The 113,934-nt window shown below is 67.0% G+C and carries 103 protein-coding genes and 2 riboswitches (2 of these 105 cut by a window edge); of the genes, 48 read left to right on the top strand and 55 right to left on the bottom strand.

What is annotated here, in order from left to right; translation table 11 throughout:
- The 18 genes in view from QF040_RS29325 to QF040_RS29240 are tightly spaced (at most 53 nt apart) and all read right to left on the bottom strand, a layout consistent with a single transcriptional unit that may run on beyond the window.
- Positions 1–158: the start of an isocitrate lyase/PEP mutase family protein gene (locus tag QF040_RS29325; protein ID WP_429613881.1), read on the bottom strand. 706 nt of this gene lie to the left of the window's left edge; the window shows 158 of its 864 coding nt (coding positions 1–158); its start codon is at positions 156–158; its stop codon lies beyond the left edge, outside the window.
- Positions 155–1,570, bottom strand: coding sequence for an FAD-dependent oxidoreductase (locus tag QF040_RS29320; RefSeq protein WP_429613880.1), 1,416 nt, complete (start codon positions 1,568–1,570; stop codon positions 155–157). Before QF040_RS29320 ends, QF040_RS29325 begins: the two co-directional genes overlap by 4 nt.
- Positions 1,567–2,184, bottom strand: a complete 618-nt coding sequence (locus QF040_RS29315) for a cysteine hydrolase family protein (RefSeq protein ID WP_429613879.1) — start codon at positions 2,182–2,184, stop codon at positions 1,567–1,569. Before QF040_RS29315 ends, QF040_RS29320 begins: the two co-directional genes overlap by 4 nt.
- Positions 2,181–4,235 (bottom strand): hydantoinase/oxoprolinase family protein, encoded by a 2,055-nt coding sequence (locus QF040_RS29310; protein ID WP_429613878.1) that lies wholly within the window; start codon positions 4,233–4,235, stop codon positions 2,181–2,183. The genes QF040_RS29315 and QF040_RS29310 overlap by 4 nt, the downstream gene beginning before the upstream one ends.
- The gene (locus QF040_RS29305) at positions 4,232–5,944 is read right to left on the bottom strand and encodes a hydantoinase B/oxoprolinase family protein (RefSeq protein WP_429613877.1); all 1,713 of its coding nucleotides are present in this window, start codon (positions 5,942–5,944) and stop codon (positions 4,232–4,234) included. The genes QF040_RS29310 and QF040_RS29305 overlap by 4 nt, the downstream gene beginning before the upstream one ends.
- Positions 5,937–6,455 carry a 3-isopropylmalate dehydratase gene (locus QF040_RS29300; protein WP_429613876.1) on the bottom strand — a complete coding sequence of 173 codons (519 nt, stop codon included), beginning with the start codon at positions 6,453–6,455 and terminating at the stop codon, positions 5,937–5,939. Before QF040_RS29300 ends, QF040_RS29305 begins: the two co-directional genes overlap by 8 nt.
- A complete protein-coding gene (locus tag QF040_RS29295) occupies positions 6,452–7,738 on the bottom strand; it encodes a 3-isopropylmalate dehydratase large subunit (protein WP_429613875.1) in 1,287 nt (428 codons plus the stop codon). Before QF040_RS29295 ends, QF040_RS29300 begins: the two co-directional genes overlap by 4 nt.
- On the bottom strand, positions 7,735–8,691 hold the full coding sequence (locus QF040_RS29290) for a tripartite tricarboxylate transporter substrate binding protein (protein WP_042580266.1): 957 nt from the start codon (positions 8,689–8,691) through the stop codon (positions 7,735–7,737). The genes QF040_RS29295 and QF040_RS29290 overlap by 4 nt, the downstream gene beginning before the upstream one ends.
- Before the next feature lie 52 nt (positions 8,692–8,743).
- Positions 8,744–9,454, bottom strand: a complete 711-nt coding sequence (locus QF040_RS29285; RefSeq protein WP_429613874.1) for an ABC transporter ATP-binding protein — start codon at positions 9,452–9,454, stop codon at positions 8,744–8,746.
- Positions 9,451–10,212 (bottom strand): ABC transporter ATP-binding protein, encoded by a 762-nt coding sequence (locus QF040_RS29280; protein ID WP_429613873.1) that lies wholly within the window; start codon positions 10,210–10,212, stop codon positions 9,451–9,453. Before QF040_RS29280 ends, QF040_RS29285 begins: the two co-directional genes overlap by 4 nt.
- On the bottom strand, positions 10,205–11,185 hold the full coding sequence (locus tag QF040_RS29275; RefSeq protein WP_429613872.1) for a branched-chain amino acid ABC transporter permease: 981 nt from the start codon (positions 11,183–11,185) through the stop codon (positions 10,205–10,207). The genes QF040_RS29280 and QF040_RS29275 overlap by 8 nt, the downstream gene beginning before the upstream one ends.
- Positions 11,182–12,054, bottom strand: a complete 873-nt coding sequence (locus QF040_RS29270; RefSeq protein ID WP_206177136.1) for a branched-chain amino acid ABC transporter permease — start codon at positions 12,052–12,054, stop codon at positions 11,182–11,184. The genes QF040_RS29275 and QF040_RS29270 overlap by 4 nt, the downstream gene beginning before the upstream one ends.
- 13 nt (positions 12,055–12,067) lie before the next feature.
- Complete coding sequence (locus QF040_RS29265) at positions 12,068–13,273, bottom strand: ABC transporter substrate-binding protein (RefSeq protein WP_306880522.1); 1,206 nt, start codon at positions 13,271–13,273, stop codon at positions 12,068–12,070.
- 21 nt (positions 13,274–13,294) lie between these two features.
- Positions 13,295–14,077 (bottom strand): GntR family transcriptional regulator, encoded by a 783-nt coding sequence (locus QF040_RS29260; RefSeq protein WP_429613871.1) that lies wholly within the window; start codon positions 14,075–14,077, stop codon positions 13,295–13,297.
- Positions 14,078–14,130: 53 nt separating this feature from the next.
- On the bottom strand, positions 14,131–14,964 hold the full coding sequence (locus QF040_RS29255) for an AraC family transcriptional regulator (protein WP_429613870.1): 834 nt from the start codon (positions 14,962–14,964) through the stop codon (positions 14,131–14,133).
- A 20-nt stretch (positions 14,965–14,984) separates the two neighbouring features.
- Entirely contained in the window at positions 14,985–15,833 is an 849-nt protein-coding gene (locus QF040_RS29250; protein ID WP_429613869.1) for a fumarylacetoacetate hydrolase family protein, read from the bottom strand.
- A 25-nt stretch (positions 15,834–15,858) separates the two neighbouring features.
- Positions 15,859–16,605 carry an SDR family NAD(P)-dependent oxidoreductase gene (locus tag QF040_RS29245; RefSeq protein ID WP_429613868.1) on the bottom strand — a complete coding sequence of 249 codons (747 nt, stop codon included), beginning with the start codon at positions 16,603–16,605 and terminating at the stop codon, positions 15,859–15,861.
- Positions 16,602–17,336 (bottom strand): SDR family oxidoreductase, encoded by a 735-nt coding sequence (locus QF040_RS29240; protein ID WP_429613867.1) that lies wholly within the window; start codon positions 17,334–17,336, stop codon positions 16,602–16,604. Before QF040_RS29240 ends, QF040_RS29245 begins: the two co-directional genes overlap by 4 nt.
- Before the next feature lie 126 nt (positions 17,337–17,462).
- On the opposite strand from QF040_RS29240, the gene QF040_RS29235 reads away from it, so the two are divergent.
- The 11 genes from QF040_RS29235 (at position 17,463) to QF040_RS29185 (ending at position 29,499) form a co-directional block, all read left to right on the top strand.
- On the top strand, positions 17,463–18,170 hold the full coding sequence (locus QF040_RS29235) for a FadR/GntR family transcriptional regulator (RefSeq protein WP_429613866.1): 708 nt from the start codon (positions 17,463–17,465) through the stop codon (positions 18,168–18,170).
- 46 nt (positions 18,171–18,216) lie between these two features.
- A complete protein-coding gene (locus QF040_RS29230) occupies positions 18,217–19,227 on the top strand; it encodes a sialic acid TRAP transporter substrate-binding protein SiaP (RefSeq protein ID WP_307646578.1) in 1,011 nt (336 codons plus the stop codon).
- 15 nt (positions 19,228–19,242) lie between these two features.
- The gene (locus QF040_RS29225) at positions 19,243–19,803 is read left to right on the top strand and encodes a TRAP transporter small permease (protein ID WP_429613865.1); all 561 of its coding nucleotides are present in this window, start codon (positions 19,243–19,245) and stop codon (positions 19,801–19,803) included.
- 32 nt (positions 19,804–19,835) lie between these two features.
- The gene (locus QF040_RS29220; RefSeq protein WP_013539270.1) at positions 19,836–21,233 is read left to right on the top strand and encodes a TRAP transporter large permease; all 1,398 of its coding nucleotides are present in this window, start codon (positions 19,836–19,838) and stop codon (positions 21,231–21,233) included.
- Between the two features lie 2 nt (positions 21,234–21,235).
- A complete protein-coding gene (locus QF040_RS29215) occupies positions 21,236–22,762 on the top strand; it encodes a UxaA family hydrolase (RefSeq protein ID WP_307601892.1) in 1,527 nt (508 codons plus the stop codon).
- Between the two features lie 112 nt (positions 22,763–22,874).
- The gene (locus QF040_RS29210) at positions 22,875–23,903 is read left to right on the top strand and encodes an ABC transporter substrate-binding protein (protein WP_307646580.1); all 1,029 of its coding nucleotides are present in this window, start codon (positions 22,875–22,877) and stop codon (positions 23,901–23,903) included.
- Positions 23,904–23,909: 6 nt separating this feature from the next.
- A complete protein-coding gene (locus QF040_RS29205; protein ID WP_429613864.1) occupies positions 23,910–25,421 on the top strand; it encodes a sugar ABC transporter ATP-binding protein in 1,512 nt (503 codons plus the stop codon).
- Between the two features lie 124 nt (positions 25,422–25,545).
- Positions 25,546–26,460, top strand: a complete 915-nt coding sequence (locus tag QF040_RS29200; protein ID WP_429614710.1) for an ABC transporter permease — start codon at positions 25,546–25,548, stop codon at positions 26,458–26,460.
- Positions 26,457–27,455, top strand: a complete 999-nt coding sequence (locus tag QF040_RS29195; protein ID WP_429613863.1) for an ABC transporter permease — start codon at positions 26,457–26,459, stop codon at positions 27,453–27,455. Before QF040_RS29200 ends, QF040_RS29195 begins: the two co-directional genes overlap by 4 nt.
- 40 nt (positions 27,456–27,495) lie before the next feature.
- Positions 27,496–28,437, top strand: coding sequence for an SMP-30/gluconolactonase/LRE family protein (locus tag QF040_RS29190; protein WP_429613862.1), 942 nt, complete (start codon positions 27,496–27,498; stop codon positions 28,435–28,437).
- Positions 28,438–28,440: 3 nt separating this feature from the next.
- The gene (locus QF040_RS29185; RefSeq protein WP_429613861.1) at positions 28,441–29,499 is read left to right on the top strand and encodes a malate/lactate/ureidoglycolate dehydrogenase; all 1,059 of its coding nucleotides are present in this window, start codon (positions 28,441–28,443) and stop codon (positions 29,497–29,499) included.
- A 3-nt stretch (positions 29,500–29,502) separates the two neighbouring features.
- Here the strand turns inward: QF040_RS29185 and QF040_RS29180 are convergent, their stop codons facing one another.
- The 4 genes from QF040_RS29180 to QF040_RS29165 form a co-directional block, all read right to left on the bottom strand.
- Positions 29,503–30,384: a DMT family transporter gene (locus QF040_RS29180; RefSeq protein ID WP_429613860.1), complete on the bottom strand. Its 882-nt coding sequence runs from the start codon at positions 30,382–30,384 to the stop codon at positions 29,503–29,505.
- A gap of 221 nt (positions 30,385–30,605) precedes the next feature.
- Positions 30,606–31,253 carry a nucleoid occlusion factor SlmA gene (slmA, locus tag QF040_RS29175; protein WP_306880539.1) on the bottom strand — a complete coding sequence of 216 codons (648 nt, stop codon included), beginning with the start codon at positions 31,251–31,253 and terminating at the stop codon, positions 30,606–30,608.
- Positions 31,254–31,319: 66 nt separating this feature from the next.
- A complete protein-coding gene (argB, locus tag QF040_RS29170) occupies positions 31,320–32,213 on the bottom strand; it encodes an acetylglutamate kinase (RefSeq protein ID WP_013539261.1) in 894 nt (297 codons plus the stop codon).
- Positions 32,214–32,263: 50 nt separating this feature from the next.
- A complete protein-coding gene (locus QF040_RS29165; RefSeq protein ID WP_429613859.1) occupies positions 32,264–33,361 on the bottom strand; it encodes a glycosyltransferase family 4 protein in 1,098 nt (365 codons plus the stop codon).
- 45 nt (positions 33,362–33,406) lie between these two features.
- Between QF040_RS29165 and QF040_RS29160 the strand changes: the two genes are divergently transcribed.
- On the top strand, positions 33,407–34,177 hold the full coding sequence (locus QF040_RS29160; protein WP_429613858.1) for a galactosyltransferase-related protein: 771 nt from the start codon (positions 33,407–33,409) through the stop codon (positions 34,175–34,177).
- A 78-nt stretch (positions 34,178–34,255) separates the two neighbouring features.
- Positions 34,256–36,301, top strand: coding sequence for an acyltransferase family protein (locus tag QF040_RS29155; RefSeq protein ID WP_429613857.1), 2,046 nt, complete (start codon positions 34,256–34,258; stop codon positions 36,299–36,301).
- Here QF040_RS29155 and QF040_RS29150 read toward each other — a convergent pair.
- From QF040_RS29150 to QF040_RS29140, 3 genes are read right to left on the bottom strand one after another with little or no spacing between them, the layout of a single operon-like run.
- Positions 36,298–37,350 carry a glycosyltransferase family 2 protein gene (locus QF040_RS29150; RefSeq protein WP_429613856.1) on the bottom strand — a complete coding sequence of 351 codons (1,053 nt, stop codon included), beginning with the start codon at positions 37,348–37,350 and terminating at the stop codon, positions 36,298–36,300. The genes QF040_RS29155 and QF040_RS29150 overlap by 4 nt on opposite strands.
- A gap of 27 nt (positions 37,351–37,377) precedes the next feature.
- Positions 37,378–38,382, bottom strand: a complete 1,005-nt coding sequence (locus tag QF040_RS29145) for a glycosyltransferase family 2 protein (RefSeq protein ID WP_429613855.1) — start codon at positions 38,380–38,382, stop codon at positions 37,378–37,380.
- The gene (locus QF040_RS29140) at positions 38,379–40,211 is read right to left on the bottom strand and encodes a glycosyltransferase family 2 protein (protein ID WP_429613854.1); all 1,833 of its coding nucleotides are present in this window, start codon (positions 40,209–40,211) and stop codon (positions 38,379–38,381) included. The genes QF040_RS29145 and QF040_RS29140 overlap by 4 nt, the downstream gene beginning before the upstream one ends.
- Positions 40,212–40,306: 95 nt before the next feature.
- Here QF040_RS29140 and QF040_RS29135 point away from each other — a divergent pair, with 95 nt between their 5' ends.
- Genes QF040_RS29135 through QF040_RS29125 form a run of 3 tightly spaced genes read left to right on the top strand, consistent with a single transcriptional unit; the run spans position 40,307 to position 43,230 of the window.
- Positions 40,307–41,725, top strand: a complete 1,419-nt coding sequence (locus tag QF040_RS29135; RefSeq protein WP_429614709.1) for a mannose-1-phosphate guanylyltransferase/mannose-6-phosphate isomerase — start codon at positions 40,307–40,309, stop codon at positions 41,723–41,725.
- Positions 41,726–41,757: 32 nt separating this feature from the next.
- The gene (locus tag QF040_RS29130) at positions 41,758–42,525 is read left to right on the top strand and encodes an ABC transporter permease (protein ID WP_429613853.1); all 768 of its coding nucleotides are present in this window, start codon (positions 41,758–41,760) and stop codon (positions 42,523–42,525) included.
- A 3-nt stretch (positions 42,526–42,528) separates the two neighbouring features.
- Positions 42,529–43,230, top strand: a complete 702-nt coding sequence (locus QF040_RS29125) for an ABC transporter ATP-binding protein (protein ID WP_429613852.1) — start codon at positions 42,529–42,531, stop codon at positions 43,228–43,230.
- Positions 43,231–43,279: 49 nt separating this feature from the next.
- On the opposite strand, the gene QF040_RS29120 is transcribed toward QF040_RS29125, so the two are convergent.
- On the bottom strand, positions 43,280–45,415 hold the full coding sequence (locus tag QF040_RS29120) for a glycosyltransferase family 4 protein (RefSeq protein ID WP_429613851.1): 2,136 nt from the start codon (positions 45,413–45,415) through the stop codon (positions 43,280–43,282).
- Positions 45,416–45,863: 448 nt separating this feature from the next.
- Here QF040_RS29120 and QF040_RS29115 point away from each other — a divergent pair, with 448 nt between their 5' ends.
- The 4 genes from QF040_RS29115 (at position 45,864) to QF040_RS29100 (ending at position 52,103) form a co-directional block, all read left to right on the top strand.
- The gene (locus QF040_RS29115) at positions 45,864–47,129 is read left to right on the top strand and encodes a class I SAM-dependent methyltransferase (protein WP_429613850.1); all 1,266 of its coding nucleotides are present in this window, start codon (positions 45,864–45,866) and stop codon (positions 47,127–47,129) included.
- Positions 47,129–50,131 carry a glycosyltransferase gene (locus QF040_RS29110; RefSeq protein ID WP_429613849.1) on the top strand — a complete coding sequence of 1,001 codons (3,003 nt, stop codon included), beginning with the start codon at positions 47,129–47,131 and terminating at the stop codon, positions 50,129–50,131. Before QF040_RS29115 ends, QF040_RS29110 begins: the two co-directional genes overlap by 1 nt.
- A gap of 71 nt (positions 50,132–50,202) precedes the next feature.
- A complete protein-coding gene (gene gmd, locus QF040_RS29105) occupies positions 50,203–51,240 on the top strand; it encodes a GDP-mannose 4,6-dehydratase (RefSeq protein WP_429613848.1) in 1,038 nt (345 codons plus the stop codon).
- A complete protein-coding gene (locus tag QF040_RS29100; protein WP_429613847.1) occupies positions 51,237–52,103 on the top strand; it encodes a GDP-mannose 4,6-dehydratase in 867 nt (288 codons plus the stop codon). Before gmd ends, QF040_RS29100 begins: the two co-directional genes overlap by 4 nt.
- 16 nt (positions 52,104–52,119) lie before the next feature.
- On the opposite strand, the gene QF040_RS29095 is transcribed toward QF040_RS29100, so the two are convergent.
- The 11 genes from QF040_RS29095 to rfbB are packed head-to-tail and all read right to left on the bottom strand — an operon-like array spanning position 52,120 to position 61,919.
- On the bottom strand, positions 52,120–54,312 hold the full coding sequence (locus QF040_RS29095) for a hypothetical protein (RefSeq protein WP_429613846.1): 2,193 nt from the start codon (positions 54,310–54,312) through the stop codon (positions 52,120–52,122).
- A 49-nt stretch (positions 54,313–54,361) separates the two neighbouring features.
- Positions 54,362–54,754 (bottom strand): GtrA family protein, encoded by a 393-nt coding sequence (locus QF040_RS29090; protein ID WP_429613845.1) that lies wholly within the window; start codon positions 54,752–54,754, stop codon positions 54,362–54,364.
- Positions 54,751–55,524 carry a glucose-1-phosphate cytidylyltransferase gene (rfbF, locus tag QF040_RS29085; protein ID WP_429613844.1) on the bottom strand — a complete coding sequence of 258 codons (774 nt, stop codon included), beginning with the start codon at positions 55,522–55,524 and terminating at the stop codon, positions 54,751–54,753. The genes QF040_RS29090 and rfbF overlap by 4 nt, the downstream gene beginning before the upstream one ends.
- A gap of 15 nt (positions 55,525–55,539) precedes the next feature.
- Positions 55,540–55,773: a hypothetical protein gene (locus tag QF040_RS29080; protein WP_429613843.1), complete on the bottom strand. Its 234-nt coding sequence runs from the start codon at positions 55,771–55,773 to the stop codon at positions 55,540–55,542.
- Positions 55,718–56,521, bottom strand: a complete 804-nt coding sequence (locus tag QF040_RS29075) for a glycosyltransferase family 2 protein (RefSeq protein ID WP_429613842.1) — start codon at positions 56,519–56,521, stop codon at positions 55,718–55,720. Before QF040_RS29075 ends, QF040_RS29080 begins: the two co-directional genes overlap by 56 nt.
- The gene (locus QF040_RS29070; protein WP_429613841.1) at positions 56,518–57,345 is read right to left on the bottom strand and encodes an NAD-dependent epimerase/dehydratase family protein; all 828 of its coding nucleotides are present in this window, start codon (positions 57,343–57,345) and stop codon (positions 56,518–56,520) included. The genes QF040_RS29075 and QF040_RS29070 overlap by 4 nt, the downstream gene beginning before the upstream one ends.
- Positions 57,342–58,481 carry a CDP-glucose 4,6-dehydratase gene (gene rfbG / locus QF040_RS29065; RefSeq protein ID WP_429613840.1) on the bottom strand — a complete coding sequence of 380 codons (1,140 nt, stop codon included), beginning with the start codon at positions 58,479–58,481 and terminating at the stop codon, positions 57,342–57,344. Before rfbG ends, QF040_RS29070 begins: the two co-directional genes overlap by 4 nt.
- Positions 58,478–59,029, bottom strand: coding sequence for a dTDP-4-dehydrorhamnose 3,5-epimerase (gene rfbC / locus QF040_RS29060; RefSeq protein ID WP_429613839.1), 552 nt, complete (start codon positions 59,027–59,029; stop codon positions 58,478–58,480). Before rfbC ends, rfbG begins: the two co-directional genes overlap by 4 nt.
- Positions 59,026–59,922: a glucose-1-phosphate thymidylyltransferase RfbA gene (gene rfbA, locus QF040_RS29055; protein WP_429613838.1), complete on the bottom strand. Its 897-nt coding sequence runs from the start codon at positions 59,920–59,922 to the stop codon at positions 59,026–59,028. The genes rfbC and rfbA overlap by 4 nt, the downstream gene beginning before the upstream one ends.
- A 39-nt stretch (positions 59,923–59,961) precedes the next feature.
- A complete protein-coding gene (gene rfbD / locus QF040_RS29050; RefSeq protein WP_429613837.1) occupies positions 59,962–60,852 on the bottom strand; it encodes a dTDP-4-dehydrorhamnose reductase in 891 nt (296 codons plus the stop codon).
- Complete coding sequence (gene rfbB, locus QF040_RS29045; protein ID WP_429613836.1) at positions 60,849–61,919, bottom strand: dTDP-glucose 4,6-dehydratase; 1,071 nt, start codon at positions 61,917–61,919, stop codon at positions 60,849–60,851. The genes rfbD and rfbB overlap by 4 nt, the downstream gene beginning before the upstream one ends.
- A gap of 115 nt (positions 61,920–62,034) precedes the next feature.
- Positions 62,035–62,125: riboswitch (glycine riboswitch) on the top strand.
- Positions 62,126–62,158: 33 nt separating this feature from the next.
- Positions 62,159–62,276, top strand: a riboswitch (glycine riboswitch).
- A 90-nt stretch (positions 62,277–62,366) separates the two neighbouring features.
- Between rfbB and QF040_RS29040 the strand changes: the two genes are divergently transcribed.
- Complete coding sequence (locus QF040_RS29040) at positions 62,367–63,668, top strand: D-amino acid dehydrogenase (RefSeq protein ID WP_429613835.1); 1,302 nt, start codon at positions 62,367–62,369, stop codon at positions 63,666–63,668.
- A 10-nt stretch (positions 63,669–63,678) separates the two neighbouring features.
- On the opposite strand, the gene QF040_RS29035 is transcribed toward QF040_RS29040, so the two are convergent.
- From QF040_RS29035 to QF040_RS29025, 3 genes are all read right to left on the bottom strand, one after another.
- Positions 63,679–64,956: an FIST signal transduction protein gene (locus QF040_RS29035; protein WP_429613834.1), complete on the bottom strand. Its 1,278-nt coding sequence runs from the start codon at positions 64,954–64,956 to the stop codon at positions 63,679–63,681.
- Positions 64,957–65,001: 45 nt separating this feature from the next.
- On the bottom strand, positions 65,002–65,784 hold the full coding sequence (locus QF040_RS29030; protein ID WP_429613833.1) for a PhaM family polyhydroxyalkanoate granule multifunctional regulatory protein: 783 nt from the start codon (positions 65,782–65,784) through the stop codon (positions 65,002–65,004).
- 90 nt (positions 65,785–65,874) lie between these two features.
- The gene (locus tag QF040_RS29025) at positions 65,875–67,320 is read right to left on the bottom strand and encodes a PLP-dependent aminotransferase family protein (RefSeq protein WP_429613832.1); all 1,446 of its coding nucleotides are present in this window, start codon (positions 67,318–67,320) and stop codon (positions 65,875–65,877) included.
- 90 nt (positions 67,321–67,410) lie between these two features.
- Here QF040_RS29025 and QF040_RS29020 point away from each other — a divergent pair, with 90 nt between their 5' ends.
- From QF040_RS29020 to QF040_RS28980, 9 genes are all read left to right on the top strand, one after another.
- On the top strand, positions 67,411–68,010 hold the full coding sequence (locus tag QF040_RS29020; RefSeq protein ID WP_429613831.1) for a LysE family translocator: 600 nt from the start codon (positions 67,411–67,413) through the stop codon (positions 68,008–68,010).
- A 55-nt stretch (positions 68,011–68,065) separates the two neighbouring features.
- Positions 68,066–69,028, top strand: a complete 963-nt coding sequence (locus tag QF040_RS29015) for a DMT family transporter (RefSeq protein ID WP_429613830.1) — start codon at positions 68,066–68,068, stop codon at positions 69,026–69,028.
- A 96-nt stretch (positions 69,029–69,124) separates the two neighbouring features.
- The gene (locus QF040_RS29010) at positions 69,125–70,354 is read left to right on the top strand and encodes a PLP-dependent aminotransferase family protein (RefSeq protein WP_429613829.1); all 1,230 of its coding nucleotides are present in this window, start codon (positions 69,125–69,127) and stop codon (positions 70,352–70,354) included.
- A 17-nt stretch (positions 70,355–70,371) separates the two neighbouring features.
- Complete coding sequence (locus QF040_RS29005) at positions 70,372–71,037, top strand: LysE family translocator (RefSeq protein WP_429613828.1); 666 nt, start codon at positions 70,372–70,374, stop codon at positions 71,035–71,037.
- A gap of 5 nt (positions 71,038–71,042) precedes the next feature.
- On the top strand, positions 71,043–71,684 hold the full coding sequence (locus QF040_RS29000) for a glutathione S-transferase family protein (RefSeq protein WP_429613827.1): 642 nt from the start codon (positions 71,043–71,045) through the stop codon (positions 71,682–71,684).
- 5 nt (positions 71,685–71,689) lie between these two features.
- Entirely contained in the window at positions 71,690–72,613 is a 924-nt protein-coding gene (locus tag QF040_RS28995; protein WP_429613826.1) for a PhzF family phenazine biosynthesis protein, read from the top strand.
- Positions 72,614–72,633: 20 nt separating this feature from the next.
- The gene (locus tag QF040_RS28990; protein WP_429613825.1) at positions 72,634–73,326 is read left to right on the top strand and encodes a VOC family protein; all 693 of its coding nucleotides are present in this window, start codon (positions 72,634–72,636) and stop codon (positions 73,324–73,326) included.
- A gap of 2 nt (positions 73,327–73,328) precedes the next feature.
- Positions 73,329–73,961, top strand: a complete 633-nt coding sequence (locus QF040_RS28985; protein ID WP_307510833.1) for a LysE family translocator — start codon at positions 73,329–73,331, stop codon at positions 73,959–73,961.
- Positions 73,962–73,978: 17 nt separating this feature from the next.
- On the top strand, positions 73,979–74,950 hold the full coding sequence (locus QF040_RS28980) for a threonine dehydratase (RefSeq protein WP_429613824.1): 972 nt from the start codon (positions 73,979–73,981) through the stop codon (positions 74,948–74,950).
- A gap of 25 nt (positions 74,951–74,975) precedes the next feature.
- On the opposite strand, the gene QF040_RS28975 is transcribed toward QF040_RS28980, so the two are convergent.
- On the bottom strand, positions 74,976–75,803 hold the full coding sequence (locus tag QF040_RS28975) for a creatininase family protein (protein ID WP_429613823.1): 828 nt from the start codon (positions 75,801–75,803) through the stop codon (positions 74,976–74,978).
- Positions 75,804–75,898: 95 nt separating this feature from the next.
- On the opposite strand from QF040_RS28975, the gene QF040_RS28970 reads away from it, so the two are divergent.
- Positions 75,899–76,696, top strand: coding sequence for an SDR family oxidoreductase (locus QF040_RS28970; protein WP_429613822.1), 798 nt, complete (start codon positions 75,899–75,901; stop codon positions 76,694–76,696).
- A 371-nt stretch (positions 76,697–77,067) separates the two neighbouring features.
- Here QF040_RS28970 and QF040_RS28965 read toward each other — a convergent pair whose 3' ends face one another.
- Positions 77,068–77,973, bottom strand: a complete 906-nt coding sequence (locus QF040_RS28965; protein ID WP_429613821.1) for a LysR family transcriptional regulator — start codon at positions 77,971–77,973, stop codon at positions 77,068–77,070.
- Between the two features lie 87 nt (positions 77,974–78,060).
- On the opposite strand from QF040_RS28965, the gene QF040_RS28960 reads away from it, so the two are divergent.
- Positions 78,061–79,071 (top strand): zinc-binding alcohol dehydrogenase family protein, encoded by a 1,011-nt coding sequence (locus QF040_RS28960; protein WP_429613820.1) that lies wholly within the window; start codon positions 78,061–78,063, stop codon positions 79,069–79,071.
- Between the two features lie 4 nt (positions 79,072–79,075).
- On the opposite strand, the gene QF040_RS28955 is transcribed toward QF040_RS28960, so the two are convergent.
- Positions 79,076–80,821, bottom strand: coding sequence for a chloride channel protein (locus QF040_RS28955; RefSeq protein ID WP_429613819.1), 1,746 nt, complete (start codon positions 80,819–80,821; stop codon positions 79,076–79,078).
- Between the two features lie 114 nt (positions 80,822–80,935).
- Between QF040_RS28955 and QF040_RS28950 the strand changes: the two genes are divergently transcribed.
- Complete coding sequence (locus tag QF040_RS28950; RefSeq protein ID WP_429613818.1) at positions 80,936–81,514, top strand: GNAT family N-acetyltransferase; 579 nt, start codon at positions 80,936–80,938, stop codon at positions 81,512–81,514.
- Here the strand turns inward: QF040_RS28950 and QF040_RS28945 are convergent.
- From QF040_RS28945 to QF040_RS28935, 3 genes are read right to left on the bottom strand one after another with little or no spacing between them, the layout of a single operon-like run.
- Entirely contained in the window at positions 81,506–82,219 is a 714-nt protein-coding gene (locus QF040_RS28945; protein WP_306882639.1) for a sulfite exporter TauE/SafE family protein, read from the bottom strand. The two genes, QF040_RS28950 and QF040_RS28945, sit on opposite strands and share 9 nt — an antisense overlap.
- Positions 82,216–83,637, bottom strand: coding sequence for an amidohydrolase family protein (locus tag QF040_RS28940; RefSeq protein ID WP_429613817.1), 1,422 nt, complete (start codon positions 83,635–83,637; stop codon positions 82,216–82,218). Before QF040_RS28940 ends, QF040_RS28945 begins: the two co-directional genes overlap by 4 nt.
- Positions 83,638–83,682: 45 nt before the next feature.
- Positions 83,683–85,098 (bottom strand): uracil-xanthine permease family protein, encoded by a 1,416-nt coding sequence (locus tag QF040_RS28935; protein WP_429613816.1) that lies wholly within the window; start codon positions 85,096–85,098, stop codon positions 83,683–83,685.
- Positions 85,099–85,245: 147 nt separating this feature from the next.
- Between QF040_RS28935 and QF040_RS28930 the strand changes: the two genes are divergently transcribed.
- Positions 85,246–86,286 carry a LacI family DNA-binding transcriptional regulator gene (locus QF040_RS28930; RefSeq protein ID WP_429613815.1) on the top strand — a complete coding sequence of 347 codons (1,041 nt, stop codon included), beginning with the start codon at positions 85,246–85,248 and terminating at the stop codon, positions 86,284–86,286.
- Between the two features lie 9 nt (positions 86,287–86,295).
- Here QF040_RS28930 and QF040_RS28925 read toward each other — a convergent pair whose 3' ends face one another.
- Positions 86,296–87,672 carry a PQQ-dependent sugar dehydrogenase gene (locus tag QF040_RS28925; protein ID WP_429613814.1) on the bottom strand — a complete coding sequence of 459 codons (1,377 nt, stop codon included), beginning with the start codon at positions 87,670–87,672 and terminating at the stop codon, positions 86,296–86,298.
- A 130-nt stretch (positions 87,673–87,802) separates the two neighbouring features.
- Here QF040_RS28925 and QF040_RS28920 point away from each other — a divergent pair, with 130 nt between their 5' ends.
- The 4 genes from QF040_RS28920 to QF040_RS28905 all read left to right on the top strand — a co-directional run bounded on the left by QF040_RS28920 (position 87,803) and on the right by QF040_RS28905 (position 93,088).
- Positions 87,803–88,561, top strand: coding sequence for an alanyl-tRNA editing protein (locus tag QF040_RS28920; protein WP_429613813.1), 759 nt, complete (start codon positions 87,803–87,805; stop codon positions 88,559–88,561).
- A gap of 44 nt (positions 88,562–88,605) precedes the next feature.
- Positions 88,606–90,831, top strand: a complete 2,226-nt coding sequence (locus QF040_RS28915) for a protein-disulfide reductase DsbD family protein (RefSeq protein ID WP_429613812.1) — start codon at positions 88,606–88,608, stop codon at positions 90,829–90,831.
- Positions 90,832–90,925: 94 nt separating this feature from the next.
- The gene (locus QF040_RS28910) at positions 90,926–91,618 is read left to right on the top strand and encodes a redoxin domain-containing protein (protein ID WP_429613811.1); all 693 of its coding nucleotides are present in this window, start codon (positions 90,926–90,928) and stop codon (positions 91,616–91,618) included.
- A gap of 123 nt (positions 91,619–91,741) precedes the next feature.
- Positions 91,742–93,088: an MFS transporter gene (locus tag QF040_RS28905; protein ID WP_429613810.1), complete on the top strand. Its 1,347-nt coding sequence runs from the start codon at positions 91,742–91,744 to the stop codon at positions 93,086–93,088.
- 9 nt (positions 93,089–93,097) lie between these two features.
- On the opposite strand, the gene QF040_RS28900 is transcribed toward QF040_RS28905, so the two are convergent.
- Entirely contained in the window at positions 93,098–93,817 is a 720-nt protein-coding gene (locus tag QF040_RS28900) for an SDR family oxidoreductase (protein ID WP_429613809.1), read from the bottom strand.
- Positions 93,818–93,891: 74 nt separating this feature from the next.
- On the opposite strand from QF040_RS28900, the gene QF040_RS28895 reads away from it, so the two are divergent.
- From QF040_RS28895 to QF040_RS28880, 4 genes are all read left to right on the top strand, one after another.
- A complete protein-coding gene (locus tag QF040_RS28895) occupies positions 93,892–94,827 on the top strand; it encodes a LysR family transcriptional regulator (RefSeq protein ID WP_429613808.1) in 936 nt (311 codons plus the stop codon).
- A gap of 33 nt (positions 94,828–94,860) precedes the next feature.
- Positions 94,861–95,970 (top strand): uroporphyrinogen decarboxylase, encoded by a 1,110-nt coding sequence (gene hemE, locus QF040_RS28890; RefSeq protein ID WP_429613807.1) that lies wholly within the window; start codon positions 94,861–94,863, stop codon positions 95,968–95,970.
- A gap of 503 nt (positions 95,971–96,473) precedes the next feature.
- Positions 96,474–98,555 carry a replication restart helicase PriA gene (gene priA, locus QF040_RS28885; RefSeq protein WP_429614708.1) on the top strand — a complete coding sequence of 694 codons (2,082 nt, stop codon included), beginning with the start codon at positions 96,474–96,476 and terminating at the stop codon, positions 98,553–98,555.
- A 50-nt stretch (positions 98,556–98,605) separates the two neighbouring features.
- Positions 98,606–99,502 (top strand): hypothetical protein, encoded by an 897-nt coding sequence (locus QF040_RS28880; protein ID WP_429613806.1) that lies wholly within the window; start codon positions 98,606–98,608, stop codon positions 99,500–99,502.
- A gap of 41 nt (positions 99,503–99,543) precedes the next feature.
- On the opposite strand, the gene QF040_RS28875 is transcribed toward QF040_RS28880, so the two are convergent.
- Positions 99,544–99,756 (bottom strand): hypothetical protein, encoded by a 213-nt coding sequence (locus QF040_RS28875; RefSeq protein ID WP_013539206.1) that lies wholly within the window; start codon positions 99,754–99,756, stop codon positions 99,544–99,546.
- Positions 99,757–100,075: 319 nt separating this feature from the next.
- Between QF040_RS28875 and QF040_RS28870 the strand changes: the two genes are divergently transcribed.
- Positions 100,076–100,720, top strand: coding sequence for a hypothetical protein (locus tag QF040_RS28870; protein ID WP_429613805.1), 645 nt, complete (start codon positions 100,076–100,078; stop codon positions 100,718–100,720).
- Between the two features lie 9 nt (positions 100,721–100,729).
- Here QF040_RS28870 and QF040_RS28865 read toward each other — a convergent pair whose 3' ends face one another.
- Positions 100,730–101,758, bottom strand: coding sequence for an AEC family transporter (locus QF040_RS28865; RefSeq protein ID WP_429613804.1), 1,029 nt, complete (start codon positions 101,756–101,758; stop codon positions 100,730–100,732).
- A gap of 172 nt (positions 101,759–101,930) precedes the next feature.
- On the opposite strand from QF040_RS28865, the gene QF040_RS28860 reads away from it, so the two are divergent.
- From QF040_RS28860 to nadE, 4 genes are read left to right on the top strand one after another with little or no spacing between them, the layout of a single operon-like run.
- Positions 101,931–104,048, top strand: coding sequence for an ATP-dependent helicase (locus tag QF040_RS28860; protein WP_429613803.1), 2,118 nt, complete (start codon positions 101,931–101,933; stop codon positions 104,046–104,048).
- Positions 104,045–104,500: a hypothetical protein gene (locus tag QF040_RS28855; RefSeq protein ID WP_429613802.1), complete on the top strand. Its 456-nt coding sequence runs from the start codon at positions 104,045–104,047 to the stop codon at positions 104,498–104,500. Before QF040_RS28860 ends, QF040_RS28855 begins: the two co-directional genes overlap by 4 nt.
- A complete protein-coding gene (locus tag QF040_RS28850; RefSeq protein ID WP_429613801.1) occupies positions 104,497–105,666 on the top strand; it encodes a phospholipase A in 1,170 nt (389 codons plus the stop codon). The genes QF040_RS28855 and QF040_RS28850 overlap by 4 nt, the downstream gene beginning before the upstream one ends.
- A gap of 37 nt (positions 105,667–105,703) precedes the next feature.
- The gene (nadE, locus tag QF040_RS28845) at positions 105,704–106,549 is read left to right on the top strand and encodes an ammonia-dependent NAD(+) synthetase (protein WP_429613800.1); all 846 of its coding nucleotides are present in this window, start codon (positions 105,704–105,706) and stop codon (positions 106,547–106,549) included.
- 24 nt (positions 106,550–106,573) lie between these two features.
- On the opposite strand, the gene QF040_RS28840 is transcribed toward nadE, so the two are convergent.
- The 5 genes from QF040_RS28840 to QF040_RS28820 all read right to left on the bottom strand — a co-directional run bounded on the left by QF040_RS28840 (position 106,574) and on the right by QF040_RS28820 (position 113,341).
- Positions 106,574–107,935: a sigma-54-dependent transcriptional regulator gene (locus QF040_RS28840; protein ID WP_429613799.1), complete on the bottom strand. Its 1,362-nt coding sequence runs from the start codon at positions 107,933–107,935 to the stop codon at positions 106,574–106,576.
- Positions 107,932–109,767 (bottom strand): sensor histidine kinase, encoded by a 1,836-nt coding sequence (locus tag QF040_RS28835; protein ID WP_429613798.1) that lies wholly within the window; start codon positions 109,765–109,767, stop codon positions 107,932–107,934. The genes QF040_RS28840 and QF040_RS28835 overlap by 4 nt, the downstream gene beginning before the upstream one ends.
- Positions 109,768–109,969: 202 nt before the next feature.
- A complete protein-coding gene (phbB, locus tag QF040_RS28830; protein WP_429613797.1) occupies positions 109,970–110,719 on the bottom strand; it encodes an acetoacetyl-CoA reductase in 750 nt (249 codons plus the stop codon).
- 37 nt (positions 110,720–110,756) lie between these two features.
- The gene (locus tag QF040_RS28825) at positions 110,757–111,941 is read right to left on the bottom strand and encodes an acetyl-CoA C-acetyltransferase (RefSeq protein WP_307646642.1); all 1,185 of its coding nucleotides are present in this window, start codon (positions 111,939–111,941) and stop codon (positions 110,757–110,759) included.
- Between the two features lie 56 nt (positions 111,942–111,997).
- The gene (locus QF040_RS28820; RefSeq protein WP_307510876.1) at positions 111,998–113,341 is read right to left on the bottom strand and encodes a dicarboxylate/amino acid:cation symporter; all 1,344 of its coding nucleotides are present in this window, start codon (positions 113,339–113,341) and stop codon (positions 111,998–112,000) included.
- A gap of 502 nt (positions 113,342–113,843) precedes the next feature.
- Between QF040_RS28820 and QF040_RS28815 the strand changes: the two genes are divergently transcribed.
- Positions 113,844–113,934 carry the 5' end (the start) of an alpha/beta fold hydrolase gene (locus QF040_RS28815; protein WP_429613796.1) on the top strand. The gene runs 674 nt beyond the window's last position, so 91 of the gene's 765 nt are visible here — the first part of the coding sequence; its start codon is at positions 113,844–113,846; its stop codon lies beyond the right edge, outside the window.

Raw genomic sequence — 113,934 nt, 5'->3', positions numbered from 1 at the left:
GAGCGGCCCAGCCGCGTGTAGGCGATGGAGGCGCCCGAGAGGTACAGCGCCTCGAAGCCGGCCTGCTCGGCCACCAGGGCGCTGAGCGCGTCGTAGACGCCCGGCGCAAGCACGATGTCGTTGCGCGCGAGCCGGGTCTTGAAGGAAGGGTTCGTCATCTGGACGCTTTCGTCGAATGGACCAATGCGGCAACCGTGCGCGCCGCGATGTAGCCACCAGCCACGGCACTCAGCAGGCCGTTGCCGGAGAGATAGCCCCACACCGCATCGCCCGACACGCCGCCCGCCGCGCCACCGGCGGCGAGCAGGTTGGCGAAGGGCGTGCCATCGTGGCGCAGCACGCGCATGTCGGGCGCGGTGTCGAGGCCGCCTTGGGTGTGGAAGAGCGCGCCCGTCACCTTCACTGCGAAGTACGGGGCATCGAGTGCGCGTGCGAAGACGCGGCCGTCGGGAAGCGGCGCGCCGCCGCGCATCGCATCGAGCGTGGCCTGCAGAACCGCTTGCTCGCAACCGATGCAGTCCGCCAGCGCAGCCACCGATTCGCAGCGGCGCAAGGCGCCCGCCGCTTCGGCCTCGCAGAAGTCGGGAAAGCCGCGGGCCAATGCGAGCAGCGGCGCATCGAACACATTCCACGCGATGCCGCCCGGCTGCGCGAGCACATGCACTGCTGCTTCCGAGTAGCCCTGCGTCTCGTCGTGGAAGCGCCGGCCTTCGCAGTTGATCTGCACGCCGCCTTCCATCATCACGGCCCACGACATCAGCGCCCCTTGCGGTGTGACCCATGAGCCGTGGCCCTGGTAGCCGCCGAGGTCGCGCAGCCGCGCACCGAGCGATTCGCCCCAGAGGATCGCGCTGCCGTCGTTACCGGTGTGGCCGCCGAAGGTGGCCTCGGCCATCTCGGGCAACAGCGCGCGGACCATCTGCGCATTGCCGCCGAAGCCGTTGCAGGCGAGCAGCAGCGCGTCGCAGGCCAGGGTCTCGCGACTGCCGTCGGGCCGGGTGTAGTCGATGCCGATCACACGGTCTTCGGCATCGAGTACCAGCGTGTCGACCAGCGCCTGCGTCAGCACCGGAATGCCCGCGGTCTCGACGGCCGACTGCAATGCAGCCATCAGCGATGCCCCGGTCTTCTGCGGCAGCGCGTGCATGCGATGCACGCTGTGACCCGGATAGAGAAAGCCGTCGAGCAGCATCCACTTCAGCCCATGCCGCTCCTGCAGCGCATCGAGCGCCGGGCCGATGGAGCCCGCATAGGCCTCGACCAGCGCAGGCGCCGCGCGCCCGTGGGCCTTGGTCTGGATGTCGGCGGCAAAGCGTTCGGCGTTGTCGTCGTGCACGCCATGCGCACGCTGCGTGCGGGTGCCGGGCGCGGGAATGAAGCCCGAGGACAGCGCGGTCGATCCGCTCGGCAGCGCATCGCGCTCCAGCACCACGCATTCGACGCCCGCATCGGCCAGCATCAGCGCAGCCGTGAGCCCGCAGGCGCCGCCGCCGACGATGGCGACCGACACATGCGCGTCGGCCTCGACCCCTGACGCGCGGCGAATCTGGCGCGAGGGGCTGCCAGTCATGCGAGCGACGCGGTAAAGGCCGCGCAGTCCGTCACCTCGGCCACGTTGCGCATGTCGGCCAGCGAGGTCTGGTGGCGCTCTTCGCCGAAGGCCGCGCAGCCGTCGGCGAGCACCAGCGTGCGGTAGTCGCGCATGTGCGCATCGCGCACGGTGCTCGCGACGCCACCGTTGGTGACGATGCCGCAGACCGCGACCGTGTCGATGCCCGCGCGGCGCAGCACCCAGTCGAGCTGCGTGTTGAAGAAGGCGGAATACGCGACCTTGCTGACCGTCACGTCGATGAGACCGGCCAGCGCATCGACATTCGCCTGGCCCCAACTGCCGGGTGCGAAGTCGCCCTTCTTCAGGTACGGGCGCAGCGCCTTCAGATGCGGCGAGACCATCGGCTCGCCGCCTGCGTCGGGCCACAGCGTGAACTGGCTCGCGACCACCAGGCCGCCTGCCGCCTTGAGCGCACGCGCGACCTCGGCCACGCGTGCCGGCAACAGCAGCGCTGGCGGGTTGGTGTCGCCGCCGCGCGCATAGGCGCCGTTCGCATCGAGAAAATCGTTCTGCAGGTCGATGATTACCAGCGCCGTCTTCGCAGCAATGGGCTTCTTCGTCGTATCGCTCATGACAGCCTCACCAGCAGGTTGCCGTGCGCATCGACCTCGGCGTGGAAACCGGGTTCGAGCCACACGGTGGTATCGGCCTGCTCCAGGATCGCAGGGCCTTCGATGCGCGCGGCCACCGGCAGTTCGAGCCGCGCATAGCGCACGGCCTCGTGCCATTGGCCGTGGTGGAACACGCGCTGCGTTCCCAGTGGCGCGGTGCTGCCCTCCCCTTCGGGCGCGAGCACCTTCAGGTCGAACTTGGGCCGCACGCCGATGCGCGCGTAGCGCAGGTTCATCACGCGGATCGGAATGCCTTCGAGCACGCGACCGAAGGCGGCGGTATAGCTGGCTTCGAAAGCAGCGCGGATCGATGCGGCCGTGAGCGGCGCCTTGCCCGCATCGGCGAGCACCACGGGCAGCGTGTGCGTCTGGCCGGCGTAGAGCATGTCGAGCGCGATAACTTCGCGCACTTCGTCGAAGCGCACGCCCGAGGAGTCGAGGCGCTGCTGGCAACTGGCCGCCAGCTCGTCGATGCGGCGCTGCACGTCGCCCACGTCGAGTTCGGTCAGCGGCTTGTTGAGCGTCTGCACCGCGTCGTGGCGCATGTCGGCGATCACGCAGCCGAGCGCGGAAGTCACGCCGGGGTAGCGCGGCACGATGCCCGTGGCGACGCCGACCTCGCGCATCATCGCGCACACATGCAGCGCGCCGCCACCGCCGAAAGGCATGTAGGCGAAGCGGCGCGGATCGTGGCCTCGTTCGATGGAAACGAGGCGAATCGCACCCGCCATGCGCGCATTGGCCACCGTGAGAATCGCCTCGGCCGCCGCGTGCACATCGAGGCCCAGTGGGCGTGCAACGTGCTCCTCGATGGCCTGGCGCGACTTCTCCGCCTCGAGCGCCGCGAGCAAACCACCGCCGAGCGGACGGTCCGCCGCGATGCGCCCCAGCAGCACGTTCGCATCGGTCACCGTCGGCCGCATGTTGCCGCGCCCATAGCACGCCGGCCCTGGCACGCTGCCAGCCGACTCGGGGCCCACCTGCAGCATGCCGCTCGCATCCACCGAGGCGATGGAGCCGCCACCCGCGCCGATGGTCTCGATCTGGATCATCGGCGAGCGGATCACCATGCCGAACTCGATGGCGGTCTGCGCGGCCAATGCGGCCTCGCCGTTCGCCACCAGCGACACGTCGAACGAAGTGCCGCCCATGTCGCCGGTGATCGCGTTCGGAAAACCCGCCGCGCGTGCGATGGCCGCGCAGGCGATCACGCCGGCTGCCGGGCCCGAGAGCGCCGTGCGCACCGGCAGGTCGCTCGCGGTCTGGCGCGACATCACGCCGCCGTTGCTCTGCACCACCAGCAGTTCGCCGGCGAAGCCCTGGCCGCGCAGGTCGGATTCGAGCCGGCCGAGGTAGCTGCCCACCACCGGCTGCAGCGCGGCATTGAGCGTGGCGGTCGAGCAGCGCTCGAACTCGCGGATCTCGGGCAGCACTTCGCTGGCCGACGTGACGTGCGGGTTGGGCCACAGCTCGCGCACCGCGGCAACGGCGAGGCGTTCGTTCTCGGGGTTCGCGTAGGTGTTGATGAAGAACACGCACACGGCCTCGCAGCCGGCTTCGAGCAGCGAGCGTGCTTCGGCGCGCACCTGGTCCAGGTCGACCGCGGTGTGCAGCGTGCCGTCGGCCAGCACGCGCTCGTCCACCTCGCGGCGCAGGTCGCGCGGCACCACGGGCGTGAAGCTGCCGCGCAGGCCCCAGGTCTCGGGGCGGTCGCGGCGGCGCATCTCCAGCACGTCGCGAAAACCGCGCGTGGTGATGATGCCGGTGCGCGCCACCTTGCGTTCGAGCAGTGCGTTGGTGCCGACCGTGGTGCCGTGCACGATGGTGGCAATGTCGGCGGCCGAATCGGCCACGCGCGCCACGCCGTTCATGAAGCCGCGCGCTTCCTCGCCGCGTGTGGAGGGCACCTTGACGATGCGCGCCGTGCCGTTCGCCTCGTCGAGCACGAAGAGGTCGGTGAAGGTGCCGCCGACATCGACGCCGACGACAAGGGATTTACCGGAGGAAGTCATTCGGACGCTTTCTTCTTGCTGCTGTCGGTCGTCACATAGCCCATTGCGCCGTCTGCTTCGCGCTGCGGTGCGGGCCGCTCTGCCGCGTTGCCCCAGCCGCCGCCGCCGGGCGTTTCGAGCCGCACGCGCTCGCCGCGCGCAAGCTGGATGCCGCGCATCTTCGACACCATGGGTGGCGTGTGCCAGGTGCCTTCGTTCTCGTAGCTGAACCGGTTGACCGCACCTTCGCCGCCGCCCGCGATGCCCTTGGGCGGCGAGGTGCCGCGCTCGCCGAAGACGAACACCTCGGCGTCTTTCTCCAGCAGTTCGATTTCATACACGGCGCCCAGACCGCCGCGGTGCCGGCCGTCGCCGCCCGAATCTGCGCGCAGCGACCATTCGGTGAAGCGCACCGGATACGCGGCTTCGAGGATCTCGAGCGGCGGAATCGTCGCGGTCGAGATCGGCGCGTTGCCGTGCGAGAGGCCATCGCCACCCGAATGGCCCCCGTGCCCGCCGCCGAAGAAGCTGAACATCACCCAGCGCTGGCCTTCGCGGCCTTTGTCGCTGCGGTGGCCCGCGATCGACAGCGCGTTGATCGTGCCGTAGGCCTGTGCGACCGCACGCGTCGGGTCGGCCTGCGCGGCCGCGCTGAAGATCACGTCGATCATCCGCAGGATCGTCTCGGTGTAGCCACCGACCGGGCGCGGCCGCTCGCAACTGATCACCAGCTTGTCGGGAATGTTGAAGTCCACCGCGTCGAGCACGCCGGCATTGGCAGGCACGTCGGGGAACAGGTGCTTGAGCGCGACGTAGCAGGCCGCCACCGCAGTGGCGCGCGAGATGTTCACCGGCCCCGCACATTGCGGCGAGGTGCGCGAGAAGTCGAGCAGCAGCCGGTCGCCGGCCACCGTCATGTCGAGCGCGATGGTCAGCGGCTCGTTCGTGATGCCGTCGTTGTCCAGCACGTCCTCGAAGCTGTAGCGGCCGTCGGGCAGCGAGGCGATGTGCGAGCGCATCAGGCGCAGCGCGCGGCCGCGCAGTTCGCCCAGCGCGTTCAGCACCAGGTCGTCGCCATATTCGTCGAGCAGGCCGTTCAGCCGCTTCTCGCCGAGCTCCAGCGCCGCGAGCTGGCCGTTCAGGTCGCCCCAGAGGCTGTCGGGCAGGCGCGTGTTGGCCTGCAGGATGGCGAGCACGTCGGCATCGAGCACGCCATCGCGCACGATGCGCACCGGTGGAATCTGCACCGCTTCCTGCCAGCACTCGGTGGCGGCCGGGTTGTAGTTGCCGGGCACCGCGCCGCCCACGTCGTGCCAGTGCGCGGCCGAAGCCATGTAGCAATAGAGCTTGCCGTTGCGAAAGAAAGGCTTCACCAGCTTGAAGTCGTTGGCGTGCGTGCCGCCGTCGTAGGCGTCGTTGCTGATCCAGATGTCGCCGTCCTTCATGCCGCCGCGCGGCTCGGCCGCCTTGGCGGTGGCGCGCACCGCGAATGCCATGGCGCCGACGAACACCGGCAGGCCCGACTTGCCCTGCACCAGCGTGTCGCCGCTCGCCGCGTCGTAGAGACCGTGGCAGGCGTCGTGCGCCTCGGCAATGATGGGATTGAACGCGCTGCGATAGAGCGTGGCGTCCATCTCGTCGGCCACCTGTTCGAGGCGGCCGCGCAGCACGGCGAGCGTGACGGGGTCGATCGCTGTCGCGGTCGCTGCAGAAGAGGATGGGTCAGACATTGCTTGCTTTCTGGGAGGCCGGGGAGCCGCCACGCTGGCGTAACTGGTTCATCAATCCGCCGGCGCGGACCATGTCCATGAGGAATCCGGGCACGGGCTCGCAGGCCAGCCGTGCACCGCAAGGCGAGACGACGGCGGGCACCGTCGTGTCGAGGGCGATTCGGTCGCCCTCGTTCAGCGTCCCGGCCTCGGCGCAGGTCAGAAGCAGGAGGCCGAGGTTGAAGGCGTTGCGGAAGTACAGGCCGCTGTACGACGGCGCGATCACCGCCGCCACGCCCAGATGCACGAGCACCGCCGCGGCCTGTTCGCGCGAGGAGCCGATGCCGAAGTTGGGGCCCGCCACGATCACGTCGCCCGGTTGAACTTCGCTCGCGAACTCGGGGCGGATGGCTTCGAGGCAGTGCCTGGCGATGACGTCGATGCCGTGCTTCATCGCGTGGCCTGGCGCGAGCGCGTCGGTGTCGATGTCGGCGCCCAGGCGCCACACGCGGTGCAAGGTCTGGCCGTTCATGCGAGCACCTCGCGCGGGTCGGTCACGCAGCCGCGCAACGCAGCCGCCGCCACCGTGTAAGGCGAACCCAGGTAGACCTGCGCCGTCGGCGAGCCCATGCGGCCCTTGAAGTTGCGCGCGGTGGTGGAAATGACGGTGACGTCGTCACCCATCGGGTCGCCGTAGCCGGAGCACGCGCCGCACGCGGTGGGGAACAGTTCGGCGCCCGCCTCCATCAGCACCTGCAGCACGCCCTCCTCGCGCGCCGCTTCCTGGTCGCGGATGCTGGCGGGCGCCACGATCAGGCGGATGCCGCTCGCCACCTTGTGCCCGCGCAGCACCTGCGCGGCGGCACGCAGATCGTCAAGCTTGGCGCCGGTGCAGGCGCCGATATAGGCCACGTCGACCGGCGTGCCCACGTAGCGGCTCACGCCGTGCGCGTTGGCCGGGCTATGCGGCGCGGCGACGTAGGGCTCGAGCGTGGAGGCATCGAAGCGATGGTCCGTGAGTTCCGCGCCTTCGTCGGTGAACCAGGGTGCCATGTCGACGGGCGGTGCACCGGCGCCAGCCAGGAATTCGGCGGTGGTCGCATCGGGTGCGATCAGCCCGGCCTGCGCGCCAAGCTCGGCGCTCATGTTCGAAAGCGTCATGCGCTCCTGCATCGAGAGCGCCGCGACCGCCGGCCCCGCGAACTCGACCGCCTGGTAGCGCCCGCCGTTCATGCCGAAGCGGCCGATCATGTGCAGCATCATGTCCTTGGCGGTCACACCCGCGGGCAGCGCGCCGTTCCACCACATGCGGATGGTCTCGGGCACGCGCAGCCAGATTTCTCCGGTCACCATCACACCCAGCATCTCGGTGCTGCCGATGCCGAACATGTAGGCGCCGAACGCACCGCCCGTGGGCGAGTGCGAATCACCGCCCACGCACAGCATGCCCGGGCGGATGTGGCCGTGCTGCGGCACCACCACGTGGCAGATGCCCTGGCTGTCGTACACATGCGGCAGCTGCTGGTCGCGCGCCCAGTCGCGCGCGATGCGCACGATGCGGCGCGAGTCGTCGTCGCGCTCGGGCACGTAGTGGTCCATGACCAGCACCACGCGCGAGCGGTCCCAGATCTGCGCGCCCAGCTCTTCGAGCATGGGTTTGAGGCGACGCGGCCCCGAGGAGTCGTGGAACATCGCCAGGTCGACGCCGCAGGTCACGATCTCGCCCACCGACACCCGCTCGCGTCCGCTTGCGCGTGCGATGAGCTTCTGCGCCAGCGTCTGGGCTGGCGCGCGGGTTGGAGCCATCGAGGTCATTCCGGCTTGGCTCCCGAGAACTTGACCACCTTCGCCCAGCGCGTGATCTCGCTCTGCACGAAGGCGGAGAACTGTTCGGTCGAATTGCCGACCGGGATCGCGCCCTCCGTGTCCAGGCGCTGGCGCATGTCGGCCTGCTGCAGCGCATGGCGCGCGGCATCGCCGATCTGCTTGACGCGGTCGGCGGGCATGTGCGCAGGGCCGAAGAGGCCGAACCACGCGCTCGATTCGTAGCCCGGCAGCGCCTCGGCAATCGCCGGGACGTTGGGAAAGGCCGGCAGCCGCTTGGCCGTGGTCACGCCCAGCGCCTTGAGCTTGCCGGCCTGGATGTGCGCCTTGACGTTGCCCACGGCCGCGAACATCAGCTGCACCTGGCCCGCGAGCACGTCCTGCACGGCGGGCGAAGTGCCCTTGTAGGGGATGTTCACGATGTCCACGCCCGACTGCATCTTGAAGGCCTCGCCCGCCATGTGCAGCGAGGAGCCCACCGCACCGATCGCGAAGTTCAGCTGCCCCGGCTTGGCCTTGGCGAGCGCGATGAGTTCGCGCACGTCCTTCGCGGGCAGCGACGGGTGCGCGACGAGGATCGAGGGCGAGGTCGCCACGCAGGTGAGCGCGGTGAAGTCCTTCACCGGATCGAAAGGCAGCGTCGGGTAGAGCGTAGCGTTGATCGCGTGGCTGGTGAAGCTCATCAGGAGCGTGTTGCCGTCGGGCGCGGCCTTGGCCACCGCATCGGCGGCGATGTTGCCGCCCGCACCGGGGCGGTTCTCGACAATGACCGTGCGGCCGAGCGCCGGGCCCATGCTCACGGCGAGCGAGCGCGCGAGCGTGTCGGTCGAGCCGCCCGCGGGCGCGCCCACGAGGATGCGCACCGGCGCGTTGCCGATCTGTGCGAAGGCGCCGCCGGCCCATGCCGCGGCCAGCGACGAGAGGAGGATGTCGCGTCTTTTCATGTGTTGTGTCTCCGGGGGAATCGTGGGTTTTCGCGTGGGCGGTTCGCGGGAGTCAGAGCCCCAGGTAGGCGCGCCGCAGTTCGTCGCTGCCGAGCAATTCGGCGGGAAGGCCCGAGAAGCGCACGCTGCCGTTCTCCAGCACATAGGCGCGGTCGGCGATCTCCAGCGACTGGCCCACGTTCTGCTCGACGAGCATCACGGCGAGGCCGCCGTCGCGCAGCTCGCGGATCAGCGCGAACATCTCTTCGACCAGCAGCGGCGAGAGGCCGAGCGAGGGTTCGTCGAGGATCAGCAGCACCGGCTCGGCCATGAGGCCGCGCGCGATGGCCAGCATCTGCTGCTCGCCGCCGCTCATCGTGCCGGCGTGCTGCGCCATGCGCTCGCGCAGCCGCGGGAAGATGTGGAACATCTTCTCGACGTTGGCTGCGCGCCGCTCGCGGGCGCGGGTGAAGGAGCCGAGCTCCAGGTTCTCCAGCACGCTCAGGTTGGGAAACACCTTGCGCCCTTCGGGCACCTGGATGAGGCCGGCCTTCACCACGTCGCGGTAGTGCGCGCCGCTCAGGTCCTTGCCGTCGAAGCGCACCGTGCCGCCCCAGGCGGGACAGAGGCCGCAGACCATCTTGTTGAGCGTGGACTTGCCCGCGCCGTTGCTGCCGAGCAGCGCGACCATCTCGCCCGCGTTCACCGTGAGGTCGACACCGCGCAGCACCTCGACGCGGCCGTAGCCGCCGCGCAAGCCTTGAATCTCCAACAACGCGCTCATGCCTCAACTCCCGATGCGGCCTTGCGCAGCCGCGCCGCGGTGCCATGACCCAGATAGGCTTCGACGACCAGGTCGTCGGAGGTCACTTGCGCGGGGCTGCCTTCGGCAATCAACTGCCCCTGCGCGAGCACCCACACATGCTCGGCGAGGTTCATCACGGCTTGCATCACGTGCTCGATCATCAGCACCGTGACGCCGCTGTCGGCGATGCCGCGCACCACCGGCATCATCTCGGCGATCTCCTGCGGATTGAGGCCTGCGAGCACTTCGTCCAGCAGCAACAGGCGCGGCTTCGTCGCAAGCGCGCGCGCCAGTTCGAGGCGCTTGCGGCCGGCCACGGTGAGGTCAGACGCGGGCTTGTCGAGCTGCGGCGCGAGGCCCACGCGCAGCGCGACGGCCTCGGCGTTCCACAGCGCCTCGGCGCGGCCGCGCACATGCAGGTGCGCGCCGACCGCGATGTTCTCGCGCACCGTCTGCGCGGCGAAGGGCTTCACGATCTGGAAGGTGCGGGTCATGCCGAGCGCGGCGTTGCGGTGCGGCTCGCGGCCGGTGATGTCCTCGCCCGCGAAGCGCACGGTGCCGCTATCGGGCTTCAAGAAGCCCGACATCAGCGCGAACAGCGTGGTCTTGCCCGCGCCGTTGGGGCCGATCAGCGCGCTCAGGCTGCCCTCGCGCACCGAGAGGCTCACGTTCTGCACGGCCTTCAGGCCGCCGAAGGAGCGCGAGAGGCCGTCGATGGCCAGAAGCGCTTCAGTCATTGCGGCCTCCCTTCGGCTTCCACAACTGCCGCACCGACAGCCCGATGCCCGCGATGCCGCGCGGCACGAAGATGACGATGAGCACGAGCACCGTGCCGTAGATCACCATGTTGATGCCCGGCAGTTCGCCGAAGAGATTGCGTGTGAGATCCGACAGCACATGCAGCACGACCGCGCCGAGCACCGGGCCCCACATCGTTCCCATGCCGCCGACGATGGCCGCGACCAGCGCCTCGATCGACACAGCCGGGCCGTAGGCGATGCCCGCGTCGATGTACTGGAACACCTGCACGTAGAACGCGCCCGCCGCGCCCATGAAGGCGGCCGACAGGCCGATGGCTCCGAGCTTCACGCGGAACGGGTTGACGCCGACGGCGCGCGCGGCGTCTTCGTTGTCGCGCACCGCCTGCAGGTACGCGCCGAAGCGGCCGTTGCGCAGCCACCAGGTGACCAGCAGCGCCGTGACCACCATCGCGAGCACGACCCACAGATAGCCCGCACGCGAAGAGAACTGCAGGTTGCCCACCGATTCGCGCAGCGGCACCATGAGCCCGACCCCGCCGCCCGTGAAATCGACCGACAGCGCGAGGATGCGGAACACCTCGGCGAAGGCCAAGGTGACCAGCGCGAAGTACGAGCCCTTGAGGCCGTAGCGGAAGGTGAGCGCACCCATGAAGAGCCCGACCAGCGCCGCACCGACGATGGCCAGCGGCAGCGCGACCCAGGCGTTGATGCCGCCCTGCAGTTGCGCGATCGCCTGGATGTACGCGCCGGTGCCGAAGAACAGCGCATGCCCGAACGAGAACTGACCGCCGAAGCCGCCGAGGATGTTCCAGGCCTGTGCGATGAGCGTGGCGTAGAGCGCCATCATCACGAAGTTGAGCGTGACGCCCGACTTGGTGACGAACGGCACGCACGCGACCAGCACCGCGAAGAGCGCGATGCCCGCGAGTTGTTTGGTGCTCCCCTTCATGCCTTGGCCCCGAACATGCCCTGCGGCCTGAAGAGCACGACACCGATGAAGATCGCGAAGATGCCGATCTGCCCGAGCGATTCACCGAGATAAAGACCGCCGAGCGATTCGACGATGCCGACGAGAAAGCCGCCGATCAGCGCGCCCACGAAGCTGCCCATGCCGCCGAGCACGACGATGGTGAAGGCCACCAGCACGAAGCCGCCGCCCACCTGCGGATTGACGTAGTACGCCGGCAGCAGGAAGCAAGCGGCGGCGCCCAGGCATGCGAGGCCGATGCCGAAACTCATCGCGTAGACATGGTCCACGTCGATGCCCATGAGCTTGGCACCCTCCTTCTCCTTGGCGACCGCGCGGATCGCGCGGCCCAGGTCGGTGCGGCCCATGATCCAGAACAGGATGCCCGAGACCACGAGCGCACCCGCGAAGGCCACGAGCTTGGGCACCGCGATCATCGCGGGGCCGATCGCGACGGTGCTCAGCGAATAGGCGGTGTCGATGTTGCGCGTGTCGGACTTGAAGAAGAGCAACGCAAGGTTCTCCATGACGATGGCGATGCCGAGCGTGGCGAGCAGGATGTTCTCGTCCTTGCCGTGGCCCGCGCGGTTGATGACCACGCGCTGCAGCGCATAGCCGAGCGCGAACATGCCGAGCACGACGATGGGCAGCGCGAGGTACGGGTCGATGCCCAGCTTCTCTTTCAGGAAGTACACCGCGTACAGCGCCAGCATCAGGCTGGCGCCATGTGCGAAGTTGATGATGTGCAGGACGCCGTAGATCAGCGTGAGCCCCAGCGCGATCAGTGCGTACACCGCGCCCGTCGTCAGCCCGTTCAGGACCGACGGGAAAAGAATGCCGAAATCGAACATCCCGCCTTCCGCCTCAGGCCGCGCGCAGCGGGAACACCGGATCCACTTCGCGGTAGTCGCGCGGGATGATGACCTTGATGTCGTTCTTCACCACCTGCGTCATGAGCGGCTGCGCGCCTTCGTTCTGGCCGTTGACGAACTTGGTCGGGCCGTAGGGCATGAAGTGGTTCGAGAAGGTGCTCTTCTCCAGCGCATCGATGATGGCTGCGCGTTCCGTGGACTTCGCACGCTCCAGCGCATCGGCCAAGAGCCACATCGAGGCGTAGGTCATGAAGACCTCGTAGCTGAAGAACTGGCCCTTGGCTTCCACGCGCTTGCGCAGGTCCTGCGCGCGCTTGTCCTTGGGGTTGAACCAGTGGTTGCAGTCGATGATGCCGTTGGCCGCGTCCGGAAATTCCTTCACGAACTTGTAGCTCGACGCGGCACCGCCCAGCACCGAGAAGATCGCCTTGGGCACCACCTTCTGCTGCTGCATGGTGCGCACCAGGAGCGCGTACTCGTTGTAGTAGTTGGCCGGGATCACGATGTCGGGGTTGATCGACTTCATGCGCAGCACGATGTTGTTGAAGTCGCGCGTGGGGTTCGCGTGCTTCACCACCTCCTTCACCTCGAAGCCGTAGCCCGGCAGTTCGCGCGAGAGCAGTTGCGCGGTGCCGGCGCCGAAGAGCGACTCCTCGTGAATGATCATCACCGTCTTGGCCGGGTTGCCCGCGGCCTTGTTCAGCACCAGCAGGTTGGCCATGGCCACCTCGGTCGACTTCTTGTAGCCGGGGCCGAAGCGGAAGGTGTTCTTCAGGCCGCGCTCCACGATCTGGTCGGCCACGCCCACGTCGACCACGTGCGGCAGGTTGTACTTGGCCGCGGCCTGCGTGGTCGCCAGGCAAATGGCCGACGCATACGCGCCCACGATGGCCGAGACGCCGGCTTCGTTCATCTTCTCGACCTCGGCGGCGCCCGCCTGCGGCTGCGACTGCGCATCGCCCAGCAGCGCTTCGAGCTTCGCGCCGCCGAGCGACTTGATACCGCCCGCGGCGTTGATGTCCTCGATGGCCATCAGCGCACCGAGGCGGCACTGCTGCCCCGAGTAGGCGAGCGCACCGGTGACCGGATGCAGCACGCCGACCTTGACGGCCTTGGGCTGCGCGCCGGCCACGAGCGGGAAGGCAACGGCAGTCGCCAGGGCGGCGGACTGCGACACGAAACTGCGGCGGTTCTGCATGGTGGGCTTTCCTTTTTCTCTTCAGTTGAACTGGGCTGACACGTCTTTACTGACCCACACCTTCGCGTCGATGCTGCCCACGCGGGAGAGCTGCATTTCGTAGGTGTAGCGATCGGGGCGGTAGAAGCCGTGCAGCCACTGCACGGGCCGCTCGTCTTCGTCGTAGATGAGGCGGCGCACCGCGAGCAGGGCCGAGCCGACCGACACGTCGAGGTGCTGCGCAAGCACGTTGTCGGCCAGGCGCGCGGAGATCGTCTGGTGCGCGCGGCCCACCTTCACGCCCGACTCCTCCAGCAGCACGAGGATGGGCTTCTTCGAGAGCTCGCGGCGGCCGAAGCGGCGTGCGATCGTGTCGGGCACGTACGTGGTGATGTGCGAGAGCGGGCCTTCCTTGGTGGAGCGCACGCGCACCGCCTTCTGCACCGCATCGCCAAGCTGCAGTTGCAGCGCCTCGGCCACCTGCGTGGAAGCGGTGATGGTCGCGACCTCGATCACCTTCACCGAGGTGTGCAGGCCCATGGTGACGAGGTTCTCGAGCAGGCCGCGCAGGTTGGCGCGCTCCAGGTTCTTCGCGCCCGGCTGTTCACCGGCAGCCGGTGGTGGCAGCGCGCGCGTGCGGCGGCCGGGGTTGCGTGCGATCAGCCCTTCGGACGAAAGCTGTTCGAGTGCGCGGCGCACCGTGACGCGCGCCACGCCGAACTGCGCCATGAGCGCGAGTTCGCCGGGCAGGCCTTCCGCAAAGCGCCCCTCGTGCAACTGCTCACGCAGGACCAGATAGATCTGGTGGTACTTCGGCAAAGGCATTTGCGACATGCCTTTGATGTTTTTGCAGTTTCAATGTTCTGTCAATGGGACATTTAAAACCGAAGACCGCGCTGCCAGGCACCGGGGGTGAAGCCGAACTGGCGCGTGAAGATGCGCGTCATGTGGCTCTGATCGGAGAAGCCGCTGGCCGCCGCAGCCTCTGCGAGACCGGCGCCGTGGCGGATCAGGTGGCGTGCGCGTTCGCTGCGCTGCAGCACGAGCCATGCGTGCGGGGGCACGCCATACGCTTTCTCGAAGCGTCGCAGCACCTGGTAGGTGCTGAGCCCCGTCATCGCCGCGAGTTCGGCGAGCGTGGGCGGCGCGAGCAGTTCGTCGGCGAGGCGGTTGCGCACCTGCTTCACATCGGCGGATGCTTCGCGCGAAGGTGCGGCGGTGGAATGGTTGTCGCGCAGCAGGCCGCAGACTTCGGCCAGTGCCTCGTCGCAAGCGAGTGATTCGGCGCAGCGTGCATCGGGTGTCGCAATGCGCCAATCGTCGAGACGGATGAACAGGCGGCGCAGCGTGTCGCCGAGCCTTGCATCCTGGATGACGGGGCGCGTCAACGCCACATCGCCAGCCATGTCACCGTTCATGGCAGCCATCACATCGGCATCGAAATACACCATGCGCCAACGGCGCGACGGCCCGCCGAGCGGCTGGCCGTCGTGCACTTCACCGGGGTTGGTGGCGATCAGGTCGCCGGCATACGCATCGACCTTGCCTCGTCCGCTGGCCGAGCGCTGCGCGCCGTGCTCCAGCAGGCCCAATCCGTAGGTGGAATGCCAGTGCCGGCCGTAGTGGCGGGCACTCTCGATCGCGGTGCCGTGCACGCCCTCCCAGGGCGTGCCGAACACCTGCGATCGATGATGGTCCGGCGGCGCTTTCATCCGCCGGATGATCGCAGGGATCAGAGCTTGAAGGGAATCACTTCCTGGCGTTGTTCGCCCAGGCCTTCGATGCCCAGCGTGATCACGTCGCCCTTCTTCAGGAACAGCGGCGGCTTCATGCCCATGCCGACGCCGGGCGGCGTGCCGGTGGTGATCACGTCGCCGGGCATCAGCGTCATGAACTGGCTCACGTAGCTCACGATCTTGGCGACCGTGAAGATCATGGTCTTGGTGCTGCCGGTCTGCACGCGCTGGCCGTTCAGGTCGAGCCACATCGAGAGCTTTTGGGGGTTCTCGATTTCATCGCGCGTCACGAGCCACGGGCCGAGCGGGCCGAAGGTGTCGCAGCCCTTGCCCTTGTCCCAGGTGCCGCCGCGCTCGATCTGGTATTCGCGTTCGCTCACGTCGTTGATGGTGCAGTAGCCGGCCACGTAGTCGAGCGCGCTCTTCTGCGAAACGTAGCGCGCCTGCGTGCCGATGACCACGCCGAGTTCGACTTCCCAGTCGGTCTTGACCGAGCCCTTGGGCAGCATCACCGGATCGTTCGGGCCCTGGATGCAGCTCGTGGCCTTCATGAAGACCACGGGTTCCTTGGGCACCGGCAGGCCCGATTCGGCCGCGTGGTCCGCGTAGTTCAGGCCGATGGCGATGAACTTGCCGACGTTGGCGACCGGGCTTCCGAAGCGCGGCTTGCCCTTGACCAGCGGCAGCTTGTCGAGCTTCACCTTGCGCAGCTTGGCGATGGCGGCATCGCCGAGCTGGTCGGGACCGATGTCCTTGACGACGGCGCTCAGGTCGCGCAGCTTGCCTTCGGCGTCGATGAGGCCGGGCTTCTCCTTGCCGGGGTTGCCATAGCGGACGAGTTTCATGCTTTCCTTTCAGTGCATTGAACGATCAATAAGTGGAGCGGCCACCGGAGAGGTCGAAGACCGCGCCGGTGGAAAAAGAACAGTCTTCGGTGCAGAGCCAGCCGACCATCGCGGCCACCTCTTCCACGGTGCCGAACCGGCCCATGGGGATTTTCGACAACATGAACGCGATGTGCTCGGGCGTCATCTGGTCGAAGATCGCGGTCTTCACCGCCGCGGGCGTCACGCAGTTCACGCGGATGCCGGTGTCGGCCAGTTCCTTGCCGAGCGACTTGGTGATTCCGATGACAGCGGCCTTGCTCGCGCTGTAGGCGCTGGCGTTGGGGTTGCCTTCCTTGCCGGCGACCGAGGCGATGTTGACGATGCGGCCATAGCCCTGCTTGCGCATCTGCCCCACCACTTCGCGGCAGCAGAGGAACACGCCGTTGATGTTGACCTCCATCACCTGGCGCCAGTCGTCCACCGGGTAGTCCCACAGCTTGACGTTGGGACCGGTGATGCCGGCGCTGTTGACCAGCGCGTCGATGCGCCCCGCATGCGCGAGCGTGGCGGCCACGGCCTTGGCGACCGAAGGCTGCTGCGACACATCGACCTTCAGCGCGAAGGCCTTGTCGCCCAGCGCCTCGGCGGCCTGGTTCGCGGCCGACTCGTCGCGGTCCCACAACGTGACGCTGCCACCCGACGCCACCAGCCGCTGCGCGATGCCGAAGCCCAGGCCCGTGGCGCCGCCGGTGATGACCGCGTGCCGGCCGGTGAAGTCGAGCTGGTTCATATCGTGATGCCGCCGTCGACGGTGAAGAACTGGCCGGTGGCGAAGATCGATTCGTCGCTCGCGAGGAACACGACCACGGGCGCGATTTCTTCGGCCTGCGCGAGCCGGCCCATCGGCTGGCGCGCGATGAAGGCCTTGCGGGCTTCCTCGGGATCGGCGTTGGCGTTGATGCGGTCGCCGAGCGACGGCGTGTCGACCGTGCCCGGACACACCGCATTGCAGCGGATGCCCTTGGTCACGTAGTCGGCGGCCACGCTCTTGGTGAGGCCGAGCACCGCGGCCTTGGTGGTGCCGTAGACGAACCGGTTGGGCAGGCCCTTCATGCTGGAGCACACGCTCGCCATGTTGATGATGCTGCCGCGCCCGGCCTTCAGCATGCCGGGCAGCACCGCCTGGATGGTCCACATCTGCGCGCGCACGTTGAGCGAGAAGGCGAAGGCCAGGTCGTCGTCGCTCGCATGCTCGATGGTGCCGTTGTGCACTACGCCCGCGCAGTTGAAGAGCACGTCGAGCGCGGGCAGCTTCGCGAACAGCGCGCCGATGGCGGCCTTGTCGAGCACGTCGAGCTTCACGGCCGTGACGTTCGCGACGCCGGCATAGCGCTCCAGCAGCTTCTCGTTGACGTCGGTGGCCCAGACCTGGGCGCCCTCGGCGGCGAGCGCCATCACGCTGGCGTGGCCGATGCCCTGGCCGGCCGCAGTGACGAGCGCAGTCTTTCCCTTCAATCGCATGGTGTCTGTCTCCAATTCGGGTTTGGCCCGATGGGTGACACGGGCGACACATCGTATTCTGAATTGGCCTTACCACTTGTCCAATTCAGGACAACCCTTAAACCCCGTTCGTTCATCCGCCCCCTCGTGCCCCTCCAGACCGTCGAACCCCAGCGCCTCTATCGCCAGATCGCCGATCAGCTGCGCGCGCTGATCGCCAAGGGCGAGTTCGCCGTGGGCGCCCGTCTCTCCGCCGAACGCGACCTCGCCAAGCAGCTGGGCGTGAGCCGCCCCTCGGTGCGCGAGGCGCTGATCGCGCTCGAGGTCGAGGGCTGGGTCGAGGTGCGCACCGGCTCCGGTGTGTACGTGCTCGACCGCTCGCACCGCGCCCCGGCACCGGTCGCGCCCACCGAGTGGGGCCCGCTGGAGCTGATCCGGGCGCGCCGCGTGATCGAGGGCGAAACGGCCGCCATCGCCGCCGCCGCGGGCAAGCGCAAGGATGTCGATGCGATGTCGCGTGCCATCGAAGTCATGCGCGAGATGGCCGACCGCAACGTGATGCCGCTGGAGGGCGACCGCGCCTTCCACCTCGCCATCGTCAATGCCAGCGGCAACACGGTGCTCGTGGAGACGGTGCAGAACTTCTGGGACTCGCGCAAGGGCCCGATCTTCACGCGGTTGGGCGGCTATTTCGAGAACGTGCCTTCCTGGCGCTCGGCCATCGTCGAGCACGAGGCCATCCGCGATGCGGTGGCCGCCCACGACGCAGAGGGCGCGCGTGCCGCGATGCATGCGCACATGGACAAGTCGCACCAACGATTCAGCGCGAGCTGGCGACGCGCGAAGCCTTCCTGATTCCTCGCCAGCATTTCTGCCAACTACTACAACGGAGACAAGCCACATGATCAGAGACAGCAAGAACAGCAAACGCACCGCCCTCAAGGCGCTCGCCGCCTGCGCCCTCGCAGCCGGTGTGGTGGGCCTTCCGGGCATCGCCTCGGCGCAGACCAAGCTCAAGTGGGCTCACGTCTACGAGACCTCCGAGCCGTTCCACAAGTATTCGGTGTGGGCAGCGGAAGAGATCAAGAAGCGCACCAACGGCAAGTACGACATCCAGGTGTTTCCGGCCTCCACGCTCGGCAAGGAAGCCGACATCAACCAGGGCCTGACGCTCGGCACGGTCGACATCATCCTGTCGGGCGCGAGCTTCGCGGGGCGCACCTACACGCCGCTGGCGATCTCGTACTTTCCGTTCATCTTCCGCGACGCGGAGCACCAGCTGAAGTACGCCAAGAGCGACGTGTTCAACGAGCTCGCCAAGGGCTACGACGACAAGAGCGGCAACCACATCACCGCGCTCAGCTACTACGGTGCGCGCCACGTGACATCGAGCGCCGCGCGCCCGGTGAGCAAGCCCGAGGACATGAAGGGCCTGAAGATCCGCGTGCCCGACGCGCCGGCCTACCTCGCCTTCCCGAAGGCGCTGGGCGCCAACCCGACGCCGATCGCCTTCGCCGAGGTGTACCTCGCGCTGCAGAACAACACGGTCGATGCGCAGGAGAACCCGCTGCCCACCATCGAGGCCAAGAAGTTCTTCGAGGTGCAGAAGAACATTTCGCTCACCGGCCACATCGTCGATTCGCTGCTCACGATCTGCTCGGGGCAGCTCTGGGGCAAGCTCTCGGCGGACGAGAAGAAGATCTTCACCGACGTGATGCAGGAAGCCGCCGAGAAGACCGGCCGCGAAATCATCGCCTCCGAAGTGCGCCTGGTCGAGGAGTTCAAGAAGAAGGGCAACAACGTGATCACGGTCGACAAGAACGCGTTCCGCGAAGCCGTGCTCAAGGCCACCAAGCCCACCGACCAGGGCTACCGCCAGCAGGACTACGACCGCATCCTGGCGATCAAGTGAACGCGTGATCCAGCCATGAGCGAACCTCAAAAGATCATCGACGACGAAGGCCACTTCCACGCGGAAGACGAGGTGGTCGACCTGTCGGACACCATCGCCGAAGGCTGGATCTCGCTGGCCGTCTTCTGGGTGCTGGGCCTCACGGTCTTCTACCAGTTCGTCACACGCTACGTGATGAACGACTCGGCCGCCTGGACGGAGGAAGTGGCGCGCTACCTGCTCATCGGCGTCGTCTTCATCGGCGCGGCGGTGGGCGTGGCGAAGAACAACCAGATCCAGGTCGACTTCTTCTACCGCCACATGCCGCGTGCCATGGGCCGCATGCTCTCGATGGTGGTGGACGTGCTGCGCACCGCCTTCTTCGTGGCGGCCGTGGTCATGACGTTGCAGATGATGATGAAGATCGGCAACCAGACGCGCATGACCCTCGTCGACCTGCCGATGAACGTCGTTTACGCGCTGTGCGTGTTCGGCTTCGCCGCGATGGCGTGGCGCTCGCTGCAGGTGCTGCGCATTCACTGGAAGCGCGGCTACAGCGTGTTGGAGCAACCGGAGTCGACGCTCTCCGACCGCTGACCCCGGCACCGCAACGACCCAGAAAAAGACCCATGCTGAAAATCATCTTCCTGTTCTTCATGGCCGGCGGCATTCCGGTGGCCATCGCCATGGCCGGCGCCTCGCTGGTCTACATCCTGGTGAGCGACAGCACGCTGCCGCCCTTCGTGGTGATCCACCGGATGGTGAGCGGCATCGACAGCTTTCCGCTGCTGGCAGTGCCCTTCTTCATCCTCGCCGGCAACCTGATGAACAACGCGGGCATCACCACCCGCATCTACAACTTCGCGCTCGCGCTGGTGGGCTGGCTCAAGGGCGGCCTCGGCCATGTGAACGTGCTGGGCTCGGTGATCTTCGCGGGCATGAGCGGCACCGCCATCGCCGACGCCGCGGGCCTCGGCACCATCGAGATCAAGGCGATGAAGGAGCACGGCTACTCCACCGAATTCGCCGTGGGCGTGACGGCCGCGTCGGCCACGCTGGGGCCGATCATTCCGCCGAGCCTGCCCTTCGTGATCTACGGAATGATGGCCAACGTGTCGGTGGGCGCGCTGTTCCTGGCGGGCCTCCTGCCCGGCGCGCTGCTGGCCGTTTTGATGATGCTCACGGTGGCCTACTACGCGCACAAGAACAAGTGGGGCGCGGACGTGAAGTTCTCGCGCACCCGCCTCTTCAAGGCACTGATGGAGTTGGCCGTGGTGATCGGCTGGCCGCTGCTGCTGTGGCTGCTGGTGGTCAAGCTGGGCACGCCGCCGCAGCTCACCGTGTTCGCAGGGCTGGCCTCGCTCTTCGTGCTCGACAAGATCTTCAGCTTCGAGGCGCTGCTGCCGATCATGACGCCGGTGCTGCTGATCGGCGGCATGACCACCGGCCTCTTCACGCCCACCGAAGGCGCCATCGCAGCCTGCGTGTGGGCCATGATCCTGGGCTTCGCCTGGTACCGCACGCTCTCGTGGAAGATGTTCGTGAAGGTGTGCCTGGACACCGTCGAGACCACGAGCACGGTGCTCTTCATCGTGGCGGCGGCATCGATCTTCGGCTGGATGCTGACGGCCACCGGCGTCACCACCGACATCGCAGCCTGGGTGCTGGGCTTCACCAAGGAGGCATGGGTCTTCCTGCTGCTGGCCAACCTGCTGATGCTCTTCGTGGGCTGCTTCCTGGAGCCGACCGCCGCCATCACCATCCTCGTGCCGATCCTGCTGCCCATTGCCACGCAGCTGGGCGTGGACCCGATCCACTTCGGCTTGGTGATGGTGCTCAACCTCATGATCGGCCTCTTGCATCCGCCGATGGGCATGGTGCTCTTCGTGCTGGCGCGCGTGGCGGGGCTGAGCTTCGAGCGCACGACGATGGCGATTCTTCCGTGGCTCGTGCCGCTCCTGCTGAGCCTGGGCCTCATCACCTACATGCCCAAGCTCGTGCTGTGGCTGCCCAAGATGTTCTTCTGACCATGACTCCCTATATCCGACTCCATCCCGCCGACGACGTCGTCATCGCGCGCTCGCAACTCCTGGGCGGCACGCTCGTCGAGAACGTGGCCGTGCGCGGCCTCATTCCACCGGGCCACAAGGTGGCGATGCGCGCCATCGCACAGGGCGAGCCCGTGCGGCGCTACAACCAGATCATCGGTTTCGCGAGCAAGGCCATCGCGCCCGGCGAGCACGTGCACACGCAAAACCTCGACATGGGCCCCGACAAGGGCGACTTCGAACGCGACTACGCCTTCGGTGCCGATGTGAAGCCCGCGCCCGCCAAGCGCGAGGCGACGTTCATGGGCATCAAGCGCGCCGACGGCCGCGTGGCCACGCGCAACTACATCGGCGTGCTCACCAGCGTGAACTGCTCGGCCACGGCCGCTCGCGCCATTGCCGATCATTTCTCGCGCCGGACCAACCCTTCGGCGCTCGCAGCATTCCCCAACGTGGACGGCATCGTCGCGCTGACGCACGGCACCGGCTGCGGCATGGACACCGAGGGCATGGGCATGCAGGTCCTCTCGCGCACGCTCACGGGCTACGCCACGCACCCGAACTTCGCGGGCGTGCTGGTCGTCGGGCTGGGTTGCGAGGCCAACCAGATCAACGCCTGGCTCGCGACCGGCCACCTGGCCGAGGGCGAGAACTTCCGCACCTTCAACATCCAGGACACAGGCGGCACGCGCAAGACGGTCGAAAAAGGCGTGGCGCTCATCAACGAGATGCTGCCGCGCGCCAATGCGGTCAAGCGCGAGCCGTGCAGCGCGGCGCACATCACCATCGGGCTGCAATGCGGCGGCTCGGACGGCTACTCGGGCATCAGCGCCAACCCTGCGCTGGGGGCAGCGGTCGACCTGCTGGTGGCGCACGGCGGCACGGCCATCCTCAGCGAAACGCCCGAGGTCTACGGCGCCGAGCACCTGCTGACGCGCCGCGCGGTGAAGCGCGAAGTCGGCCAGAAGCTGGTGGACCGCATTAAGTGGTGGGAGCACTACACCGAGATCAACGAAGGCGAGATGAACAACAACCCCTCGCCCGGCAACAAGGCGGGTGGGCTCACCACCATCCTCGAAAAGTCGCTGGGTGCGGTCGCCAAGGGCGGCACCAGCAATCTCGAAGCGGTGTACGAATACGCCGAGCCCGTCTCGGCGCACGGCTTCGTCTACATGGACACGCCGGGCTACGACCCGGTGAGCGCCACGGGGCAGGTGGCCGGCGGCGCGAACCTCATCTGCTTCACCACCGGGCGCGGCTCGGCCTACGGCTGCGCGCCCTCGCCCTCGCTCAAGCTCGCGACCAACTCGGCGCTGTGGCAGCGGCAGGAAGAAGACATGGACATCAACTGCGGCGAGATCGTCGACGGCACGGCCTCGATCCAGGAGATGGGGCAGCGCATCTTCGAACTGGTGCTGGCCACCGCTTCGGGCGCGCAATCGAAGAGCGAGCAGCACGGCTACGGGCAGAACGAGTTCGTGCCCTGGCAAGTCGGCGCAGTCATGTAACCCACACCGCCTGGGTGCCGCGCTCTGGCCAGCGCGGCATCGCACCACGTGGCATTCGCAGGAGACAAGCTGGAACCGGGACAGCGGCTTCAGTCATCGAAGGACAACACACATGAAGAAGATCCGACTCTCATCCACCGCACTGGCCGCCGCGCTCGTGCTGGGCGCCGCCGCACTGCACCTTCCGGCCCATGCGGCCGACACCAAGGCCAAGAAGATCGCGCTGTCGAACAACTTCGCGGGCAACTCGTGGCGCCAGGCCATGCTCAAGAGCTGGGACAAGGTGACCAAGGACGCGGTCGCCAAGGGCGTGGTGGCGCAGGCGCCGAGCTTCACGACATCGGAGAACCAGGCCACCGAGCAGGCCGCGCAGATCCAGAACATGATCCTGCAGGGCTTCGATGCCATCGTGATCAACGCGGCCTCGCCCACGGCGCTCAACGGCGCGGTGAAGCAGGCGTGCGACGCGGGCATCGTGGTGGTGTCGTTCGACGGCATCGTGACCGAGCCCTGCGCCTATCGCATCGCAGTGGACTTCAAGCAGCTCGGCGCGATGCAGATCGACTACTTCGCGAGCCGCGGACTCAAGGGCAACCTGCTCGAGGTGCGCGGCCTGGCCGGCGTGTTCGTCGACGACGAAATCCACCAGGGCATCACCGCGGCCGTGGCCAAGCGGCCCGAGTACAAGATCGTCGGCTCGGTGCACGGCAACTGGACGCAGACCGTGGCGCAGAAGGAGGTGTCGGCCATCCTCTCGACGCTGCCGCAGGTGGCGGCGGTCGCCACGCAGGGCGGCGACGGCTACGGCGTGGCGCAGGCCTTCAAGGCCGCGGGCCGCCCGACGCCGGTGATCTTCATGGGCAACCGGCAGGACGAGCTCGCGTGGTGGAAGGAACAGCGCGATGCCAACAAGTACCAGACCATGTCGGCCAGCATCGCACCGGGCGCCTCGACCTTCGCGTTCTGGGTGGCGCAGCAGATCCTCTCGGGCGCCAAGGTGCCCAAGGAGATGAAGCTGCCGATCAGCGTGGTGACGCAGGAGACGCTGGACGACGCGGTCAAGAAGACCGAGGTCGGCAGCGTGGTGAATGTCGAGTACTCGCAGAAGGAAGTGATCGACTTCATCGCCAAAGCCAAGTAAGCGGCGATGCAAGTCTCATCGCAAGCCCTCGCCGGCGAGGTGCTGGTCGAAGCGCGCGGCGCGGCAAGGTCCTTCGGCGCCGTCCAGGCGCTGCGCGGCGTCGACCTGCAACTGCGGCGCGGCGAATGCGTGGGCCTGGTCGGGCACAACGGCGCGGGCAAATCCACGCTGGTCAACATCCTGTGCGGCGCGCTGGCACCCGACCGTGGCGAACTGCACTTTGCCGGCCGGCCGGCGGACGGCGCCGCATGGAGCCTGCGCGAGGCGCGGCGCTGGGGCCTGCGCTGCGTGTTCCAGGAACTGTCGCTGTGCGACAACCTCACGCTCGCGGAGAACATGCGCATTGCGCAGCCGCAGTCGGCCGAATGGGCGTGGCGCAAGCGCGCGGGCGCGCAGTTGATGGCCACGCTGGATCGCATCTTTCCAGGCCACGGCCTGCGCCCCGACGACGTGGTGGGCGAGCTGCCGATCGGCAAGCGCCAGATCGTCGAAGTGGCGCGCGCATTCACGCCGGGTGCGCAGCCGCTCGAACTGATGATCCTGGACGAGCCGACCTCCTCGCTCGACGGGCAGGCGGCCGCGCAGCTGCTGGCCTACATCCGCAGCTTTGTGGCCGAGGGCAAGACCTGCGTGCTGATCACGCACAAGCTGCGCGAGATCTTCGCGGTGACCGACCGGCTGGTCGTGATGCGCGACGGGCAGGTGGTGCAGGCCACGCCGACCGCCGAGACCGACCGCGAGCGGCTGGTCTCCGCGATGGGGCAAGCGGTTGTCAACGACGCGCCGCAGGCCGCAGCGGCTCGCACGCGCACGGCCGGAGGGCACACGCAGACCGTGCAGGACGTGGTGCAGGTGCAGGCCTCCACGCAGCGCGGCATCGCCCTGCGTGCGGCGCGCGGCGAGGTGATCGGCCTCGCGGGACTGGCCGGGCACGGGCAGACCGCGATGCTGCTCGCGCTGCAGGAAGCCTCACAGCGCAAGAACACGGACGCGATGCGCGTCGAGGGCGACACCGCCTTCGTGGCCGGCGACCGGCAGACCGACGGCGTGTTCGCGCTCTGGTCCATCGCGCGCAACATGACGGTGGGCTGGCTCGCGCAGTTGCGCGCCCGCAGCCCGCTGATCGACCTGAATCAGGAACAGCAGCAGGCGCAGCAATGGCGCCAGCGCCTGGGCCTGGTCACGCCCGACATGGACCTGCCCATCGGCTCGCTCTCGGGCGGCAACCAGCAGAAGGTGCTGTTCGCGCGGGCGCTTGGCTCGACGGCGCCGGTGATCCTGATGGACGACCCGATGCGCGGCGTCGATGTCGGCACCAAGCGCGACGTGTACGCGCTCATCCGCGAGGAGGCGCGCGGCGGCCGCACCTTCGTCTGGTACACGACCGAGTTCGACGAGTTGCATCACTGCGACCGCGTCTATGTTTTCAGCAACGGGCGCGTGGTCGGCGAACTGGCCGGCGCCGACATCAGCGAGGAGCGCGTGGTGGCACTTTCATTCGAGGAGGCGGCGGCATGAGCGCCGCGCCGGGCCGCCCCAAGCAAGCTCGCTCCCGCTTGGCGGGAAGGCGCGCAGCGCCAAGGGTGCACCAGTGACGGGTGTTGCCCTGACGAACCACCGCGGCCCCGCGCGCCGCGTGGCGATGCTGCATGCGCTGCTGCCGGCCGTGGCGCTGGCGCTGCTGCTCGCGGCGGTGTTCCTGAAGCAGCCGCGGGCGATGTCCTACTTCGGCATCAACCTGCTGCTGAACCTCGCGATCCCGGTGATGTTCGCGACGCTCGCGCAGATGATGATCCTCGCGGTGAGCGACCTGGACCTGTCCATCGGCCCCTTCGTGTCGCTGGTGGCCTGCATCGGCGCCACGCTGATGCCGGAGCAGCCTGTGCTGGCTGTGCTGGCGCTGGTCGCGGCCGTGGGCGTGTATGCGCTCGCGGGCGCGGTGATCCAGGCGCGGCAGTTGCCCTCCATCGTCGTGACGCTCGGACTCTCGTTCGTGTGGCTCGGCTGCGCGGTGTTGCTGCTGCCCACGCCGGGCGGCACCGCGCCCGAGTGGCTGCGTTCGGCGATGAGCTGGCGCACGCCGCTCCTGCCGATGCCGATCTGGATGGCCATCGCCACGGCCATCGTGGGCCACCTGCTGATCACGCGCAGCGCCTTCGGCACGCTGGTGCGCGGCCTCGGCGGCAACCCCGGCGCCATCGCGCGTGCGGGCTGGAACATGGTGCGCGTGCGCGCCGGCGTGTATGCGATTGCCGGCGTGTTCGGCGTCTGCTCGGGGTTGATGCTGGTGGGTCAGGCGACCTCGGCCGATGCCAACATCGCATCGCGCTACACACTGGTGGCGATTGCGGCGGCGATCCTCGGCGGCGCGGAGTTCGCGGGCGGCAAGGTGGCGCCGGTGGGCGCGGTCATCGGTGCGCTCACGGTGACGCTGGCGGCCTCGTTCCTGACCTTCCTGAACATCGCGCCCGACTGGCAGGTGGGCATGCAGGGGCTGATCCTCGTGGCCGTGCTCGCACTGCGCGCCGCCATCGACCTGTTCGGAGGCAAACGATGAGCGCGTCCAACGAACGCGTCGCCACACACCCGACCACGACAGCGGCAGCGCCGCGATGGAAGCGCCTGGCCGGCAACCGCCCATGGCTGGGTTCGTGCGTGGCCGCGGTGCTGGCCTGGGCCGCCACGGTGTGGAGCGGCCACGGCCAAGGATCGGGCGATCTGCTGACCGCCGCGCTCGCGTTCTCGGCGTTCACCGTGCTGGTGTCGCTCGGGCAGATGCTGGTGATCAGCGTCGGGCCAGGCAATGCGGATCTTTCGATTCCATCGACCATCGCGCTCTCGGGCGCGGCCGCGATGATCGTGATGGACGGCAGCAACGCAATGCTGGTGCCGGGCCTGCTGGCCGCGACCGCTGTGGGCATTGGAGTGGGCCTCTTCAACTTCGGGCTGATCCGGCTGCTGCGCATTCCGCCGATCATCGCCACGCTCGCGGCCTCGCTGATCGTGATGTCGGTGGCCATCAACGTGGGGCGCGGCCTCAAGGTGAAGCCGCCGGCGCTGTTCTCGGACCTGATGTCGCAGCGCGTGCTGGGCATTCCGCTGGTGGCGATCGGGGCGCTGGTCGTCACGGTGCTCGTGGCCCTGATGCTGGAACGCACGGTGCTCGGCCGTTCGATCGCGGCGGTGGGCCAGAACCGCCGGGCCGCGCAGCTCGCGGGCCTGAAGGTGGAGCGCACGCGGCTCATGGCCTACGTGATCTGCGCCGGCCTCGCGGGCCTCACGGGCGCGCTGATCGCGGGCTTCTCGGGCGGCAACTCGCTGGACCAGGGGCAGGAGTACCTGCTCATGACCATCGCCGTCGTCGTCATCGGCGGCACGGCCGTGGCGGGCGGACGGCCCAGCGTGCCGGGGATCTGGGGCGCGGCCATGTTCATGTTCCTGCTGGTGGCGCTGCTCAACGCCGTCGGCGCCGGGCCGGGGCTGCGCATGCTGCTGACCGGCGTCATCATCATCGCGGTGATCGTGCTGGCGAGCGCTCGCCCCACGCGCTGAAGCCGCCCTCAACCTCTCACGCAAGGAAAGACACGCACCCATGGCCCGACCCCAAGACCTCCCCTTCGGCTTCCTGGAAGGCACCGGCTTCGAACGGCTGGATGCACGCTTCAACACCTGCATCCCCGGCCCCGAGCGCGTCGAGCGCCTCTGGACCGGCGCGCGCTGGTGCGAAGGCCCGGTGTGGTTCGGCGCGCACCGCACGCTCCTGTGGTCGGACATTCCGAACAACCGCATGCTGCGCTACGACGAGGTGACCGGCACGGTCGGCGTCTTCCGGGAACCGTCGAACAACACGAACGGCCACACGGTAGATCGCGAAGGCCGGCTCGTGAGCTGCGAGCACCTCACGCGTCGCGTGACGCGCACCGAGCACGACGGATCGATCACCGTGCTGGCCTCGCACTGGCAGGGCAAGCGGCTGAACTCACCCAACGACGTGGTGGTGCATTCGGACGGCGGCGTTTGGTTCACCGACCCGAGCTACGGCATCCTCTCGGACTACGAGGGCCTGCGCGCCGAAAGCGAGATCGGCGCGTGCCATGTCTACCGCATCGATCCCGCGAGCGGCGAGGTCGAGCGCATGGCCGACGACTTCGTGAAGCCGAACGGCCTGGCGTTCTCGCCCGACGAATCGCTGCTCTACATCGCCGACACCGGCGCGAGCCATCTGAAGGACGGGCCGCGCCACATGCGCCGCTTCAAGGTGGGCGCCGACGGCCGCAGTCTGAGCGGCGGCGAGGTGTTCGCCGAATGCACGAGCGGCATGTTCGACGGCTTTCGCCTCGACACCGAAGGCCGCATCTGGACCAGCGCGCTCGACGGCGTGCACGCCTACCACCCCGACGGCACGCTGCTCGGCAAGATCCTCCTGCCCGAGCGCGTGGCGAATGTCTGCTTCGGCGGACCCAAGCGCAACCGGCTTTTCATCTGCGCGACGACGTCGCTCTACGCCATCACATTGAACGCGAAGGGAATCTGATCCATGTCCAGAACACTGCCGGCCGACGGCCTGCAAACCACCGTCGCGCGCATCCTCGAAGCCGCGGGCAGCAGCACTGCCGAGGCGCAGCAAGTAGCCGCCAATCTCGTGCTGGCCAACCTGAGCGGGCACGACTCGCATGGCGTGGGCATGCTGCCGCGCTACATCGATGCGGTGGCCGAGGGCGGGCTGAAGCCCAATGCGTCCGTGAAGGTCAATCTCGACATCGGCACGCTGATGGGCCTGGACGGCCAGCGCGGCTACGGCCAGATCGTCGGCGTGCAGGCGATGGAACTGGGCATCGCGCGGGCGAAGCAGCACGGCAGCTGCATCTTCACGCTCGCGCATGCGCATCACCTGGGCCGCATCGGGCATTTCGCCGAGATGGCGACGGCCCAGGGGCTGGTGGCGATGCATTTCGTGAACGTGCTGTCGCGGCCGGTGGTCGCGCCGTGGGGCGGCGGTGACGGGCGCTTCGGCACCAACCCGTGCTGCATCGGCGTGCCGCTCGCGGGCGCGGAACCCTTCGTGCTCGACTACGCGACCAGCCGCGTGGCGCAGGGAAAGATGCGCGTGGCGCACAACAAGGGCGAGCAGGTGCCCGACGGCTACCTCATCGACGAGACCGGCGCGCCGACCAACGACCCGGGCGTGGTGGTCGTGCCGCAAGGCAACGGACTTTTCGGCGCGCTCATGACCTTCGGCGAGCACAAGGGCTACGGCATGGCGGTGGCCTGCGAACTGCTGGGCGGCGCGCTCACCGGCGGCGGCACCTGGCACCGGCCGGCGGACACGGCGCGCTCGGTGCTCAACGGCATGCTGACGGTGCTGATCGATCCGGCGAAGCTCGGAACGCAGAAGGCCTTCGACGAGGAGGCGCGCGAGTTCATCGACTGGCTGCGGCAGAGCCCGCCGGGACAAGGCTTCGACGAAGTGCAGATCGCCGGCGAGCCGGAGCGCAAGGCGCGTGCGGCGCGGCGGCAGGACGGCATCTGGGTGGACGATGCGACGTGGGGAGAGATCGTTGCGGCGGGCGCCAAGGTGGGCGTGGCCGTCGCCTAGGGTTCACCGGCGCGCGGTGCGCGACTTCTGCGCCAGCACGAGCGCGATGCCACCCAGGATCGCCACCGAGGCAGCCGCAAGCCGGGGCGTGATCGCCTCCGACAGGAACAGCACGCCGCCGAATGCCGCCAACAGCGGCACCGACAGCTGCACGGTGGCCGCCCGCATCGCCGACAACCGGCCCAGCGCCGCGTACCAGACGACGTAGCCGAGCCCCGACGTCAACGCGCCGGAGACCACGGCCAGCGCGATGCCGCGCGCATCGGCGTGCGCGTCTCTGACGAACACCAGGCTCAATGCGAAAGCCATCGGCACCGCGCAGAGGAAGTTGCGCGCGGTCGCGGCCAGCGGGTCGGCCACGCCCCGGCCGCGCAGCGAATACACGCCCCATGCCACGCCCGCCACTGCCATCAGCACCGCGCCAAGCAGCGGCGGCGCGGCAACGCCCGGCGACACCAGGTAGACAAGTCCGGCTGCCGCGAGGACAAAGCCGAACCACGCAAGCGCACCGAAGCGCTCGCCGCCGCCCAGGCCCGCGCCCAGCATCGTGAGCTGCACCGCGCCGAAGAGAATCAGCGCGCCCGTGCCCGCGGACAGGCTCAGGTAAGCGAAGGAGAAGAACGCGACGTATGCGAACAGCATGACGGCAGAGAGCCAGTCGGTGCGCCTGGGGGCGGACGGTTGCGTCCGGAACCGCACGACGAGCGCCAGCGTGATCGCCCCGGACGCGAGCCGGATGCTGCCGAAGCTGGCGGGGTCGATGCCGCCGTGTTGCAGCGCGAGCCGGCACAGCAGCGAGTTGGCCGCGAACGCGACCATGGCGACCGCGGTGAGCGCGACCGTGTGCAGAAGAAGAGCCGGGCGGGTGGCGGCACCGTCAGGCATGGCGCGCCCCAGGCGGTCGATGGCCGCGGTCGCGCGGGCTGGGGGAAGGACAAGCGTTCATCCGAACCTCCGATCCAGAGGTCATGCGAAATGGGCTTGTCACCGCGACATCACGTGGCGGCAAGGGAAGAATTCATCGTACGCGCCGCAAGGGGCCGCGTCGAGTTCGGCATTGCTGCCGCGGCGGACCGGCTGGGAAGCCGGCCGGCCTTGCCGTCACTTCAAACGATCAGGGCGATCGTGGCTTCCAGGTGTTCTGAAGGCGCGCGGCGGAAACCCGAGCGCGCAAAGCGCTGCAGTTGCCCGACCACGAAGGCGGTGAGCGCGGCGGCGCGCACCTGCGCATCGACGGAGGGCGTGGCCGACCCTTCGGCGGTGGCTGCGCCGCGCAGCACCTGGCGCAGCGTGGATTCGATCTTGTCGAAGAACTGGTTCATGCGCTGCTGCAGGCGCTCGTTCTCGTAGACCAGCGCATCGCCGACCATGACGCGCGTCATGCCCGGATTGCGCTCGGCGAACTGGACCAGCAACGTGAGGATGCGCGCGGCTTGCTGGGCGCCGGTGGCGCCCTCGCGCTCGAGGATCTGGTTCACCAGGGTGAACACGCTCTGCTCGATGAAATCGATCAGGCCCTCGAACATCTGGGCCTTGCTCGCGAAATGACGGTAGAGCGCAGCCTCGCTCACCTCGAGCCGCGCGGCCAGCGCCGCGGTGGTGACCCGCTCGGCGCCGGGCTGCTCCAGCATGGCGGCCAGCGCCTGCAGGATCTGCACGCGCCGCTCCCCCGGTTTCGGACGCTTGCGCGTCGGGGTGGCTGGCGTTTCCGCTGAGGTCTCTACGCCGGGAGCAGCTGTCTCTTCGTTCTGCATGGGAGCGCGTGCAAAGATGTAATCAATTGATTCTCGCACAGCGCAACAGGCGCTCCCCCCGCCCGCTCAGCGGGCGCGAATCATCGTCCCGTAGGCCTGGTCGGTCAGGATCTCCAGCAGCATCGCGTGCGGCACGCGGCCGTCGATGATGTGCACCGCGTTCACACCGCTCTTGGCCGCGTCGAGCGCGCCCTCGATCTTGGGCAGCATGCCGCCCGAGATGGTGCCGTCGGCGAACAGGTCGTCGATTTCGCGCGCGCTCAGGTTGGTGAGCAGCTTGCCGTTCTTGTCGAGCACGCCGGGCGTGTTGGTCAGGAGCATGAGCTTCTCGGCCTTGAGCACGGTCGCGAGCTTGCCGGCGACGACGTCGGCGTTGATGTTGTAGCTCTCGTTCTCCTCGCCGAAGCCGATCGGGCTCACGACGGGAATGAACGCGTCGTCCTGCAGCGCCTTCACCACGCTGGGGTCGATGGAGACGATGTCGCCGACCTGGCCCACGTCGTGCTGCACGTTGGGATCGGTGCGGTCGGCCAGCTTGAGCTTCTGCGCGCGGATCAGGCCGCCGTCGCGTCCGGTCAGGCCCACGGCCTTGCCGCCGGCCTGGTTGATCAGGCCCACGATGTCCTGCTGCACCTCGCCGGCCAGCACCCATTCGACGACTTCCATGGTCTCGGCGTCGGTCACGCGCATGCCCTGGATGAAGCTGCCCTTCTTGCCCAGCTTGTTCAGCGCGGCCTCGATCTGCGGGCCGCCGCCGTGAACCACCACCGGGTTCATGCCGACCAGCTTGAGCAGCACCACGTCTTCGGCGAAGTCGGCCTGCAGGGCCGGATCGGTCATGGCGTTGCCGCCGTACTTGATGACGATGGTCTTGCCGTGGAACTTGCGGATGTACGGCAGCGCCTGGGCCAGGATCTCGGCCTTGTCGCGCGGGGGAATGTTGAGGACGGGGTCGGTCATGGGCGGTCAGGCTCCAAAGCGTTGATCGATGGGAACGAAAGGAAATTCTCTCAAGGCCGCAGCCAGCGCGGGACCTTGAACCTGACGATCATCAGGTACGCACCCACGTACGTCGTGACGAACAGCAGGCAGAACAGCATCAGCACGACGGTGTTGTTCCAGAACAGCACCGCAGGCACCACCGACAAGGCAGCGAACATCCAGAGGTAAGGCGAGGTGCGGTTGTTGCGCGCCAGCAGTTGCCGCGCCTCGTCGTCCGCCAGCGCCACGCGCACGATGCGGCGAAAGATCAGCTGGTGGAAGTGCAACGCATCGGCCGTGCCGGGCGACTGGCCGCGCGCGAGCTTGCGGTAGATGGAGAAAAGCGTCTCCCACACCGGGTAGATCAGGAGCAGCATCGGGAACCAGGGCGACACCACGCGGTGGCGCTGTACCAGCGTCACGCAGGCCACGGCGATCACCATGCCCCAGACGTAGGCGCCGCCGTCGCCGGCAAAGATCTTGCCGCGCGGATAGTTCCAGACCAGGAAGCCGACCGTGGCGCCGACAAGGCAGACCATCATGGCCGCCAGCTGCCGGTCGCCCACCTGCAGGGCCACGTGCGAGATCGCCAGGCAGACCAGCACGGCGACCGTGCCTGCCAGGCCGTTGTAGCCGTCGATGATGTTGAAGGCATGCGGCAGGCCGCCGATGGCGAGCGCCGCGAACAGCACGGTGGCATACGGCAGCATCGCCAGCCAGCCATCGACCATCGGGATGCCGGTGCGCGCAACGCCCAGGCCGAGCAGCCAGCACACCAGGAGGGCCGAGCCCATGGTGAGGCCCAACCGGTAGCGCACCTTCACCTTCTGCGTCATGTCCTCGACGATGCCGCCGAGCACCGCGGGCAGGATGCACACCAGCGTGAGCATCGAGGTCTTGACCGGCCACGACACGTTGAAGGGATCGGTGCCGGTGATGCCCGCCGCCAGCCAGGCCACCCCCATGCCCATCAGGATGCCCGCACCGCCCAGGCGCGGCACGTGGCCCTTGTGAAAGCGCTGCGGCATGTCGGCGCCGTAGAGCCGTGCGTGCCTGCGCGCCCGGCGCATGAAGAGCTGGACCGCGAAGGCGGCAACGAAGAAACTGATGACGATCAGGGCAATCATGTGTGGGAGTTGGGGAACCCTAGAATTCCCGAGCGAAATTAGACCATGCCCACGCCTTCATCCCCCGCCTCCCCCGCTCCTTTGCCCCCGATCACCATTTCCATCGTGAGCCACGGCCAGCTCGCCTTGGTGAAGCCGCTGATCGACCAGTTGGACCGGCACAGCCGCGCGTCGATTGCCAAGGTCGTGCTCACGGTGAACATTCCCGAGCCTGACGTGCTCGCGGGGAAAAGCTGGGGATTCGAGGTCGAGTGGATCGAGAACGCGAGCCCCAAGGGCTTCGGCGCCAATCACAACCAGGCTTTTGCGCATTGCACGACGCCCTGGTTCCTGGTGCTCAACCCGGACATCCGTTTCGACAGCGACGTGCTCGCGCCGCTGATCGTGCAGGCCGCACCTGACGCCGGCCTGATGACCCCGCGCATCCTGGAACCCGGCAAGCCCGGGCCCGAGCCGCACCGGGCTTTGCTCACCCCCGTCGAGATCCTCGGGCGCAACAAGCCGGGCTATGTGCCACCGGCCGTGCCCGCATGGATTCCGGGCCTGTTCATGCTGTTCCGGAGCGAGTCCTACCGCCAGATCGGCGGCTTCGACGAGCGCTTCTTCATGTACGGCGAAGACTTCGACATCTGCGCCCGCACCCAGCTCGCGGGCTGGAAGCTGCAGGTCGGCGAAGACCTGCTCGCGCGGCACGACGCGCAGCGCGCGAGCCACCGCAGCAAACGCTATCTGTACTGGCACGTCACCAGCCTGCTCAAAGTGTGGCGCTCGGGAGCCTTCTGGCGCTACCGGCGGATGCAGCGGCCCGGCGCCTGACGAGCGCACTGAGCGGGGCGAAAAGCGTTTGCGAGGACAATCGGGAACGAAAAAAGCAAGCGCGCCTTCACACAGACGATGACGACGACAACAACGACGAGCCCGACGTTCCATAACGAACCCGCCCACCTGGTTCACCCCAAATACCGCCCGGACATCGACGGGCTGCGCGCCGTGGCGGTGCTCTCGGTCCTGGGTTACCACGCGTTCCCGCAGTGGATCAAGGGCGGCTTCATCGGCGTCGACATCTTCTTCGTCATCTCGGGCTTCCTGATCACCACGATCATCCTGGGCAGCTTCGAGGGCGACGGCTTCAGCTACCGCGAGTTCTACGCCCGGCGCGTGAAGCGGATCTTCCCGGCGCTGGCGCTGGTGCTGGCGGCCACGCTGGCCTTCGGCTGGTATGCGCTGCTGCCCAACGAATGGGTGCAGCTGGGCAAGCACGTGGCCTCGGGCGCCGGGTTCGTTTCGAACTTCGCGTTCTGGAGCGAGGCGGGCTACTTCGACAACGCCGCCGAGACCAAGCCGCTGCTGCACCTGTGGTCGCTGGCCATCGAGGAACAGTTCTACATCTTCTGGCCCGTGCTGCTGGGCCTCGCGTGGAAGCGCAAATGGCGCGTGCTCTGGGTGGTGGGCATCGTGGCGGGGGCGTCGTTCCTCCTCAACGTGACGACCATCCACAGCCACCGCACGGCCGCGTTCTATTCGCCGCTCTCGCGCTTCTGGGAGCTGATGATCGGCGGCATGCTCGCGTACATGCGGCTGCACCGGCCACTGCCCAAGCCGGGCTGGGGGCGCCATGCGCAGTCCATCGCCGGGCTGGCGCTGATCGTGCTGGGCCTGTGCCTCATCCGCGGCGGCAAGGCCTTCCCGGGTTTCTGGGCGATCCTGCCGGCGCTCGGCGCCTTCTTCTGCATCGCCGCCGGACCGACCGGCGTGCTGAATCGCTACGTGCTCGCGTCCAAGCCGATGGTGTGGGTGGGGCTCATCAGCTACCCGCTGTACCTCTGGCACTGGCCGCTGCTGGCGTATGCGCGCATCCTGGAAGGCAAGCTGCCGTCGGACGGCATCCGGGCGCTGATGCTGGTTGCCTCGTTCGTGCTCGCGTGGCTGACCTACCGCTTCGTCGAGCGCTACACGCGCAAGTCCGAGAACCCCACGGTGACCTCGGGCCTCGTGGCCGCGATGGTCGGGTTCGTCGTGCTCGGCCTCCTGGCCACCTCGGGCTACTACGTCGGGCGCCACAGCGACCCGTACTTCAACAAGACGGCGGCCGCTGCCAAGGACTGGGGCTACCCGGACGGCCTGAGCCCGATCAAGGTCGATGGCGAGGTGCTGCAGCAGATCGGCCACGGCAAGCGCCGGGTGCTGTTCTTCGGCGACAGCCACATCGAGCAGTACGGCCCGCGCGCGGTCGAGCTGAGCAAGACCGCGCCCGACACGCTCGACTCGCTCTCCTTCGCAACCTGGGGCGCCTGCCCGCCGATTCCCAACGTGGTCGACGAGCAGAACAACCTCTGCGCGGAGCGCCGCGACGGCGGCATGCGTCTCGCGGTGAGCGACAAGTTCGATGCGGTCGTCTTCGGCGGCTGCTGGAACTGCTACTTCTCGGAGACCGGCAAGCCCAACGCCGACAACGCCGCGGCCGACCGCTACTACTACCAGGACGGCAAGAACAAGCGCCGCTTCATGGGCGGCGGTGGCGCGGACTTCGCGCTCAATACGCTGGAGACCGTGCTGACTGCGCTGTCCAAGCACAAGCAGGTCTACCTGCTGCTGGACAACCCGGTCGGCGAAGGCTTCGGCCCCGAGGAGTTCGTGAAGGGCGGCCGTCTGGGCAACATGACCGTCGGGCGCATGTCGCCGACTGCGCCCTGGGTCTCGGAGCAGAAGGCGCTGCACGAGCGCATGCGCCAGATCGCCAAGCGCAGCGGCGCCATCGTGATCGACCCGATTCCGACGCTGTGCGAGAAAGACTGGTGCACCCGCGCGGATGCGGATGCCACGCCGATCTACAAGGACGCCGGGCACCTGCGCGCGGAATACGTGCGCAAGTTCGCGACGTGGATCGATGCGGCGATGACCACGCCGAAGCAGCCGGCAGCGGCTGCGCCGTCCCGCTAGGCGTAAAGGCGCCGGAGACTCCGGATGCCGGGCAGGCGCGTGATGGCGCCGACCAGGCGCACCACGCCCGGCGGGCAGTGGTTGAGCAGGAACAGCGTGATCCGCAGGCGCAGCTTCTTCTTGCGCCCCACATACGGGTTGGCCAGCACCATCGCGCCGTATTCGTTGAGGATCGCGGTCATCTCCTCGCGGTACTGGTCGTCGTTCTTGATCGACTCGATCGCGTGGTTGACGAAGTACGGCTGGAACCGGGGCACAAGGCAATCGCGGAAGTAGTAGCGCCCGCGCAGGTGCTCGTCGGGGAACATCTGGGTGAGCTTCTTGAAGTACTTGAAGCGGCTGCGGATCATTCGGATGCCGAACGACGTGCTGGCCGTGTGGATGCACCAGACGGTGACGGCCTTGTCCACGAAGTAGTTGCTGAATCCCTTGCGGAAGATGCGCAGGAACAGGTCGTCGTCCTCGAAGCCCATGAATTGCGAATCGAAACCGTCGACGGCTTCGAAGGCCTTGCGGCTCACCAGCGCGGCCGACGGCAGCACGAACATGTCGTTGCGCAGCAGGTCGTTGATGTTGCGCTTGGGATGCGTCGCGTGCTCCTTGATCACGCCGGTGCGGATCACGTTGCCGTCGGCATCGGCCTCGTACAGGTCGGCGTAGACATACCCGAACAACCGGTCGCCGACAGGAATCGACGCTGCCAGCGTTTCGATGTGATTGGGCAGGTAGAAGTCATCCTGGTCGAGAAAGCAGATGAAGTCCGAGGTAGATGCCTTCACGCCGGCGTTGCGTGCCGAGCCCTGTCCGCCATTCTCTTTGTCGATGATGCGGAACGGATAGCGCGCGGCCAACGCGTCGAGCGAAGCGCGCTCCTCGGGACGCGAGCCGTCATTGACCACGATGACTTCGGTGGCGGGCACGGACTGCTCGAAGACGCTCTTCACGGAACGCTCGATGAAATCGGCACCGTTGTAGAACGGGATGATCACCACGACGCTCGGCCAGGCGGTCGGCTGCGCTGCGATGGTGGAATCTGGGGAGGCGTTCATTGGGTTCATGGTTCTTTGGGGCGGAGCCTACACAGATTCGAAAAGGTCGCGGACCACGCCGCGCACGCCTCGGCCGAACTTGTCGTAGCGGCCGGTCATGGCCTCGCGGGCGATCGGCACGATGCGCGCGAGCCGTGACGCAGGCAAGGCGGCGCGAAAACGCTGGTGCACGATCTTGCTGCGCACCTTGGCGATGATCTCGGGCGGCACGCGGTCGCCCAGCTGGAGCAGGCGCTCCAGCAACAGCTCGGCCTTGATCGCACGCTCGACGTGCGTGTTGCCCCGCGAGGCGAGCGCCTTGCGCACTTTTTCCTTGAACGTGTCGCGCCGCGCGCCGATCTGGTTGGACTCGTGCTGCCGGTATTCGATGAGCGGCTGCTCCAGCAGGTCGACCCTCGCCGTGGTCGATGCGACGATGGCCAGCCATTCGTCGTGCACCCACTCGACAGGCAGCGGCAAGGCGTCGGCCAGCAGCGCGCGGCGAAAGACTGTGGTCGCGCCGGTCACCAGGTTGCGGCGCAGCAGTGCGTCGAAAGCCTTGCCGCCGTGCACCTGCGCGAGCTCCAGGGGCGTGACCTCGAGCGCGTGGAAGAGCGTCTGGTTCAGGTCACGGCGCTCGGAATCGACCAGCCGTGCATCGGTGTGCAGCAGCATCAGGTTGGAGTCCTGCTCGAAGTGCGCCACCATCACCGCGAGCCGGTCGGGCATCCACACGTCGTCCTGGTCGCTGAGCGCGATCAGCTCGCTGGTGCAGGCGCTGATGGCCTGCTCGAAATTCTTGACAACGCGCAACGCGACCGGATTCTCGAAGACCCGCAGCGCGATCGGCGGACCCGGGCGCTCGGCCGCGCATTCGGCGACGGCGGCGCGCACCACCTCCACCGAGCCGTCGCGCGAGGCGTCGTCGGACAGCACGATCTCGACCGGCGGCCGGGTCTGCAGACAGATGCTGCGCACCTGCTCGCGGAGGAACCGGGCGCCGTTGTAGGTGCAGAGCGCGACGGAGACTTCGAGGGGACGGGGATCGTTCATGGGCGGGTTGTCGGGGCGGTGCTGTCGCGGGGGGTGCGCGGCGGCCATGCCAGGTCGAAATCCTCGGTGTCGAGCGTGAGATTGGGGTTGTAGGCGGGGTCGTCGGCGATCAGCCCGGCCCAGCGGCTTTGCATGAACGCGGACTCGCGCGCGAGCCGGTCGCGCGATTCCGCCGCCACTTCGAGGCCGCGGCTCGCCGATTCGTGGTGCAGCAGTTCGGCATACGGCGTCCAGACGTTGCGGTAGCCGGCTTGACGCAGGCGCAGGCAGAAATCGACGTCGTTGTAGGCCACGCCGAGTTGCGCTTCGTCGAGCCCGCCGACCTGCTCGTAGAGCGACTTGCGCACGACAAGGCAAGCCGCCGTGACCGCCGAAAAATTCTGGACCAGCTGTGCCCGCCCGCCATGACCCGCGACGCTCGATGGCAGGTGCTTGTGCGCATGCCCGGCCATGCCCCCGATGCCGAGGACGACGCCGCCGTGCTGGATGGTCATGTCGGGATAGAGCAGCTTCGCGCCGACCGCGCCCACGCCGGGCTGCAGCGCGAGCGAGACCATCTCATGGAGCCAGTCGGGCGAGATGACTTCGATGTCGTTGTTGAGCAAGCCGACGAGCTCCCCGCTCGCCTGCGCGACGGCGGCGTTGTTCAGCGCCGAGTAGTTGAAGGGGCGGTCGTCGCGGATCACGGTGATGCCCGGTTGCGCGCCGAGCGCCGCGAAGTACGCGAGCGCCTCGGGGTCGTCCGAGCCGTTGTCGACCAGGAGGATCTCGTAGTTGGGATAGGCGGTTTCGAGGACGATGCTCTCGATGCACTGGCGCACGAGGTTCACGCCGTTGCGGGTCGGGATGACGAGCGAGACGAAGGGCGGCGCCTCGGGCAACGCATAGCGCGCTCGGAGGCCGTGGGGCATCGCTTCGGCGGTGGCCGCGGTGCCAGTGCGCTGGAAATGGCGGTCGAGTGCTTGCTCGTCGGCCGCACCGGGCGCCGCACGCGGAGCGCTGGAATGGCTGAGGATGCGCGGGATGTGGCGGATCTGGTCAGGCCGGATGCGCTCCACGCAACGCAATGCCAGGTCGAAGCCTTGCGCCCCCTCGGCGGCGGCGTTCAGCCCCTCGGCTTGGTCGAACAGGCCGGCCTGTATCACCGCCATCGGCGAGAAAAGATTGCGGGAGAGGAACAGGTCCGGGTTCCAGTCGGGCTTGAAACAGGGGTTGCTGCGCTGCCCCGCGGCATCGATCGCGTCCGTATCGGCATACAGCATGCGGGCCTCGGGATGCGCGACGACCTCCTTCGCGATCATGAAGAGCGCGTGGGCGGACAGTGTGCAGTCCGGCTCGAGCCAGACGATCCAGTCCGCGTCCACGGGCGCGGTCGGCGGGCCGACCTGGAGCGTCCACTCGCTATAGGACTGGGCCGACAGGGACTGGGTTGCTTGCTGCAGCGATGCTGTGCTTGAAATCAACACCAGGAAGCGCGGGCGCGCTGGCCATGCCGCCATGACCTCCGCGCGACGACTGCCTTCTGGAGCGCCGCTGCCAAGGCTGTCGTAGCGAGCCACCCAGTCGGCGTAGCTTCCTCGGGGGACAGGGGCCGCGGCCGCCGGAACGCCGCGGACAAGGCGCTGAAAATGCCCGCTGAGCCATCGCAGCGGCGCGGTCAGGCGCCAACTGCTGGACTGCGTCATGCTGCGCACCTGCGCATCCAGGGCCTTGACCTGCACCTCCAGCAAACCGATTTGCCGCTGCAGCTGTGCATTGCTCGAAGCGATGTCGAGCCCGCGCCGCCGGGGAAAGGGCTGCGCAGCCGGCAGCGTGGGCTTACTGAACATTGCTCGAGATCACAAAAATAGACGCTTCCAATCGTTACCGGGGCGGCCCGCTGGGGACCGGTAAAATTATCCCCTTCTTCACACCCTATAAAAATATGCGCGTCCTTTCAGTTGTGCTCTCGGGGGGGGCAGGTTCACGGCTTTGGCCAGCATCGCGCCAGGCGTTCCCCAAGCCCTTCATGAAACTGGGCGGGTCGTCCTTGTTGCAGCAAGCCATCGAGCGAGGCCAAGCCTGCGGCACCGGCGACCTGATGATCGTCACCAACAAGGACCATCTTTTTCTTACAAGGGATGTACTGCGGCAGATGAGCGACCCCCCAGAGGCCACGCTGCTGCTGGAGCCCAAGGGCCGCAACACCGGTCCGGCCATCGCCCTCGCCGCGCTGCAATGCATTCAGCAGTTCAGCGGCGACACCGTCATGCTGGTGCTTTCCGCCGACCACCTGGTGCCGGATGTCGAAGCTTTCGTGGCCAGCGCAAGCCAGGCATTCAAACTTGCCACGCAAGGGGCGCTGGTCGTTTTCGGCATCAGCCCTACCGGGCCGGACACGGGCTTCGGCTATGTCGAGGTCGCCAAGGTATCGCGCGACAACCAGCCCGCGAAGCGCTTCGTCGAAAAGCCCGACCTCCAGACCGCGCAGGAATACCTCGCGACTGGCCGCTACTACTGGAACAGTGGCATGTTCTGCTTCACGGCCGATGCGATCGTTGCAGCCTTCGAAAAATATGCGCCGGAATTGCTGGCCGCGGCACGCCACGCGTTGAAGTCCTCGCAAGCCGCCGACAACACCATCCAGTTCGACCTGCATGCATTCGGCCTGCAGCCAGACATCAGCATCGACTATGCCGTCATGGAGCCGGCGGACAACGTGTATGTGGTGCCGGCCAAGTTCAGCTGGAGCGATGTGGGCTCATGGCCAGCGGTCGCCAAGGCCCACACGCCCGATGCAAGCGGCAACACCATGCCCTCGGACGTCGTTGCGATCGACACCACGGGCACGCACGTGCAAATCGACAGCCATGTCCCCAAGCTGGTTGCCACATTGGGTGTGCATGATCTCGTGATCGTCGATACGCCCGATGCGCTGCTCGTGGCGCACAAGAACAGCGCGCAAGAAGTGAAGCGGGTCGTCGATACGCTCAAATCCCGCCAGCATGAAACGGTGCATCTGCCCGCCGTCGTTCACCGTCCGTGGGGCACCTATGCCTCGCTCAAGGAGGAAGACGGATACAAGGTCAAACGCATTACGGTAAAACCGGGAGAGTCGCTGTCCTTGCAATATCACCACCAGCGCGCCGAGCACTGGGTCGTCGTCCAAGGACGCGGCATCGTGCAGATCGGCGAACTCGAACACGTCACCCTGCCGGGCCAGTACCGGTACATCCCATTGAAAGAGAAACATCGCTTGACCAATATCGGCGAAGAAGAACTGGTGCTCATTGAAGTCCAGTGCGGCGGCTACCTGGGCGAGGACGACATCGTCCGCCTGGCAGATACCTACGGACGCGCATGAGCCAAGTTCACTCCAACCTGCATCGCAGCGCCTTGGCGGACTGGTGGGAAGGCACCCGCCGTTCCGACATCTGGTGGACCCTGGCCTGGTTCGATATCGTTTTGCGCTATCGACGCTCGATGCTCGGACCGCTGTGGCTCACGCTAAGCATGGGGGTCATGATCGGCGGCATGGGGCCGCTGTATGCATCGCTGTTCGGCAGCGAGCTGTCGCGGTTCTTTCCGCATCTGGCACTCGGCGTCATCTTCTGGGGCTTTTTCTCGAGCATCGTGACCGATGCCTGCAATGCCTTTGTCGGCTCCTCCAACTATCTGAAGCAAGGCTACTTTCCGATCAGCCTGTTCGTCTGGCGCAGCCTCGCACGAAACCTGATTCAGTTCGGCCACCAGATCGTGCTGTACATCCCGGTGGCCCTGTGGGCGGGCATTTCGCTGTCATGGTCGGTGCTGCTGATCTTGCCGGCCTTCGCCATCCTCATTCTCAATGCGCACGCCTTGGGTCTTCTGCTGGGCCTGATCTGCACGCGCTACCGCGACGTGACCCAGATCGTGACCAGCGTGATGCAGATGCTGATGTTCCTCACCCCCGTGTTCTGGCTTCCTGAAAGTCTTCCGAGCCGCGCAAAGTACGTGCTCTGGAATCCCTTTGCACAGATGCTCGACCTGCTGCGCACCCCTCTGATGGGCGGTGTGGCGCACATTCATAGCTGGATCGGTATCGGCGTATGGACTGTGCTCTGCGTGGCCGCCGCGATCGTGCTGTTCGCCAAATACCGCCGCCGCGTCGTCTACTGGCTCTGATCCATGGCATTCATCTCACTCAAAAACGTCGCCGTCAATTTCCCGATCTATGGAGCGGGCGCGGCATCGCTCAAGAAGACCCTGGCGGCTTCCGTCACAGGCGGGCGCTTCGGCAAGGAAACCGGCGTCACCGTGGTGCAAGCGCTCAGCGGCATCAACCTCGAACTCAAGAGCGGCGACCGGCTGGGCCTCATCGGCCACAACGGCGCGGGCAAGTCGACATTGCTGCGCACGCTGGCCGGGGTCTACGAACCGTCGTCGGGTGAATTCGTGCGCCAGGGTTCGGTCGCCAGCCTGATCGACCCCGCATTGGGCATCGAGATGGACGCCACGGGCATCGAGAACATCATGCTGCGCGGACTCGTGATGGGCATGAGCAAGAAAGAGGTGGACCGGCTCTCGCAGGACATCTGCGAGTTCAGCGGGCTTGGCGAATACGTCAACATGCCGGTGCGGACCTATTCGACAGGCATGATGATGCGGTTGGCTTTCTCGATTTCTACGAGCGTCGAGGCAGACATCCTGCTCATGGACGAATGGCTGTCGGTCGGTGATGCGGCATTTACCGAGAAGGCAGAGAAGCGCATGAGGGATGTGGTGGCAAAGTCCGGCATTCTGGTACTAGCCTCGCATTCACCGGAATTGATCGCCAAGGAATGCAATCGCGTGATTCACATGGAACACGGTCGAATCGTCGAGCAGTAGATCAGCCAAAAACAGAAACCGAGCCAAGCAGGCAGCTTGGCAGTCGGAATCAGGTTGAGGAGCGACGTATCGCCTTGATTTCTTCAAGGCGCTTCACGATCTTTTTGCCCGCGACCTTGAGCGATAGGTTCTTCTCGGCGCTCTCCTTGGCGCGCGCCCCGAGTTGGCGAGCCCAATCCTGATTCTCGTAGACACGTCGCATGAGTTGCGCAGCGTGCTCGATCGAAGGTTCTGCCCACTCCAGTTCGGCGTCATAGGGCGGAATGGGCTGGCCGAGTTTCACGAGTTGGTAGGAGACAAGCAAACTGTTGTCGGCGTCCATGAAGTCGACGTTGCCGGAGAAGTTGGTAGCAATCACCGGCTTGCCCATCAACATCGCCTCGGCCATCGTCAGGCCGAGACCCTCGCTCCGATGAAGCGACACATAGGCATCGCATGCATCCATGAGCGACAGCAGGCGATCAGGCGTATATACCTCGTTGATCAACACGATGTTGCTGCCAGCCGCAGCCTCTTGCAGTCGTTCGAACTGCTCCGGATGCCGGTCTCCGAAAGATGTCTTGAGAACAAGGCTGACAGCTTCGTTTTCGCGAAATGCCTCCCTGAATGCGCGAATCAATCCCAGCGGATTCTTTCGTTCCATCACGCTCATCATGTGGAACACGAAGAGGAAAGTGAACGGCGTTTCGTTCAGACCGAAGTGCGCCTTGTCGCGCTGGTCGTAGGAGGCGAGCTGAACTCCCGGGAACAAGGTGCGCACCGGGATCGACAGGCGCTCACGAAGGCCGCGCGCCACGAATTCGGTGGCGGCCCAGACCTCATCGACGTTCTGTGCATGCGTCATCCATGCGTCAGGAATGGAGTCGAACTCCCAATACCAGTAACCGATCCGGTAGGTACGGGGAGCGCGTTCGAAGATGTCCGCAAGATCGTAGGCCACCGTCAGCAGGGGCTCCGGCTGCACATGGATGATTGTGATGTCGTGACACTCCATGCCGCGGAAATCGATGTGGCAAGGATCGTCCTTCGCATCGGTCCTGACATCGCGCAACGAGGTGGGGACGCCCTCCAGACCCACGGCTCGGACCAATGATTCGACGGAAACACGAAGGCCCGAGGGATAGCAGAAATGACCGATGACGTTTGCGCCCGGCTTTGCAAGCTCGGAGCTGACGGCCTGAATGTCGAGTCCATTGCACCAAACGCGCAGCGCGGGAGGCAACGCGCTTTCGGAGGACGCCAGCCAAGTGACCAGCGAACGCGCGGCGTCCACGTTGGCGAACGCATCGGGATGGGCCGCCCGCCAATGCGCACGCGTCCAGTAAGCATTCATGATCTGCGACGCGGGCGCATCCCATTCAGGCCAATGCGATGCGTCCAGCCAGTCGCCGCAAGCACCATACTCGGAGGCGAACCAAGTGGCGAATTCATCCCGTCCGAATATGGTGGTGCCGTCTGGATGCCTTTGCTGCCATGGCGGCGTGAAAGCATGTGCCAGCATGAGTTCACGGCAAGGATCCTGCGCAGCCTCCAGGAAAAGCCACCAAATCTCCTCCTGGCGCAAATCGCCGATGGGCCGGCCATACCGGATGAACCACGGCAGCAGGTGCATCCAACCCGCCGGAGTAAGCCCATGCGGAAGCAGCGCGCGAATGTCGGACTGGAACAGGAAGGTCTGTCTTGCGCGGGACGCAGGCTCGTTTCTCAGCAGTTCTTCCACACAAGCGCGCGCCTGAAGCGAAAGCGATGCCAGGGCGGCCTCCCCCTCGGGGGTCCATCGAAGAGAAGCGGGTCCGCCCTCGACACTCAGCCGGGGAAGAACGCCATGAAACTCCGGACACAGTCTCGCCATGTCGATGCACCACCTCGCCGCAGACCATGCGTCGTCGATCTCGGACGATGCCTGCGGCGGCCATGGCGAGAGGAAGTCCGGATCACCTGCGGCAGCGTCCAGTAGCAATGGCAGCAGTCCTCCTGTCCCGCCCGGCCCGTACGACGTCGCGGCTGGCCGGACGCGAGCAAGACTGGCTTGCACAAACTCCAATCCCTCGACATAAGGCGCATTTCGCAATACTTCAGCGTATGCCGCCTTCTGATTTTGCTGTCGCGCCAGCACCCGCCTTGGCAAAAGCCAAGGCGTCATCAACCACCAAAGGCCCTTGGCCAGCAAACGGACGCGAATCACGGTTTGAGTTTACTTAATGAAACGTGCCTTCCGGTCTTCTCGGAAGCAGATACATACGTTAGTGATCGATGCGCAATGAATCCCTCACATGCTGTAGCGAGTTCGCACTCCTAGCCGCAAGGAGCGCGATGACGCCAAAAGCAAAATCCAGCACCCTCACCTATCACAGGTCCCGAAACTGACAGCCAGCGCCATCGGCTTTGCCGACAACAAGAACTTGGCTGCCAAAAAAGGAACCGCACACTCTGCGGCCAGGAGGCGGAGCCAATATCAGGGTAAGACCTCCTTTGGGGCGCTCATCGAACGCGGTGGGCGGTGGCACGCCCCAACTAGAATTTGGTTTCTTTCCCGCATCAACAGTGGCGGCGACCGTCCACGCGGATCTCCGGCTGCTGTGCCTGCTACACCAAAACAAACGACGCGCCCGACGCAGAAGGCAGCAATACAAATGAGTGCCCCTTTCTATCGCGCATTCGAAGACAGGTATCGTGGCTCGCGCGAACTCATCCGGTCCAGACTCGAAATCTACGCCCCGTTTCTCGAACCACTGCTTTCGCAGCACGCGCAACCGGCGGCCATCGACATCGGCTGCGGGCGCGGTGAATGGCTGGAGCTCCTGCAAAGCCGGGGCTTTTCGGCTCGTGGTATCGATTTGGACGAAGGCATGCTGCAAGCGTGCAGGGAACGTGGCCTCGATGCTTCCATGGCCGACGGGCTTGCAACGCTCAGGGCAAGCCCCCCGGAAAGCCTTTCGCTGGTATCTGCCTTCCACGTCGTTGAACACATCGGTTTCGAGGAGTTGCAAGCCATCGTGGCAGAGGCGCTGCGCGTCCTCATCCCGGGAGGGCTGCTGATCCTCGAAACCCCGAACCCCGAGAACATCGAGGTCGGCACCGCCACGTTTTATCTGGACCCATCGCACGTCAAGCCGATTCCTCCCCAATTGCTGGCGTTCGTGGTGGAACACGCCGGGTTCGATCGCCAGACAGTCATGCGACTGCAGGAGGCGACTGAATTGCATGGATCCTCTCCCGTTCCGTTGATCTCGGTGCTCACCGGTGTCAGTCCCGACTATGCGGTCGTCGCACAAAAGCGCGCTCCAGCGGAAGTGCTGCAGGCTTCCGATGCAGCATTTTCAAGAGAGTACGGGCTGTCTTTGCCAACGCTCGCGCAGCGGTATGACGAGCACCATGCATTGGCTCAAGCACGCATGAGAGAAGTGGCCGTCGGCGCCCAAGTCAGCGAGCAGGCCTTGCGAAAACTGATCGCCATTGTCGAAACCCAAGCCCGACAGGCAAAAGCCTCTGTCGCGGTACTCGAAGCCAGAGTCGCCTTGCTCGAACAACAGGGAACGCAGTTGCTCGCTCGACTGCAGGGGATGGAAAGCCATCTCTTCAATCCTCGCCGGGCCGGCGTACGCGAGTGGCTGCGTGCCGTCGGAAACTTCCTGCGTCATCCGCGGCCGGGGCCCATCGTGAGGCGGCTGTCCAGGATCGCAAGAATGCTTGGGATTCACGGCCCGACGCGGGCGGTCTACGTTCGCGTGCGCGCGCGCGTGCTGGCGCGGTTGCGGCCTGAATCCGTGCCGCAGTCCACTGCGCCCGCTGCGCCCGAAGCACCGTCGGTCCGGCCATCGACCGAGTTGTCGGATGACGCGCATTCGGTCTGGAATCAGTTAAATATGCGTAGCAAAAAAAAACAGGGGGTTGATTGATGCGGGTGTTGCTGGATCTTCGGGTATCTGAACTGCCGCAGAGTGCGGCTCACAGACCGCAAACGCCCACTTGGACATTTCCCAAGGCGCTCGCGCAGGGCCTGCGCGACAAACACGATCCCCACGTACTGCTCGACGGCCGCTTTCCAGAAACCGCCGCCAAAGCGCGCGTCGCTCTGGCAGACATCCTTTCTCCGGAGTCCATTCATCTGTGGGCTTCTGCCCCCCCGGACGAACTTCAAACGGAGGCAGCGAATTCTGCGGCAGCACAACTGCACGCAGCCGTCGTCGCTCGCCTGCGCCCGGACGTCGTATTTCTCTTGGAAGCCGAAACGCCCGACAGTGCGTCAGAAACGGCCTCTGCGAAGGCCGCACCCTCTGTGCCGCTGGTTCGTAGCCGAACTGCGCAGCACCCTGAGGCAGCAGCAGGCACCGACGGCAGCCACGCCAAACTGGCCGATGCTGTTCGCATGGCCATCGACGATATCGAACGGGCGGCAATCAAAGCGCCACCGCCGCAACCTTCTGCAAAGCGCCTTCGCCTTGCCTATGTTTCCCCCCTCCCACCCCAGCGCAGCGGCATCGCCGACTACAGCGCGGAACTCCTGCCCGAGCTCGCAAAACACTACGACATCGAACTCATCGTCGACACGCGAAGGCTGACCCAACCGGCGCTCTCGACGCCGCTTCCCGTTCGGGATCCGGATCACCTGATTGCCCACGCGAGCGACTACGACCGTGTGCTCTATCACTTCGGCAATTCCGAGTTCCACGAATACATGTTCGAGTTGCTGGAGACGGTCCCCGGCACGGTGGTCCTGCATGACTTCTTCCTGGGCGATGCCCAATGGCATCTCGAATACTTCTGCGGCAGGCGAAACGGGCTGGCGCGCGCGCTCTATGCCTCTCACGGCTACCAGGCGATGGCCGACCGGATTCGCCTTGCGGACCTGTCGACGGTGATCGCTCGCTATCCATGCAGCTTCGAAGTCATTCGTCGCGCCCAGGGCGTGATCTTTCATTCGCACTATTCCGCCGCGCTGATGCAGCACTGGTATGCGAAGTCTTCCCATGTGCACACCACTCTGATTCCATTGCTGCGGCGTCCCGCCGAAACGAATGTCCCCGCCTCCCGCATCGAAGACCGACGCGCACTCGGGTTGTCCGACGATGATTTTCTTGTCTGCGCCTTCGGGTTGCTCGGCCCCACCAAGCTGAACGACCGATTGCTGCGTGTCTGGAAGAAATCGGCGCTCGGCACCAACCCCCGATGCCGGCTTGTCTTTGTCGGCGAGAACCCGCACGATGCCTATGGCGCGGCCATCAAGGCTGAACACGACCAGCTTCCCGTTCCCAATGTGGAAATCACCGGTTGGGCCGACGAAGCCATGTTCCGCCGATACCTTCGGGCTGCCGACATCGCGGTCCAGTTGCGCGGCCGATCGCGGGGCGAGACCTCTGCGGCTGTCCTCGACACCATGAACCATGGCGTCCCGACGATTGCCAACGCGCACGGAGCCATGGCATGGCTGCCCAAGGATTGCGTCTGGATGCTCGAAGACGACTTCACCGACGCACAGCTCGACGATGCCCTTTCGCACTTGTGGCGCGATGCGCAAATGCGGGCCGCCATGGGGAGCAATGCACGCAGGCACATTGCCGAGCACCATTCGCCCGAGCGCTGTGGCCAGCAATACGTCGAGGCAATCGAGCGGTTCTCGGAATGCGGTGGATATGAGCGCAATCCGCTCGTCGCGAGCGTCGCGAAGATCGCGCCGGAAATGGTTCCAACCGAAAAGAACGTGATCGCGTCCGCGATCGCCGTCAACTTCCCGTCACCGCAGCCGGCCAGACAACTGTTCCTCGACGTCTCGTCCATGGTCCACCATGACCTGCACACGGGCATACAGCGCGTCGTCAAATCGCTGCTGAGAGCGCTGATCGAATCGCCGCCTCCGGGCTATCGCGTGGAGCCCGTGTATGGCGACTCCCAGCATCTCGGTTATCGGTATGCCCGGCGCTATACGCTCAAGTTCCTGGATTGTCCCGACGATATGCTGGACGATACGCCGATCAGCTACGCGCCAGGAGATCAGTTCATCGGGCTGGACCTGATGCACGACCCTGTCTATTTCCAAGCTCCATATTTCCGGCAGCTGCATAACGCGGGCGTGCGCGTTCAGTTTGTTGTCTACGACCTTCTGCCGGTCCTCATGAAGCATCGCTTCCCCCAGGGCAGCGCCGAATTGCATGCACGCTGGCTGCGCACCATCGCGGAATTCGACGGTGCACTCTGCATTTCCGAAGCCGTCGGCAACGAATTGCGCGACTGGATCAGCGACAACGCGCCGCACCGCGCAGATGCATTGCGCATCGCGTCGTTTCCGCTTGGCGCCGACCTCAGTGCCGTTGCCTCCAAAGGGCTTCCGCCAGACGCTGGGGACATCATGCGCAAGATCGCGATGCGCACCAGCTTTCTGATGGTCGGCACTGTCGAACCCCGCAAGGGCCACGCCCTTGCGCTGGATGCGTTCGAAGCGCTTTGGGCTTCGGGGCTCAACATCAACTTGGTGATTGTCGGCAAACAGGGCTGGATGGTCGAAGAATTTTGCCAGCGAATGCGCAAGCACCCGGCGTTGGGCGATCGCCTGATCTGGCTCGAAAAAGCCAGCGATGAGTACCTGGAACTCGTCTACTCGGCGTCGACCTGCCTCATTACGGCTTCGGAAGGGGAAGGCTTCGGCCTGCCCCTGATCGAAGGAGCGCAGCGCGGCCTGTTCCTGATCACACGCGACCTTCCGGTATTTCGCGAGGTCTGCGGCGACTGCGCGCTCTACTTCAGCGGGGGTGCGCCTGCGCTTGCCGACGCGGTACGGCAATGGCTCATCCAAGCCCAGGAGGGAACGCTGGTGCGCTCGGAAGGCCTCCAGTACCTCAATTGGCAGCAAAGTGCCCGCCGCTTCGTCGATGCGGCCTTGTGGGACTCTGAGGCGCCACCCTGACGCCCCTCGATCTCGCGCACGGCACAATACTTACCCGCCATCGGGTCCAATGTTTATCGGGAAGGATTTTTATGAAGAAACGCGCTATCGTCACCGGCATCACGGGCCAAGACGGCGCCTATTTGGCCGAACTGCTCTTGAGCAAAGGGTACGTCGTCTATGGAACGTACCGTCGAACCAGTTCGGTCAATTTCTGGCGCATCGAGGAACTGGGCATTCAGAAGAATCCAGACCTGCACTTGGTCGAATATGACCTGACCGATCTCGGCAGTTCGCTGACCCTCGTTCGCGACGCCGCACCCGATGAAATCTACAACCTTGCTGCGCAAAGCTTTGTGGGCGTCAGCTTCAACCAGCCCGCGGCAACGGCGCAAATCACCGGCATCGGCGCGCTGCACCTGCTCGAAGCCATTCGACTGGTCAATCCAAAGATTCGCTTCTATCAAGCCTCCACCTCCGAAATGTTCGGCAAGGTGCAGGCCATCCCCCAAGTCGAAGACACCCCTTTCTATCCGCGCAGTCCCTATGGCGTCGCGAAGCTTTACGCGCACTGGATGACGGTCAACTACCGCGAGAGCTACGACATCTTCGGCAGCAGCGGCATCCTGTTCAACCACGAAAGCCCCCTTCGCGGCCGCGAGTTCGTCACGCGCAAAATCACCGATTCGGTGGCCAAGATCAAGTTGGGCCAACTCGACGTCATGGAGCTTGGGAATCTCGACGCCAAGCGCGACTGGGGTTTCGCCAAGGAATACGTAGAGGGCATGTGGCGCATGCTCCAGGCTGACGAGCCCGATACTTTCGTGCTGGCCACCAACCGCACGGAAACGGTACGTGACTTTGTGCGCATGGCGTTCAAGGGCGCAGGTATCGAAGTCGACTTCAAGGGTGCGGCCGAACAGGAATTGGCTGTGGACACGTCCACCGGCAAGACGGTGATGCGGATCAACCCCAAGTTCTATCGCCCGGCCGAAGTCGAATTGTTGATCGGGGACCCCGCCAAGGCAAAGGCCAAGCTCGGTTGGGAGCCCCGCACGACACTTGAACAGCTGTGCCAGATGATGGTCGAAGCAGACCTGCGCCGGAACACCCAGGGCTTCTCGTTTTGAAGATCCTCCTGACGGGGGCGGACGGTTTTACCGGCCGCCCCTTTGCCAAGCATGCCACTGCCGCCGGTCATGAGGTCGTTCCCTCACGCGCCGACCTCACTGACCGGCAAGCGTTGCATCAGGAAGTGCAGGAAGTTGCACCCGACGCGGCGGTCCACCTGGCCGCCATCAGTTTCGTAGGCCACGCGGACGAAGGCGCTTTCTATGCGGTGAACGTCCTTGGCACTACCAACCTGCTCGATGCCTTGGCACAACTGCCGAAAAGACCTCGGCGCGTACTGTTGGCCAGCAGTGCGAACATCTACGGCAACAGCGAACAATCGCCTTTGCTGGAGACGCAGCCACCCGCCCCTGTCAACCACTACGCGATGAGCAAGCTGGCCATGGAGTACATGGCGCGGACCTATTCCGACCGGCTGGACTTGGTCATCACCCGGCCCTTCAACTATACCGGACCGGGCCAGGATCCGAACTTCGTGATCCCCAAGCTCGCGGCGCATTTCGCGACGCGTGCGCCGTCGGTGTCGCTCGGGAACCTGCATGTAGAGCGAGAGTTCAATGACATACGGATGGTGTGCGACGCCTACCTCCTCCTGCTTGCGCACGGCGCGCCGGGAGAGGCCTATAACGTGTGTTCCGGCCAGCCCTACACCTTGCAGTTCGTCATCGACACATTCGAGCGGTTGACCGGACACCACATGAAGGTCCAGGTGGATCCGCGGTTTGTGCGGCCCAATGAGGTCCATCGACTCTGCGGGAGCCCCGACAAGCTGAACCGCGTCGCGGCGATGCACGGCATGCCGCTGGCGACACACTCCTTGCAGGAAACACTACAAAGCATGCTGGTTCAAGCGCCGGCCTAGCCGCCGCGCGTCGGCTTCAGCGGGAGGCGGGTACGACGTCGAACCAGTCGAGTTGGCCGCCAAGCCCGAAGTACTTGTCGTCGACCTGCGTGACGAAGCCGAGCCGATTGAAGCCGGAAACCAATGCATCCGGAGGCACATCGGCTTCGAACTGGGTGGCCGAAACCCAGCGCATCACCAGCGGACGACCATTCATTTGCAGGCTCATGCCGTTGCGGACCGCGTCACTGGCGAACTGGACGAACGCGCCACGCACACGGTAGCTGCCCACCGACGGCGAGAGTTCGAAAAGCACGTCCGCGGTCGAACTCACCATCCAGGCTGCCGAGCGCTGCACCAGGCCGTTCACCGTCCACTCCACCTCGCGCCAGCCGGAACCGCGCGTCGGCAGATCCAGATTCCACCAATCTCCAAAACTCCACCGGTAGCTGGCGCCGACGGTCTCATCGCGGAACATCGGGCCGAACCGCTCGGACGAGCGGGGCGCCAGCACGCCCCGGTAGCGCCGCGCCACAACATCGTCGCCTGTTTGAAGCGCCCGCCGGCGCTCCGCCTGTGCCCCTGGCAAGGCCGTGGATGTGCCGTCCGCACGAACGCCGACGACGGTGACGTTGCCGCCGCTTGCGAAATGCCGCGAAGGTTCCACCACCGAGGTGGGCGATCCCGGCCCGCTGACGGCATGGGGGAAGTCAAAGCTCCAGCCGGTTTCGCTCTCGGCGCATCGGCCCTTTCTGCCGAACTGATCAGGCCGCACCCACTCCATGCCGGGCGCATGGCATACCTCCACGGGCCCTACCGCACGACCGTAGAGATAGCTGAGCGCATTGCGCACCATGTCGCCATTCACAAAGAACCAGGAGTGGCCGATCTGGCTGGAGCCATCCAGCACCACGACCGGTTTGCCGGGCTGCAGGTCGGAGGATTCGACAATGCCGCGCAGCACCGCGCGCTGTCGCTGCGTCAACTCGACATAGTGGTGAAACTGGAAAAGCTGCGCACCGAATCCGAGAGCGAGCAGCAGGCATGCGCCAGCAATCGCGGGCGCACGTGCAAGTCGCCAAATCATCAAGAGCACGCCCACCCAGGCCATGGCAGCCCCGGGAGTTGCCCATAGAAATGTGCGTTGGCTGACAACCACGTGATAGGGCGATGTCAGAAATGGCGCATAACCAGCCAGCATCAGCACGAGTCCAGCCAGCAACAAGCGCGCAGGCATCCGCCAAGAAGGCAGAGCGCTCGGCTCGTCTGACACACGACTGCGGCCCAGCGCAATGGCGAACAACGCGACCGCTGCAATCCCCAGGACTGCGCATCCGAAATACACATAGCTCGTGTACTCGACGGCAAGCATGCGCCATGCATCCATCCAGCCTCCGATGAGCGCCCGTGCCGCCCCCGTGGTGAACAGCTTCGGGAACGCGGCAATTGCCGTTGCGATCGGTCCTTGCCCGCCGCCGGTCACCTGTGACTGATAGCTGGCTACCTTGTGCGAAGCCCAAGCCGCGTATCCCAGATACAGGCAAACACCACCTGCCCAGATAGCCGCAAGCTCGAGTTCGCGTCGGCGGAAATGCACGATGCGGCTCAAGCCCGAACGCGCAAAAGGTACGGCCAGCGGCAACAGGATGAGCACGAGCCCGGCTTCATAGATGCCAAGGCTTACGACGTAGAAAGTCGTGGCGACAACGGCGCCCGCCACTGCCCGTGCGGGACTGCGCGCCCCGAAAGCGGAAACGAGCAGCGCGCTACCCGTCAGCAGCAGCGCAATAGCAACGTTGATGTGAATGCTGCGCAGCGACAACTGCATCGTGTCGGCGGGATAGAGAAGCAAGAGAGCAGCGGCCACGATGCCCCATCCGCGCGAACCGGTTGCGCGACTCACGAGGTAGGTTGTCGCACCGCCCTTGGCCAGAAGCGACGCAATGGTGAGCAGATGCCACGCATCGAACGAATCGCGATCGGCAAGATAGGAGAGCGCGAAACTCAGAGGCATGAACGGCCTGATGGCGTGGGCAGGCAGCGGCCCGTCCAGATGCACCATCAGGAAAGGCCCGTGTTCCGTGAAGAGACCCAGCAAGTCCCATTCCTCCACCAGCCCGCCCATTGAAAAACCGAAAGGCAGCCACAGCGCCGCCACGATGGCCAGCGAAGGCAACAACACGATGGCCGCCTGTCTGAGGAGTGAGTGCCCGTTTTTTTCTACCGTCATCCTGTCGGATCCCTGATTTCGTGGCCGGCCGTGCCGACTTGGTCCGTCTTCAACGGCTGGTGGCTTCCGAATGCGCTTCGACGAAGACGTAGTACTTGCTCAACACATAGAAAAGGCTGGTATAGACCGCCCCGGCTGCGAGCTGCGCCCACCCCTTGTGCATACCCAGATGGTCGATAAGCAGCATCAACACACCGATGTTGGCCAGATAGGCCACCATGAAGATTGACAGAAAGCGAACGATTTCACGTTTTTTTCCCGCTGCACTGCGAAATGTGAAAGTACGGTTCAGGGTGTACGAGACAACCAGTCCCACCGCATAGCCTGCGATGTTGCTGACAACCGCTCCCCAGCCCACCAAGTACATGCAAGCGAAGATCACCGCATAGCCGACGGCGGTGTTCAGTACACCCACCACCGCAAAACGGAGGAGTTGCCTCACTCCCAGGTGCGCCAGGGCGCCTTGCCGCTGTTCCAGAGCGCCTCGAGTTCGCGCTTGTCGCGCAACGTGTCGCAAGGTTGCCAGAACCCGTGATGCTGAAAACCCGCGAGCTGGCCGTCCTTTGCGATATTCATGAGCGGCGCACGTTCCCAGGACGTGGTGTCGTCCGCAACGTAGTCGATCACCTTCGGCTCCAGGACGAAGAAGCCACCGTTGATCCAGCCGATTTCGTCGCTCGGCTTCTCTTCGAAGCTCGAGACCTTCTGATCGGCATCGATATTCAGCACACCGAAGCGGCCCGGAGGCTGCACCGCAAGCACCGTGGCGAGCTTGCCGTGCCGTTTGTGGAATTCCACTTCAGCGCCGATGTTCACGTCCGACAGGCCGTCGCCATAAGTCAGGCAGAAGGTCTCGTCGTCGAGGTATCTTGCAACCCGCTTGAGACGTCCGCCCGTCATGGTGTCGGCCCCGGTATCGACCAGCGTGATGCGCCAGTCTTCGGCTTGGCTGTCCAGGATCTGGTGATCGCCGTTGCGCAGGTCGATGCGCATGTCCGACATGTGCCGGTAATAGTTGAAGAAGAATTCCTTGATCACGTAGCCCTTGTAGCCCAGGCAGACCACGAAGTCCTTGATTCCATGGTTGGCATACATCTTCATGATGTGCCACAGCAGCGGCCGGCCGCCGACTTCGACCATCGGCTTCGGCTTGGTGTCGGATTCTTCGGCGATGCGCGTGCCGAGACCGCCGGCGAGGATGACTGCTTTCATATGAATGTGTGTTCCCTAGAGCTTGAGATCGTTCGGTTGCATGTTAAGCGTGCGCTCAACGATGGCGATCGGATCCGCGCGCAGCACGCGATAGATCCGCAGGATGTATTCGCCGATGATTCCCAGCAGGAACGCATTGAGCCCGATGCCGAAAAGAATCAGCAGCTGGATGCTGACGAATCCGCGCGGCAGGTCAGGCTGCAGCAGGCGGAGGATGACGTAGTAGACCGATGCCGCCAGGCAACCCAAGAGGATAACCACTCCCAGGAATGAAGCCATGCGCAGCGGGCACGGTCGAATGGTTGAACACGGCCGTCAGTCCGAGACGCATCAGGCGCATCACGTTGAACTTGCTTTCGCCCACCGTGCGCGCATCGCGGTCGTAGGCGATGCCAGTCTGGTTGAATCCCATCCCGGCGATCATTCCGCGCAGGTAGGGGTTGCTCGTGCGCGACTTGGCAATGGCCTCGATCACCGCACGATCGACCAATCGGAAGTCGCCTGCATCGCGTGGAATCGGGTGTTCGCTGACCCGGTCGATGACCCAGTAGCCGCATTTGCGGATCAGGTTCATCAGCATGCCTTCGCGCCGTTTACGGCGGATACCGTAGACCACGTGATAACCCTGCTGCCAGAGCGCGAAGAACTCCTCCAGCATCTCGGGCGGGTCTTGCAGGTCGGCGTCGATTTGCAGGACGGCATCTCCCCGCGCATGCAGATAGTTGGCAAGAATCGAACTCTGGAATCCGAAATTACGCGAAAACCTCAGCGCCCGAATGCGAGGATCTCGCTCGGCGAGCCGGGTCAGCATCGACCAGGTCTGGTCGTCCGAATGGTTGTCTGTGAAAACAAATTCGAGATCGCACCGATCCGCCATGCGCTCTCCCAGGGCCACCAAGCGTGCATAGAGCGCATCGAGGTTGCCGGCTTCGTTGAGCACGGGAATGGCAATGGACACCAGCGGTCGCTTTGCAGACAAATGAATATCTCCGTTCATGCTTGCTGCAATCCGGGCAGTTGAGCCTGCACATAAGCGGCCACGCCCGGCAAGGTGGCCCTGAAATCGATCTGTTCGATCTGCGGGGTTCTTGCCAGCACCGTTGCGTAGTTGTCGTCCGGCGGTTCAGGACGTGCGCCGATGCGCAGCAACTCCGGCCGCCCTACGGCATCGAACACACCGCGAGCCAGGTCGGCCAACGTGACTGGCGCACCGTGGCTCAACGGCAGAACGCCCGTGACGCCAGTCTCCAACAGTGCGCGCAGCGCGGTCGCTTCATCATCGACGTGATGGTACTCGCGCAGTTGCCTGCCCGGCGACATCTCGAACGGAAGGCCATCGCGCAACGCCTGGCAGAGTTGCCCGAGGAACATGAAAGGCGCGGGTGCGCCGCCGCCATACAAGGTGTGCACTTGGAGGTGCAGCACCGCATCGCCCGCGGCGGCGCGATCCGTGACGAAAACACCGAGCTCCGCCTTGCTGGCCACGTACGGATTGGGATGCCGGGTCAGCCGCTCCATCACCGTGCCGAAGGTCACCACGCGCAATCCGGCTCTGCATGCGCCGTCGATCACACGCATCGGAAGCTCGACGTTGACGCGGCGGTGTTCTGCGGCGGAAAGCGTCGGATCCAGCAACCCGGCAGTGACAAGCACGACCGAACCGACTGGCGCGGCTTCGAAGAAGCGTTCGATCGCCCCTGCGGCCGCGGGCTGCCACCAGTCCTCGTAGACCGCGCGGTCCAGGCAAATGGTTTCCAGCGAACCGCGCGAAGAAAGGATCGCCTGCCCTAACCGGCCTCGTCCACCGATCATGTAGATCATGCGCGGATGTCTCCGCGCCAGGCCTCGATCTGCGCCAACGTGATGTCCTTGGCCAAGTGCGGCGCTTCGTAGTATTTGCGATACCAGGCCGCCGTTTCGCGCGCCACGCGGTGCGTGTCCCAGGCCGGCGCCCAGCCGAGCAGGTTGCGGGCAATCGAACTATCGAGCGCGAGAGCCCCCGCCTCGGGCAGCGGGTTGTCCATGAACTCCAGCGGCGGACGCTGCCACTCGTCGCTCATGAGTTCCAGCACCTCACGCACTGAGTACTGCCTCGGATCCTGCGGCCCCAGGTTCCACGCGCGTGCGGCGTCTTGCGGCTTCGACCCGACCAGTTTCGACATCAACAGCAGATATCCGTGCACCAGCGCAAGCACGTGTTGCCAGGGACGAGTGGCCTGCGGATAGCGCAGCGTCAGCGGCGTAGCGTTGACCACGCTGCGCACAAAGTCGGGGATGAGTCGGTCTTCGGACCAGTCGCCGCCGCCGACAATATTGCCGCCACGTGCCGTCGCGATCGCCGGCCCCTTGCCCTCCGTAAACGGGTAGGACGCGGCATAGCTCTGAATCACCATCTCGGCTGAAGCCTTAGATGCGCTGTAAGGATCCTTGCCGCCGAGCGGATCGTTTTCCCGATAAGGCCAAGGCCACTCGTTGTTGCGGTACACCTTGTCGGTGGTCACGCAGACCACGCCGCGCACGCCGGTAACGCGGGCTGCCTCGAGCACATGGGCCGTGCCCTGAGCGTTGACCTGAAAAGTCCGAAGCGGCTCCCGGTATGAACGCCGAACGAGCGGCTGCGCCGCCAAGTGCAGTACCAGTTCGGGATCGAAGGCCTTCATTGCAGCCAGCAGCCGGTCGTAGTCGCAAATGTCCCCGAGCGTGCCCTGCACGTCCTTTTCGAGGCCTGCGGCCGCGAAGAGTGACGGGGTAGTTTCCGCGGGCAGCGAATAGCCTTCGACGACAGCGCCGATGGATTGCAGCCAAAGGCACGCCCATCCGCCAGTGAAGCCCGTGTGCCCGGTGACGAAGACCTTCCGCCCCCGCAGTTCCTGCTCGAAACCTGCCAAATCGATCATCTTTGCTTCGCTTCCATCAACAAGCTCATTCATTTTTTTCCGAAAGGTGGGGCCGGTCACCGTTCGAACAGTTCCGCAAGGTCCATTGGCAAACCTGCAAGATCCTTGGCGGAGAGCGTTGGTGCCCCCCCCACATCCGGCCATTGGATGCCGAGGCGCTCGTCGTCCCAACGGATCGCACGCTCGTGCGCCGGTGCGTAGTAGTCGGTGGTCTTGTATAGAAAATCCGCCGATTCGCTCAGCACCAGAAAGCCATGGGCGAAGCCTTCGGGCACCCACAACTGCTTGTGATTGTCCTCGCTGAGTTCAACACCCACCCATTTACCGAACGTGGACGACGCGCGCCGGATGTCCACCGCCACATCGAACACCGCGCCGCGCGTGACGCGCACCAGCTTGCCTTGGGTTTGTTCCAGCTGATAGTGGAGACCACGCAAGACGCCCTTGGCCGATCGCGAGTGGTTGTCCTGCACGAATTCCACATGCCTGCCCACCGCCTCGTCAAAGGCCTTGCCATTGAAGCTTTCGAAGAAGAACCCCCGCGCATCGCCGAACACCTTGGGCTCGATCACGAGCACGTCAGGAATCGAGGTAGGCGTGGCCTTCACGAGCGCACCTCATCGCTCAGCAGGTGCTTGAGGTATTTGCCGTAGCCGCTCTTTTCCAGCGGCGCCGCAAGCTTTTCGAGTTGCTCGGTCGAGATGAAGCCATTGCGCCACGCAATCTCTTCAGGACACGCGATCTTCAGCCCCTGCCGATGCTCCAGCGTGGCGATGAACTGCCCCGCTTCGAGCAGGCTGTCGTGCGTGCCTGTATCGAGCCACGCATAGCCGCGCTGCATGATCTGCACGTTCAGCCGATCGAGGTCGAGGTACGCCTGGTTGACCGCGGTGATTTCAAGTTCGCCGCGCGCGCTTGGCTTCACCGCCTTGGCGATGTCGACGACTTGGTTGTCGTAGAAATACAGCCCCGTCACCGCATAGCTGCTCTTGGGCTTCAGCGGCTTTTCCTCGATGCTGCTGGCCTTACCATTCGCATCGAACGCCACCACACCATAGCGTTCAGGATCCTGCACGTGATACGCGAACACGGTTGCGCCGGATGGCTTCGCATCGGCGTCGGCAAGCAAGTGCACGAGGTCATGGCCATAGAAGATGTTGTCCCCCAGCACCAGCGCACTCGGCGAATTACCCACGAACTCTTCACCGATCAGGAACGCCTGCGCCAACCCATCCGGGCTCGGCTGCACCGCGTACTCCAGGTTCATGCCCCACTGGCTGCCATCGCCCAGCAACTGCTGAAAACGCGGCGTGTCCTGCGGCGTGCTGATGATCAAGATGTCGCGCATGCCGCCCAGCATCAGCGTGCTGAGCGGGTAATAGATCATCGGCTTGTCGTACACCGGCAGCAGTTGCTTGCTCATGGCGAGCGTCGCGGGATGCAGGCGGGTGCCCGAGCCACCGGCGAGGATGATGCCTTTGCGTTGCGTCGTTTGGGTCATGGGATGTTCGTTCGTGTCTCTTGTCTTGCTCGACGGATGTCAGAAGGTTTCGCGCAACATGCGGGCGACGCCGGACTGCCACTCGGGCAGAACGAGGCCGAAGGTCGATTGCAGCTTGGTGGTGTCCAGGCGCGAGTTGTGCGGCCGCCTGGCCGGCGTCGGGAATGCGGTGGTGGGCACGGGCTCGACCGCCTCGGGGCCGGCCTTGAGTTCGACACCCGCCGCCTTTGCCTGCTCGATCACGAAGCGCGCATAGCCATGCCACGTGGTCACGCCACCGGCCACCGCGTGATAGAGCCCGGCCTTGGACGGGTCCTGCAGCGTCGCGCGAATGGCGTGCGCGGTGATGTCGGCCAGCAGCTCGGCGCCGGTGGGCGCGCCGAACTGGTCGTCGATGACCGTGAGCTTGTCGCGCTCCTTGGCGATGCGCAGCATGGTCTTGGCAAAGTTGCCGCCGCGTGCCGCATACACCCAGCTCGTGCGAAAGATCAGGTGCTTCGCGCAGTGCTTTGCCACCAGTTGCTCGCCTTCGAGCTTGGTGCTGCCGTAGATGCTGAGCGGACCGGTCGCATCGTCTTCCTTCCAGGGCTTGCTGCCGCTGCCGTCGAAGACGTAATCGGTCGAGTAGTGAACCATCAGCGCGCCGATCTGCTGCGCGGCTTCGGCCACGACACCGGGCGAGGTGGCGTTGAGCTTGCGCGCGAACTCGGGTTCGCTCTCGGCCTTGTCGACCGCGGTGTGCGCTGCGGCGTTGACGATGACGTCGGGCCGCACCTTCAGCACCGTCTCGGCCAGTTGCTCGGGACGGCCGAAGTCGGCGTTGAAATCGGTGCTGTCGAAGTCGAGTGCCACCAGTTCGCCCAGGGGCGCGAGGCTGCGCTGCAGCTCCCAGCCGACCTGTCCGCCCTTGCCCAGCAGCAGCAGCTTCATGCCGCCGCCTTCGCGTCGTATTGCTTCTCGACCCATTCGCGGTAGGCGCCGCTTTGCACGTTGCGCACCCACTCGCCGTTCGCGAGGTACCACTCGACCGTCTTGCGGATGCCGCTGTCGAAGGTTTCGGCGGGCTTCCAGCCGAGCTCGCGCTCGAGCTTGCGCGCGTCGATGGCGTAGCGGCGGTCGTGGCCCGGGCGGTCGGTCACGTAGGTGATCTGTTCCTTGTACGGCTTGCCGTCGGCCTTGGGGCTCAGTTCGTCGAGCAGCGCACAGACGGTGTTGACGATCTCGATGTTGGGCTTCTCGTTCCAGCCGCCCACGTTGTAAGTCTCGCCGAGCTTGCCGGCTTCGAGCACGCGGCGGATGGCGCTGCAGTGGTCCTTCACGTAGAGCCAGTCGCGCACCTGCATGCCGTCGCCGTACACGGGCAGCGGCTTGCCGGCCAGTGCGTTGACGATCATGAGAGGGATGAGCTTCTCGGGGAAATGGAACGGCCCGTAGTTGTTCGAGCAGTTGGTCGTGACCACCGGCAGGCCGTAGGTGTGATGCCAGGCGCGCACGAGGTGGTCGCTGGCGGCCTTGCTGGCCGAGTAGGGGCTGTTGGGCTCGTACTTGTTTTCTTCGGTGAAGGCCGGGTCGGTCTTGGAGAGCGAGCCGTAGACCTCGTCGGTCGACACATGCAGGAAGCGGAAGGCAGCCTTCTGGTCGGCCGGCAGCGCATTCCAGAAACCGCGCACGGATTCGAGCAGGCGGAAGGTGCCGAGCACGTTGGTCTGCACGAAGTCTTCGGGGCCGTGGATCGAGCGGTCGACGTGCGATTCGGCGGCGAAGTTCACGACGGCGCGGGGCTTGTGCTCGGCCAGGAGGCGGTCGAGCAGCGCGCTGTCGCCGATGTCGCCCTGGACGAAGATGTGCTTCGGGTTGTCCTTGAGGGACGCGAGTGTCTCGAGGTTGCCCGCGTAGGTCAGTTTGTCGAGGTTCACGACCGGCTCATCGCTCTGCGCGATCCAGTCGAGTACGAAATTGGCGCCAATGAAGCCTGCGCCGCCGGTTACCAGGATCATGGGGTCCCCTGTTGTTGTCGAACGATCGCCCTCTGGCGAATGAACGGGCGATTATCCCACCGGCCCACAGGGCCGAAATCCAGGGTTGGCGCATCCGCGGGGCCCACCTACAATCGCCCCCACTGCAGGAGAGCGGGCCACCCCGGTGGCCCTACCGAAGGCGCAAACTCCCATAAACGCTCAGGTCGGCCCAACGAAGTTCTTTGTAATTTCGGCAAGGGGTCAGTACTGCATCAAATCAAACGCCGTCTGGAGAGCCATCGCACCCCGCAAAGGTGTCGCGATGCACCGAAGGAGCAAACCTGCTGCAAGGCGCAACAGGTGAATCTCTCAGGTATCGAGGACAGGGGGAGCGGCAACTTGGACGGCGGACGTCCGGTTGCTTGCTATTGATTGAATAGCACACCACGCCCGCCATTCAAGCGCTGCACCTCAAAGGTACTTGCAATGCGCGTGATCGTTCTTGGCGCCGGCCTGCTCGGCGTGACTTCGGCTTATTACCTCCAGCAACTCGGCCACGAAGTGACCGTCATCGACCGGCAGGCCACCCCGGCCGCCGAAACCAGCTTCGCCAACGGCGGGCAAATATCCGTCAGCCACGCCGAACCCTGGGCCAACCCCAGCGCACCGCTCAAGGTGCTGCAGTGGCTCGGCAAGGAAGACGCCCCGCTGCTCTTTCGCATCCGAGCCGACATGCGCCAGTGGCTCTGGGGCCTGCAGTTCCTGCGCGAATGCACGCCGGCGCGCACGAAGCACAACATCGAGCAGATCGTGCGCCTGGGCACCTACAGCCGCGACACGCTGCAGCAACTGCGCCGAGACACGGGCCTGAGCTACGACCAGCGCACCCAGGGCATCCTGCATTTCTATACGACACAGAAGGAGTTCGACGGCGCACTCAAGCCCGCCGAGCAGATGCGTGCCCTAGGCTGCGAACGGCTGGTGATCTCGGCCGACGAGGCCGTGAAGATCGAGCCCGCCCTCGCCCACATCCGACCCCAACTGGCCGGCGCCACCTACACGGCCGAGGATGAATCCGGCGACGCCAACCGCTTCGCGCGCGAGCTGGTCGGCCTCGCGGCCGCGGCCGGCGTGAAGTTCCTCATGAGCCACACGGTGACCGCGCTGCGCGAAGCCGGCGGCAGCATCGACCACGTCGAGGCGACCGACAGCGAAGGCCGCTTCCAGCGCATCCGCGGCGATGCCTTCGTGCTGGCGATGGGTTCATTGAGCCCGTTGTATGCGGCGCCGCTGGGCATCCGCCTGCCGATCTACCCGGCCAAGGGCTATTCGGTGACGCTGCCCGTCAAGGACGCATCGAAGGCGCACCAGGTCTCGCTGACCGACGACGAATTCAAGCTCGTGTTCTCGCGCTACACGTCTGAATCGGGCGACCGCTTGCGCATCGCCGGCACGGCCGAGCTCAACGGCTACGACCGCGACCTGAATCGCGTGCGCTGCGAAGCCATCGTGCGGCGCGTCGAAGAGCTGTTCCCCGGTGCCGGCGACACCACGGAGGCCCAGTTCTGGACAGGCCTGCGCCCCGCGACGCCGAGCAACGTGCCGATGATCGGCAAGACGAAGCTGCCGAACCTGTACCTGAACACGGGCCACGGCACGCTCGGCTGGACGCATGCGTGCGGATCGGGCAAGTCGATCGCGCGGATCGTGAGCGGGCTTGCGCCCGAGGTGGACTTTGCGTTCACCGGCATGCCGGCACCGGCGCCGCGCGTGCTGCAGCCGGCCTGACCGCGCGCCGTCAATCCTTGCTGGTGAACACCGTCAACACGCCGGTGTAGCCATACAGGTGATGCCGGGCGATCTCGCCCGCGGCGAAGAAGCCGACCAGCGGCACGTCGCCCAGCGCGTGGCGCACGATCTGCAGCTCGGCACCGGGCGCGCCGAAGTGCGGCCCGCCGCGCCCGGAGCAACTCACGTACACCGCGCCTGCGATGCGGCGCGCGGGGTGCGGCGCCGCTTCGGCTTCGCCGGCAGCAACGGCGCGGGCGGTGGCCAGCGTCTGTTCTTCCGGCTCCAGCTCTTCGCGGATCTCCGCGCAGATGCGCATCAGGTCGGCCCGCGCAGCCTGCGCATTGCGGCGGCAGAAGGTCAGCCGCATGCCGGCCTCGGCCGTGTCGGCGATCGCGATGCCGCGGCGCGTCGGGTCCAGGCCGATGATGTGGCGCACCAGCACGTCGGCGCCCAGGTCGCCGGTGCGGCGCACGCCGTCGCTGCCCGCGTCGGCCAGGCCGACCAGCGTGTTGCGCACCGCATCGATGGCCTCCTGCGGCCGCTCGAGCGAGACCTGCAGGTCGGCCAGCAGCACGTCGAGCGCGGGCTCGCCGTCGAGCTTCAGCAGGAGGTTGCCGTCGGCCTCGGTGATCTCGCGCTCGCGCACGCCCGATCGCAGCGGCTGGCAGCCTTGGGTAACGCGCGACACCACCCGTACGCCTTCGCCGAACACCACGCCCGACAGGCCGCCCGAGAACACGCCGCCGGCCGCGCCATGCCCGCGGATGTTGCCGTTGCCGCCCACCGCGAACTGCAGCGCGCCGCCACGGCCTGACGAGAGTCCGCCGAAGAGGTAGCCGGTGTCGACGCGGCCGGCCATTTCGCCGATCAGCTCGGTGAGGTCCGGCGTCGCGGGGTCGGCGTGGACGAGCGCGGTGTGCGCCTCGAACCCGCTCATTTCCGAATTGCTCAGCGGCGCCACGCCCGAGAACACGCGGTACTGGTCGCTCGGCAGCGCGCAGAGCATGAGGCTCATGCCAGGCTCGTCGAAGTATTCGGCGTTGTTGGCCGAGACGCCGATGCCGACGGTGCCCGACCAGTCGGTCACCTCGGGCAACTCGGCGCTCAGGTGATCGAGGATGTCCTGCGCCTCGGACGCGTAGTGGTCGGTGATGTAGAGCAGCCCGAGCGTCGGGGACGACGCGTATTCGGGCAGAGCCATCTGCGCGCGCAACTGGGCCAGCACGAGGCCGGCGGCCATGCGCCATTGCGGATGGGTGGCATGACCCGTAGAAAACAACTTCATGATGCGTGCCAACCCGTTCTCTTCAAAAGTGGAATGTGCGGGACGTCAGCGGCGGCCGGTGGTTCGCTTGCGCGCGGCGGCCGACGTCTTTTTCTTCGCGGCGGGCGTTGCCGCCTTCTTGGCCGCGGTTCTCGTCGCGGTCTTGGCCGCGGGCTTCTTTGCGGCGGCTGTTGTCTTGCCCATCACCTTGCCGACCGCATCGGCCAGCGGCTGGGCCATGGCGGGGACCTTGAGCTGGGCCGCGTCCTGCAGCGCCGTGCTGGCGATCTGCTGGAACTGCTCGGTCAGCGAGCCCCACCATTGCATCGGATCGACCACACCGGCGCCGTCGGCCGCAGCCTTGCCGGAGGCAGCCTTGCTGCGCGGCTTTTTCTTCGGTGCGGGTGCTTCTTCTGCTTCTTCCTCGATCTCGGTTTCGTCTTCTTCCTCGACCGGCTCGGGTTCGGGCGCAGCCGCTGCAAAGGACGCCGGCGCCGGAGCAGCAGCGGCGGCCGCCTGCTTGGTGAACACACTCGCCAGGTCTTCCATCCGCACGTTCATGCCACGTAGGGTGGAGAGCGTCATCTTCTGCACCTCGAGCGCCTGGATCGTCGCCTTGAGCGCATGGCCGTTCTGCTCGAGCCAGTACTGCACGGTCTTGAGTTCCTGGATGCGCTTGTCGACCTCTTCCACGCTCAGCGTTGGCGCCACCCAGCTCGCCAGGCTGGGGATGCCCGGCACCGACGATGCGGCGCCGGTGCCTGCCGCGGCGCCCCCGGCCAGGTTCTTCAGGAAGTCGAATCCGGGGACGAACTGGCTGAAGTTGAAGGGTTGGCTGGCGTTGGTCATGCGGGAGGTCTCCTGGCTGGGTTTTCTTGTGCTGCCAGCTTACTCCAAGGCCTTGGCCTTTGGCCCGCCGGGCGCGGGCTTTTACCTGTGTCAGAGCTCGCCCCGCACCTTGCTGAAAACTTTCCAGAAAGTCGCGTCCTGCGAGGTCGCGAAATTGATCCGCATCATCGTGCTCGGTGGCCGGCGCGCATGGAAGAGCGAGCCCGGCGCGAGCAGGTAGCCCTGGTCGAGCATGCGCTGGGTGAGTGCGTCGGTGTCGACGCCCGTGTCGACCCAGCCGAACAGCCCCGCCGGCTCCGAGGCGAAGGTGCAGCCGTGCGACATGGCGAGCTTGACCGCCCGCCCGCGCGCGCCGTCGAGCCGGATGCGTATGCGCTCCGAATGCCTGCGTAGCTGACCCTGGTCGATGCACCACGACAACGCCCGCTCGAACAGCGTGGGCGAAGTGAGCGTGGCCAGGAGCTTGGTCTCCAGCAGCCGCTCCTTCAGCGCGGGGGACGCGGCCAGGAAACCGATGCGCCAGTTGGGCGCGATGATCTTGGCGAAGCCGCTCACGTAGACAGTGCGCTGCAGCCCGTCGAGCGCGCTCAGCCGCGTGGCGTGCTCGGGCGCGAGGTGGCTGTAGGTGTCGTCCTCGACGATGTGGAAGTCGTGCTCGTTCGCCAGCTTGAGCACCCGGTGCGCGCTCCCGGGCGTGAGGCTGTAGCCCGTCGGGTTGTGCAGCACGCTCACGCTCACGAAGAGCTTGGGCTTGTGCAGCACGCAGTATTGCGCCATCACCTCCAGGTCGGGCCCGTCGGCGCGGCGCGGCACCGGCAGGATGCGCATGCCCAGCGCCTCGAGCCGCGCGAACTCCAGCGCCCAGCCGGGCTCCTCGACCATCACCGGATCGCCCGGTCGCAGCAGCGTGCGGCTCACGATGTCCAGCGCATGGGTCGCACCGATGGTGGTGATGATCTGGTCGGGCGCGGCCGGCACGTTGATGCCCACCAGCTTCTGCGAGAGGCTGCGGCGCAGGCTCATGTCGCCGGAGGGCTCGCCGTACTGGAGCGACAGCTCCTGCAGCACGGCTGTACTGGTCATGCGCCGCACGGCCGTGGGGACGAAGGTGGACGTCATCCAGTCCGGCGGGAACACGCCCATGCCGGGCTGCGGCTTGTCGCTCGGGCGGTGGAACATGCTGCGGATCAGCGAGCTCGCGTCGGCCGGCACGCGCGAGGCCATCATCTGCACGGCCATGGCCGCGGGCATGCCGCTCAGGCCTGGCGCGGCCGCGCCGTTGGCCGGGCGGCCGTCCTGTACCGGGGCTGAATCGCGCACGTAGAAGCCGCGTTGCCGGCGGGCTTCGACAAGTCCCTGCGCGAGCAGTTGGTCGTAGGCGGCGACCACCGTGTATGGGCTCACACCCTGCTGCCGCGCGCACTCGCGCACCGAGGGCAATCGGGCGCCGGGCGGCAGCAGCCGGGTGCGGATGCGCTCGGCCAGGCGGTCCGCGAGCTGGCTGGTCAACGACTGGGTGGAGGTTCGTGTCAGCATGCTGTGTCGAAAGATTGACCAATACAGATTCCAGATTTGTCTGACCATCTGTACTGGCACTGTAATGGTCTCAAGTTTAGAGTGTGTGTCATGAACTGGCAAGAATTCACCGCGCTGCTGGTGCTGGCCACGGCGATGAGTTTTTCGCCCGGTCCCAACACCACGCTTTCCACCGCCCTGGCGGCCAACGGCGGCTTGCCGCGCGCGATGCGCTTCGTGGTCGCGGTGCCGATCGGCTGGACGCTGCTGCTGGCGATCTGCGCCGCCGGCCTCGGCGCGCTGGTGGTGGCGGTGCCGCCGCTGCGCCTGGCGATCAAGGGCCTGGGCATCGCCTACCTGCTGTGGCTGGCCTGGAAGCTCAGCGGCAGCGCCAAGCTCGGCAAGGCCGACGGCGCCAGCCTCTCGGTCGGTTTCGGCCAGGGCGTGATGCTGCAGTTCGTCAACATCAAGGCGTGGCTCCTCGCGCTCACGCTGGTGGCCGGATGGATCGCCGGCCAGCCCGATGCGCTCTCGCGCTTCGCCATCGTCGCGCCGGTGATGCTGTTCTATGCCTTCGTCAGCAACTTCGCCTATGCGCTGGTCGGCGCGCTGCTGCGCGATTGGCTTGCCAAGGGCAAGCGCCTCCTGTGGTTCAACCGCGCGATGGGCCTCGTGCTGGTGCTGACCGCATGGTGGATGGTGAGCGTATGAGCCGCCGGGCCGCTCCCAAGGCGAATGCCGCAGCGCGCAGCGCGGAGGCTGCGCCATGACAAAGCGCCTCGACATCAAGGACGAGACGCTGGGCATGTGGCTCGGCGTGATCGGCGTAGCCTTGTTCGCGGTGACCCTGCCCATGACTCGGCTGGCCACCGGCACGCAGGCTGCGCCTCAGTTGTCGCCATGGTTCGTCACGCTCGGGCGCGCGGCGCTGGCGGGCGTGCTGTCGGCCATCTTCCTCCTGGCCACGCGCTCGCCGCGGCCCGCATCGCACCAGTGGAAGCCGCTGGGCATGGCGGTGCTGGGCAACGTCATCGGCTATCCGCTGCTGCTGGGCTACGCATTGCGGGTGGTCACGGCCAGCCACGCGGCGGTCGTCACGGCGCTGCTGCCGCTGGTCACCGCCGCGGTCGCGGCCTGGGTGCTGCATCAGCGCGCACGCCTCGGCTTCTGGCTCTGCGCGGTCGCCGGCAGCCTGCTGGTGGTGGTGTTCTCGGTGCTGCGCGCGAGCCAGAGCGGACACGGCTTCGGCTTCGAATGGGCCGACCTGCTGCTGGTGGGTGCGGTCATCGCGGCATCGTTCGGCTACATCTACGGCGCGCAAGTCACGCCTTCGCTGGGTGCCGAGCGCGTGATCTGCTGGGTCTGCGTGATGGCCCTGCCGGTGACGCTGCCGGCCACGCTGCTCCTCTGGCCCACGACGCCCATCGCCACGGCGTCGTGGCTGGGCTTCGTCTACGTCGGCATGTTCTCGATGTGGATCGGCTTCTTCGCCTGGTACCGAGGCCTTGCCCTCGGCGGCGCGCTGCGCGTGAGCCAGACGCAGTTGCTGCAGCCCTTTCTGTCGATCCTCGCGTCGATCCCGATCCTGGGCGAACCGCTCGATGTGGTGACGCTGGGCTTTGCGATCGCGGTGGTGGTCACCGTGGTCATCGGCAAGAAGCTCTCGCAGCCGCAGGCCGCTCCAGCTGCGGCGCCGCTCCCGGCGGGCGCGGCCGGAAGAAACCGATGACCGCTGCACTCCACGCCGGCTGCAACAAAATCCTTGTTGCATCCCCTGGCGACCTGCCCTCGAATCTCACCTCACCCGCTTGAAAGAAGAAACACCATGAACTGGAAACTCGCCGCCCGTGCCGCCAAGATGAACCCGTCGGTGCTGCGTGAAATCCTCAAGGTCACCGAACGCCCCGGCATCATCAGCCTGGCGGGTGGCCTGCCCTCGCCCAAGACCTTCCCGATCCAGGCCTTTGCCGATGCCTGCGCCGAAGTGCTGCACAACGACGGCCAGGCCGCGCTGCAGTACGCGGCGAGCGAGGGCTACGCGCCGCTGCGGCAGGCCGTCGCCGACATGCTGCCGTGGAACGTCGACCCCGCTCAGGTGCTCATCACCACCGGCTCGCAGCAGGGCCTGGATCTGGTGGCCAAGGTGCTGATCGATCCGGGCAGCAAGGTGCTGGTCGAGACGCCCACCTACCTCGGCGCGCTGCAGGCCTTCGGCCCGATGGAGCCGAACCCGGTGAGCGTGGCGAGCGATGAAGACGGCGTGATCGTCGACGACCTCGTGGCCAAGGCACGCGCGACCGGAGGGCGCGCTTCCGAAGACGCCGCACGCTTCGTCTACCTGCTGCCCAACTTCCAGAACCCGACGGGCCGCACCATGACCGAGGCGCGCCGTGCCGCCGTCTCGGCCGCCGCCGCCGAAGCGGGCCTGCCGATCATCGAAGACAACCCGTACGGCGAGCTCTGGTTCGACGAAGCCCCGCCGCTGCCGCTGACCGCGCGCAACCCAGAAGGCTGCATCTACCTGGGTTCGTTCTCGAAGGTGCTGGCGCCCGGTTTGCGCCTGGGCTTCCTGGTGGCACCGAAGGCCATCTACCCGAAGCTGCTGCAGGCCAAGCAGGCGGTGGACCTGCACACGCCGATCTTCACGCAGCGCATGGTGTCGGCCGTGATGAAGGACAACTTCCTCGAGCGCCACGTGCCCACCATCCGTGCCCTCTACAAGCGCCAGCGCGACGCGATGATCGCGGCGCTCACCCGCGAGATGGCCGGCCTGGACGTGAAGTTCAACGCACCCAAGGGCGGCATGTTCCTGTGGGCGCGCCTGCCCGAGGGCATCGACACCGTGAAGCTGCTGCCCAAGGCCGTCGAGCGCAACGTGGCCTTTGTGCCCGGCGCGCCGTTCTACGCGGGCCTGGGCGATCCGCGCACGCTGCGCCTGTCGTTCGTGAAGGCCAGCGTGGAAGAGATCGATACCGCCGTCGCCGCGCTCGCGGTCACGCTGCGCGAAGAGCTGGAACTGCTGGGCGAGCACAAGCTCACGCCCGCACCGGTGTAAAGAAAAGGGGCCTGCCGATGATCGGACTCGCGACGCTCTCCCTCTTCCTGCTTGCGGTGCTGGCGCTGTTCCTCTCGCCCGGCCCGAACATGGCCTTCGTGCTCTCGCACGGCGTGGCGCACGGGCCGCGCGGCGGGTTCGCGGCGGCCATCGGCATCTCGGCCGCCGACCTGGTGCACACGCTGTTCGCGGCGACCGGCGTCACCGCGCTGGTCGCCGCCTGGCCGCCGTCGTTCGACGTGCTGCGCTATGCGGGCGCGCTGTACCTGGTGTGGCTCGCGGTGCAGGCGCTGCGCAGCGGCGGCGGGCTTCGCGTGGGTGCGAAGGCCCAGCCCGCCGGCTTCGGGCGCATCGTGCGCATGGCGCTCCTGAACAACCTCGTCAATCCGAAGGCGCTGCTGTTCTTCATGGTGTTCCTGCCGCAATTCGTCGATCCGGCGCGTGGCAACGTGGCGCTGCAGCTGGTGCAGTTGGGCGTGGTGCTGTCGGTGGCCGCGCTCGCTTTCAACACGTTGCTGGGCGCCTGCAGCGGACAGGTCGGGCGCTGGCTGCAGCGCCGGCCGGGTGCCGAGAAATTCCAGCGCACGTTGCTCGCGATCGTGATGGTCGGCCTGGCGATCCGCCTGCTGATGCTCGACCGACCCGCTGCCGCCGTGGCCGCACTTCCCGCACAAGGACACTGAACACCATGCTCAACATCTGGGGCCGCATCAGCTCGATCAACGTCCGCAAGGTGGTGTGGTGCGCGCAGGAACTCGGCCTGGACTTCCAGCGCACCGAGGCCGGCGGCAAGTTCGGCGTGGTGCAGACGCCCGAGTACCTCGCGCTCAATCCGAATGCGATGGTGCCGGCCATCGACGACGGCGAAGGTGCCGATCGGGTGACGCTCTGGGAGTCGAACGTGATCGTGCGCTACCTCTGCGCGAAGCACTCGCACGGCACCCTCTACCCGAGCGAGCTGCCCGCGCGCTTCGATGCCGAGCGCTGGATGGACTGGCAGCAGACCACGCTCAACCGCGCGAGCCGCGACGCCTTCATCCAGTGGGTGCGCACGGCCCCTTCGGAGCGGCAGCCGGCGCTCATCGATGCGTCTGTGCGCGAGAGCGAGGCGCTCTTCGCGGTGCTCGATGCGCACCTTGCGAAGCAGCCCTACATGGCCGGCGAGCGCTTCACCATGGCCGACATTCCCGTCGGTTGCGAGGCGCACCGCTGGTTCGGCCTGCCCGCCGCCGAATATCAGCGGCCCAGCTGGCCGAACGTAGAGCGCTGGTACGCCGACCTTCTTTCCCGACCGGGCACGCGCGGCGTGCTCGATCTATCCCTCGAATGAACCCGATGAAATCCCGCCCCTTCAAGCAAGTCGACGTCTTCACCGCCACCGCCTACTACGGCAACCCGCTTGCCGTGGTGATCGATGGGCAGGACCTCGACGACGCCGCGATGCAGCGCTTCGCTCAGTGGACGAACCTGTCCGAGACCACGTTCCTTCTGCCGCCGACCGACGCGGCAGCCGACTACCGCGTGCGCATCTTCACGCCCGGCGGCGAGCTGCCGTTTGCGGGCCATCCGACCATCGGCAGCTGCCATGCGTGGCTGCAGGCGGGCGGCAAGCCCAAGGCGGCCGGCCGTGTGGTGCAGCAATGCGGCGCCGGCCTCGTGCCGCTGCGCCGCGACGGCGACCGCCTCGCCTTTGCCGCGCCGCCGCTCAAGCGCAGCGCGCCGAGCCCCGCGCTGCTGGCCAAGGTGGCCGGCGCCCTGGGCCTGAAGGCGCAGCAGGTCGTTGCGGCGCAGGTTCTGGACAACGGACCTGTCTGGTTCGGCCTGCTGCTGAACGACGCCGACGCGGTTCTGGCGCTGCAGCCCGACCATCGCGCGCTGAAGGAGCTGGGCGTGAAGGCCGGCGTGGCGGGCGTGCCTGCGGCGCACGACACCTCGCTGCTCATCGGCCGCTCGAACCGCGAGGCGCGCGCCTTCGGCAACCGGCCCGCCACGCCGAACGACGACGGCGCGAAGATCGACCTGGAAGTGCGCGCTTTTGCCGAACCCATCGGCGTGCAGGAAGACCCGGTCACCGGCAGCCTGAACGCGAGCCTGGCCGAATGGCTGATCGCCGACGGCCACATGCCCGAGCGCTACCTCGCCGCGCAAGGCCAGTGCCTCGGCCGCGCCGGCCGCGTCTACATCGAGCGTGACACCGAAGGAAAGATCTGGGTCGGCGGCGACGCCGTGACCTGCATCGACGGCAACGTCACGCTCTGATCGCGAACGAGGACGCCGCCATGCACGCCGAAGTCGACCACCTGGTGATTGCCGCCCCTTCGCTGGCCGAAGGCGTCGCATGGTGCGAGGCCACGCTCGGCATCACGCCTGGCCCCGGCGGCACGCATCCGCTGATGGGCACGCACAACCGGCTGCTGAACGTGGCGAGCGAGGCCTATCCGAAGGCCTATGCGGAAATCATCGCGATCGAGCCCCGCAAGGCGCCGTCGCGGCCGAAGACACGCCGCTGGTTCGACCTGGACGACGCGGCGCTGCAAGCCGCGCTCGCGCAGCACGGCCCGCGGTTGATCCACTTCGTGGCGCGCGTGCCCGATGCGCACGCCGCGGTGCAGGCACTGGCCCGCGAGGAGCATGCGCACATCGACCGCGGCCGCGTGCTCGAGGCTTCGCGCGACACGCCGGCCGGCCGGCTCGAATGGCAGATCACCGTACGCGACGATGGGCAGCGCCTCTTCTATGGCGCACTGCCGACGCTGATTCAGTGGGGCGCTGTGCATCCGACCGATGCGATGCCTTCGTCCGGCCTCGCCCTGCGTTCGCTGCGCGCCGCGCATCCGCGTGCGCCGGCGTTGTCGGCGGCGCTTTCTGCCGTCGGCATGAAGGGCCTGCAAGTGGACGCCGGCCCGCCGAACCTCGTCGCCGTGCTCGACACGCCGCGCGGCATCGTCACCCTCGAATCGCAAGGACTCTGAGCATGCTGACCCTCACCGAAATCGCCTGGTTCGCCCTCGCCTCGCTGCTGCTGGCGCTCACGCCGGGGCCGAACATGATCTATTGCGTCTCGCGCACGCTGATCCAGGGCCGCCGCGCGGGAATGATTTCGCTGGGCGGCGTGCTGATGGCCTTTCTCGTGCACCTGTTCGCCGCCGCGCTCGGCCTCACCGCGCTGCTGCTGGCGGTGCCGCTCGCGTTCGATGCGATCCGCATCGCGGGTGCGGCCTACCTGCTGTGGCTCGCATGGCAGGCGGTGCGGCCCGGCGGCAATGCGCCCTTCGAAGCGCGCGCGCTGCCGGCCGATCCGCCGGGCAAGCTGTTCCGCATGGGCTTTCTCACCAACCTTCTGAATCCGAAGGTGGCGATGTTCTACCTGTCGTTCTTTCCGCAGTTCATTCACCCCGAACGCGGCTCGGTGCTGCTGCAGAGCATGCAGTTGGGCATCGCGCAGATGGCGAGCAGCGCCGTGGTCAACACGGTGATGATCTTCGGCGCCGCGAGCATCACGGCCGTGCTGTCGCAAAGCGCCGGCTGGCTGCGCGCGCAGCGCTACGTGATGGGCAGCGTGCTGGCCGCGCTGGCGGTGCGGGTCGCGCTGACGGAACGCAAATAGACAACAAAGGGACGCCAGTGAAATTCACCCGCGAAGAGATCGAAGCCGCGCAGCGCACCGTGCATGCGGCAATGCCGCCGACCCCGCAATACACCTGGCCGCTGCTGTCGCAGCGCCTGGGCGCGACGCTCTGGGCCAAGCACGAGAACCACACGCCGGTCGGCGCCTTCAAGATCCGCGGCGGCCTCACCTACTTCGAGACCCTCGCGCGGGAGCACCCCGAAGTGCGCCATGTGATCAGCGCGACGCGCGGCAACCACGGCCAGTCGCTCGGCTTCGCGGCGCGGCGGCACGGCCTCGGCGCGACCATCGTGGTGCCGCACGGCAACTCGCAAGAGAAGAACGCCGCGATGCGCGCGCTCGGCGTCGAGCTGGTCGAGCATGGCGACGATTTCCAGGCGGCGTCGGAGCACGCGGCCCTGCTGGCCGAGCGTGACGCGCTGCACCGCGTGCCTTCGTTCCATCGCGAGCTGGTGCGTGGCGTCTCGACCGCGTATGTCGAGTTCTTCAGCGCGCTGAAAGACGCGCCGCCCGACGTGCTGTTCGTGCCCATCGGCCTCGGCTCCGGCTTTGCCGGCGCGGCCGTGGCGCGCGCGCATTGCGGCGTGGCTACAAAGATCATCGGCGTGGTGTCGGCGCACGCCACGGCGTACCGCGATTCCTTTCGCGCCGGCAAACCCGTCGAATCGCCGGTCAGCACACGATTGGCCGACGGCATGGCCTGCCGCGTGCCGGTGCCCGAATCGGTCGAGGTGATCCTGCGCGAAGCCGACGACGTGATCACCGTCACCGACGACGAAGTGGCCGAGGCGATGCGCATCCTTTTCAGCGACACCCACAACGTGGCCGAAGGCGCCGGTGCCGCCGCATTGGCGGGCGCGCTTCAGCAGCAGGCGCGCTGGCGTGGCAAAACGGTGGGCATCAGTGTGAGCGGCGGGAATGTCGATACGGACATGTTCGCCGGCGTGCTCTCGCGCAGCGCTTCCTGAACTTCCAGAGCTTCCTGAAGGCGGATCAGGGCAGCGGTTGGGTGTTCGCCGTGTCCAGCGGCAGGCGCGACACCTCGGCCAGCAGCAGCGCCAGTTGCTGCGCGGCCGCATCGATCACCGCTTGCCCCTTGGCCGCAGTCGCCGCAGCCGCATTGCCGGCCGCGCCCTCTGCGTTGTAGTCCTCCATCGCCCAGCCGAGCTTGGCGCTCTTGCCGTTGCCGAGGATCGCGTAGTCGGCCGCACGCGTCTCTGAAGTCGAACGGAAATCCTTCGCCTCGCCCATGCGCACGCGCTCTGGCGTCAGCGCCAGCATCATCGACGTCTCGATCTCGCCCGCATGCACGCCGAAGCGGTGCTCCTGCGTGCTGAACTGCGCACCCGCATCGCCCAGCGGCAGGTTGAACCAGCTCACGCTGTAGACGATGAGCCCGTGCGCCGCGCGCAGTTCGCGCGCCACGATGTCCATCGCGCCCACATGGCCGCCGTGCGCATTGAAGAGCACCAGCTTCTTCACACCAGCGCGCGCCACGCCCGCGCCGATCTCGCTCCACATGCGGATCAAGGTCTCGGCCGACAGCGTGAGCGTGCCCGCGAAGCGCGCGTGCTCGGGGCTCAGGCCGATCTGCTGGGTCGGCAGGAAGAGCACCGGCAGCGCCGCCGTCAGCAGCGGCAGCGACGCGGCCACGATGCCGTCGGCCAGCACCGTGTCCACGCCCAGCGGCAGGTGCGGCCCGTGCTGCTCGGTGGCGCCCAGCGGCAGCACCGCCACGGTGGCTGCCACATCGAGCCCCGCGAAGTCGCGCGTTGTGAGTTGAGACCAGAAGCGGGGCAGGGATACCGGGGATGCGTTCATCCGGCGATCTTAGAGCGGTGATTCAATCCACGCGACCCCGACGGGCCGCGCCCGGCCCTGCCCCTTTTCCTCAACGACACGACAAGGACATTCCCATGGACCTCCAGCTCCAGGACCAGCACGTTCTCATCACCGGCGGCAGCAAGGGCATCGGCCTCGCCTGCGCGCTGGGGTTCTTGCGCGAAGGCGCGCGCGTGAGCCTCGTCTCGCGCGACCTGCAGAACCTGGAGCAAGGTCGCAAGACGCTGATCGACAGCTTCGCCGAGGCCGATGGCCGGGTCTCGGTGCATGCCGCCGACCTGAAGGACCCGGCCAGCGCCGTCGCCGCGCTCGACGCGGCCGAGAAGGCCTTCGGCCCTGTCGACGTGCTCGTCAACTCGGCCGGCGCCGCGCGCCGCACGCCGCCCGACGACCTGACCCCCACCGCGTGGCACGACGCGATGGACGCGAAGTACTTCACCTACATCCACATGATCGACCCGGTGGTCAAGCGCATGGGCCAGCGCGGCCGCGGCGCGATCGTCAACGTGATCGGCCAGGGCGGCAAGGTCGCGAGCCCCGTGCACATGGCGGGCGGCGCGGCCAATGCGGCGCTGATGCTGGTGAGCGCCGGCATGGCCGCCGCCTACGCGGCCAAGGGTGTGCGCGTGAACGCCGTGAACCCCGGCCTCACGCTGACTGCGCGGCTTCAGGAAGGCATGAAGGCCGATGCGAAGCTGCAGGGCATCGACACCGACGAAGCGCTGAAGCGCGCCACCGCGCGCCTGCCGCTCGGCCGCATCGCGACACCGGAAGAAATCGCCAACACCGTCGTGTTCCTCGCGTCGCCGAAGGCGAGCTATGTGACGGGCGCGATCGTCGCGATGGATGGGGCAGTCACGCCGATGATCTGACCGCGCGGCGTTCGACCGCCGCTGCCCTCACCCCAGCCCTCTCCCCGAGGGGAGAGGGAGCAATTCAATTCAAGCCGAGCGAAGCAAAGGCCCGACGGAGTCGCCGAGCGCAGCGATGGCGTGCCGGTTCCCCAAGCCCTTCTGTATGCGCCGAGGAGCGCAGCGTTTCGCGGATCAGGGCTCGCCCTTGTTTGAGCGCAGCGAGTTTGGGCGAGACCCCGCGGAACGTGAGCACCGCAGGTTGCCCGCAGCGAAGCGGAGGGACGCAGACAGCAGGGTCGCCTTTTCTTTGCTTACGTTCTTTTGGCGAAGCAAAAGAAAGTAAGTCGCCCGCCGGGGCGAGACCCGGCCTCGGCACTCAAACAAAAAACCTATCGCCCCATCAGCGCCTCGAACTTCAACGCAAGAAAATCAACAAACGCCCTCACCCGCGCGGGAACGAAGCGCCCGCTCGGCAGCAGCGCATGCAGCGGGTAGGGCTCCGTCTGCCAATCCGTCATGAGCTGCACCAGCCGCCCACTGCGAACGTCCTCCCGCACATCAAGCGCCGACTTCAGCGTGATGCCATACCCCGCCACAGCCCACTCGCGCGCCAGCGAGGCGTCATCCACGCTGCGGTTCCCATTCACCCGCACTTCCGTCCACTGCCCGTTCTGCGCAAACCGCCAGACGCGGTGCCGCCGCCCGCCGCGATTGAAGATCAGGCAGTTGTGATGCACCAGATCCTGCGGCGTCTTCGGCGCGGGATGTCGGCTGAGGTATTCAGGCGAGGCGGTGAGCAGCGGATTCGTCATCGCAAACGGCCGTGCCACCAGCCGCGAATCGGCCAGCGCGCCATAACGCAGCGCCACATCGACCTCGTCCCGCATCACATCCAGCGGCCGGTCGCCGACCGAGAGCGAGAGCTGCACGCCGGAATGCAGCGCGAGGAATTCATCGAACCAGGGCAAGAGCGTGCTGCGCGTGAGGTCGGACGGCGCGGCGACGCGCAAAGTGCCGACAAGCTCGCCCCGGTCCGCCGTGACCAGCGACTCGCCTTCGTCCAGCAGCTCGAAGGCCCGCACCGCGTAGTCGAGCAGCGTCTGCCCCTGCGGCGTGAGGCGCATCGCACGTGTGGAGCGCTCGAACAGCCGCGCGCCGAGCTGCGTTTCCAGCCGCTTGAGCGTGGCGCTCGCGGCCGCCGGCGTGATGCCCAGCGCATGGGCCGCAGCCGTGAGCGTGCCGCCGCGCGCCGTGTGCACCAGCACCTGCAGGTCGGACGTATTTTCAATCTTCATTTGAAAGTGTTGCTGTTCGAGGCAGTCTTATCAAATGCCCGTTGCCATCCTACAGTCGAGCCATCGTTACAGAAGAAAGGTCCCGTCATGAAAGCCATCGGTTACTACCAGCCCCTTCCCATCGACAACGCCGAGTCGCTGCAGGACATCGAACTGCCCGCGCCCGTCGCCGGCACGCGCGACCTCTTGGTGCGCGTGAAGGCCGTGTCGGTCAACCCGGTCGACACCAAGGTCCGCAAGAACGCTGCGCCCGAAGCCGGCCAGGCCAAGGTGCTGGGCTGGGATGCGGTCGGCATCGTCGAAGCCATCGGCAGCGGCGTCAAGAACTTCAAGGTCGGCGACCGCGTGTACTACGCGGGCTCGATCATTCGCCCGGGTGCCAATTCCGAACTGCACGCGGTGGACGAGCGCATCGCCGCCATCGCGCCCAAGAGCCTGGACGACGCACAGGCCGCAGCGCTGCCGCTGACGACCATCACCGCGTACGAACTGCTGTTCGACCGCCTGCGGGTGCCCAAGGGCGGCGGCGCGGGCCAGACGCTCCTGATCACCGGTGGTGCGGGCGGCGTGGGCTCGATCCTCATCCAGTTCGCGCGCCAGCTCACGCAACTGCGCGTGATCGCCACCGCCTCGCGCCCCGAGACGCGCGAGTGGTGCCTGGCGCTCGGCGCGCATGTGGTCATCGACCATTCGAAGCCGCTCGCGGCAGAGCTCAAGGCGGCCGGCATCGGCGAGGTCGACATGGTCGCCAGCCTCACGCAGACCGACCAGCACTACGCGCAGATCATCGAGAGCTTGAAGCCCCAGGGCCAGCTCGCGGTGATCGACGACATGAAGGTGCTCGACGCGATGCCGCTGAAGACGAAGTGCATTTCGCTGCACTGGGAAATGATGTTCACGCGCTCGCGCTTCACCACGCCCGACATCGCCGAACAGGGCGCACTGCTGGCGGAGGTGGCCGCGTTGGTCGATGCGGGCCGCATCCGCACGACGGCGAATGCGAGCTTCGGCACCATCAACGCCGCCAACTTGAAAAAAGCGCACGCGCTCATCGAGAGCGGCAAGGCGCAGGGCAAGGTCGTTCTGGCCGGGTTCTGACCTTCTAGGCCTGCCAGGGCAGGCCGCGCATCCGCTCGCGCTTTTCTTCCTCGTCGAAATGCGCGAGCGATGGCTTGATGAGGTCGCTGCGCGCGACGAGTCCGACCAGCGCGAGCGACTGCGCATCCTTCACAACGGGCAGCCGCTCGAGCCGGTGGCGCGCGAGGCGCGTCGCCACCACGCGGCAGTTTTCTCCCGCGAGCGCGAACAGCGGCGCCGAACCTTCGCAGGCATCGCCCACGGTGCCCACGCTGAAAGCCGCGAGCATCGCGCGGTCGGCCATGCCGATCACCGCGTTGCCGCGCAGCACCGGATACGCGCGGTGCACCTGGCCTTCGCCGAAGTACTGCGCGAGCGCTTCGGCCACGGGCAGCGCCGCATCGATGCTGCGCACCTCGCGCGTCATCACCTCCTCGACCGAGTGGCGCTCCAGCGGATCGATGCCGTATTCGCGGTAGATGTGATAACCGCGGCGCGCGATCTTCTCGGTGAGGATCGAGCGGCGCATCGTGAGCACGGTGAAGCCGTAGGCGACTGCCGATGTGGTCAGCAGCGGCAGCAGCGCATTGCCGTCGTGCGTGAGCCCGAAGGCGAAGATGGTGGCGGTGAGCGGCGCGCGCATCACGCCGCCGAGCGTGGCGGCCATGCACACCAGCGGCCACAGCATCGGGTCGTTGCCGGGCAGCACGTGCGAGAGCACCACGCCCAGGCCGGCGCCCATCATCAGGAGCGGCGCCAGCACGCCGCCCGAGGTGCCCGAGCCCAGCGAGATGACCCAGATGATCGCCTTCACCGCGAGCAGCGCGGCCACCACGCCGAGCGCGAGGTGGTTGTGCAGCAGGTCGCCGATGACGTCGTAGCCCACGCCCAGCGCGCGCGGTTCGAAGTAGCCGCCGATGCCGACCGCGAGGCCGCCGATGGCCGGCCACCACATCCAGTGGATCGGCAGCTTGCCGAAGAGGTCTTCCACCTTGTAGAGCGAGATCGAGAGGGAGGCCGAGAGCATCCCGCACAGCAGGCCGGCGACGATGCAGGAGAGCATCGCGAGCGGGCCGGGCACAGCGGTCTGCAGCGGGAACAGCGGGCCCGCGTCCATCAAGAGCGGCCGTGTGAAGCCCGCGACCGCGCAGGCCACGGCCACCGGCAGCAGGCTGCGCGGACGCAGCTCGAACAGCAGCAGCTCGACCGCCAGCAGCACGGCGGCCACCGGCGTTCCGAACACGGCCGTCATGCCGGCGGTGGCGCCCGCCACCAGCAGCGCCTTGCGCTCGGCGGCGGTGAGGTGGAAGTACTGCGCGATCAGCGAGCCGATCGCGCCGCCCGTCATGATGATCGGCCCCTCGGCGCCGAACGGCCCCCCGCTGCCGATCACGATGCCCGAGGACAACGGCTTGAGCACCGCGACCTTCGGCGACATCTTGCTCTTGCCGAACAGGATCGCCTCGATGGCTTCGGGAATGCCGTGGCCGCGGATCTTGTCGGAGCCGTAGCGCGCGACCAGGCCCACGATGAGCCCGCCGATCACCGGCACCACGATGACCCAGGCGCCCAGCGTGTGCGTGGCCGGCGAGCGGTCGGCCAGCGAGAAGGTCTGGAAGAAAAAGAGATTCGTGAAGAAGCGGATCAGGTCGAGCAGCACGCGGGCGGCCACGGTGCTGATGGCGCCGATGACGATCGCCATGGCGGTGATGCGCAGCAGGCGCGCGTTGAGCGCGAAGTCGCCGCGCGGCGGGTGGGAGGCTGGGGTCATGGCGGGGGTGTGGCGCGACAGGGTCCGGCGTCGATGCCGGTGTCGCGAGGGGAGTTCGGAGCAGTCCTAATTACATCACAACATGATAGAAATACGCTGATTCACAATCGCCGCATGACCGCTCCCCTGATCGAATTCGACACCGCCCGCCTTCGCCTGCGTCAATGGCGCAAGAGCGATTGCGCCCCCTTCGCCGCAATGGCCGCCGATCCGGAAGTCATGGAATTCTTGCTGCCGCTGCCCACGCGCGCCGACAGCGATGCGATGGTCGAACGCGGCAGAACCCGCATCGCCGAGAACGGCTGGGGCTTCTGGGCTGTGGAACACAAGGCGACGGGCGAATTCATCGGCTTCACCGGACTGAACGTGCCGCTGGCCGCGCTGCCGTTTTCACCGTGCGTCGAAATCGGCTGGCGCCTTGCGCGCCACGCGTGGGGCCAGGGCTTCGCGACCGAGGCTGCGCGCGGCGCGTTGCAGGTCGGCTTCGAGCGGCTCGGCTTCGACGAGATCGTCGCCTTCACCGCGGTCGGCAACCTGCGCTCGGCCGCGGTGATGGAACGCATCGGCATGCACGAAGACGTGGCCGCCGCCTTCGACCATCCGCTGGTGCCCGAAGGCCACCCGCTGCGCCGGCACCGGCTCTACCGGCTGGACCGCGCGGCATGGGCCGCCGCGCGCGGCGCTTCAGAATGAATGCAGCAGCAGCGCGAGGCCCGAGACGATCGCGAAGACCTGCACGAAGATGCGAAGGAAGCCGCCGTTCACGCGGCGATGCACCACGCGGCTGAGCACCGCGCCCACCACCAGCGCGGGCAGCAGCAGGGCCGCGGCGCGCAGTTGCGAACCGTCGATGCGGCCGGTCGCCATCAGCGTGGCGAGCGACACGAGTTCGCCAACCAGGAAGCACAGCGCGATGGTCGAGCGCATGGTGGGCGCGCGTTCGTGCTGGTAGACGAGCGCAAGCGGCGGCCCGCCGATGCCGGTCGCGGTCTCGGTGACGCCGGTGACCAGCCCCGCCGCCACGAAGGCCGAACGCCCCGGCGAGAAGGCCGGCATCATCAGCGTGACCAGCGCCGCAGCGATGGTCGAGAGACCCACGAACAGCGACAGATGGCTCGCGCTCAGCGCCGCCAGCACCCAGAGGCCGCCCGCGGTGCCGAGCACGCGCCCGCCGGTGATCCAGCCGGCACCGGTGCGGTCGATGGCGCCGCGCTCCCGCCACATCACGTAGAGATTGAGCGGCAACATCAGCACCAGCACGCACACAGGCAGCAGGTCGGGACGCACGATGCCGATCACCGGCGCAGCGATGAGTGCGAAGCCGACGCCGGTCGCGCCCTGCACGAAGGCGGCGAACAGCACGGCGAGCGAGACCAGGAAGAGGTGCTGCGCGCTCACTGGGCGTTCCGGGCGCGGGCCATGGACGACAGGCGGCGGTGCTCGGCCGCCGTCGGATGAAGCCGCACGATGGGCGCGCGTTCGATGGCCGCATGCGCCGCGCGCGCGAGCCGCTGCTGCAGCGCCCGCGCATCCCAGTCGGGCGGCCAGCCCTCCCACAGGCGCAGGCGCCCGTCGACGAACACGGCCGTGATCTGGTCGCGGTTGCCCAGCCGCACCAGGTCCCAGGTGAGATCGACGGAGGTGCACATCTCTGGCGTGTCGACATCGACGACGAGGAAGTCGGCCGCCTTGCCGACGGCGATCTCGCCGGTGAGGTGGCCCAGGCCCACGGCGCGCGCGCCTTCGTGCGTCGCGTGGTCGAGCCAGGTCCAGCCACCGCCGCTCGATGCATCGCCGATGGCCATGCCGAAGGCCAGCTTCTGCGCGGCCTCGGCCGCATCCATCAGACGGAAGGCGTCGCTGCGCGTGGCGTCGGTGCCGAGGCCGAAGCGAATGCCCAGCGCGGCCATCAGGTTCGCTGGGGCCACGGCATTGCCCTTCCACTGACTGGCGACGGGGTTGTAGCTCACGGCGGTGTCGGTGTCGCGCAGCAGCACGAGTTCGGCAGGCGTGACGAGCGTGCCGTGCGCGATCAGCACCTGCGGACCGAGCGCGCCCAGGTGCGCGAGCAATTCGAGCGGCCGCTTGCCGCGCTGCACCACCGAGCGCTCGACCGACGCGAGGTGTTCGTTCACATGCGTCTGGAAGATGGTGCGCGCCTCGGCGCACAGCGCGGACACGCCGGCGAGCATTTCGTCGGAAGCGGCCTCGGGCACCGAGATGGCGAGCGAGGGATGCACCAGCGGCGCGTTCGACCAGTCCCGCAGGAACTGCGTGGCCCGCGTCCGGATGGCCTCGCGCTCGGTCGCGCTGCTGTCGTTACCGCCGTCGTTGCAGATCAGGCCGAGCACGCAGCGCAGGCCCGCCTCCTGCACGGCGGCGGCCACCGAGCCGATGTCGCCCGGCGCGCGCGTGCCCGCATCGCACACCGTCGTGAAACCGCCGCGCAGCGACTCGAGCGCCGCGAGCTTGGAGGCGAGATAGACGAACTCGTCGTCCAGGCTCGATTCGAGCGGCACCCACACGCGCCGAAATATCTCGGAGGGCTCGCCATACGCCAGCGACTTGCCGAAGGACTGCGTGAGGTGGTGGTGCGCGTCGATCATTCCGGGCATCAGGAGCTTGCCGGGCAGTTGCACGGGCACGAGGTGCGGATGGCGCGCGGCCAGCACCTCGGCGGGGCCGACATCGCGAAAGCGCCCGCCGGCCACATGCACGGCATGGCCGGTGACAGGGCCGTCACGCAGCATCAGGTGGTCGGGAACGAGCAGCAGCTCGTCGGCCGCGAGACGCGCGGCATCGAGTTCAGGAGACATGGTGAAAAAGGAAAGGGACAGGAGAAAGAAACCAGGAGCCGGGGCTCAGTGCGAAGCCGAGGCCATGTCGGCGGGTTCGGCGAATTCGGCAGTTGCGGGCGCCTCGGCGTGGACGCGGTTGAAGACCATGTTCAGCAGCACCGCCGTGAGCGACCCCATGGCCAGGCCGTTGCCCAGCACCAGCTGCAGCGTGTCGGGGAAGCGGCTGTAGAGGCCCGGCACGACGATGGGCAGCAGTCCCATGGTGAGCGCGCCGGCCAGGACGAACATGTTGCCGCGCTCGTGCAGGTCGACCTTGCGCAGCATGTCGATGCCCATGGTGCCGATGATCGCGAACACCACCATCGCGGTGCCGCCAACCACGGCCGAGGGAATGGCGCTGGCCAGGCGGCCGAGCGGCGCCGACAGCGCGATGAGGACCAGGATCGCGCCGGCCATCGCCGTGACGTAGCGCGAACGCACGTTGGTGGCGCGCACGATGCCGATGTTCTCGCCGCTCGTGATGATCATCGAGGTGCCGAAGAACCCGCCGGCGAGCGACACCAGCGCATCGCCGCGGATGGTGCGCGGCACCGCGTCGCGCGGGTCGATCTTCCGGCCCACGACTTCGGCCACCGCCACGGTCTGGCCGGTGGCCTCGACCATCGAGATGACGCTGAAGATCAGGAGCGGCACGGCCGCCACGAGATCGAAGCGCGGCATGCCGAAGGGCAGCAAAGTCGGCAGGCTCCAGAAGGGGCCGGCGGCGACCGCGCCGAAGTCCATCAACCCGCAGCCGGCCGCGAGCACCGTGCCGGCCAGGAGCCCCAGCAGCACCGCGAGCTGACCCAGCGTGCCCTTGAACAGCCGCGCGAACAGCACCGTGAAACCGATGGTCGCGAGCGCCAGCCCGATGTTCACCGGATCGGCGAAGGTCGGCGTGCCGGCCTTGCCCGCGATGATGCCGCCGTACACCTTCACGAGGTTGATCGACACCAGCAGCAGCAGCGTGCCGATGACGATCTTCGGAAAGAAGCGCAGGCAGCGCGCGAACACCGGCAGCACCAGGAAATAGAACAGCGCCGTGAGGATCACCGCGCCCGAGGCGGTCTGCAGGTCGCGCTGCTGCGCGATGGTCACGAACATCACGATCGGCGCGCCGCCCGGCACCATCACGAACGGCAGCCGCGCGCCGAACTTCCAGGGCCCGAACGATTGCAGCAGCGTGCCCACGCCGCACAGGAGAAAGGTGGCGCTGATCAGGTTGACCGTGAGCGCCGCGGGCAGCCCCAGCGCCTTGGCCACGAGGAACACCGAGGTGATCGGCACGGCCGCCATCACCAGCACATGCTGCAGGCCGAAGAGGAGCAGTTGCGACAGGGGCAGCACAGCATCGACGGGTGCCGTGGCGGCAGTGGTCGCCGGGGGCGCGGCGGAAGACACGGAAGGGGGCGCAGCGGAGGCATCGGAAACACGGGACATGGTCGGAATCCTTGAACCGGGACAACACCCAAATCGATTTGGGCGCACTGGCAAAAAAAGCCGCCGAAGCGGGTGAAGTACATTCCGGGACACTTTGCCCAAAACGATTTGGGAATTGAATCACCGGTTTTCGAAAAGGTCAACGGGATGAGCACTGATCCATTGCCGCGCGCGAACATCAAGGACGTGGCGCGGGAAGCGGGGGTGTCGCCGACCACCGTGTCCCACGCGCTCAACGCCCGGGGCCAGGTCGACGCCGAGACCCGCGCACGGGTCGAGCGGGCGGCTCTCAAGCTGGGCTACCGCCCGAACCGCAACGCGCAGCGGCTGCGCACGGGCGAGGCGCACATGATCGTGCTGCTCTCGTCGATGCCGTTCGCGGTGGCGGGCGGGCCCTCTCGGCTCGGCTTCATGATGGAAGTGGCGGCGGTGGCGGCAGCGGCGGCGCTCGACCGCAGCCTCGCGCTGGTGCTCGCCCCGCCGATGGAAACGGGCCGCGTGCCGATGGAACTGCTGGACGTGGACGGTGCGCTGGTCATCGAGCCCTCCGCGGGCGATCCGAACCTGGACTATCTGTTGCGCCGCGGCCTGCCGGTGGTCACCATCGGCAAGCCGGCGGAAGACGTGGCGGGCGGCGCGGCGATGCCGCCCTACGTCGACATCCATTCGGGTCGGACCACGCGCCTCCTCCTCGACCATCTGCATGCGCAGGGCGCCCGCCAAGTCGCCATGATCCTCGGCTCGGCGCAGCGCAACTCGTACCTGGAAGGCCGGGCGGCCTACCTCGACTTCGCCGAGGCGCACGGGCAAGCGCCACTGCTGTCGCTGGTCGATGAAGTGAAGGGCGAGAACGGCGGCCGCGAGGCCGCGCTCGCAATGCTGGCGGCCGAACCCGGCATCGATGGCTTCTGCGTGCCGGTGGACGCGTTCGCGACCGGCGCGGTCGCGGCGATCCTCGAATCGGGCCGGCGCATTCCCGACGACGTGATGGTCGCGACGCGCTACGACGGCGTGCGCGCCCGCACCAGCGTGCCGCCGCTCACGGCGGTGGACCTGCATCTGGAAGAAGTCTCGCAGCAGGCCATCGCGCTCTTGTTCGACCACCTGCGCGGCGACACCGCGACACGCCGGGTCGACGGGCCTGCGGCGCAACTGGTCCCGCGGCTGTCGTCGGCGCGCAGGGGCTGAGGGCCCGACTCAGTTGGGCTTCGCGCGCGACACGCGCCACACCGCGTTGCCCACGTCGTCCGCCACCAGCAGCGCACCGCTCTTGTCGAGCGCCACGCCCACCGGCCGGCCCTGTGCCTTCTCGTCGGCCGTAAGAAAGCCGGTGAGGATGTCCACCGGCGGCCCGCTCGGCTTGCCGCCGATGAAGGGCACGAACACCACCTTGTAGCCCGACTTGGGCTTGCGGTTCCACGAACCGTGCTCGCCGATGAAGACGCCGCTCGCGAACTCCGGCGGCATGCCGCGCGCGTGCGAGAAGGTCATGCCGAGCGGCGCGACGTGCGAGCCGAGCGCGTAGTCGGGCGCGATCGCCTTGGCCGCCATCTCGGGGTTCTGCGGCGTCACGCGCGCATCGACGATGCCGCCGTAGTAGGTCCAGGGCCAGCCGTAGAACGCGCCCTCCTTCACCGAGGTGAGGTAGTCGGGCACGAGGTCGCTGCCGATCTCGTCGCGTTCGTTTACCACGGTCCACAGCACGTTGGTGTCGGGGTCCCAGCCCATGCCGTTGGGGTTGCGCAGGCCACTCGCGAAGAGGCGCTTCTCGCCGGTCTTCGCATCGACCTCCCAGATCGCGGCGCGGCCTTCCTCGGCGGCGAGCCCGTTCTCGCCGATGTTGCTGTTGGAGCCGACGGTCACGTAGAGCTTGGTGCCGTCGGCATTGGCGATCACGTTCTTGGTCCAGTGGTGGTTGATGCCCGCGGGCAGTTGCGTCACCAGCGTGGGATTGGCCTTTACCGAGGTCTCGCCCTCGGTGTAGGGCACCTTCACGAGCGCATCGGCATTCGCGATGAAAAGCTCGTTGCCCACCAGCGCCATGCCGTAGGGCGACATCAGGTTGGTCATGAAGACCTGCTTGACCTCGGCCACGCCGTCGCCGTCGGCATCGCGCAGCAAGGTGATGCGGTTCGGGCTGGGCACGCCGGCACCGGCGCGAGCCATGACCTTGCCCATGACCCAGTTGCGGATCTTGGCGACCGGGCCGCTGCCGCCGTCGCTGCTGCCGCCGGGCTTGGGCGGCTTGTTGCTCTCGGCCACCAGCACGTCGCCGTTGGGCAGGGTGTAGACCCAGCGCGGATGGTCGAGGCCGCGCGCCAATGCCGTCACGCGCAGGCCTTCGGCGGGGGTGGGCGCGGCGGTGTCGGTCCAGCCGATGGCGGTCGCGACGTTCACGGTGGGAATCAGGGTCTTGTTCGGCTCGGTCAACTGCGGGCGGGGGCCGGTCGTGACCTCGGGCGCCAGCTTGGCGGCCTCGCCGCAGCCCGCCACCAGCAGTGCAGTGGCGACGGCCAGGGCGGATATCTGCGATGCGCGGACGATGCGGGTGGGTGCTTGCTGCGGAGCTTTCATGCGTGATCCTTCGCGGCGGAGGCCGCATACCGGGCGGATCATCCATGGGCCGCCCACCCCGGGGCTGTCGGTCGTGGGCGCTTTCTGGCGTGGGCGCACCCCAATCGCGCATCGCCGCTACCATCGCCGCATGACCGACGACCTGTTCCGTGCCGACGCCTACCTGCGCACCTGCGAAGCCCGCATCCTGCGCATCGACGAAGCCGGCATCGTGCTGGACCGCACGGTGTTCTATCCGTTGGGCGGCGGGCAGGCGGGAGACGCCGGCGTGCTGGCCCTGGCCGACGGCCGCGAAGTCGTCATCGTCGACACCCGCAAGGCCAAGAACGAAGAAGGCCTTCCCACCAACGAATTTCTCCATGTGCCGGCGCCCGAACAGGCCGACCTGCTGGCGACCCTGAAGCCCGGCGACACCGTCACCGCCCGCCTCGACTGGGAGCGCCGCCACCGGCTGATGCGCTTTCACACCGCCTCCCACCTGCTGTGCCATTTGGTGCCGGTGCCGGTGAACGGCTGCTCGATCACGCCCGAGTACGCGCGCATCGATTTCCACATGACCGATCCGCTCGACAAGGAAGCGCTCACCGCCGGCCTCGCGCGGCTGGTCGAGGCGGCGCACCCGCTGACCGTGGGCGCCATCACCGACGAGGAGCTCGACGCCAACCCGGCGCTGGTCAAGAGCATGAGCGTGCAGCCGCCGCGCGGCACGGGCACGGTGCGCACCATCCGCATCGGTGGCGAGGGTGAAACGCAGATCGACTTCCAGCCCTGCGGCGGCACGCATGTTGCGAACACCGCCGAGATCGGGACCGTGGTCGTCACCAAGATCGAGAAGAAGAGCGCCAACAGCCGGCGCGTGGTGCTCGGCTGGGCGGCCGCGGCAGCCTGACGCCCCCCGGAACTTAGCCCTGCCCAATTGCTCCGACTGACGGCATGATCCTCTCGCGCATCCATTTCGCTACGCTTCTGATAGCAATCTCCGCAGCCAGCATGCCGGCCGCGGCACAACTGGCTTCCAAGACCGGGGCCGTCGTCACCACCTCTCATGTGCGCGCCGAACTGGTTGCGCATGCGCCCGATGGCGTGGCGCCCGGCGCACAAGCCTGGGTCGGCCTGCAGATCACGCACCAGCCCGAGTGGCACACCTACTGGAAGAACGCCGGCGATTCGGGCCTTCCCACCGAGCTGACCTGGACGCTGCCCGCCGGCGTCTCGACCGGCGAAATCGCCTGGCCGGTGCCCGAGAAGATCCCGGTCGGCAACCTCGCCAACTACGGCTACGAGAACACCGTGCTGCTGCCGGTGCCGCTGGAGGTGTCGACGCTCTACAAGCCGCCGATGGCGCTCGCAGGCGGCACGCCCGCGATGGACGTGAAGCTCAAGGCCTCCTGGCTGGTCTGCCGCAAGGAATGCATCCCCGAAGAGGGCGAGTTCACCCTCTCGCTGCCGCTGCAGGGCTCGACCGCACTGCACAAGGCCGAGTTCGATGCGGCACAGGCCGCCCAGCCCCAGCCGCTCGCCAAACCGGGCGGCATCGAGGTCAATGGCAACAACCTGCAAGTGAAGCTCGAAGGCCTGCCGGCCGCCGTGCAAGGCAAGACGCTCGCCTTCTTCCCCGAGACCCCCGAGGTGATCCGCACCGCGGCCGTCTCCGGCAAGGACTGGACGCAAAGCTGGCAAGGCGGCACCTGGACCGCGACGATGCCGCTGGCCGACCAGCGCAGCGCGAGCCCGACGGTGATGCCGCTGGTGGTCGCGCTCGCCGAAGCCGACCGACAGCCGGGCCAGCCGATGGCGTGGCGCACCGAAGCGCCGGTCGCGGGCACCTGGCCCGCCGTCGCCACGCCGGCGCGCGCCGAGGTGTCGCCGGCCCTGCAGGCCGCGCTTGCTGCAAACGCCGCCAACGCCGCCGCATCGGCATCGCCCGCCGACCTGCCCGCTCAACCCACCGGCACCTTCGCCATGGCCTTGCTGGGCGCGCTGCTCGGCGGCCTGCTGCTGAACCTGATGCCCTGCGTGTTCCCGATCCTCGCGATCAAGGTGCTGGGCTTCGCGCGCCAGGCCGGCAACGCCAGCGCGCACCGCAAGGCGGGCCTCGCGTACACGGGCGGCGTGATGCTGTCGTTCCTCGCGCTCGGCGGCGCGATGCTCGCGCTGCGCGCGGCCGGTGCGCAACTGGGCTGGGGCTTCCAGCTGCAGTCGCCGGGCGTGGTGGCGGTGCTGGCGGGGCTCTTCACGCTGATCGGCCTCAACCTCGTGGGCGTGTTCGAGTTCGGCCGCGCGGCGCCATCGTCGGTCTGCAGCGCGCAGGCCAAGCATCCGCTGGCCAACGACTTCCTCTCCGGCGTGCTCGCCGTGGTGATCGCCTCGCCCTGCACCGCGCCTTTCATGGGCGTGTCGCTCGGCTTCGCGATCGGGCTGCCGGCCGCGCAGGCACTGCTGCTGTTCGCGGCGCTGGGCCTCGGCCTCGCCCTGCCCTACCTCGTGGCCGGCTTCGTGCCCGCCATCGCCTACCTGCTGCCCAAGCCGGGACCGTGGATGGGCACGCTGCGCCGCCTGCTGGCCTTTCCGATGTTCGCCACCGTGGCGTGGCTGGTCTGGATTCTTGGCCAGCAAAGCGGCATCGACGGCGCGGGCACGCTGCTCGCGCTCCTGGTGTGCCTGGCCGCCATCGTCTGGGCGTTCACGCTGCGCGGCCGCACGCGGCTGGTGATCGCCACCGTGCTGGTCGCCTTCACCGCGGTGCTGACCGGCGCCATCGGCCGCAACATCCTGCAAGTGGTAGAGCCGGCCAAGCTGGCCGCGGCCGGCACCGCCAACCAGCGCTGGCAGCCGTGGTCGGCCGAGCGAGTGAGCGAGCTCTCGGGCGCCGGGCAACCGGTGTTCATCGACTTCACCGCCGCCTGGTGCGTGACCTGCCAGTACAACAAGAAGCGCACGCTGGCCGATGCCGAGGTGCTGGCCGATTTCGATGCCAAGAAGGTCGCGATGCTGCGCGCCGACTGGACCCGCCGCGACCCCGCCATCACCGCCGCGCTCACCGCGCTCGGCCGCAGCGGCGTGCCGGTCTATGTGCTGCAGGCGCCGGGCAAGGCGCCGGTCGTGCTGACTGAAATTTTGGGTAAAGACGAGGTCCGCGCCGCACTTGCTGCGCTTTGACCACCTGCGTGACATGGGTTGTCACATGCACTGGAAGAAACGGTTCTAAGCTGCAGTTGTCGTTTGGAATTTTCTAATGGAGCTCACGCTGGCCATGTCTCTTTCGCCAACCTCCGACTCGCGTTCCCTTCGTGCCGCGCGCCATGCCCGCGCCGCCCTGAGCCGAGCCTCCCGCCGTGCCGTCGTCGCTGCTGCTGTCGCGCTCGGCGGTGCATTCCTGATGGGCACCAACGCCTTCGCCGCACCGGCCGTGGGCCAGAAGGCGCCCGACTTCGTCGCCGTCGACACCACCGGCGCCAAGCACAAGCTCTCGGACTTTGCCGGCAAGTTCGTGGTGCTCGAATGGACCAACCCCGGCTGCCCCTTCGTGCGCAAGCACTATGGCAGCGGCAACATGCCCGCCACGCAGAAGGCCGCGACCGACAAGGGCGTGGTGTGGCTGGCCATCAACTCCACCGAACGCGCCGCGAGCGACTACCTGAAGGCCGATGCGCTCGATGCCTGGATGAAGTCGCAATCGGCCGCGCCCACCGCGGTGCTGATGGACGAAGACGGCGTCATCGGCCAGGTCTACGGCGCGCGCACCACGCCGCACATCTTCATCATCGACCCGAAGGGCACGCTGGTGTATGCGGGCGGCATCGACAGCATCGCCTCGGCGCGCGCGGACGACATCAAGACCGCCACCAACTACGTGAACCAGGCGCTGGGCGAAGCCTTCGGCGGCAAGCCGATCTCGGCCGCCACGACGCGGCCCTACGGCTGCTCGATCAAGTACAAGGCCTGACGCGCGCACAAGCACGCACGTCGTCACTCTTCGGGTGACAGCTACCTGACCCGCGGCGTCAGGTAGCGGTCGGGGAGCCCGGCCTACCCTTGGTGCATACACATCGCCCAAGGGGACAACAAGATGAATCCTGCGCCCTCCGCTGCGCAACAAGGCGCGGCTGTCCGCCCTTCTTCCACCACGGTTGCTTCCTCCTCGAAATTCGCCACCGTCCTGCGCGTGACCGGCGGCAACTTCATGGAGATGTTCGACTTCTTCCTGTTCGGCTTCTACGCCACGCAGATCTCGAAGGCGTTCTTCCCCGCGGGCAACGAGTTCGCCTCGCTGATGCTCACCTTCATGACCTTCGGCGCGGGCTTCCTGATGCGTCCGCTGGGCGCGATCTTTCTCGGCGCGTATGTCGACCGCGTCGGCCGGCGCAAGGGCCTCATCGTCACGCTCGCGCTGATGGCGCTGGGCACGCTGCTCATTGCCTGCGTGCCGGCCTACGCGACCATCGGCGTCATCGCGCCGCTCCTGGTGCTCATCGGCCGGCTGCTGCAGGGCTTCTCTGCGGGCGTGGAGCTGGGCGGCGTGTCGGTGTACCTCTCGGAGATGGCCACGCCGGGCCGCAAGGGCTTCTACGTGAGCTGGCAGTCGGCGAGCCAGCAGGTCGCCATCGTGGTGGCGGCCGCGCTCGGCTACTGGCTCAACGTGACCTTCACCTCGCAGGAGATCGGCGACTTCTACTGGCGCGTGCCCTTCTTCGTCGGCTGCCTGATCGTGCCGGTGCTCTTCATCATTCGCCGCTCGCTGCAAGAGACCGAGGAATTCATGGCGCGCAAGCACCGCCCCGATGCGCGCGAGATCTTCCAGTCGATGGTCGCCAACTGGGGCCTCGTGGTCGCCGGGATGATGCTGGTGTCGATGACCACCGTGTCGTTCTACCTGATCACGGTCTACACGCCGACATTCGGCAAGTCGGTGCTGCACCTGAGCACGACCGATGCGCTCATCGTCACGCTGTGCGTGGCGATTTCGAACTTCATCTGGCTGCCGATCATGGGCGCGCTCTCGGACCGCGTGGGGCGCAAGCCGCTGCTGATCCTTTTCACGGTGCTCACCATCCTCACCGCGTACCCGTCGCTCAAGTGGCTGGTCGGCGCGCCGAGTTTCGCGCGCATGCTCGAGGTCGAGCTGTGGCTCTCGTTCCTCTATGCGAGCTACAACGGCGCGATGGTGGTGGCACTCACCGAGGTGATGCCGGTGAACGTGCGCACGGCCGGCTTCTCGCTGGCCTACAGCCTGGCGACGGCGCTGTTCGGCGGCTTCACGCCGGCCATTGCGACGGGGCTCATCGAGATGACCGGCGACAAGGGCGCGCCGGGCCTCTGGATGACGGCGGCCGCCATCTGCGGGCTGATCGCCACGCTGGTGCTCTACCGGCGCAATGTAAGCCCCGCCGATACGCGGCGCGTGCCGGTGGTCTGAGCTTCTTTCTCAGACCAGCCGCAAGCCGCCGTCGCACTCGATCACCGTCCCGGTCGTGTAGCCGTTCTCGACCAGGAACTGGATCGCATGCGCCACGTCCTGCGCCTGGCCCACGCGGCCGACGGGCAGGATCTCCACCTGCTGGCGAAAGAGATCGTCCTTCATCGCGGCGGGCATGCGGTTCCACCAAGGCGTGTCGACCAGCCCCGGTGACACCGCATTCACCCGGCTCGGTTTCAACTCCCGCGCGAGGCTGCCGACCATCGCTTCGAGCGCGCCGTTGATGGCGGCGAGCCCCGCGGTGCCGGGCAGCGAATTGCGCGCCGAAATCGCCGTCACGAAGGTGATGCTGCCGCCCTTCCGCAGTACGCGCGCACCCGCCTGCGCCGCTTCGAGCTGCGGCCAGAACTTGGCCTCGAAGCCGCGCCGGAGCGACTGCAGGTCGAGCTGCACGAACTCGCCCGCACCCTCGCCGCCGCTCAAGGTGAGCACGAGGTGATCGATCGGCCCGGTCGTCTCGAAGAACGCGTCCAGCGCGCCGCGATCGCTCGCATCGAACGCGGCGCCGCTCACGTTGTTGCCCATGCCGCCGATGGCGTCCCGCAGCTTGCCGTTGTCGCGCCCCGTGGCGATGACGCGCGCGCCCGCCGCCGCGAGCCGCCGCACGGTCTCCAGCCCCACGCCGGACGAGCCGCCGACGACCACCACTGTCTGCTGTGCCAAAGCCATGTCGAATTCCTTTGAATGCCTGATGAGCCTTCAGGTTAGGGAGCACCGGCCTATCATTCAAATCGTTTGAAAACATGATCCACATCAACGAAAGTGATTTCAGGCGGCTCGACCTGAACCTGCTGCTGGTGTTCCACGCGTTGCTGCACGAGCGCAGCGTCACGCGTGCGGCGCAGCGGCTTTTCATCGGCCAGCCTGCGCTGAGCGGCGCCCTCAAGCGGCTGCGTGCCGCGCTCGGCGACGACCTGTTCGTGCGCACCTCGCACGGCATGACGCCGACGCCGCGCGCGCTCGAACTCGCGCGCGTCATCGAGCCGCTGCTGCTCTCGCTGCAGCAGGCGCTGCATGCGAAGCCGGCGTTCGATCCCGCAAAGGCCGAGCGCGTGTTCCGCATCGGCCTGAGCGATGCGCTGGAGGTCGCGCTCATGCCGCGGCTCATGCAGCGCCTGTCTGCCGAGGCGCCCGGCGTGCGGCTGATCGCGCGCGCTGCCGACCGCACCGACGCGCCCGCCCTGCTCGATGCGGCCGAGATCGAGCTGGCCGTGGGCGTCTTCACCGAATGCGCTGCCTGGCACCGCCAGCGTGCGCTGTTCGACTGGCATTTCGTCTGCGTCTACAACCCCGAGCTCGTGAAGGTGCGCGGCAAGCAGATCACGCTCGATGAGTATCTGCGTTTTCCACACCTGCTCACCTCGTTCAGCGCCGACCTGAGCGGCCTGGTCGACGAGCTGTTGCGCGAACGGGGGCTCGCGCGCCAGGTGGTGTTCTCCAGCCGCAACTTCGCGACCAGCCCCTTCATCGTGCGGCAGATGGCGGCCATCACCACCGTGCCCACCTTCGCCGCGGCCACCTGGCGCGATGCGCTGGGCCTGGCGGTGAGCCCGCTGCCTTTCGAGACGCCGGGCTACGCCGTATCGCTCCTGTGGGCCGCGGCCCACGACGGCGACCTCGGGCTCCAGTGGCTGATTTCGCTGATGGGCGAGGTTTTCAGCGGCAATCCGGTGCGCTGACCCCCGCGCGGGAGCCCCTGCGACAATCGGCGCATGCCTTTCGCCCCATTGCAAAACGACACTTTCCTGCGAGCCTGCTGGCGCCAGGCCACCGACCACACGCCCGTCTGGCTCATGCGCCAGGCCGGCCGCTACCTCCCAGAGTACGTCGCCACGCGCGCCAAGGCCGGCAGCTTCATGGGGCTGGCGACCAACACCGACTACGCCACCGAAGTCACGCTGCAGCCGCTCGCGCGCTATCCGCTGGACGCGGCCATTCTTTTCTCCGACATCCTCACCGTGCCCGACGCCATGGGCCTTGGCCTGTCGTTCGAGGCCGGCGAAGGCCCGCGCTTTGCCCGCCCGGTGCGCGACGAAGCGGCCGTGGCCGCGCTCGAAGTGCCCGACATGGAAAAGCTGCGCTATGTGTTCAGCGCCGTGGCCTCGATCCGCAAGGCGCTCGATGGCCGGGTGCCGCTGATCGGCTTTTCGGGCAGCCCGTGGACGCTGGCCTGCTACATGGTCGAAGGCGCGGGCTCCAGCGACTACCGGCTCGTGAAAAGCATGCTCTACGGCCGCCCCGACCTGATGCACCGCGTGCTCGCGGTCAATGCCGATTCGGTGGCCACCTACCTCAATGCGCAGATCGACGCCGGCGCGCAGGCCGTGATGATCTTCGACAGCTGGGGCGGCGTGCTGGCCGACGGCGCCTTCCAGGAATTCAGCCTCGCCTACACGGCGCGCGTGCTCGCGGGCTTGAAGCGCACCGGCGCCGATGGCCAGCCCGTGCCGCGCATCGTGTTCACCAAGGGCGGCGGCCTCTGGCTCGATGCCATGCGCGCGCTCGACTGCGAAGTGCTCGGCGTGGACTGGACCGTGAACCTCGCCACCGCGCGCCGCCAGATTGCCGAAGGCAGTGACGGCAAGGCCAAGGCGCTGCAGGGCAACATCGACCCGAACGTGCTGTTCGCGCCGCCCGCGCAGATCGAGGCCGAGGTGGCCAAGGTGCTGCAGGCTTTCGGCAAGCCGCATGCCGACCGCGATGCGCCAGGGCCGACGCACATCTTCAACCTGGGCCACGGCATCAGCCAGTTCACGCCGCCCGACCATGTGGCGGCGCTGGTCGAAGCGGTCCACACGCAGTCGCGCGCCCTGCGCGGTTGAAACTGTCACGCCGGGGGCAGGTCACGCGAACGCGCGGGAGGGCCCCAGGAAAACCGCTCCGAATCCGTTTGTCAAGCCCAAAAACGGTCTAGGGGGCCAGACTTATGCACAAAACGCGTGTTGCACTGCGCAAGATTATCTGAGGCATCGCCTTCTTTGCTCCCAAACCAATAGCACGCGTAAGTTGTTGATTTATATAGGATTCGGACTTTGCTTTTTTTTGGGGCAATCCAGCGAGAGCCTTGATTTTCAAGGCTCGCCAGCGTGTCGAGCCCTGTTGTCAACAAAGTTATCCACAGAAACTCTGGATGGCGGGCAAAGCACTGGAAAATCAACGACTTAAGTGGATTTGCTCAAAGTCGCATTAACAACCGTTGCCAACAAGGTTCCCCATCTCTGCCGCCAGCCCCGCCCCCGAAACGGACGCCGCGACCGCGGGTAACTCCGCTCCGCCGCCGCCTGACAGCGCGCCGGCGGGCGCAGCGTGGCGTCTCGATATCGCGGTGCAGACGCCGGCGCACGCCGCGCTCGGCGACCTGCTGAGCTACGCCGGTGCCGCGCCGCTGGTGCCCGGCACGCTGGTGCGGGTGCCGCTGGGCCGGCGCGAGGTGCTGGGCGTGGTCTGGAACGAGCCCACTTCGCTGGCAGGGACCGGGGCCGAGCCCGACATGGCGCTCAAGCCCGTGGGCGCCGCGCTCGATGCGCTGGCGCCGCTCGGCGAGGCCTGGCGCGACCTCGTGGCCTTTGCCGCGCGCTACTACCAGCGCTCCATCGGCGAGATCGCCCTCGCCGCCCTGCCGCCGCAACTGCGTGACCTGACCACGACCCAGCTCGCGCGCCGGCTCAAGCGCAAGACGACGACCGGCCCCGTCGCCGAGACGGCCGAAGCAGCCAACCCGATCGCGCTGAGCCCGGAGCAGACGGCGGCGCTGGCCCGCATCGAGGCGGAGAGCGGCACCTTCCTCCTGGTCGGCAGCACCGGCAGCGGCAAGACCGAGGTCTACCTGCGCTGCGTGGCCGACCTGCTCGCGCGCGACCCCGAGGCGCAGGCGCTGGTGATGGTGCCCGAGATCAACCTCACGCCGCAGCTCGAAGCGCGCTTCAAGGCCCGTTTCGGCGACGAGGCCGTCGTGTCGCTGCACAGCGGCATGACGAATCCGCAGCGGCTCGCCAGCTGGCTCGCTGCGCACAGCGGCGCCGCGCGCATCGTGCTGGGCACGCGCATGGCGGTGTTCGCGTCGATTCCGGGGCTGAAGCTCATCGTGGTCGACGAAGAACACGACCCGAGCTACAAGCAGCAGGAAGGCGCGCGTTACTCGGCGCGCGACCTCGCCGTGTGGCGCGGCCAGCGCGAGGGCGCGAAGGTGATCCTCGGTTCGGCCACGCCCTCGCTCGAAAGCTGGCATCAGAGCCGCCCCGCCGAAGGCGACGACCCGGGCGGGCGCTACGTGCGGCTCGAGATGCCATCGCGCATCGGCGCGGGCGAGCTGCCCGCGGTGCGGCTGGTCGACATGAACCTGCAGCCGCCGAAAACCGTGCTCTCGGGCGCGCTGCTCGACGCCATCGGCCAGCGCATCGCACGCGGCGAGCAGAGCATGATCTTCCTGAACCGCCGCGGCTACGCGCCGGTGCTGGCCTGCGGCGATTGCGGCTGGAAGAGCGAATGCCCGCACTGCAGCGCCTACCGCGTGTTCCACAAGATCGACCGCACGCTGCGCTGCCACCACTGCGGCTTCACCGAACGCGTGCCGCGCGCCTGCCCGGCCTGCGGCAACCCCGACATCGCGCCCGTGGGCCGCGGCACCGAACGGCTCGAGGAGCACCTGGCCGAACTGTTCGCGGCGGTCAAGCGCCCCGACGGCAGCGCGGTACGCATCGCGCGCATCGACGCCGACAGCACCAAGAAACAGGGCGCGCTCGAATCGCAACTGGCCGCCGTGCATGCGGGCGAAGTCGACGTGCTGGTCGGCACGCAGATGATCGCCAAGGGCCACGACTTCCGGCGCATCACGCTGGTGGCTGCGGTGAACCCCGATGGCGCGCTGTTCTCCAGCGACTTCCGTGCGCCCGAGCGGCTGTTCAGCCTCTTGATGCAATCGGCCGGACGCGCCGGACGCGACGCCGCCTACCTCGCAGCGCAGGGCGCGACCGCCGAGATGTGGATTCAGACCTTCCACTCGCAGCACCCGCTCTTCATGGCGCTGCGCAAGCATGACTACGCCGCGTTCGCCAAGCAGCAACTCGACGAGCGCCGGGCCGCCGCGATGCCGCCCTTCGCGTTCCAGGCGCTGCTGCGCGCCGATGCGCGCGAGCAGTCGGTGGCGCAGGCTTTCCTGAACATTGCAGCCGATGCAGCCGAAGCCCTGCCGGGCGCCGACATCGTTACGCGCTACCCCGCGGTGCCGCTTTCGATCCAGCGCGTGGCCAATGTGGAGCGCGCGCAGATGCTGATCGAAAGCCCTTCGCGCGCCGCGCTGCAACGCCTGCTGGCGAGCTGGCAGCCGCTGCTGCACGAGTTGCGCTGCACGCCCGAGGGCAAGGGCGTGATCCGCTGGCTGATCGACGTCGATCCGCACAGCATCTGAGCCGGTTGTCCTGCACGGCGCAGCGGCGGGCGGCGCCAAGGTGAGCCGGCATGAACAACATCCTCGCTTCCGTGGCGCGCCGGACCGGCCTCGCGTTCGTCGCCATCGCGCTGGTGGCCGCATCGGCGCCGGCCCTGGCGCAGCAGCCGTCCGCTGATACCGGAGCCGCCGCCGCGCTGCGCGCGAAGCTGCAGGCGCTCGCGCCGCAACTGGAACGCAATGCCTTTCGCCGCCCGCTCGCGCTCGAATCGAACGAAGCCGCCGATCGATTGAGCGGCGACGTCTACGCGCTGGTCGACCATCCCTTCGCACGCGTGAGCGGCGCATTGCGGGAGCCGGCCGCGTGGTGCCAGGTGCTGATGCTTCACCTCAACACCAAGCACTGCGCGGTGAAGGGCGGCGGCGCCACGCTCGCGGTGGCCATCGGCCGCAAATTCGACCAGCCGCTGTCGGACGCGCAGACCATCGCCTTCGCCTACACGCCCGGCAAGGCGGATGCGAACTACCTCAACGTGCGCCTGAGCGCGGACACCGGCCCGCTTTCCACACGCGACTACAGCATCGTGTTCGAAGCGACGCCGGCCGACGGCGGCAAGACGGCGATCCACCTGCGCTACGCGTATGCCTACGGCACGGCGGCGCGGCTCGCGATGAAGGGCTACCTCGCCACGCTCGGCAGCGACAAGGTCGGCTTCACGCCCGCGGGACAGGGCGGCTACATCGGCGGCGTGCGCGGCGTGGTGGAGCGCAACACCATGCGCTACTACCTCGCGATCGACAGTTATCTCGATGCGCCCGCCGCGGGCCAGCTCGAGCAGCGCCTCGCGGCATGGTTCGATGCGACGGAGCAGTACGCCAGGCAGCTTCACGAAATCGAGAAGAGCGACTACCTCGCGATGAAGCGCCACGAGTTCCAGCGCATGCAGCAGCCACAGGCCGCGTCCTGAAACAACGGCACGGTGACGCGCTCATTCCAAGAACTCAGAGATCAGTGGTGGCCGGTGGGCTCCTTGCCCATGTCGACATAGCGCAGCTCGCGGTGATGACGGCGCCGCGCAATGCTGCCCGGCCATGCGAACACCACGAGGCTCAATGCGGCCAGCGCGATCGACGCTGCAGTGCCCAGCAGACCGACATGCCAGACCCAGCCCACGCCGGCGAGCCATGCCACCCACAGCAGGATGCGAACCAGTATTGCCATCGCGCGCCCTATTCACGTCTTCACATCTTTGACCTGGAATCACTGTAGCAGCGCATCTGCAAACTCAAGCATTCAACTGAAGGCATATCGATGCCTACGACTTACGGCCTGCCCTGTGATTACCCAGAAATAATCTGCAAAAGGTGTTGACGCGATGCCATGAGGCTGTTCAAGCTGTAAACGCGCTGTAAACCCGCGAACCGACGCGGGACCCCGGGTTCCAAGCAAGCTCGCTCGCTCACACGCAAAGGTCGCCGTGAAACCGTCGTTTCTTCCTGGTTGGGTCCTCTCGCTTGCGTGCATCGCCGCCGTTGCCGGCATGGTCGGTACACCGGTTGCCGCCACCGCCGCGGACATCGAATTGCAAGGCCGCGAACTGGTGGTGTCGGGCATGCTCGACGGCAGCGCGATCAAGACCTTCACCGATCACCTGGCAAGCGGCACCGTGCGCACCGTGGTGTTCGAAGACCTCTCCGGCGGCACTGCCGATGCGGCGGGCGCCTTTGCCGACGCCATTCGCGCGAGCGGCGTCGACACCGAGATCCGCGGCCAGTGCATGGCCGCCTGCGCGTACGCGTTCCTTGCCGGCAAGACGCATCGCTTCGGTTACGGCTTCCAGGTCAACGGCATCCTGCTGCCGGTGGCCGCGCGCCCCACGGCGGCCGAGCTGGCCGTGCGCTGGCGCGGCGAGGAAGCCCACAAGACACTGGCCGACTTCACGCCCCCAACCGCCAGCACGGCGGGCACGGCGACGGCGAAACCGGTGGAGGCCAGTGTCCCGCCCGTGAAAGGCGTGAGAGACAACTGGCAGCCGGATCACGGCATCCTCTTCACCGCGAGCCCCACGCTCTTCGGCCGCATCTACAACGCCTACTACTGCGACGGCACGCAGGGTCGCGATTTCTCGAAGTGCGAGCGCATCTCGGATGCCGATCCGTACAAGCTCGGCGTCCTCACGCCGTAGTACTTCGCCTCAGCGCAGCAGCCCGACCGCCAGCGGAAAGCTGAAGAACGCCGCCACCGTCGTCCACAGGATGATGCGTGCGATGCGCCCGTTGTCCGCACCGAAGCGCTCGGCCAGCATCGATACATTGCTCGCGCTCGGCAGCGCCGCGACCAGCACGATCACCACCAGCGCCGCGTGCGAGAGCGGCAGCCCCAGCGCGATGGCGCCCGCGCCCAGCGCCCACACCAGCACCGGATGCAGCAGGAGCTTCACCGCCACCACCGGCAGCACATCGGCCAGCGGCGCCTTGGGCATGGCGGCGCCTCCCGTTCCCATGGCCTGGGCCACCGCGGCGCTCGCCACGTGCTCGCGCGCCAGCAATGCGGAGCGCGCCAGCACCGCGCCGATGGTGAAGAGCGCCACCGGCGAAGCCGCATCCGCGAGCATGGCGATGGTGCGGTCGATGGGCCCCGGCAATTGCCAGCGCGCGGCCGACAAGAACACACCCAGCAGGATCGACCACGGCATCGGATTGATCAGGATGCCGCGCAGCGCCTTGCGCGCCGCCTGCGAGGCGCCATGCCGCCCCCCACTGCCGGCCTCGCCGGCGCCATCGAGCCGCGACAGCGCAATGCAGAGCGACGAGGTCACGACCAGGTCGAACGCGATCGTGATGATCATCGGCCCCGCCGCCTGCGCGCCGAGGATCGCCACCAAGAGCGGCACGCCCATGAAGCCGGTGTTCGGAAAGGCCGCCACCAGCGCGCCGAAGGCCGCGTCGTTCCAGCCGATGCGCGCATTGCGGGTGAGCATGACCACGCCCGCCACCACGGCCAGCGCGCTCGCGCCCCAGATCAGTGCCACGCTGCCATCGAGCAACTGCGCGATCGGCGTGCCGGCGCCGAAGCGCAGCAGCATGCAGGGCAGCGCGAAATACAGCACGAAGGTGTTGAGGCCGGGAATCGCCTCCAGCGGCAGGAGGCGGGCGCGGGCGGCGGCATAGCCGGCCGCGATCAGCGCGAAGAAAGGGAAAGTTACAAGAAATACAGGCAGCACCGCGCGATTGTCGTTGCCCGGGCCTGCGCCTGGCCCTTCGTAGCCCTTCCTGGCCCTTTTCCTGCATGCGCCCTGCGTGCGCCGCCTACAACGTCCGGTGGGGCCGGCCCCGTATCATTGCCCGCTTTGCGCCTGCCGTTCCCCACGGCGTTCCCCGGTTCTCCCTCTGCACATGTCCCACGGTCTCAATCTCGCGCAACAAGAAGCGGTCAACTACATGCACGGTCCCTGCCTCGTGCTGGCAGGCGCGGGCTCGGGCAAGACGCGGGTCATCACGCACAAGATCGGCCGGCTGATCCAGGCCGGCCTCGAACCCAAGCGCATCGCGGCCATCACCTTCACGAACAAGGCGGCGGCCGAAATGCGCGAGCGCGCGAAGGACCTGATCGGCCGGGACGCGCGCAAGGTGATCGTCTGCACCTTCCATGCGCTGGGCGTGCGCATGATGCGGGAAGACGGCGCGGTGCTGGGCCTCAAGCCCGCCTTCAGCATCCTGGACAGCGACGACGTGACCAAGATCCTGAAGGACGCCGGGGGCACCACCGACATCGCCACCGCCCGCATCTGGCAGTGGACCATCAGCAAGTGGAAGAACATGGGCCTCGATGCCCAGCAGGCCGCCGCCGCCGCGGTGGACGACAACGAGCGCATCACCGCCGAGGTCATGCGCCATTACGAAGAGCGGCTGCAGGCCTACCAGAGCGTCGACTTCGACGACCTGATCGGCATGCCGCTCAGGCTGCTTCACGACTTTCCCGAGGTACGCGCCAAATGGCAGGCCGCGCTCGGCCACATCCTGGTGGACGAATACCAGGACACCAACGCCACGCAGTACGAAGTGCTGAAGGCCCTGGCCGGCGACCGCGCCCGCTTCACCGCGGTGGGCGACGACGACCAGTCGATCTACGGCTGGCGCGGCGCCACGCTGGACAACCTGAAGAAGCTGCCGATCGACTACCCGACGCTCAAGGTCATCAAGCTGGAGCAGAACTACCGCTCCACCAGCGCCATCCTGCGTGCGGCGAACAACGTGATCGGCCCCAACCCCAAGCTGTTTCCGAAGACGCTGTTCTCCGAGCTGGGCGAAGGCGAGCCGGTGCGCGTGGTCGATGCCGACACCGAGCTGCACGAGGCCGAGCGTGCGGTGGCACGCATCGTGAGCCTGCGCGCGGGCGATGCCGTCACGCAAGGGGCGCAGCACAAGGAGTTCCGCGACTTCGCCATCCTCTACCGCGCCAACCACCAGGCGCGAATCCTGGAACAGGCGCTGCGCCGGGCGCAGATTCCCTACAAGGTGTCGGGCGGCCAGAGCTTCTTCGACCGCGCCGAAATCAAGGATCTGTGCGGCTGGTTTCGCCTGTGGGTCAACAACGACGACGACCCCGCGTTCCTGCGCGCCATCACCACGCCCAAGCGCGGCATCGGCCACACCACGCTCGCGAGCCTGGGCACCTTCGCGAGCCAGTACAAGCTGAGCCTGTTCGCGGCGCTGTTCAGCCCGTCGCTGCCCAGCGTGATCCCGAAGCGCACGCTCGACGGCGTACACGAGTTCGGCCGCTACATCAACGACCTGGAATACCGCGCGCGCCGCACCATGGGCGCCGAGGCTTCCCGCACCTTCATGCTCGACTGGCTCAAGGAGATCGACTACGAGCGCCATCTCTACGACGGCGAAGAGAGCGAGGCGGCCGCCGCCACGCGCTGGAACAACGTGATGGACTTCGTCGACTGGATGTCGCAGCGCGCCGGCGGATCGCTGGACGACGCCTCGGGTGCCAACGACAACAACAACGACGACAACGGAATCGAGCGCAAGAGCCTGCTCGAGGTGGCGCAGACCATCTCGCTGCTCTCGACCATCAGCGAACGCGAGCAGGACCAGAACGTGGTCACGCTCTCCACGCTGCACGCCTCCAAGGGCCTGGAGTGGCCGCACGTGGTGCTGATCGGCGTGACCGAGGGCATGCTGCCCTTCAAGCTCGACGACGACAACGGCCGCCAGAAGGTGGTGAGCGACGAGACGACGCAGCGCCTGCAGGAAGAGCGCCGCCTGATGTACGTGGGCATCACCCGCGCGCAGCGCACCCTGGCCGTGAGCTGGACCAAGAAGAGGAAGCAAGGCCGCGACATGGTGCCCTGCCTGCCGAGCCGCTTCATCGCCGAGATGGGCCTCGACAAGACCACCACGAAGGAAGACCCGCGCGAGAAGCTCAAGGCGCTGCGCGCCGAGTTCGCACGCAAGGCACAGGACAGCGCGGCTGCGAAGGCGGCCGCCGCGGCGGCGCCATGAGAGCGCTGCTGCTCGCTGCCTTCGCCGCGCTTGCCGTCGCGGGCTGCGCAGCGGTCGATCCCAAAGATCCCAATTGCCCCGCCGACGCGCGCGACCTGCCGCTGACCTCGCTCTACGGCCGCTGGGAAGCGCGCTTCGACGGCCAGCCCGCCGTGTCCGTCGTGCAACTGGGCAAGCACCCCGACTACGCCGGGGTGCGCGGCACGATCACACGCAGCGCCGATGGCGGCGCCAAGCCTTCGGTGGCGCAGCTCGCGGGCGACGTCGACGACGAGGGCGCCCTCTCCATCGACGAATCGCTGGACGGCCGCGCCATCAGCGGCAACTGGGCCGGCACCTTGCAGCCGCGCTCCTGCGGCCGCGAATTCAGGGGAACCTGGCGCAATGCCGCAAACGACAGCACGCACCCGTTCGTGCTGACCAAAACGGGCGCCATGGAAGGAAAACAATGACTACTCGCATACATGCTCTTTTCGCAACGTCCATGACGTTCGCTGCCTGCCTGGGCGGCACGGCCGCCTACGCGCAGGCCGTCGACAAGCCCGCAAGTCCGCTGGCCGATGCGCAGCTCACCTGGCAGCAGTGCACGGCGCTCGGCAACAACAACGACGCCCGCCTCGCCTGCTTCGACCGCTGGGCGCAGCAGCAGACACTGCCTTCGGTGTCGGTGCCGGTCGCGCCGCCGGTGCTGGCCAGCACGCAGCCCGCGCCGCCCGTGGACGGATCGATGCCCGCCACCCGCGTGATCTCGGTCGCTACCAGCGAAGGCTGCCGCGACCGCCAGTACTCGGCGCTCTCGCGCTTCTGGGAACTGGAGAACGCCACCGATTGCGGCACCTTCGGCTTCCGCGGCTACCGGCCGCTCAGCGTGTCGGCCTCGGCCGCCACCGACAAGCCGCAGGTGCCGACCTCGCCCTCGGCCGGCCACACCGGCGAAGCCGTCGCCTACCAGGCCAACGAGATGCGCATCGGCCTGTCGGTGCGCACCAAGCTCGCGCAGGGCCTGCTCACGCAGAACGACCCGGTCAAGAAGGATTCGCTGTGGTTCGCCTACTCGCAGCAGTCGACCTGGCAACTGTTCAACGGCGACATCTCGCGGCCGTTCCGCACCACCGACCACGAACCCGAGCTGATGTATGTCTACCCGACCGACTTCAAGCTGCCCGGTGGCTGGCGCTGGCGCTACACGGGCGTGGGGCTGGTGCACCAGTCGAACGGCCAGACCTTGCCGTTGTCGCGCAGCTGGAACCGCGTCTACCTGATGGGCGGTGCCGAGCTGGACGACCGGTTCCAGATCACCGGGCGCATCTGGCAGCGCATGTCCGAGAGCGCCGCGAAGGACGACAACCCCGACATCTCCGACTACATCGGCCGCGCCGAAGTCACCGGCCGCTGGAACCTCGACCGCGACAACACGCTCGGCCTCACGGTGCGCAACAACCTGCGCGACAGCGGCCGCGGCTCGGTGCGGCTCGAGTGGCTCAAGGCCATCGGCGATCCGACCAAGAGCAACCTGCGCTTCCACACGCAGCTTTTCCATGGCTACGGCGATACGCTGGTGGACTACAACCGCAAGCGAACCGTTCTGAGCATCGGTCTCAGCCTGGTTGATTTCTGATCATCTTCATCACCCTTCACACACGCAGGCAGAAACCATGAGCGCCGATCTTTCCCCCGTCGACGACACGCAGCGCGAGATCATCGCGGCGCTGCATGTGGCTCCCGTGTTCGATGCCGCCGCCGAACTCGCGCGGCGCGTCGACTTTCTCGCCGGCTACCTGAAGCAGACCGGCCTGAAAACGCTGGTGCTCGGCATCAGCGGCGGCGTCGATTCGCTGACCGCCGGCTGCCTCGCGCAGCGCGCGGTCGAGAGGCTTCGCACCGAAGGCTACGACGCCACCTTCATCGCGATGCGCCTGCCCTACGGCGTGCAGAAGGACGAAGCGGAAGCCCAGCGATCGCTCACCGTGATGAAGCCCGACCGCACGATCACCGTCGACATCCGCCCCGCGGCCGACGGCATGCTCGCCGCGCTGAAGGCCGGCGAGCTGAAGTTTCGCGATGCGGCGCACGAAGACTTCGTGCTGGGCAACATCAAGGCGCGCCAGCGCATGATTGCGCAGTTCGCGGTGGCCGGCGCGCACGACGGCATCGTCATCGGCACCGACCATGCGGCCGAGGCGCTGATGGGTTTCTTCACCAAGTTCGGCGACGGCGCAGCCGACATCACACCGCTCACCGGCCTCAACAAGCGCCGCGTGCGTGCCGTGGCGGCGCTGCTCGGCGCACCCGACGAGCTGGTCCACAAGGTGCCCACCGCCGACCTTGAATCGCTGGTGCCGGGCAAACCCGACGAAGACGCTTTCGGCGTGACCTACGAAGAGATCGACGACTTCCTCGAAGGCAAGCCGGTGTCGGCCGCAGCACGCGCGATCATCCTGTCGACGCACCGCAAGAGCGCGCACAAGCGTGCGCTGCCGGTGGAGCCGCCGTCGGCATGATCGCCGCGCCGCCCTGAACGGCGGCTACTTGAACTCGTCCGCCGCAATTCCCAGCTTGCGCAGCTTGTCGTGCAGGGTCTGGCGCGCAATCGCCAGCGCGGTCGCCGTGGCCGGCTGGTCGCCCTGGTGCTTGCGCAGCGCCTCGACGATCACCGCGCGCTCGAAGGCCTCGACCTGCTGCGGCAACGCGCGCGGCAAGGCGGGCAGGCCTTCACCCGTGCCGCGCGCCTGCGTGAGGCGCTCGCCAAGCAGGCCCAGCACGAAGCGGTCGGCCACGTTGCGCAGCTCGCGCACATTGCCCGGCCACGCGTAGGCCGTCAGGTCGGCCAGCTGGGCGCTGGTGAGCAGCGGCGCCGCGCGCTCGTAGCGGCTCGCGGCCAACAGCGTGAAGTGCTCGAACAACAGCGGAATGTCTTCTCGGCGCTCCCGCAGCGGCGGCAACTCGATGAAGGCCACGCCCAGCCGGTAGTACAGGTCGGCCCTGAACTTCTGGCGGTCGCTCATTTCCTTCAGGTCGTCCTTGCTAGCGGCAACCACCCGGCAGTCGAAGGGAATCGCCTTGTTGGAGCCGATGCGCTCGATGCTGCGCTCCTGCAGCGCACGCAACAACTTGATCTGCACCGGCATCGGCATGCTCTCGATCTCGTCCAGAAAAAGCGTGCCGCCGTTGGCGTATTCGAACTTGCCCACGCGCACGCGGTTGGCGCTGGTGAAGGCGCCGGCCTCGTGGCCGAAGAGCTCGCTCTCGGCCAGCGCCTCGGGCAGGCCGCCGCAGTTGAGCGGCACGAAATGTTGGCGCCGGCGCTCGCTGTGGTCGTGCAGGCAACGGGCGACGAGCTCCTTGCCGGTGCCGGTCTCGCCATAGATGAGCACATCGGCCGAGGTTTCGGCCAGCGTCATCACGGTGCGGCGCACCAGCTGCATCTGCGCCGAGCGGCCAATCAGCACCGACTGGATGCCGTTCCAGTTCTCCAGCGCATCGCGCAGCGCGCGCACCTGCAGCGAGAGCTGGCGACGTTCGATGGCGTGGCGCACGATCGCCACCAGCCGCTCGGAGCTGAAGGGTTTCTCGATGAAGTCGTAGGCGCCTTCGCGCATCGCCTGCACCGCCATCGCGATGTGGCCGTGCCCGGTGACCAGGATCACCGGCAGCTCGGCATCGGCGGCATGCAGTTCGGTCAGCCACTCGGTGCCGCTCAGGCCCGGCAGGCGCACGTCGCAGACCACGATGGCCGGCACGCCGAAGCTGATGTGGCCGCGTGCACGCTCGGCGCTGCTGAAGGCTTCGACCTCGAAACCGGCCAGGGTCAGCACCTGGACCGTGCTGAGGCGGACGTCTTCGTCGTCCTCGACCAGCATCACCCGGATGGCAGGGGCTTTGCTCACTTGTTGATCACTCCTGTGGGGGTGGGAATAAGGATGTTCTGCACGGCGGCAGGCAGGTCGACGACGAACGAGGCGCCGCCTTCGGGCTGGTTGGCCGCGCGCAGCGTGCCGTCCATGGCGCGCACCAATTGTGCCGAGATCACGAGGCCCAGCCCGAGGCCCGTGCCCGCGGGCTTGCTGGTGACGAAGGGCTCGAAGAGGCGCGGCAGGATGTCCGGCGGAATGCCCGGCCCGGTGTCGCTCACGCGCAGGATCACGCGGCCCTCCCGCGGCCGCGCCTCGATGCGCAGCGTGCGCGACGGCGAATCCTGCATGGCGTCGATGGCGTTGCGCATCAGGTTGACGAGCACGCTGCCGAGCGCGGCTTCCTCGGCCATCACGCTCAGGCTCGCGGGCTGCACGTCGGCCTCGATGGCGATGGCGTTCTTCTTCGTCGCCTCGGCCACGATGACCTGCGCATCGGCGATGGCACGCGCCATCGGCACCGCGGCCAGCGGCAGCTCGCTCTTGTGCGCGAAGGTCTTGAGCTGCGAGGTCAGCCGCGCGAGGCGGTCGACCATGCTGCGGATGCGCTGCAGGTTGCCGCGCACGTCGTCCAGACGGTTCTTGTCGAGCAGGATGCCGGCGCTCTCCGAGAGCGTGCGCATCGCGGTGAGCGGCTGGTTCAATTCGTGCACCACGCCCGTCGACATCTGGCCCAATGCCGCCATCTTGCCGGCGTGCAGCAGCTCGCCCTGTGCGGCGCGCAACTGCGCGGTGCGCGCCACCACGGTCGATTCGAGGGTGTCGTGCGCGGCCTGCAGCGCGGCCTGGGTGGCGAGCTTCTGCCGCACGGCGCGGCGGCGCTGCCACAGCGCGATGGCGACCAGCAGCAGCACCGCCATCGCCAGGCTGGCGGTAATGGCCGCGTTGCGCGCGCCCACCCGCACCGGCGCCAGGTCGTCGAGCACCACCAGCTGCCACGGAGCGCCGCGCAGCTTGCGCGTGGAGGCGAGCTGGTCCACGCCGTCGAGCGTGATGACCTGAACGTCGCGCGCCAGCGCTTCCTTCTGCGCCCATTGCAGCGGCCGCAGCGCGGCTTCGCCGTACGGCCGCGAGCGCTGCACCTCGGCGCGCTGCAGGCCGTCCAGTGGCAGCATCGGGCGGAACTTGATGTCTTCGCGGGTGGAGAGGATCACCACGCCGCGCTGGTCGATCAGCACCACGTCGCCCGGGAGCTTGCGCCAGGCGCGCTCGGCCTCCTCCAGGTTGACCTTGACGGCCACCACGCCGCGCGTGGGCTGGTCGCGCCTCAGCGCGTAGGAGAGGTAATAGCCGGGCTTGCGGCTGGTGATGCCTACGCCGTAGAAGCGGCCCCGGCCGTGCCCGAGCGCATCGATCACATAGGGGCGGAACGAAAAGTCCTGGCCGACGGTGGTGCCGGGCCGGTCCCAGTCGGAGGCCGCGAGCGAGGTGCCGCCGGCGTCCAGCACATAGAGCATCTCGGCGCCCGCCGCGGCATTGACGCCCCTCAGGTAGCGATTGACAGCATCACGCAGCGCGCCGTCCGAAGGCGTGCCGAGCAGCGCCGGGACGATGGGCGTCATCTCCAGCAGCGCGGGCAAATACTCGAAGCGGGCCAGGTCGGCGTCAAGACCCGTGGCGAGCATGTCCAGCCGGTGATCGGCCGCGTCGCGCAGGCGCGCGAGCCCGGTCTGCATCGCGACATGGTGGCCGGCGAAGGCGGCCGCGGCCACCAGCGCCAATGCGCCGAGCCAACGGAGCAGGCCGCGCCAGCGTCTGGGCGTGTGAGAAGGCAAATCGAAGCGCCGTGCCGGCTCCCGTGAAGTCATGAACCCGTTATTGCACAAGGCCGCGAAGGCCGCATCGGTGGCAGCCCGGTGGCGCATATCCTGCAACGTTTCCTGCAACGTTCCCTGCAACATTTCGTCCAGGCTCGGCATGCGCTCAGGCCTATCGCGCGGCCGGGGCGCAGGTGAACTTGTGGATCAGTGCGGCTCGATCGATGCCGTTCTCGAAATCATGGCCGTGCGCTCATTGCATGTGCTGGCCGCCGTTGATGGCGATGTTCGCGCCCGTCACGAAGGCGGCTTCTTCCGAAGCCAGGTAAATGATCAGGCCCGCCACTTCCTCGGGCTTGCCGAGACGGCCGACGGGAATGTGCGGCAGGATCTTGCTGTCGAGCACTTCCTTCGGAATGGCCGTGACCATCTTGGTGCCGATGTAGCCGGGCGAGATGGTGTTCACCGTCACGCCCTTCTTCGCCACTTCGAGCGCCAGCGCCTTGGTAAAACCGTGCACGCCGGCCTTGGCGGCCGAGTAGTTGGTCTGGCCGAACGCGCCCTTGGAGCCATTCACCGACGACACGTTGATGATGCGGCCCCAGCCCCGCTCCACCATGCCGTCGGCCACCTGCTTGCTCATGTTGAACAGGCTGTCGAGGTTGGTGCGCAGCACGGCGTTCCAGTTGATCTGGTCCATCTTCTTGAAGGTCATGTCGCGCGTGATGCCGGCGTTGTTGACCAGCACGTCGACCGGACCCAGCGCCTCCTGCACCTGGCCCACGGCTTTGGCGCAAGAGTCGTAGTCGGCCACGTCGCAGGGCACGGCCAGGATCTGGTAGCCGCGCGACGCCATCTGCGCCACCCATTCGGCATGCGACTTGTTGCCGGGCGAATAGGTCACCGCGAGCTTGTAGCCCGCATCGACCATCTTGGTGGAGATCGTCTCGCCCAGGCCGCCCATGCCGCCGGTGACCAGGACCACTTGTTGTTTGTTGCTCATTGGCTTGCTCCTTCTTCGTGTGAGGAAAAAAATCGGCTCAGGCGCGTTCGACGGCCAGAGCGACCCCCATGCCGCCGCCGATGCACAGCGACGCCAGGCCCTTGTTGGCGCCGCGGCGGCGCATTTCGTGCAGCAGCGTCACCAGCACGCGGCAGCCCGAGGCGCCGATCGGATGGCCGATGGCGATCGCGCCGCCGTTCACGTTGATGCGGCTGGTGTCCCACTCCATCTGCTGGTTCACCGCGCAGGCCTGCGCAGCGAAGGCTTCGTTGATTTCCATGAGGTCGAGGTCCTGCGCCTTCCAGCCCGCTTTCTTGAGCGCGAGCTGCGAGGCCGGCACCGGGCCCATGCCCATGAGCGACGGATCGAGGCCCGCGCTCGCATAGGCGCGGATCACGGCGAGCGGCTTGAGGCCGAGTGCGGCGGCGCGCGAGGCCGACATCACCAGCACCGCGGCGGCGCCGTCGTTCAGGCCCGAGGCATTGCCCGCGGTCACCGAGCCTGCCTTGTCGAACGCGGGGCGCAGACCGGCGAGCGCGTCGGCGTTGGTCTTGCGGTTCACGAACTCGTCGGCCGAGAAGACGATCGGGTCGCCCTTCTTCTGCGCGATGCTGAACGGAAGGATCTCGTCATTGAAGCGGCCCGCATCCTGCGCGGCCGCGGCCTTCTGCTGCGAGGCGAGCGCGAGTGCGTCCTGCATCTCGCGCGTGATGCCGTACTTCTTCGCCACGTTCTCGGCCGTGGTGCCCATGTGGTACTGGTTGTAGACGTCCCAAAGGCCGTCCACGATCATGGTGTCGACCAGCTTCCAGTCGCCCATGCGCTGGCCGTTGCGCGAGTTGGGCAGCACATGCGGCGCGGCGCTCATGTTCTCCTGGCCGCCGGCCACCACGATCTCCGCGTCGCCGCACTTCACCGCCTGCGCCGCGAGCATCACGGCCTTCAGGCCCGAGCCGCAGACCTTGTTGATGGTGAGGCCCGGCACGCCGATGGGCAGCCCCGCCTTGATGACCGTCTGCCGCGCCGGGTTCTGCCCCGCGCCGGCCGCGAGCACCTGGCCCATGATGACTTCCGACACGGCATCGCCCGGCACGCCGGCCTTCTCGAGCAGCCCCTTCACCACATGCGCGCCCAGGTCGGGGGCGGCTGTGCCGGCGAGCGCGCCGCCGAACTTGCCGACCGCCGTGCGTTGCGCGGCCACGATCACGATTTCGTCTGACATGAGAGTCTCCTTTGGGGGTTGATGCGAGAGAGGAAGTGAAGCGACTTCGTTGCGGTTCAGCGCGCCGGGCCGGCTGGCATGTGCACCTCGGTCGCGTCGAGCACCTGCTCCGGCTCCTCGGCCTCGGCGGTGCTCTCCTGGTTCAGGATGCGGTTCATGCGCACCGTGTCCAGGTCGTCGGTCCACTTGGCGACCACCACGGTCGCGACGCCATTGCCGATCAGGTTGGTCAGCGCGCGGGCTTCCGACATGAAGCGGTCGATGCCCAGGATGAGCGCGAGGCCCGCGACCGGCACATGCCCCACGGCCGAGAGCGTCGCCGCCAGCACGATGAAGCCGCTGCCGGTGACGCCCGCGGCGCCCTTGGAGGTGAGCAGCAGCACGGCCAGCAACGTGAGCTGCTGCGTGAGCGTCATGTCGGTGTTGGTCGCCTGCGCGATGAACACCGCCGCCATCGTCAGGTAGATCGAGGTGCCATCGAGGTTGAACGAATAGCCCGTGGGCACCACCAGGCCGACCACCGACTTCTTGGCGCCCAGGTTCTCCAGCTTGGCCATCATGCGCGGCAGCACCGATTCGCTCGACGAGGTGCCCAGCACGATCAGCAGCTCTTCCTTGATGTACTTGATGAACTTCCAGATGCTGAAGCCGTGGAACCGCGCGATTCCCCCCAGCACCACGAAGATGAACAGGAGGCAGGTCAGGTAGAAGGTGGCCATCAACTGGCCGAGCTGCAGCAGCGAGCTCACGCCGTACTTGCCGATGGTGAAGGCCATGGCACCGAAAGCGCCGATGGGCGCGACTTTCATGATGTAGCCCACGATCACGAAGAGCACATGCGAGCCCTTTTCGATCACGTCGAACACCAGCGTGCCGCGGCCGCCGAACTTGTGCAGCGCAAAGCCGAACATCACCGCGATCAGCAGCACCTGCAGGATCTCTCCCTTGGCGAAGGCATCGACCACCGTGTTGGGAATCACGTTGAGCAGGAAGTCGGTGGTGCTCTGCATCTTGCCGGGGCCGGTGTAGGCCGCGACGCTCTTGGCATCGAGCTGGCTCACGTCGACATTCATGCCGGCGCCGGGCCGCACGATGTTGATGATCACCAGGCCCACCACCAGCGCGATGGAGCTCACGACCTCGAAATAGAGCAACGCGAGGCCCCCGGTCTTGCCGACCTTCTTCATGTCCTCCATGCCGGCGATGCCCACCACCACCGTGCAGAAGATGATCGGCGCGATGATCATCTTGATGAGCTTGATGAAGCCGTCGCCCAGCGGTTTCATCGAGGCGCCGGTGTCGGGCCAGAAGTGGCCCAGCAGCACCCCGAGCACGATGGCGGTGATGACCTGGAAGTAGAGGGATTTGTAAAAGGGCTTGGGTGCGGCCTGAGAGTCCACGGGTATCTCCTAGAAAATTTCTGGCGCCGGCGGCACGCGGCCGGGCACCTGCAGAACGATCGACGGGGGATGCAAACGCTGGAATGCCGCAGTGCGGCCCGGCAGCACGAACGCATCGGTCCGCCTGCCGGCCGCCGCAGGCTCAAGGTCGCCTGGGGCTGTGGGTTTGTCTCCTGTGTCATGGCCGGCACCTCATCGGGTCGCGCGGCCGCTCCCGTGAACCCAGCAATCGATATGCCATGCGCGAGCCGCCGTCCGAAGCGCGCTAAGCCGTTGATTTCATGAGGATCGGCGCCGCCCTTGACCCCTCGGCCTGCCGAGAATCCGGATACGCGGCCGGATGTCCGTCCGAACCGCCGGACCCGAAACCAAGGGCAAACCCTGAGTGACAAGGACCCAACCGGCGCCAGTAGGACATTCGTCCAATGGCGCCGAAAACCCCGCGCGACGACAGTACGGGCTCCCCTTCACCACTGCTTCCAACCTTCTCTTCAGGACCCTCATGAAAACCGCTCAACGCTTCAAGCTCGCCGCCGCTGCCCTCGCCATCGGCCTCTCCTTCGCCACCGGCGCCATTGCTGCCGACAAGCCCA

Source organism: Variovorax sp. W2I14, assembly GCF_050435205.1.
In the GTDB taxonomy this organism is placed as follows: domain Bacteria; phylum Pseudomonadota; class Gammaproteobacteria; order Burkholderiales; family Burkholderiaceae_C; genus Variovorax; species Variovorax paradoxus_C.
Note: the sequence above shows the minus strand (reverse complement) of the source record. Positions and strands in the feature narration are given on the sequence as shown.

Coding starts and splice junctions, on each gene's coding strand:
- QF040_RS29320 (WP_429613880.1), bottom strand. CDS start 1,570: ATGACTGGCAGCCCCTCGCGCCAGATTCGCCGCGCGTCAGGGGTCGAG.
- QF040_RS29315 (WP_429613879.1), bottom strand. CDS start 2,184: ATGAGCGATACGACGAAGAAGCCCATTGCTGCGAAGACGGCGCTGGTA.
- QF040_RS29310 (WP_429613878.1), bottom strand. CDS start 4,235: ATGACTTCCTCCGGTAAATCCCTTGTCGTCGGCGTCGATGTCGGCGGC.
- QF040_RS29305 (WP_429613877.1), bottom strand. CDS start 5,944: ATGTCTGACCCATCCTCTTCTGCAGCGACCGCGACAGCGATCGACCCC.
- QF040_RS29300 (WP_429613876.1), bottom strand. CDS start 6,455: ATGAACGGCCAGACCTTGCACCGCGTGTGGCGCCTGGGCGCCGACATC.
- QF040_RS29295 (WP_429613875.1), bottom strand. CDS start 7,738: ATGACCTCGATGGCTCCAACCCGCGCGCCAGCCCAGACGCTGGCGCAG.
- QF040_RS29290 (WP_042580266.1), bottom strand. CDS start 8,691: ATGAAAAGACGCGACATCCTCCTCTCGTCGCTGGCCGCGGCATGGGCC.
- QF040_RS29285 (WP_429613874.1), bottom strand. CDS start 9,454: ATGAGCGCGTTGTTGGAGATTCAAGGCTTGCGCGGCGGCTACGGCCGC.
- QF040_RS29280 (WP_429613873.1), bottom strand. CDS start 10,212: ATGACTGAAGCGCTTCTGGCCATCGACGGCCTCTCGCGCTCCTTCGGC.
- QF040_RS29275 (WP_429613872.1), bottom strand. CDS start 11,185: ATGAAGGGGAGCACCAAACAACTCGCGGGCATCGCGCTCTTCGCGGTG.
- QF040_RS29270 (WP_206177136.1), bottom strand. CDS start 12,054: ATGTTCGATTTCGGCATTCTTTTCCCGTCGGTCCTGAACGGGCTGACG.
- QF040_RS29265 (WP_306880522.1), bottom strand. CDS start 13,273: ATGCAGAACCGCCGCAGTTTCGTGTCGCAGTCCGCCGCCCTGGCGACT.
- QF040_RS29260 (WP_429613871.1), bottom strand. CDS start 14,077: ATGCCTTTGCCGAAGTACCACCAGATCTATCTGGTCCTGCGTGAGCAG.
- QF040_RS29255 (WP_429613870.1), bottom strand. CDS start 14,964: ATGAAAGCGCCGCCGGACCATCATCGATCGCAGGTGTTCGGCACGCCC.
- QF040_RS29250 (WP_429613869.1), bottom strand. CDS start 15,833: ATGAAACTCGTCCGCTATGGCAACCCCGGCAAGGAGAAGCCCGGCCTC.
- QF040_RS29245 (WP_429613868.1), bottom strand. CDS start 16,605: ATGAACCAGCTCGACTTCACCGGCCGGCACGCGGTCATCACCGGCGGC.
- QF040_RS29240 (WP_429613867.1), bottom strand. CDS start 17,336: ATGCGATTGAAGGGAAAGACTGCGCTCGTCACTGCGGCCGGCCAGGGC.
- QF040_RS29230 (WP_307646578.1), top strand. CDS start 18,217: ATGATCAGAGACAGCAAGAACAGCAAACGCACCGCCCTCAAGGCGCTC.
- QF040_RS29225 (WP_429613865.1), top strand. CDS start 19,243: ATGAGCGAACCTCAAAAGATCATCGACGACGAAGGCCACTTCCACGCG.
- QF040_RS29220 (WP_013539270.1), top strand. CDS start 19,836: ATGCTGAAAATCATCTTCCTGTTCTTCATGGCCGGCGGCATTCCGGTG.
- QF040_RS29215 (WP_307601892.1), top strand. CDS start 21,236: ATGACTCCCTATATCCGACTCCATCCCGCCGACGACGTCGTCATCGCG.
- QF040_RS29210 (WP_307646580.1), top strand. CDS start 22,875: ATGAAGAAGATCCGACTCTCATCCACCGCACTGGCCGCCGCGCTCGTG.
- QF040_RS29205 (WP_429613864.1), top strand. CDS start 23,910: ATGCAAGTCTCATCGCAAGCCCTCGCCGGCGAGGTGCTGGTCGAAGCG.
- QF040_RS29200 (WP_429614710.1), top strand. CDS start 25,546: ATGCTGCATGCGCTGCTGCCGGCCGTGGCGCTGGCGCTGCTGCTCGCG.
- QF040_RS29195 (WP_429613863.1), top strand. CDS start 26,457: ATGAGCGCGTCCAACGAACGCGTCGCCACACACCCGACCACGACAGCG.
- QF040_RS29190 (WP_429613862.1), top strand. CDS start 27,496: ATGGCCCGACCCCAAGACCTCCCCTTCGGCTTCCTGGAAGGCACCGGC.
- QF040_RS29185 (WP_429613861.1), top strand. CDS start 28,441: ATGTCCAGAACACTGCCGGCCGACGGCCTGCAAACCACCGTCGCGCGC.
- QF040_RS29180 (WP_429613860.1), bottom strand. CDS start 30,384: ATGCCTGACGGTGCCGCCACCCGCCCGGCTCTTCTTCTGCACACGGTC.
- slmA (WP_306880539.1), bottom strand. CDS start 31,253: ATGCAGAACGAAGAGACAGCTGCTCCCGGCGTAGAGACCTCAGCGGAA.
- argB (WP_013539261.1), bottom strand. CDS start 32,213: ATGACCGACCCCGTCCTCAACATTCCCCCGCGCGACAAGGCCGAGATC.
- QF040_RS29165 (WP_429613859.1), bottom strand. CDS start 33,361: ATGATTGCCCTGATCGTCATCAGTTTCTTCGTTGCCGCCTTCGCGGTC.
- QF040_RS29160 (WP_429613858.1), top strand. CDS start 33,407: ATGCCCACGCCTTCATCCCCCGCCTCCCCCGCTCCTTTGCCCCCGATC.
- QF040_RS29155 (WP_429613857.1), top strand. CDS start 34,256: ATGACGACGACAACAACGACGAGCCCGACGTTCCATAACGAACCCGCC.
- QF040_RS29150 (WP_429613856.1), bottom strand. CDS start 37,350: ATGAACGCCTCCCCAGATTCCACCATCGCAGCGCAGCCGACCGCCTGG.
- QF040_RS29145 (WP_429613855.1), bottom strand. CDS start 38,382: ATGAACGATCCCCGTCCCCTCGAAGTCTCCGTCGCGCTCTGCACCTAC.
- QF040_RS29140 (WP_429613854.1), bottom strand. CDS start 40,211: ATGTTCAGTAAGCCCACGCTGCCGGCTGCGCAGCCCTTTCCCCGGCGG.
- QF040_RS29135 (WP_429614709.1), top strand. CDS start 40,307: ATGCGCGTCCTTTCAGTTGTGCTCTCGGGGGGGGCAGGTTCACGGCTT.
- QF040_RS29125 (WP_429613852.1), top strand. CDS start 42,529: ATGGCATTCATCTCACTCAAAAACGTCGCCGTCAATTTCCCGATCTAT.
- QF040_RS29115 (WP_429613850.1), top strand. CDS start 45,864: ATGAGTGCCCCTTTCTATCGCGCATTCGAAGACAGGTATCGTGGCTCG.
- QF040_RS29110 (WP_429613849.1), top strand. CDS start 47,129: ATGCGGGTGTTGCTGGATCTTCGGGTATCTGAACTGCCGCAGAGTGCG.
- gmd (WP_429613848.1), top strand. CDS start 50,203: ATGAAGAAACGCGCTATCGTCACCGGCATCACGGGCCAAGACGGCGCC.
- QF040_RS29095 (WP_429613846.1), bottom strand. CDS start 54,312: ATGACGGTAGAAAAAAACGGGCACTCACTCCTCAGACAGGCGGCCATC.
- rfbF (WP_429613844.1), bottom strand. CDS start 55,524: ATGAAAGCAGTCATCCTCGCCGGCGGTCTCGGCACGCGCATCGCCGAA.
- QF040_RS29075 (WP_429613842.1), bottom strand. CDS start 56,521: ATGAACGGAGATATTCATTTGTCTGCAAAGCGACCGCTGGTGTCCATT.
- QF040_RS29070 (WP_429613841.1), bottom strand. CDS start 57,345: ATGATCTACATGATCGGTGGACGAGGCCGGTTAGGGCAGGCGATCCTT.
- rfbA (WP_429613838.1), bottom strand. CDS start 59,922: ATGACCCAAACGACGCAACGCAAAGGCATCATCCTCGCCGGTGGCTCG.
- rfbD (WP_429613837.1), bottom strand. CDS start 60,852: ATGAAGCTGCTGCTGCTGGGCAAGGGCGGACAGGTCGGCTGGGAGCTG.
- rfbB (WP_429613836.1), bottom strand. CDS start 61,919: ATGATCCTGGTAACCGGCGGCGCAGGCTTCATTGGCGCCAATTTCGTA.
- QF040_RS29040 (WP_429613835.1), top strand. CDS start 62,367: ATGCGCGTGATCGTTCTTGGCGCCGGCCTGCTCGGCGTGACTTCGGCT.
- QF040_RS29035 (WP_429613834.1), bottom strand. CDS start 64,956: ATGAAGTTGTTTTCTACGGGTCATGCCACCCATCCGCAATGGCGCATG.
- QF040_RS29030 (WP_429613833.1), bottom strand. CDS start 65,784: ATGACCAACGCCAGCCAACCCTTCAACTTCAGCCAGTTCGTCCCCGGA.
- QF040_RS29025 (WP_429613832.1), bottom strand. CDS start 67,320: ATGCTGACACGAACCTCCACCCAGTCGTTGACCAGCCAGCTCGCGGAC.
- QF040_RS29020 (WP_429613831.1), top strand. CDS start 67,411: ATGAACTGGCAAGAATTCACCGCGCTGCTGGTGCTGGCCACGGCGATG.
- QF040_RS29015 (WP_429613830.1), top strand. CDS start 68,066: ATGACAAAGCGCCTCGACATCAAGGACGAGACGCTGGGCATGTGGCTC.
- QF040_RS29010 (WP_429613829.1), top strand. CDS start 69,125: ATGAACTGGAAACTCGCCGCCCGTGCCGCCAAGATGAACCCGTCGGTG.
- QF040_RS29005 (WP_429613828.1), top strand. CDS start 70,372: ATGATCGGACTCGCGACGCTCTCCCTCTTCCTGCTTGCGGTGCTGGCG.
- QF040_RS29000 (WP_429613827.1), top strand. CDS start 71,043: ATGCTCAACATCTGGGGCCGCATCAGCTCGATCAACGTCCGCAAGGTG.
- QF040_RS28995 (WP_429613826.1), top strand. CDS start 71,690: ATGAAATCCCGCCCCTTCAAGCAAGTCGACGTCTTCACCGCCACCGCC.
- QF040_RS28990 (WP_429613825.1), top strand. CDS start 72,634: ATGCACGCCGAAGTCGACCACCTGGTGATTGCCGCCCCTTCGCTGGCC.
- QF040_RS28985 (WP_307510833.1), top strand. CDS start 73,329: ATGCTGACCCTCACCGAAATCGCCTGGTTCGCCCTCGCCTCGCTGCTG.
- QF040_RS28975 (WP_429613823.1), bottom strand. CDS start 75,803: ATGAACGCATCCCCGGTATCCCTGCCCCGCTTCTGGTCTCAACTCACA.
- QF040_RS28970 (WP_429613822.1), top strand. CDS start 75,899: ATGGACCTCCAGCTCCAGGACCAGCACGTTCTCATCACCGGCGGCAGC.
- QF040_RS28965 (WP_429613821.1), bottom strand. CDS start 77,973: ATGAAGATTGAAAATACGTCCGACCTGCAGGTGCTGGTGCACACGGCG.
- QF040_RS28960 (WP_429613820.1), top strand. CDS start 78,061: ATGAAAGCCATCGGTTACTACCAGCCCCTTCCCATCGACAACGCCGAG.
- QF040_RS28955 (WP_429613819.1), bottom strand. CDS start 80,821: ATGACCCCAGCCTCCCACCCGCCGCGCGGCGACTTCGCGCTCAACGCG.
- QF040_RS28950 (WP_429613818.1), top strand. CDS start 80,936: ATGACCGCTCCCCTGATCGAATTCGACACCGCCCGCCTTCGCCTGCGT.
- QF040_RS28940 (WP_429613817.1), bottom strand. CDS start 83,637: ATGTCTCCTGAACTCGATGCCGCGCGTCTCGCGGCCGACGAGCTGCTG.
- QF040_RS28935 (WP_429613816.1), bottom strand. CDS start 85,098: ATGTCCCGTGTTTCCGATGCCTCCGCTGCGCCCCCTTCCGTGTCTTCC.
- QF040_RS28930 (WP_429613815.1), top strand. CDS start 85,246: ATGAGCACTGATCCATTGCCGCGCGCGAACATCAAGGACGTGGCGCGG.
- QF040_RS28925 (WP_429613814.1), bottom strand. CDS start 87,672: ATGAAAGCTCCGCAGCAAGCACCCACCCGCATCGTCCGCGCATCGCAG.
- QF040_RS28920 (WP_429613813.1), top strand. CDS start 87,803: ATGACCGACGACCTGTTCCGTGCCGACGCCTACCTGCGCACCTGCGAA.
- QF040_RS28915 (WP_429613812.1), top strand. CDS start 88,606: ATGATCCTCTCGCGCATCCATTTCGCTACGCTTCTGATAGCAATCTCC.
- QF040_RS28910 (WP_429613811.1), top strand. CDS start 90,926: ATGTCTCTTTCGCCAACCTCCGACTCGCGTTCCCTTCGTGCCGCGCGC.
- QF040_RS28905 (WP_429613810.1), top strand. CDS start 91,742: ATGAATCCTGCGCCCTCCGCTGCGCAACAAGGCGCGGCTGTCCGCCCT.
- QF040_RS28900 (WP_429613809.1), bottom strand. CDS start 93,817: ATGGCTTTGGCACAGCAGACAGTGGTGGTCGTCGGCGGCTCGTCCGGC.
- QF040_RS28895 (WP_429613808.1), top strand. CDS start 93,892: ATGATCCACATCAACGAAAGTGATTTCAGGCGGCTCGACCTGAACCTG.
- hemE (WP_429613807.1), top strand. CDS start 94,861: ATGCCTTTCGCCCCATTGCAAAACGACACTTTCCTGCGAGCCTGCTGG.
- QF040_RS28880 (WP_429613806.1), top strand. CDS start 98,606: ATGAACAACATCCTCGCTTCCGTGGCGCGCCGGACCGGCCTCGCGTTC.
- QF040_RS28875 (WP_013539206.1), bottom strand. CDS start 99,756: ATGGCAATACTGGTTCGCATCCTGCTGTGGGTGGCATGGCTCGCCGGC.
- QF040_RS28870 (WP_429613805.1), top strand. CDS start 100,076: ATGGTCGGTACACCGGTTGCCGCCACCGCCGCGGACATCGAATTGCAA.
- QF040_RS28860 (WP_429613803.1), top strand. CDS start 101,931: ATGTCCCACGGTCTCAATCTCGCGCAACAAGAAGCGGTCAACTACATG.
- QF040_RS28855 (WP_429613802.1), top strand. CDS start 104,045: ATGAGAGCGCTGCTGCTCGCTGCCTTCGCCGCGCTTGCCGTCGCGGGC.
- QF040_RS28850 (WP_429613801.1), top strand. CDS start 104,497: ATGACTACTCGCATACATGCTCTTTTCGCAACGTCCATGACGTTCGCT.
- nadE (WP_429613800.1), top strand. CDS start 105,704: ATGAGCGCCGATCTTTCCCCCGTCGACGACACGCAGCGCGAGATCATC.
- QF040_RS28835 (WP_429613798.1), bottom strand. CDS start 109,767: ATGACTTCACGGGAGCCGGCACGGCGCTTCGATTTGCCTTCTCACACG.
- phbB (WP_429613797.1), bottom strand. CDS start 110,719: ATGAGCAACAAACAACAAGTGGTCCTGGTCACCGGCGGCATGGGCGGC.
- QF040_RS28825 (WP_307646642.1), bottom strand. CDS start 111,941: ATGTCAGACGAAATCGTGATCGTGGCCGCGCAACGCACGGCGGTCGGC.